Source organism: Kiloniella laminariae DSM 19542 (assembly GCF_000374005.1).
GTDB classification, from domain to species: Bacteria; Pseudomonadota; Alphaproteobacteria; order Kiloniellales; family Kiloniellaceae; genus Kiloniella; species Kiloniella laminariae.
This window is the reverse complement of the sequence record NZ_KB893166.1, coordinates 229,930-318,346: the sequence shown is the minus strand read 5'-3', so window position 1 is coordinate 318,346 and position 88,417 is coordinate 229,930. Positions and strand designations below refer to the sequence as shown.

The 88,417-nt window shown below is 51.7% G+C and carries 81 protein-coding genes and 1 tRNA gene (1 of these 82 cut by a window edge); 47 read left to right on the top strand and 35 right to left on the bottom strand.

Annotated elements, in window-relative coordinates; translation table 11 throughout:
- Window positions 1-383 precede the first annotated feature (383 nt).
- Both B152_RS0116510 and B152_RS0116505 read left to right on the top strand, forming a co-directional pair.
- Window positions 384-761 carry a response regulator gene (locus B152_RS0116510; protein WP_020593543.1) on the top strand — a complete coding sequence of 126 codons (378 nt, stop codon included), beginning with the start codon at window positions 384-386 and terminating at the stop codon, window positions 759-761.
- 34 nt (window positions 762-795) lie between these two features.
- Entirely contained in the window at window positions 796-2,205 is a 1,410-nt protein-coding gene (locus B152_RS0116505) for a PleD family two-component system response regulator (protein ID WP_020593542.1), read from the top strand.
- A 137-nt stretch (window positions 2,206-2,342) separates the two neighbouring features.
- On the opposite strand, the gene rpmG is transcribed toward B152_RS0116505, so the two are convergent.
- From rpmG to B152_RS0116460, 9 genes are all read right to left on the bottom strand, one after another.
- Entirely contained in the window at window positions 2,343-2,510 is a 168-nt protein-coding gene (gene rpmG / locus B152_RS0116500; protein ID WP_026261645.1) for a 50S ribosomal protein L33, read from the bottom strand.
- A gap of 96 nt (window positions 2,511-2,606) precedes the next feature.
- Entirely contained in the window at window positions 2,607-4,262 is a 1,656-nt protein-coding gene (locus tag B152_RS24110) for a S41 family peptidase (protein ID WP_020593540.1), read from the bottom strand.
- Window positions 4,263-4,410: 148 nt separating this feature from the next.
- Window positions 4,411-6,699, bottom strand: coding sequence for a ribonuclease R (rnr, locus tag B152_RS24105; RefSeq protein ID WP_033406693.1), 2,289 nt, complete (start codon window positions 6,697-6,699; stop codon window positions 4,411-4,413).
- 20 nt (window positions 6,700-6,719) lie between these two features.
- Complete coding sequence (gene topA / locus B152_RS0116485; protein ID WP_020593538.1) at window positions 6,720-9,422, bottom strand: type I DNA topoisomerase; 2,703 nt, start codon at window positions 9,420-9,422, stop codon at window positions 6,720-6,722.
- Between the two features lie 104 nt (window positions 9,423-9,526).
- Complete coding sequence (gene dprA / locus B152_RS0116480; RefSeq protein WP_211212228.1) at window positions 9,527-10,750, bottom strand: DNA-processing protein DprA; 1,224 nt, start codon at window positions 10,748-10,750, stop codon at window positions 9,527-9,529.
- 56 nt (window positions 10,751-10,806) lie between these two features.
- A complete protein-coding gene (gene plsY, locus B152_RS0116475; RefSeq protein WP_020593536.1) occupies window positions 10,807-11,421 on the bottom strand; it encodes a glycerol-3-phosphate 1-O-acyltransferase PlsY in 615 nt (204 codons plus the stop codon).
- Window positions 11,422-11,457: 36 nt separating this feature from the next.
- On the bottom strand, window positions 11,458-12,774 hold the full coding sequence (locus B152_RS0116470; RefSeq protein ID WP_020593535.1) for a dihydroorotase: 1,317 nt from the start codon (window positions 12,772-12,774) through the stop codon (window positions 11,458-11,460).
- On the bottom strand, window positions 12,771-13,745 hold the full coding sequence (locus tag B152_RS0116465; RefSeq protein WP_020593534.1) for an aspartate carbamoyltransferase catalytic subunit: 975 nt from the start codon (window positions 13,743-13,745) through the stop codon (window positions 12,771-12,773). Before B152_RS0116465 ends, B152_RS0116470 begins: the two co-directional genes overlap by 4 nt.
- A gap of 113 nt (window positions 13,746-13,858) precedes the next feature.
- Window positions 13,859-15,100: a CaiB/BaiF CoA transferase family protein gene (locus B152_RS0116460; protein WP_020593533.1), complete on the bottom strand. Its 1,242-nt coding sequence runs from the start codon at window positions 15,098-15,100 to the stop codon at window positions 13,859-13,861.
- Here B152_RS0116460 and B152_RS0116455 point away from each other — a divergent pair.
- On the top strand, window positions 15,099-15,365 hold the full coding sequence (locus B152_RS0116455; RefSeq protein WP_020593532.1) for a hypothetical protein: 267 nt from the start codon (window positions 15,099-15,101) through the stop codon (window positions 15,363-15,365). The two genes, B152_RS0116460 and B152_RS0116455, sit on opposite strands and share 2 nt — an antisense overlap.
- Before the next feature lie 41 nt (window positions 15,366-15,406).
- Window positions 15,407-17,689, top strand: coding sequence for an ATP-binding protein (locus B152_RS25530; protein ID WP_020593531.1), 2,283 nt, complete (start codon window positions 15,407-15,409; stop codon window positions 17,687-17,689).
- Window positions 17,690-17,717: 28 nt separating this feature from the next.
- Here the strand turns inward: B152_RS25530 and B152_RS0116445 are convergent, their stop codons facing one another.
- From B152_RS0116445 to ruvX, 3 genes are all read right to left on the bottom strand, one after another.
- A complete protein-coding gene (locus B152_RS0116445) occupies window positions 17,718-17,897 on the bottom strand; it encodes a PLDc N-terminal domain-containing protein (RefSeq protein WP_020593530.1) in 180 nt (59 codons plus the stop codon).
- Between the two features lie 169 nt (window positions 17,898-18,066).
- Complete coding sequence (locus B152_RS0116440) at window positions 18,067-18,267, bottom strand: PLD nuclease N-terminal domain-containing protein (protein WP_020593529.1); 201 nt, start codon at window positions 18,265-18,267, stop codon at window positions 18,067-18,069.
- 187 nt (window positions 18,268-18,454) lie between these two features.
- Window positions 18,455-18,937: a Holliday junction resolvase RuvX gene (ruvX, locus tag B152_RS0116435; protein WP_020593528.1), complete on the bottom strand. Its 483-nt coding sequence runs from the start codon at window positions 18,935-18,937 to the stop codon at window positions 18,455-18,457.
- 269 nt (window positions 18,938-19,206) lie between these two features.
- Here ruvX and B152_RS24095 point away from each other — a divergent pair, with 269 nt between their 5' ends.
- The 6 genes from B152_RS24095 (at window position 19,207) to gatB (ending at window position 24,538) form a co-directional block, all read left to right on the top strand.
- On the top strand, window positions 19,207-19,905 hold the full coding sequence (locus B152_RS24095; protein ID WP_020593527.1) for an NnrU family protein: 699 nt from the start codon (window positions 19,207-19,209) through the stop codon (window positions 19,903-19,905).
- Between the two features lie 122 nt (window positions 19,906-20,027).
- Complete coding sequence (locus B152_RS0116425) at window positions 20,028-20,276, top strand: hypothetical protein (RefSeq protein WP_020593526.1); 249 nt, start codon at window positions 20,028-20,030, stop codon at window positions 20,274-20,276.
- 321 nt (window positions 20,277-20,597) lie between these two features.
- Window positions 20,598-21,038 carry a YbaN family protein gene (locus B152_RS0116420; RefSeq protein ID WP_020593525.1) on the top strand — a complete coding sequence of 147 codons (441 nt, stop codon included), beginning with the start codon at window positions 20,598-20,600 and terminating at the stop codon, window positions 21,036-21,038.
- Between the two features lie 275 nt (window positions 21,039-21,313).
- Complete coding sequence (gatC, locus tag B152_RS0116415; protein ID WP_020593524.1) at window positions 21,314-21,601, top strand: Asp-tRNA(Asn)/Glu-tRNA(Gln) amidotransferase subunit GatC; 288 nt, start codon at window positions 21,314-21,316, stop codon at window positions 21,599-21,601.
- Window positions 21,601-23,082, top strand: a complete 1,482-nt coding sequence (gene gatA, locus B152_RS0116410) for an Asp-tRNA(Asn)/Glu-tRNA(Gln) amidotransferase subunit GatA (RefSeq protein WP_020593523.1) — start codon at window positions 21,601-21,603, stop codon at window positions 23,080-23,082. Before gatC ends, gatA begins: the two co-directional genes overlap by 1 nt.
- A gap of 1 nt (window position 23,083) precedes the next feature.
- Window positions 23,084-24,538: an Asp-tRNA(Asn)/Glu-tRNA(Gln) amidotransferase subunit GatB gene (gatB, locus tag B152_RS0116405; protein ID WP_020593522.1), complete on the top strand. Its 1,455-nt coding sequence runs from the start codon at window positions 23,084-23,086 to the stop codon at window positions 24,536-24,538.
- Between the two features lie 124 nt (window positions 24,539-24,662).
- On the opposite strand, the gene B152_RS0116400 is transcribed toward gatB, so the two are convergent.
- From B152_RS0116400 to B152_RS0116380, 5 genes are all read right to left on the bottom strand, one after another.
- Window positions 24,663-25,148 (bottom strand): PAS domain-containing protein, encoded by a 486-nt coding sequence (locus B152_RS0116400; protein WP_020593521.1) that lies wholly within the window; start codon window positions 25,146-25,148, stop codon window positions 24,663-24,665.
- 269 nt (window positions 25,149-25,417) lie between these two features.
- Window positions 25,418-27,043, bottom strand: coding sequence for a glycoside hydrolase family 3 protein (locus B152_RS0116395; RefSeq protein WP_020593520.1), 1,626 nt, complete (start codon window positions 27,041-27,043; stop codon window positions 25,418-25,420).
- Window positions 27,044-27,057: 14 nt separating this feature from the next.
- Window positions 27,058-27,834, bottom strand: coding sequence for an ATP-binding cassette domain-containing protein (locus B152_RS0116390; RefSeq protein WP_020593519.1), 777 nt, complete (start codon window positions 27,832-27,834; stop codon window positions 27,058-27,060).
- Window positions 27,831-28,817: an ABC transporter permease gene (locus B152_RS0116385; protein WP_020593518.1), complete on the bottom strand. Its 987-nt coding sequence runs from the start codon at window positions 28,815-28,817 to the stop codon at window positions 27,831-27,833. Before B152_RS0116385 ends, B152_RS0116390 begins: the two co-directional genes overlap by 4 nt.
- A gap of 126 nt (window positions 28,818-28,943) precedes the next feature.
- Entirely contained in the window at window positions 28,944-30,038 is a 1,095-nt protein-coding gene (locus B152_RS0116380; RefSeq protein ID WP_020593517.1) for a substrate-binding domain-containing protein, read from the bottom strand.
- A gap of 287 nt (window positions 30,039-30,325) precedes the next feature.
- On the opposite strand from B152_RS0116380, the gene B152_RS0116375 reads away from it, so the two are divergent.
- Window positions 30,326-31,555, top strand: coding sequence for an ROK family transcriptional regulator (locus B152_RS0116375; RefSeq protein ID WP_020593516.1), 1,230 nt, complete (start codon window positions 30,326-30,328; stop codon window positions 31,553-31,555).
- A 124-nt stretch (window positions 31,556-31,679) separates the two neighbouring features.
- Window positions 31,680-32,825, top strand: a complete 1,146-nt coding sequence (locus tag B152_RS0116370; protein ID WP_020593515.1) for a trans-sulfuration enzyme family protein — start codon at window positions 31,680-31,682, stop codon at window positions 32,823-32,825.
- A gap of 66 nt (window positions 32,826-32,891) precedes the next feature.
- Here the strand turns inward: B152_RS0116370 and B152_RS0116365 are convergent, their stop codons facing one another.
- From B152_RS0116365 to B152_RS0116355, 3 genes are all read right to left on the bottom strand, one after another.
- Window positions 32,892-33,230, bottom strand: a complete 339-nt coding sequence (locus tag B152_RS0116365) for a hypothetical protein (protein ID WP_157231128.1) — start codon at window positions 33,228-33,230, stop codon at window positions 32,892-32,894.
- A gap of 62 nt (window positions 33,231-33,292) precedes the next feature.
- A complete protein-coding gene (locus B152_RS0116360; protein ID WP_020593513.1) occupies window positions 33,293-34,537 on the bottom strand; it encodes an amidohydrolase in 1,245 nt (414 codons plus the stop codon).
- Window positions 34,515-35,126, bottom strand: coding sequence for a hypothetical protein (locus B152_RS0116355; protein ID WP_020593512.1), 612 nt, complete (start codon window positions 35,124-35,126; stop codon window positions 34,515-34,517). Before B152_RS0116355 ends, B152_RS0116360 begins: the two co-directional genes overlap by 23 nt.
- A gap of 231 nt (window positions 35,127-35,357) precedes the next feature.
- On the opposite strand from B152_RS0116355, the gene B152_RS0116350 reads away from it, so the two are divergent.
- The 4 genes from B152_RS0116350 (at window position 35,358) to B152_RS0116335 (ending at window position 38,174) form a co-directional block, all read left to right on the top strand.
- The gene (locus B152_RS0116350) at window positions 35,358-35,936 is read left to right on the top strand and encodes a hypothetical protein (RefSeq protein WP_157231127.1); all 579 of its coding nucleotides are present in this window, start codon (window positions 35,358-35,360) and stop codon (window positions 35,934-35,936) included.
- Window positions 35,937-36,213: 277 nt separating this feature from the next.
- Window positions 36,214-36,304: transfer RNA gene (locus B152_RS0116345), tRNA-Ser, on the top strand.
- Window positions 36,305-36,441: 137 nt separating this feature from the next.
- The gene (locus tag B152_RS0116340) at window positions 36,442-36,954 is read left to right on the top strand and encodes a hypothetical protein (protein WP_020593510.1); all 513 of its coding nucleotides are present in this window, start codon (window positions 36,442-36,444) and stop codon (window positions 36,952-36,954) included.
- A 104-nt stretch (window positions 36,955-37,058) separates the two neighbouring features.
- Entirely contained in the window at window positions 37,059-38,174 is a 1,116-nt protein-coding gene (locus B152_RS0116335) for a THUMP domain-containing class I SAM-dependent RNA methyltransferase (protein WP_020593509.1), read from the top strand.
- Between the two features lie 32 nt (window positions 38,175-38,206).
- On the opposite strand, the gene B152_RS0116330 is transcribed toward B152_RS0116335, so the two are convergent.
- Window positions 38,207-38,560 (bottom strand): winged helix-turn-helix transcriptional regulator, encoded by a 354-nt coding sequence (locus B152_RS0116330; protein WP_020593508.1) that lies wholly within the window; start codon window positions 38,558-38,560, stop codon window positions 38,207-38,209.
- Between the two features lie 153 nt (window positions 38,561-38,713).
- Between B152_RS0116330 and gstA the strand changes: the two genes are divergently transcribed.
- The 6 genes from gstA (at window position 38,714) to B152_RS0116300 (ending at window position 42,308) form a co-directional block, all read left to right on the top strand.
- On the top strand, window positions 38,714-39,328 hold the full coding sequence (gene gstA / locus B152_RS0116325) for a glutathione transferase GstA (RefSeq protein ID WP_020593507.1): 615 nt from the start codon (window positions 38,714-38,716) through the stop codon (window positions 39,326-39,328).
- Between the two features lie 76 nt (window positions 39,329-39,404).
- Window positions 39,405-39,782 carry a nuclear transport factor 2 family protein gene (locus B152_RS0116320; RefSeq protein WP_020593506.1) on the top strand — a complete coding sequence of 126 codons (378 nt, stop codon included), beginning with the start codon at window positions 39,405-39,407 and terminating at the stop codon, window positions 39,780-39,782.
- Window positions 39,783-39,795: 13 nt separating this feature from the next.
- On the top strand, window positions 39,796-40,005 hold the full coding sequence (locus tag B152_RS0116315) for a tautomerase family protein (protein WP_020593505.1): 210 nt from the start codon (window positions 39,796-39,798) through the stop codon (window positions 40,003-40,005).
- A 174-nt stretch (window positions 40,006-40,179) separates the two neighbouring features.
- On the top strand, window positions 40,180-40,962 hold the full coding sequence (locus B152_RS0116310; RefSeq protein ID WP_020593504.1) for a Crp/Fnr family transcriptional regulator: 783 nt from the start codon (window positions 40,180-40,182) through the stop codon (window positions 40,960-40,962).
- Window positions 40,963-41,694, top strand: coding sequence for a Crp/Fnr family transcriptional regulator (locus tag B152_RS24090; RefSeq protein WP_020593503.1), 732 nt, complete (start codon window positions 40,963-40,965; stop codon window positions 41,692-41,694).
- Window positions 41,695-41,771: 77 nt separating this feature from the next.
- A complete protein-coding gene (locus tag B152_RS0116300; protein WP_020593502.1) occupies window positions 41,772-42,308 on the top strand; it encodes a hypothetical protein in 537 nt (178 codons plus the stop codon).
- Here the strand turns inward: B152_RS0116300 and B152_RS0116295 are convergent.
- On the bottom strand, window positions 42,253-43,044 hold the full coding sequence (locus tag B152_RS0116295; RefSeq protein WP_157231125.1) for a sirohydrochlorin chelatase: 792 nt from the start codon (window positions 43,042-43,044) through the stop codon (window positions 42,253-42,255). The genes B152_RS0116300 and B152_RS0116295 overlap by 56 nt on opposite strands.
- A 343-nt stretch (window positions 43,045-43,387) precedes the next feature.
- On the opposite strand from B152_RS0116295, the gene B152_RS0116285 reads away from it, so the two are divergent.
- From B152_RS0116285 to B152_RS0116240, 10 genes are all read left to right on the top strand, one after another.
- Complete coding sequence (locus tag B152_RS0116285) at window positions 43,388-45,097, top strand: cytochrome D1 domain-containing protein (protein WP_020593499.1); 1,710 nt, start codon at window positions 43,388-43,390, stop codon at window positions 45,095-45,097.
- 141 nt (window positions 45,098-45,238) lie between these two features.
- A complete protein-coding gene (gene cobA, locus B152_RS0116280; protein ID WP_020593498.1) occupies window positions 45,239-46,027 on the top strand; it encodes a uroporphyrinogen-III C-methyltransferase in 789 nt (262 codons plus the stop codon).
- The gene (locus B152_RS0116275; RefSeq protein WP_020593497.1) at window positions 46,020-46,385 is read left to right on the top strand and encodes a c-type cytochrome; all 366 of its coding nucleotides are present in this window, start codon (window positions 46,020-46,022) and stop codon (window positions 46,383-46,385) included. Before cobA ends, B152_RS0116275 begins: the two co-directional genes overlap by 8 nt.
- Entirely contained in the window at window positions 46,382-47,590 is a 1,209-nt protein-coding gene (locus B152_RS0116270) for a cytochrome D1 domain-containing protein (RefSeq protein ID WP_020593496.1), read from the top strand. Before B152_RS0116275 ends, B152_RS0116270 begins: the two co-directional genes overlap by 4 nt.
- 10 nt (window positions 47,591-47,600) lie before the next feature.
- Window positions 47,601-48,056, top strand: a complete 456-nt coding sequence (locus B152_RS0116265; protein ID WP_020593495.1) for an Lrp/AsnC family transcriptional regulator — start codon at window positions 47,601-47,603, stop codon at window positions 48,054-48,056.
- Window positions 48,053-48,547, top strand: coding sequence for a siroheme decarboxylase subunit beta (ahbB, locus tag B152_RS0116260; RefSeq protein WP_211212227.1), 495 nt, complete (start codon window positions 48,053-48,055; stop codon window positions 48,545-48,547). The genes B152_RS0116265 and ahbB (B152_RS0116260) overlap by 4 nt, the downstream gene beginning before the upstream one ends.
- Entirely contained in the window at window positions 48,544-49,032 is a 489-nt protein-coding gene (locus B152_RS0116255; protein WP_020593493.1) for an Lrp/AsnC family transcriptional regulator, read from the top strand. Before ahbB (B152_RS0116260) ends, B152_RS0116255 begins: the two co-directional genes overlap by 4 nt.
- Window positions 49,029-49,616, top strand: coding sequence for a siroheme decarboxylase subunit beta (gene ahbB, locus B152_RS0116250; RefSeq protein ID WP_020593492.1), 588 nt, complete (start codon window positions 49,029-49,031; stop codon window positions 49,614-49,616). Before B152_RS0116255 ends, ahbB (B152_RS0116250) begins: the two co-directional genes overlap by 4 nt.
- Window positions 49,604-50,824: a heme d1 biosynthesis radical SAM protein NirJ gene (gene nirJ, locus B152_RS0116245; RefSeq protein WP_033406687.1), complete on the top strand. Its 1,221-nt coding sequence runs from the start codon at window positions 49,604-49,606 to the stop codon at window positions 50,822-50,824. Before ahbB (B152_RS0116250) ends, nirJ begins: the two co-directional genes overlap by 13 nt.
- Window positions 50,821-52,407 (top strand): nitrite reductase, encoded by a 1,587-nt coding sequence (locus B152_RS0116240; protein ID WP_020593490.1) that lies wholly within the window; start codon window positions 50,821-50,823, stop codon window positions 52,405-52,407. Before nirJ ends, B152_RS0116240 begins: the two co-directional genes overlap by 4 nt.
- Window positions 52,408-52,601: 194 nt before the next feature.
- Here the strand turns inward: B152_RS0116240 and B152_RS0116235 are convergent, their stop codons facing one another.
- On the bottom strand, window positions 52,602-53,075 hold the full coding sequence (locus tag B152_RS0116235; protein ID WP_020593489.1) for a hypothetical protein: 474 nt from the start codon (window positions 53,073-53,075) through the stop codon (window positions 52,602-52,604).
- 156 nt (window positions 53,076-53,231) lie between these two features.
- Between B152_RS0116235 and B152_RS0116230 the strand changes: the two genes are divergently transcribed.
- The 7 genes from B152_RS0116230 (at window position 53,232) to B152_RS0116200 (ending at window position 60,023) form a co-directional block, all read left to right on the top strand.
- Complete coding sequence (locus B152_RS0116230) at window positions 53,232-53,864, top strand: hypothetical protein (RefSeq protein ID WP_020593488.1); 633 nt, start codon at window positions 53,232-53,234, stop codon at window positions 53,862-53,864.
- Window positions 53,865-53,991: 127 nt separating this feature from the next.
- On the top strand, window positions 53,992-54,555 hold the full coding sequence (locus tag B152_RS0116225) for an EndoU domain-containing protein (protein WP_020593487.1): 564 nt from the start codon (window positions 53,992-53,994) through the stop codon (window positions 54,553-54,555).
- A gap of 118 nt (window positions 54,556-54,673) precedes the next feature.
- Window positions 54,674-55,045: a hypothetical protein gene (locus B152_RS0116220; protein WP_020593486.1), complete on the top strand. Its 372-nt coding sequence runs from the start codon at window positions 54,674-54,676 to the stop codon at window positions 55,043-55,045.
- A gap of 174 nt (window positions 55,046-55,219) precedes the next feature.
- Entirely contained in the window at window positions 55,220-55,675 is a 456-nt protein-coding gene (locus B152_RS0116215) for a c-type cytochrome (protein ID WP_020593485.1), read from the top strand.
- 18 nt (window positions 55,676-55,693) lie between these two features.
- A complete protein-coding gene (locus B152_RS0116210) occupies window positions 55,694-57,043 on the top strand; it encodes a cbb3-type cytochrome c oxidase subunit I (protein ID WP_020593484.1) in 1,350 nt (449 codons plus the stop codon).
- 113 nt (window positions 57,044-57,156) lie between these two features.
- Window positions 57,157-57,981 carry a CbbQ/NirQ/NorQ/GpvN family protein gene (locus B152_RS0116205; protein ID WP_020593483.1) on the top strand — a complete coding sequence of 275 codons (825 nt, stop codon included), beginning with the start codon at window positions 57,157-57,159 and terminating at the stop codon, window positions 57,979-57,981.
- 86 nt (window positions 57,982-58,067) lie between these two features.
- Complete coding sequence (locus B152_RS0116200) at window positions 58,068-60,023, top strand: nitric oxide reductase activation protein NorD (protein ID WP_020593482.1); 1,956 nt, start codon at window positions 58,068-58,070, stop codon at window positions 60,021-60,023.
- 53 nt (window positions 60,024-60,076) lie between these two features.
- Here B152_RS0116200 and B152_RS26655 read toward each other — a convergent pair whose 3' ends face one another.
- The 4 genes from B152_RS26655 to B152_RS0116180 all read right to left on the bottom strand — a co-directional run bounded on the left by B152_RS26655 (window position 60,077) and on the right by B152_RS0116180 (window position 68,801).
- Complete coding sequence (locus B152_RS26655; protein WP_425402032.1) at window positions 60,077-61,558, bottom strand: translocation/assembly module TamB domain-containing protein; 1,482 nt, start codon at window positions 61,556-61,558, stop codon at window positions 60,077-60,079.
- A gap of 2,879 nt (window positions 61,559-64,437) precedes the next feature.
- Complete coding sequence (locus B152_RS0116190) at window positions 64,438-66,270, bottom strand: autotransporter assembly complex protein TamA (RefSeq protein WP_020593480.1); 1,833 nt, start codon at window positions 66,268-66,270, stop codon at window positions 64,438-64,440.
- Between the two features lie 235 nt (window positions 66,271-66,505).
- The gene (locus B152_RS0116185; RefSeq protein WP_020593479.1) at window positions 66,506-67,180 is read right to left on the bottom strand and encodes a GntR family transcriptional regulator; all 675 of its coding nucleotides are present in this window, start codon (window positions 67,178-67,180) and stop codon (window positions 66,506-66,508) included.
- 112 nt (window positions 67,181-67,292) lie between these two features.
- Window positions 67,293-68,801, bottom strand: coding sequence for a malonate--CoA ligase (locus tag B152_RS0116180; protein ID WP_020593478.1), 1,509 nt, complete (start codon window positions 68,799-68,801; stop codon window positions 67,293-67,295).
- A gap of 335 nt (window positions 68,802-69,136) precedes the next feature.
- Here B152_RS0116180 and B152_RS0116175 point away from each other — a divergent pair, with 335 nt between their 5' ends.
- Both B152_RS0116175 and B152_RS26135 read left to right on the top strand, forming a co-directional pair.
- Window positions 69,137-70,066 carry a glutaminase gene (locus B152_RS0116175; RefSeq protein ID WP_020593477.1) on the top strand — a complete coding sequence of 310 codons (930 nt, stop codon included), beginning with the start codon at window positions 69,137-69,139 and terminating at the stop codon, window positions 70,064-70,066.
- Window positions 70,067-70,173: 107 nt separating this feature from the next.
- Window positions 70,174-70,338, top strand: coding sequence for a hypothetical protein (locus B152_RS26135; protein WP_020593476.1), 165 nt, complete (start codon window positions 70,174-70,176; stop codon window positions 70,336-70,338).
- A gap of 296 nt (window positions 70,339-70,634) precedes the next feature.
- Here the strand turns inward: B152_RS26135 and ilvA are convergent, their stop codons facing one another.
- The 6 genes from ilvA to B152_RS0116135 form a co-directional block, all read right to left on the bottom strand.
- Window positions 70,635-71,891: a threonine ammonia-lyase IlvA gene (gene ilvA / locus B152_RS0116160; protein ID WP_020593474.1), complete on the bottom strand. Its 1,257-nt coding sequence runs from the start codon at window positions 71,889-71,891 to the stop codon at window positions 70,635-70,637.
- 121 nt (window positions 71,892-72,012) lie between these two features.
- Complete coding sequence (locus B152_RS0116155) at window positions 72,013-73,296, bottom strand: amidohydrolase family protein (RefSeq protein WP_020593473.1); 1,284 nt, start codon at window positions 73,294-73,296, stop codon at window positions 72,013-72,015.
- A 44-nt stretch (window positions 73,297-73,340) separates the two neighbouring features.
- Window positions 73,341-74,288: an ABC transporter permease gene (locus B152_RS0116150; protein WP_020593472.1), complete on the bottom strand. Its 948-nt coding sequence runs from the start codon at window positions 74,286-74,288 to the stop codon at window positions 73,341-73,343.
- A 4-nt stretch (window positions 74,289-74,292) separates the two neighbouring features.
- Window positions 74,293-75,342, bottom strand: a complete 1,050-nt coding sequence (locus tag B152_RS0116145) for an ABC transporter permease (protein ID WP_020593471.1) — start codon at window positions 75,340-75,342, stop codon at window positions 74,293-74,295.
- On the bottom strand, window positions 75,332-76,933 hold the full coding sequence (locus tag B152_RS0116140) for an ABC transporter ATP-binding protein (RefSeq protein ID WP_020593470.1): 1,602 nt from the start codon (window positions 76,931-76,933) through the stop codon (window positions 75,332-75,334). The genes B152_RS0116145 and B152_RS0116140 overlap by 11 nt, the downstream gene beginning before the upstream one ends.
- A 118-nt stretch (window positions 76,934-77,051) precedes the next feature.
- Window positions 77,052-78,056: a BMP family protein gene (locus B152_RS0116135; RefSeq protein WP_020593469.1), complete on the bottom strand. Its 1,005-nt coding sequence runs from the start codon at window positions 78,054-78,056 to the stop codon at window positions 77,052-77,054.
- Window positions 78,057-78,675: 619 nt separating this feature from the next.
- Between B152_RS0116135 and B152_RS0116130 the strand changes: the two genes are divergently transcribed.
- Window positions 78,676-80,772: a YgiQ family radical SAM protein gene (locus B152_RS0116130; protein WP_020593468.1), complete on the top strand. Its 2,097-nt coding sequence runs from the start codon at window positions 78,676-78,678 to the stop codon at window positions 80,770-80,772.
- 105 nt (window positions 80,773-80,877) lie between these two features.
- On the opposite strand, the gene B152_RS0116125 is transcribed toward B152_RS0116130, so the two are convergent.
- Both B152_RS0116125 and B152_RS26235 read right to left on the bottom strand, forming a co-directional pair.
- Complete coding sequence (locus B152_RS0116125) at window positions 80,878-81,975, bottom strand: vWA domain-containing protein (RefSeq protein ID WP_020593467.1); 1,098 nt, start codon at window positions 81,973-81,975, stop codon at window positions 80,878-80,880.
- A 200-nt stretch (window positions 81,976-82,175) separates the two neighbouring features.
- A complete protein-coding gene (locus B152_RS26235) occupies window positions 82,176-82,925 on the bottom strand; it encodes a hypothetical protein (protein WP_020593466.1) in 750 nt (249 codons plus the stop codon).
- Window positions 82,926-83,076: 151 nt separating this feature from the next.
- Between B152_RS26235 and B152_RS0116110 the strand changes: the two genes are divergently transcribed.
- From B152_RS0116110 to B152_RS0116090, 5 genes are all read left to right on the top strand, one after another.
- Complete coding sequence (locus tag B152_RS0116110; RefSeq protein WP_020593464.1) at window positions 83,077-83,493, top strand: DUF3010 family protein; 417 nt, start codon at window positions 83,077-83,079, stop codon at window positions 83,491-83,493.
- 259 nt (window positions 83,494-83,752) lie between these two features.
- On the top strand, window positions 83,753-84,691 hold the full coding sequence (locus B152_RS0116105; protein WP_020593463.1) for a sugar ABC transporter substrate-binding protein: 939 nt from the start codon (window positions 83,753-83,755) through the stop codon (window positions 84,689-84,691).
- 136 nt (window positions 84,692-84,827) lie between these two features.
- Entirely contained in the window at window positions 84,828-86,369 is a 1,542-nt protein-coding gene (locus B152_RS0116100) for a sugar ABC transporter ATP-binding protein (RefSeq protein ID WP_026261638.1), read from the top strand.
- Entirely contained in the window at window positions 86,366-87,370 is a 1,005-nt protein-coding gene (locus B152_RS0116095) for an ABC transporter permease (RefSeq protein WP_020593461.1), read from the top strand. Before B152_RS0116100 ends, B152_RS0116095 begins: the two co-directional genes overlap by 4 nt.
- Before the next feature lie 206 nt (window positions 87,371-87,576).
- A protein-coding gene (locus B152_RS0116090) for a LacI family DNA-binding transcriptional regulator (RefSeq protein ID WP_020593460.1) crosses the window boundary here: on the top strand, window positions 87,577-88,417 show its 5' portion. The gene runs 155 nt beyond the window's last position; the window shows 841 of its 996 coding nt (coding positions 1-841); its start codon is at window positions 87,577-87,579; its stop codon lies beyond the right edge, outside the window.

The window sequence follows — 88,417 nt, the reverse complement described above, 5'->3', positions numbered from 1 at the left end:
CGGCTCTGGGGAATGGGCCGCTCCCGCTTTATGGGGCTGGCTCGAACCCATGTACACTTTACACTCGCAGCTATCGGATGGAATTTAAATAAGGGCGAAAGGTTTCGAAAAGCCTATGGGTAAAGCGACTAAACAACCCAAAATGATCTCTTTGTGACAACGAATAATGTGTAAAGCCTTTGCTCGAAGCCAAAAGCATTACACATTATTCGTAAATTACTCAGATAAAGACGTTTTGCTGAGGTCTCAACTAAAGTTGAGTACTTTGACATTCAAGGGTATTGTCAATTCTAATATCTGTAATAAATCATCACACAGGTGATTTGGTTCTGTGCATCGTTTCTAGGCGGTGTGCAATTTGGAGGCATCGTCGGGACTCATCTATGCAGGATAGCACAGCAAAAACGGTACTCGTTGTTGAAGACAACGAACTCAACATGAAGCTTTTCCATGATTTGCTGGAGGCGCAGGGGTATAACATCCTGCAATCCAAAGATGGTATGGAGGCGCTTTCAATCGCTCGGACACATAAACCTGATCTTATCCTCATGGATATCCAGTTACCCGAGGTTTCAGGACTGGAAGTCACGAAGTGGTTGAAAGAAGATGATAATTTACGGGCAATTCCCGTAATTGCCGTAACGGCGTTTGCCATGAAAGGTGATGAAGAAAAAATCAGGGAAGGCGGGTGCGAAGCCTATATTCCCAAGCCGATTTCAGTTACCAAATTTTTGGAGACTGTTGAGCGTTTCCTGAGATAGACCTGTAATCGATTAGTGAAAGAGTACGATATTCATGGCGGCAAGGATTCTGGTCGTAGACGACATACCTGCTAATGTCAGGCTTCTCGAAGCCAAGTTGATGGCAGAGTATTTCGAAGTTATTACTGCTTCTGATGGCCAGTCAGCCCTAGATATAGCCGCCAAGGAAATGCCTGATATCATCCTCCTGGATGTAATGATGCCTGGAATGGATGGATATGAAGTCTGTCGACGCCTGAAGAATGATCCCAAGATGCGCCACATTCCGATCGTCATGGTCACGGCTTTAAGTGAAGTCAGTGACCGGGTGAGAGGTTTGGAAGTCGGTGCGGATGATTTTTTGACCAAACCTCTGAATGATGTCGCTCTCTTTGCCCGTGTCCGGTCCCTTGTTCGTCTGAAAATGATGACAGATGAATTGCGAGTTCGACAGGAAGCATCCTCCCGGTTTGCCTCTCTGTCAGGTGCAGATGCTGATGATGAAGCTGCAATTGCGAATGCAAATATCCTTTTGGCAGAGACAAATGATTTAACCGCAAGCAAGATTATGAATTTCCTGCGCGAGCTGGATCATAATGTTGATCATGCGAGAAAACCATCCGAAGTGATCGATCTGGGGAAGGAAAGCAGTTATGATCTGTTTATTGTTGCCCTTGATCTCGGCGGAGAGGATGGCTTGAGGCTTTGTTCCCAGCTCAGAGCCCATGAAGAGACCCGACACGTTCCTATCTTGCTTGTGCTTGAAGAGGAAAACCTCTCCCAGCTTGCCAAAGGTCTGGATATCGGTGTTACCGATTATCTGGTTAAACCGATTGATCCCAATGAGCTGCGCGCCCGTTGCAAGACGCAGATCAAGCGCCGCCGCTATCATGATCGTTTGACTGATATCCTCAAGAAGAGCGTTGCTCTGGCTTATACCGACCCCTTAACAGGAGTCTTCAATCGCCGTTATATGAACGCGCATCTGGATCGTGCTGTTATGGAAATTGCCGAGACGGCAAAGCCTGTTTCGGCGTTGATGTTTGATATTGATCATTTCAAGAACGTAAATGACACCTATGGACATGCGAGTGGCGACGAAGTGCTCAAGGTTCTTGCCCGACGTGTTACAGATGCGATCCGGGACTTTGATATGCTGGCCCGCTATGGTGGGGAAGAATTTGTCGTTGTTATGCCCAGTGCCACAACAGAACAGGCCTTTACGGTGGCTGAGCGTATCAGGATGAGGATTGGAGAAACACCTATTGAAATACCAGGCTCCTCAACGCCGCTGACGATTACAGTCTCAGTTGGGGTCGCGACGACCTCGGATCCGATGGAGATGGCTGACAGTCTGCTTAATCGTGCTGATATGGCTTTATATGAGGCGAAATCTCTCGGCCGGAACTGTGTGTGTGTGGAGCATTCCGGGCCGACAGTAAGTGGCTTAACAAACACCCCTTAATAAGAAAACAGGCTGTTATGCCAGAAGTAACCGGGCCCTGAAGTAGACCAAGGAGGGTCGGCTTCGGAGGCTGCATTCAATGCGCACAAAAAAGGCTGCCGAAGGGCAGCCTTTTTTCGACCTGAAATGAATCAGTCTTATTTCATTTTCGCTTCTTTGAAAACAACGTGCTTGCGTGCGACTGGGTCGTACTTACGCAGCTCGAGTTTTTCAGTAAGCGTGCGCGGGTTTTTCTTGGCAACATAGAAGTAACCAGTGTCCGCGGTGCTTACCATGCGAATCAGTTGTGTAGCCGGTTTAGCCATTGCGAAAATCCTTATCGCGCTAACAGTGAATATTACAGGGCCGAAACATAACGTTTTGAGCCTTTGAGTCAAGCCCAGAAACATCTTTTTATCTTCTTATTGTACTGCCTCTGGTAACTGGGCATTTACTTCTACGCTCTCATCGGCAATTTCTCTTGCTTTTCCACGCTCTAGCTCACCTTTGGCAAGAGACAAAAGTGCAGGTGTCGTCAACAGCATTTCCGCCACATCCTCTTCCAGATCGGATGGCTGGGCACTTTGCGGGCAGGTTGCTTTAAGTTTTTCGAGTGCATCTTCGTCTTCAGGCAAGAGCGATAATGTACGTGTCTCACTCGAAATCGGGAGCGTCCCTGATTTTAACTGGGCAATAACGTCGTCTACTGTTCTGGTATTGGATCTTGTTGTGCAGATATCAGGAATAATACCCCTTCCTTGAATTGCATACCCGGACGGCGCGTGAAAACGGGCCCAGGTAACGGCAATCTCTGAACGATTAGGAAGCTCGAAAACCTTCTGCACGGTTCCCTTGCCAAAAGAATTGCTTCCGACGACGATGGCTCGTTCGGAGTCTTGCAATGCAGCAGCGAGAATTTCCGAAGAAGAGGCCGAGTAAGCATTGACCAGAACAATAACCGGTAATCCCTGGGCAAAATCGGTGCTGTGAGCATCGTTATACTGGTGACTGTCAGGATGCCTTCCCCGGGTTGAGACGAGAGTGCCACTGGGAATAAAAAGGTCTGCAGCAGAGATTGCCTCGCTCAATAATCCGCCGCCGTTATTTCTGAGATCGAGTATATACCCCTTGAGATTTTTGCCCATTTCCTTCTGGGCTTTACGAACCTTGCTCCGCAGGCTGGTTGTTGTTGATTTGTTGAAGCCGGAAATCTGGATATAGGCGATGTTATCATGAGGGGTATAGGTGATTGTCTGGATAACAATACGTTGACGGGTCACCTCGAATGTCAGCTGCTGTTGCTTCAAGGAGGACTCGGCTTCTTTACGAAGAACAGTCAAGCTGACGCGAGAGTTTTCCGGCCCCTTGAGCAAATGAGTTATGCTGTCTTCTGAAAGCTTTCTGATGTCGCTGTGATTGACCTCAATGATGATGTCGCCTGCTTTAAGTCCCACAGATTCTGCGGGTGTGTTTTCCATCACAGAAATAATGTGAGCGCCCTGTTCTTCCTTTACATAGCGGATACCCAGTCCACCAAAACCGTTTCGGCTGTCCCGATTATTTGTCGCCTGTTCAGGAGCAGAATAGCGGGAAAATCGATCCAGTTCCCCGACAACACCATCAAATACAGCAAGATAGATTTGCTCACCGGTTGCTTGCTGAAAATCAGGAGATTGTTGTTTGACAGACTCGATTGCAGAAGCTGTCAGCAAGGCCCAGGAGCGGCTGTTGAGATTATCTGGATAACTGTAGCGCGACAGGGGGACACCATCATAGCTGACGGTTAGTGCATTGCCACTGTCGAGAATTTCAACATCGGGGTCTATGGTTGAAAGATTGTCCAAACCAGCCAAAGCCAGTCGGGATACATCAATCTCATCAATATAGTACTCCGTTACGTAATCAAACCCTTGGGAAAACAGGCTAGTGGCCGTTTTCTTGTCGTAAATCTGATTTGACGGATGATAAGGAGCACTGCAGGCTGTGATCAGAAATAACAGAGCCAGACGGGAGATCCAGCGGCGCAGGAACAAGGGACTTTTAAAACTGCGCAAGCTGAAAAATGAGCAAAAGGGCATGAACCCTGTCTCCTACCTGTTGTCTGTCGAGAGTCTTAAGGGATTTCAATGCCTAGCATAAAAAGAAATGTAGTTAAAATCAAAGCTTATCCATTGCCTGATCAGATGGAGGAGCTTTCCAATTCAAAAAAGGGGAGGAACCGTGAAGTTAATCTGCCCGGCGGTTCCTTGAACGCTTCTTTGTTGTTCCGGGCTTTTTAAAACCTGATTTTCCCGCAGTTTTGTTACGAGAAGAACGTGGGGACCGTTTTCTGGTATCGGACGTGCCAGAAATCGAGTTTTCGTTATCGCCATCTTCGACCAGCCGGAAGGCAATCCCGCCCGAAACCGGGTCTGATTCTGTGACCCGGACCATGACCTTGTTGCCAAGATGGTATTCCCGCCCCCAGCGACGTCCTGTCAGGATGTGCTCTTTTTCATTGTGGATGTAGTAGTCATCAGGAAGCTGGCGCATGGGGACCAGTCCGTCAGCCCCTGTGTCATCCAGAGTAATGAAGAGTCCTGCCTTGGTGACGCCGTTGATCTTTCCGGGAAATATTTTTCCGATTTTGTGCGAGAAGAAAGATGCCGTGAAACGGTTGATCGTGTCTCTTTCTGCAGCAGCAGAACGTCGCTCTGTTGCTGAGATGTGTACGGCAATATCGTTAAATCTGCTTTCTTCTGCATCGGAAAGGCCGTCACTGCCGAGCCCAAGTCCTCTGATCAGAGCCCGGTGTACCATCAGATCTGAATAGCGCCTGATCGGGGAGGTAAAGTGACCATAACGTGTCAAGGCAAGGCCGAAATGGCCAAGGTTTTCCGGGTCGTAACGAGCCTGACTTTGAGCACGAAGAATAAGTTCGTTGACCAATTTGGCTTCGGGAAGATCTGCCGTGCGCTCCAGAACTCTTGTGAGGACCTTGGGTGTAATGACCTGTCCTTTGGCGAAAGAAACTCCCATACCGTGCAGGCTGTCGGCAAGGCCTTCAATTCGTGCAGGGTCCGGTGATTCATGGACACGGTACATGCAAGGCTGCCGACGATGTTCGAGCTCGATTGCCGCGGCGACATTCGCCATGATCATGAATTCTTCAATCAGCTTGTGACTTTCCAGCCGTTCCCGCTTGATAATCTCGGTGACTTCGCCGGCCGCATCCATACGGACCTGAAATTCCGGAATATCCAGCTCCAGCGTTCCTCTGGCATGTCGTGCCTTAAGCAGGGATTGATAAGCACCTTCAAGAGGTTTTAGTGCCGTCGCCAGCAAAGGTTGGCTCGTACTGTCAGGACGGCCATCCAGTGCCTCCTGTACCTGTTCATAGGTTAGACGTGCCCGGGAGCGCATCAGGCCGCGAACAAACTTGTGTTTGACCAGTTCTCCCGTACTGTCAAGCCAGAGATGGACAGCCATGCAGGGACGGTCTTCGTCAGGATTAAGCGAACACCAGCCATTGGACAGCTCTTCGGGAAGCATCGGGACCACCCGGTCGGCGAAATAGGTTGAGTTGCCCCGGTTCTGTGCTTCTTCGTCCAGAGGACTGCCGGGGCGGACGTAATGAGCAACATCGGCGATCGCGACCAGAATGTGCCAGCCTTCTCCTTCGTCCAGAGCTTCAGCCCAGACGGCGTCATCAAAGTCCCGCGCATCTGCCCCGTCAATGGTGACCAGGGGAATATCGCGAAGGTCGGTGCGTTTGCCAAGTGTAGCCGCCTTTGCTGCTCTGGCTTCTTCTACGGCTTCAGGCGGAAAGACATTTGGAATGCCACGTTCATAGATGGCAACCAGACTGAGGGCGCGCGGGTTATCAATGCCACCCAGACGTTCGACCACCTGGACTTCTTTGAGGCCCTTGCGAGAACGGCCTTTCCTTATTTCACAAAGAACCAGTTCACCATGGGTTGCCTCTTTGGCATATTCCGGGTTGAGAATAAAATCACTCTTGGCTTTTTTGTCGACCGGCCGGACAAAGCCGCCTTCTTCGGTGACCTGGTAAATCCCCAAAATTTTCAGCGCTGCCGTTTCAAGCTTGCGGATCGGGATTGCCTGATAGCTGTTGTTGTCCAGCCGCTTGAGTTTGCCCAGAATTCTATCCCCAACCGAGAGATCAAACTTGCTCTTGCGTTCCGGAATCACATAGATGCTGGGAGGGGCGTGTTCTTCCTCCCATGAGGCGGGCACGGCAACTAGTTCGCCATCACCGTCGATGCGGGTAATCTCGACCACGAGAACGGGCGGGAGCCTGCCGTCGAGATTGTTTTTCTTTTGACGGGCTTCCCGGCCAAAATGACCGTCATTTTTTAACTCTTTCAACAGCGCCTTGAGCGGTATCTTGTCTTCACCCCTCAGGTTGAAAGCACGGGCAATCTCCCGTTTGCCGACAGCGCCGGGAGATTGCTGGATAAAGTCGAGCACCGCTTCCTTGGTAGGAAAGGGCGGGGTAGTTTTATTTGATGTCACGCCCTGATCCTAATCAATTGTTATGCATCTGTTTCAGCTTTTGCAGCCGCTGATTTGGCGGGTGCTTTTTTTGTAGTGGTCTTCTTAACAGCTGTTTTTTTTGCGGGAGCTTTTTGGGCTGCAGGTTTCTTGGTGGTCGTTTTTTTGGCAGTCGCTTTTTTTGCAGGAGCTTTTTTAGCGGCGGCCTTTTTAGCCGCAGGTTTTTTTGTGCCCTTTTTCTCCATCTGCCTGATGAGAAGCTCTACAGCTTCCGCCATGGTAAGGTCTTCTACTTCCTTGTCTTTGGGCAGGGAAGCATTGACCTTGTTCCACTTTACATAAGGCCCATAACGACCGGAATGGATTGTTACATCGACACTGTCGTCCGGATGAGCGCCAATGGTGCGCAAGGCTGCTGCCGCACCCCGTTTGGGAGCTTCCGCAATCAGGGAGACTGCCCGGTTGAGGCCGATGGTCAAGACGTCATCGTCCTTGGCAAGGGACTTGAAAACCGAACCATGTTTGATGTAAGGGCCAAAACGCCCGATCCCGGCGATGATCATCGCTCCGTCTTCCGGGTGCGGACCTATATCCCGGGGCAGGGAAAGCAGGCTTTGGGCCTGTTCAAATGTCACATCGCTGATGGCAATGCCTTTGGGAATGGACACGCGTTTGGGTTTGGTCTTTTCAACGGCTTCGCCCAGCTGGACGTAGACGCCGTAAGGGCCTTTACGCAGGGTAACGGCAAAACCTGTTGCCGGGTCAGTCCCAAGTTCTTTGGGTTGGGAAAGATCGTCCGGGCCACCTTCGCCGTCCGGCAGGGTGAGAGGGCGGGTATAGCGGCAGTCGGGGTAGTTGGAGCAGCCGATAAAGCCCCCGGTTTTACCAAGTTTTATCCCGAGGCGACCTGACTCACAGGTCGGACATTCGCGGGGATGTTTTGCTGTTGGATCTTCGGGGGTCGGGAAGAAGTGGTCACTGAGATCTGCATCGAGAGCTTCAATCACTTCGGTGATGGTCAGTCCCTTGGTTTCTGAAACGGAGGCATGGAAAGCATCCCAGAAGCCACGGAGTACTTTTTTCCATTCGGCTGACCCGGCGGAGATGTCATCCAGCTGGGTTTCTAGATCGGCGGTGAAATTGAATTCGACGTATTTGCTGAAAAAATTGCGCAGGAATGTCGTGACAATTCTGCCGCGATCTTCGGGCAGGAAGCGCTTTTTGTCGATGATGACGTAGTTGCGGTCCTGAAGAACCTGAATCACAGATGCATAGGTTGATGGTCGGCCAATGCCGAGTTCTTCCATCTTTTTAACCAGGCTGGCTTCGGAATAGCGTGGTGGTGGCTGGGTGAAATGCTGTTCCTTGAGGATTTCCTGACGTTCCGGACGGTCCCCTTCGGTCAGTTTCGGCAGGCGACGATCATCGTCCTGCTCGTCCCTGGAGTCATCCTTGTCTTCCTGATAGAGCTTGAGAAAACCATCAAAGCGCAGTACCGAACCATTGGCCCGCAACACGGCCTTGCCCAGAGCGACATCGATATCCACGGCGACCTGGTCCAGCACAGCGCTTTCCATCTGGCTGGCAGTGGTCCGGTTCCAGATCAACTCATAAAGCTTCTGACTTTCCTCGTTGAGATACTGCACGGCGTCTCTGGGAAGCAGAGAGAAGTTGGTCGGGCGGATAGCTTCATGCGCTTCCTGGGCGTTTTTGGCTTTGCTTTTGTATTCCCGGGCGTTGGCCGGGAGATAATCCTTGCCGAACTGCTTTGCAATCAGCTCGCGGCTGGCGGTAATGGCTTCGGAGGAAAGGCTGACACCATCTGTACGCATGTAGGTGATCAGACCGACTGTTTCGCCGCCAAGATCAACACCCTCATAGAGCTTTTGCGCGATCTGCATGGTCCGGGTCGCCGTGAAACCAAGTTTGCGCGAGGCTTCCTGCTGCAGGGTTGAGGTCGTGAATGGGGGTTGAGGGTTACGTTTTGTCTGTTTGCGATCGACTGTTTTAACGGTGAAGCTCGCAGCTTCTTCCAGTGTTTGCGCAGCAGCATTGGCAGCCAGCGCATTTCCAAGATCGAACTTGTCGAGTTTCTGTCCATCAAGATGGGTCAGGCGCGCAGAAAATTTCTGGCCGTCCGGGGTCGCAAGTTTGGCTTCGACACTCCAGTATTCCTGTGGTTTAAATATTTCGATCTCTGACTCACGATCACAGATCAGGCGCAGCGCCACGGACTGCACACGTCCGGCAGAACGGCTGCCCGGAAGCTTGCGCCAGAGAACCGGGGAGAGGGTAAAGCCGAAGAGATAATCCAGCGCCCGGCGGGCGAGATAGGCTTCGACCAGTTCCATGTTCAGTTCGCGCGGCTGGGCAAAGGCGGCCTGGATTGCAGTCTTTGTTACCTCGTTGAAGACAACGCGGGATACCTGTTTCCCGACGAGTTTTTTACGTTTCTGCAGTTCTTCGGCAATATGCCAGGAAATGGCTTCACCTTCGCGATCCGGGTCGGTTGCGAGAATCAGCTGATCGGCTGATTTGAGCGCCTGGATAATATCTTTCAGACGCTTTTCAGAATTGCTGTCAACCTCCCATGACATGGCAAAATCTTCGTCCGGTGCGACGGACCCATCCTTGGCAGGGAGATCGCGCACGTGGCCGTAACTGGCGAGAACCTGATAGTCCTCTCCGAGGTACTTGTTAATGGTTTTGGCCTTGGCGGGAGATTCTACGACAACAATGTTCATGGCTTCAGGTGTTACCTACATTAATTTTTTATAATATCGCCAACAGCATGTTGACGTAAGGTATCTGCTGTTCGAACGGCTGGATTATCCGACAGCAAAAATACTCATGAAATCAGGGCGACCCGGTTTCCGGGCTGCCATTCAACCAGTCCTGCCAACTCAAACTCAAGCAAGATACTGTTCAACTCTGCGGGCGACAATCGGCTCTGCCGGAGAAGATCGTCAACACATACCGCGCTAGGACCTAACAATTCTTTTACATAAAGTCGAGCGTCATCGTCGGATGGGGACAGATTTTTCTTTTTTGAGGCAGGATCCAGTCGTTCTTCGGTGAAGGATTTTGTTACGGGCTCAGCCACGAGACCGGGCAGAAAAATTTCCTGGGCTGTTTGAGGTGTTCGAGAAATAACAGGTGGATCAAATGGCCTTTCCAGAGCCTCTATGACATCCAGGGCGGTTTCAATCAGACTTGCGCCCTGTTTGATCAGTTGGTTTCCACCTTTGCTGCGCGGGTCAAGGGGGCTTCCGGGAACAGCGAGGGTTTCACGCCCCTGTTCCTGGGCAAGACGGGCGGTGATCATCGAACCGGATTTAAGCGATGCCTCGATGACGATCACGCCACGGCTCATACCGGAAACGATGCGGTTGCGACGGGGAAAATGTCTGGCTTGCGGTTCGCTGCCCAGGGGCATTTCCGAAACCATCACCCCCTGTTCCCGAATGGCCTGATAGAGTTTTGTATTTTCCCGTGGATAGATAATGTCAAGGCCGCCAGCAACCGCGGCAATGGTGCCTGTTGCCAGCGCTCCCTCATGGGCGGCGGTATCTATGCCTCTGGCCATACCCGAAGCAATCAGAAAACCTGACTGTCCCAATTCTCTTGCGAGATCCTGGGCAATGTTCCGACCATTGGCTGACGCGTTGCGGGCACCAACAATGGCGACGGTTCGTTTCTTTAAAAAAGCGGGGTTACCCATGACCTGTAGCAGAGGAGGGGCGTCGTCTATATGGGCAAGCAGAGGGGGATAGTGTTCTTCGCCGCGGGCGATCAGCTGTGCCCCAAATTTCTCCAGCGCCTTCAGTTCTTTTTCAGCCTCTTTTTTCGGGAAGATATCAATCTTGCTCTTGCCGGACTTCGCGAGGGAAGGAAGGGCTCCAAGAGCATTGCGGGCAGAGCCGTAATACTGCAGCAGCTTGTAAAAGGTGATCGGGCCAACATTCGAAGAGCGAATGAGCTGCAGCCATTCAATTTTTTCTTCGAGTGTTGACGGGGGGGTAACACCGTATGACATGCCCATCATTTGGGAGGTAATGTACAGATTAGTCAAGTCCTGGGCATGACCTGTGGGATTTTACTCTCGGGTATGTTCGGTATAAGCTGGAGCTATTTTTTACCGATACGGGGTTCCTGACCCTTGAGAAGCCGGGAAATATTCTGGTGATGTCTGGCCCATACAATGACGGCGAGAAGGGCGGTCAGCTCTGCCATCTGAAGGTCTCCGTGCAGAAACCAGACGGCCAGCGGGGTGGCAAGCATGGCCAGCAGGGCAGAAAGCGACGATATTCTGAAGACCAGGGCAGTCACAAGCCAGGTCAGACAGGCAACAAGACCAACCTGCCAGGAAAGCGCAAGGACAACGCCAAGTGTGGTGGCCACGCCTTTACCACCCTTGAATTTCAGCCAGACCGGAAAGAGGTGGCCCAGAACTGAGCCCAATGCGGCAATGAGGGCGAGATCAGGTCCCCAGAGGGCGGCTAGGATAACGGCGAGAGCACCCTTGCCGCTGTCACAGATCAGGGTCGCCAGGGCAAGCCCCTTGCGCCCAGTGCGGAGAACATTGGTTGCGCCGATGTTGCCGGACCCTATTTTCCGGATGTCACCAAGCCCAAAAAGCCGGGTAATAACCAGCCCGAAAGGAACCGATCCCAGTAAATAACTGCCAGCAAAAGCAGCAATCAGATAGGGGGCGGCGTGACTCCAGGAAATGGGATCAGGCATGGGGCGGGTTCCTTAAGGCTGCTTTAGCTCTTGTTGTCAGTTTTGTTCGGTTGCCCGGTCATAGATTGTCCGGCCATCCACAACAGTTCGCAGGACTTTTCCCTGGGCCGGAAAACCGGTGAAGGGCGAATTCTTTGATTTGCTGCGGAATTTTTCCGGGTCAATGAAAAACGGGCTGTCGGGGTTGAAGATAACCAGATCTGCCGGGCTGCCAATCGCAAGGGTCCCTGCAGTAATCCTCAGAATTTTTGCGGGCTTGCAGGTGACTAGAGCCAGGGTTTCCAACAGGCTGAGAGCCTTTTTGTGATAAAGCTGCAAGGCCAGCGGGAAGAGGGTTTCAAGTCCGACGATCCCAAATTCCGCTTGGGCGAAGGGCAGGCGTTTTGAATCCTGGTCATGCGGGCTGTGATCGCTGGCAATGGCGTCGATTGTACCATCAGCCAAGCCTTCAAACACCGCTTCGCGGTCTGCTTCCGATCGCAGAGGCGGGGAGACCTTGGCAAAGGTACGGTAATCCAGCACCGAATTTTCGTTCAGACAGAAGTAATGCGGAGCCGTATCACAGGTCACGGCAAGGCCGCGTGCCTTGGCCTTGCGAATAACATCGATGGCACCGGCCGTTGAGATATGCGCGGCGTGATAGCGTCCGCCCGTCATTTCAACCAGTCGGATATCACGTTCGACCATGATGATCTCGGCATGGACGGGGATGCCGGACAAACCCATGCGGGTGGCGATCTCGCCGCCGTTCATCACGCCTCCGGCGAGGGTTGGTTCTTCAGGATGCTGGACAATCAGGGCATTAAAGGTTTTTGCATAGCTCAAAGCCCGGCGCATGGTCTGGGCATTGGCAATAGCTTTGGTGCTGTCGGTGAAAGCTACAGCGCCGAATTCTGTCAGCAGGCCAAACTCTGTCAGTTCCTTGCCTTCGAGATTTCGGGTGATTGCACCGTAAGGGTAGACCTTGACCATCTTGGCTTCGCGGGCGCGGCGGGCGACATATTCCACAGCGGCAACATCATCGAGAACCGAGGAGGAATCCGGCAGGGCGGCGATAGAGGTAATGCCTCCTGCTGCAGCGGCCTGTCCGGCGGTGACGATGGTTTCCTTGTGCTCTTCCCCCGGTTCACGCAGGTGAACACGCATGTCCAGTAATCCCGGGGCGAGACACTGACCTTCACAGTCAATAACCTCAATTCCTGACGGGACACCGCCCTTGAAAAGCTGCGGGCCGAGGTCGGCAATTTTTCCGCCGTCACTTAACAGCGCGCCTTTGACATCAAGTCCTGTCGCCGGGTCAAGCAGACGGGCGTTGATAAAGGCGCGTTTTGTATCTCTGTCCGACTTGCTCATGCGGCGGGCTCCTCGTTAAGAGTGCCCTGGGTCAGGGCATGCAGGCAGGCCATACGCACGGCAACACCCATTTCAACCTGGGTTCTGATCAGGGAGCGATCAAGATCATCCGCCAGTTCACTGTCGATTTCCACGCCACGGTTCATCGGGCCGGGATGCATCACCAGCGCATCTGGTTTGGCCATGGCGAGTTTTTCCTGATCGAGGCCAAAATAGCGGAAGTATTCGCGGGTCGAGGGAACAAAAGATCCCTGCATCCGTTCGAGCTGAAGACGAAGCATCATCACGATATCGCAGCCCTCCAGCCCTTCTTTCATATTATGGAAGGTCTCGACACCCATGCGGTCGACCGCAGCAGGCAAAAGGGTTGGTGGCGCAATAAGGCGGACTTCAGCGCCCATGGTGTTGAGCAGGTGAATGTTGGAACGGGCTACCCTGCTGTGGGCGATATCACCACAAATCGCAACCCGCAGGCCATAGAGATCTCCTTTGCGCCGACGGATGGTCAAGGCATCGAGCAGGGCCTGGGTCGGGTGTTCATGGCTGCCGTCGCCAGCATTGATCACCGAGCCGTTGACCTTCTCCGACAGCAGTTTGACCGCGCCAGAGTCAGAATGTCGCACGACCATGACATCGGGATGCATGGCATTCAGCGTCATGGCGGTATCAATCAGGGTTTCGCCCTTCTTGATCGAGCTGGAGGCCACCAGCATGTTGATCACATCAGCCCCCAGCCGTTTGGCAGCAAGCTCGAAAGACGTCAGCGTTCTGGTGGAATTTTCGAAAAAGAGATTAATCACCGTGCGACCACTGAGAAGATCGGTGGTTTTTTTCACGGCGCGGTTCTGGTCAACATAGCCATCGGCCAGGTTGAGCAGGTAGGAAATCTGATCAGCTCTCAGGCCCTCTATACCTAGCAGGTGCCCGTGGTTGTTTAAGCCAGCAGCGATCGTTTCAGCGTATGTCGTCATTAAAGCGGCAATATGTCATTGATGATGCGTTGATGCAATCTGTCTGTTGGGATTCGGTTGCTCTGTTTATTCCATTTGTTCAAGTTTATCCGCCGATTTTGCCAGTTTACGAATTATATTGTTTTGTTCTTTTTAAATCGGGTCATTTCCTGTTCGGATAACTCTGCCAGTTCTGACAATACCTCCACTGTATGTTCGCCCATGCGGGGAGGGGCTTGGCGGTAGTCAACAGGGGTTTGCGAGAATTTCATCGGGCTGCCGATCAGGTCTACTGTACCACTTTCCGCTTCGGGATGGGGCAGGGAGATTTTCATCTCGCGGGCCGCGGTTTGCGGGTGGGCAAAGGTGCCCTTCATGTCATTGACCGGACCACAGGGCACCCCAAGAGGCGGCAGGTTCTCGATCCAGTCCGCCGAGGAACGGGTTCTGGTGACCTCGTTGATGAGAGGGTAAAGTTCTTCCCGGTTTCTGATGCGGTTCTGGTTGGTGCTGAAGCGGTCGTCGTTGATCAGTTCTGGACAACCGGCAAAGTCGCAGAATTTGCGGTACTGCCCGTCGTTGCCGATAGCGAGGATAAAGTATCCGTCGCTGGAGGGGACAACGTTGTAGGGCACGATATTGGGGTGACCGTTGCCCAGACGCGGAGGGAGTTCGCCTGAGGTTAGGTAGTAGAGCCCCTGATTGGCGAGCCAGGCGACCTGGGTGTCAAACAGCGAGACATCGATAAACTGGCCCTGGCCTGTCTTGCTGCCTCCGGTCATGTTCCGGTGATGCAGCGCGGCGAGGATTGCGTTGCTGGCATACATACCGCACATGAGATCAACAATGGCAACGCCGACCTTCATCGGTTGTCCATCGGGTTCGCCCGTCAGGCTCATGATGCCGCCCATACCCTGAATCAGGAAATCGTATCCCGCCTGGGGGGCATAGGGGCCGGTCTGACCAAAGCCGGTGATCGAGCAATAGATCAGCTGCGGAAACTCTTCCTTCAGGTCTTCATAAGACAGGCCATATTTGGCGAGGCCGCCGACCTTGAAATTTTCCACCAGAATATCGCATTGGCTGATCAGCTGTTTCGCCAGCTTTTGCCCGTCCGGCTGGGAAATGTCGAGACTGACGGAACGCTTGTTACGGTTGGCCGAGAGATAGTAGGCACTTTCACTGGTATCTTCGCCTGCCTTGTCTTTCAAAAACGGCGGACCCCATTTACGGGTGTCATCCCCTTCGCCCGGGCGTTCTATCTTGATCACATCTGCGCCCATGTCGCCGAGCATTTGCGTGCAACTGGGGCCAGCCATGATGCGGGAGAGATCAAAAACACGAAGGCCAGAAAGAGGGCCGCTGGAAGTGGTCATGAGTTTTCCTGTCGTGTTTTTTAAAGAACTGTGGATGATCAAAACTGGAAAGAGTTTTCTCTTTGTTAAGTGTAGTAAATACCGAGGGGACCATGCAATGGGAGGTGAGATATTATCCGGATTTTGTCATCACATCTTTCAGCTTCGCTCTCAAATGGTTGGCAGTGAGTGGACAAGATGGATAGACGCTCGCGATATTACAGAATTCTGTAATGCCATCCAGTTATTAAATCAGGGTTTTTTGGGCTTGATTATTTATTTCTGAGATGGATTATCATTCTCATCTTATTGCCAGGGTTGGAATGTATGAACAAGCAGCGTCGATTTATTGTTTATGGTCTCTATGGGCAAATTGCAGTGGCAATCAGTCTGACAATCGCCCTGACGCTCGGCATTCTCTGGTTTGCTGCTGACAAACAGGATGAGGTGATTTCTGACAATTACTCCGCTTTGATCGAGCATCATTTACAGCAGGATCTTGACGAGCTGATTTATCTCACGAATGAGCACAGTTATAGTGACCAGACATTTCACCAACTTTTTAATCCGGCAGATCTTGAGTGGGCTGAAGAGACTTTTGACTCTGCCTTTATAGATAAAAACGGATTGGAAGAGGTATTGTTGCTGGGGAAGGAACTGGAGACTCTCTACCTTTCTAAGGCTTCAGGAGACGCGCTGGATAATCTGGGCAATAAGGCCATGGCTCCCGAGTTATTAAGTGAAGTGTTGTTCCTGGCTTCTGCGGTCAGAAAACGCGGGCCGGAAACGGCGACAGCAGGAAGTTTTTTTGTTTGGCAGGAAAAACTTTTTTCACTCTCTCTCGGGCGCATACATCCAGACAGTTATGAACCAGATTCGTCGTCGGAACATCTTCCACAAGGTTATCTTCTCCTCATTCGGGAAATTAATTTAAACCGTATCAACGCTTTGACGCGGTTTTTAGGATTGAGCCAGCTGCAGTTTTCCTCTCCTTCAACCAAAAGTCAGCCGACAAACGGCTTCGAGGTGAAAGGCGGATCCGGGAAAGTTGTCGGTATTCTTGACTGGCAGCTGGAGTTAACCGGCAGCAAGCTTTTTGAAGAAAGCGCTTTCTGGATCATTACTGTGCTTGCGGCTGTTGCCTTGCTTTTGTGGCTGATTGTCAAACGTGGTCATCGGGTCATCAGCCTCTTGTCTGATGACAGCTCTGTACGGGCCGTCAAGCAGGAGAAGCTGGAACGCCAGGCCCAGGGCCTTAAACTTCTCGTACAGGAAAGTCTGAAAGAAAGCAGCGACGGGGAGGCCATGCTCAGGTTAACAGCGGTTGTTCTCTGCGAAGCATTGCAAGCTTCCCATGCCAGTATCTGGCTCAAGTCTGAAGAGGGAGGGATGATTTGCCACAATCGTTATCAACCGGGCTCTGGAGAATATTGTCAGAAATCTGACCCTATGCGGAGGGCTGGCTGTGAACAGTTTTTCCAAACTCTTTTAGAAGAACGTGTTGTCATGGCGAGCTCTTTTTCCCAACAGGGATTGAGAGGGAAGCTGACGGATATTGCGATTGGGACCGTTGAAGGAGTCAATTCGCTGGATGCCGGCATTTTCCAGCAGGATAGCTTGAAGGGTGTTCTCTGTATCGAACGGAAAAGTTTTTCTGAACAGTGGCCGGTTGAAGAGATTTCTTTTGTTGAGTCTGTGTCCAGCCTCTTGTCTTTGATGTTCGAGCGGGGGGAACGTCGGCTGGTTGAAAAGGAGTTGATTCGAGCAAAGGATGAAGCTGTTGCTGCCAATCGGGCAAAGTCAGAATTTCTGGCAAATATGAGCCATGAGTTGAGGACGCCATTGAACGCCATTATCGGGTTCTCGGATATTATTCGTAAAGAGCTGGGCGGCACGATTTCTCCGTCCAAGTATAGGGACTATGCGGAGGATATACATGAAAGCGGCAGCCATTTGTTAAGTCTGATTTCCGATATTCTTGATATATCGAAGATAGAGGCGCGCAGTTATCATATTTCCCCTGAGGTAACTGATTTAAACGAAGTTTTCAGATCCGTGATAAAGCTGCTTTCCGAGCGGGCGAATGAAGGTGATATCACTCTTCTGTATCAGTCAGACTTTCAAATACTGCCCGTGCTGGCTGATCCGCGCGCGCTTAAGCAGGTCCTGATCAACTTGCTTTCGAATGCGATCAAGTTTTCCCCTGCTTCAAGCCATGTCCAGTTGTACAGCGGGGGGCATGGAGATGGCGAAGCGAAGGTTGTCATTGAGGATTGCGGTGTCGGAATCGCGGAAGAACATCTGGAGAAAATTGGTCAAGTCTTCTATCAGGGCGACAGTTCTATCAGCAAAAGCTATGGGGGCTCGGGATTGGGACTTTATATTTCCAAAAATCTGACCGCGCTCCATGGCGGCAGGCTGGAAATTGAAAGCCAGGCAGGGAAGGGGACCCGGGTTTCGCTTTATTGGCCTGGAGTTGACAAGCATCTCGCAGGAGAAGCCAGCATCGAAGCTGGCTTCTCCAAGAATAACATTCTGGAAAAAGAGACCCAGACAATACTTACGCCGTCCCTGTCTGAGGGAATGATGCCCCGGATCGATCTGGTGTAAAATTGCTTGTGCTGAAATTGGTCCAGCTTTATTTGGGCCCCATAAAATACCAGAGAATAAGGCCGAGGAGAGGAAGCAGCAGGACCAGAACGATCCAGAGTACCTTGGCGCCGGTTGAAGCATTGCTCTGGAAGATTTTTACGATCGCCCAAATATCGGCGATGAGAACGAGGAGACCAAAGGCTCCTCCAGTTTCTATACCTGGCATGGTGTTTCCTGACTTTGCATATGGAATCGTTTGACCGAGGTAAGGCTATCCTAAAGAACGATGCTCCGAAATTCGTATGATTACGGATAGCTTGCTTGTCACAGAAAAATTCTTTTTGTATCAAAGATGTGTTCTGTAATCTTGAGAGGAATGGTCAGAAAAACTCATTCTAGAGATGATGCGAGATCTGTTCTCTGGGGCCGACAAAATACCAGAAGACAAAACCCAGGAGGGGAAGAAGGACGACAGTGGCAACCCAGAGAATTTTTACTGTTCTGCCTTCCTCGCTATAGAGGATCTTGGCAATGGCCCAAAGCGAAGCCATAAGGATGATTACCCCTATAATACTACCGGTTTCCAGGTTGAACATAAATCTTTCCCTCGGTGTTGTCGGGCCGTTGACGCTGTAACGGCAGGTTTTTATGAACCATTTGGACAAGGTACACGGATTGCGGGAATGTAAACATTCGTATTAATACGGATTTTCCCCAGAAACATGTTCGTTTCTGAGGAATTTTATCCTTTTCGAGGGACGTAATCCAGAACACCAGAAGAGGTCAGAGATTAATTCGTCTTTGAAGAGCATCGAGGGCTCCCTGAAGAATGTAAGCTGCTGCTGCTTTGTCTACGACTTCCGAACGGCGTTTTCTGGTCATATCAGCCTCGCCGATCAAAAAACGTTCGACAGCCGAGGTGGACATGCGCTCATCCCAAAAGACTATTGGTATGGTGAACCCTGCCAGTTTATGCAGATTTTCCGCAAGTGTGCGAACGGATTGGCAGCGCGGACCTTCTGTACCATCCATATTGACCGGTAGACCCATAACCAGAGCCCCAATATTTCTTTCTTCACAGATCTCTTTCAGTTTTGCGGCATCAACCTTGAATTTACTGCGCAGAATTGTTCCGATCGGTGAGGCGACTTTGTAGTCTCTATCTGAAACAGCCATGCCAATTGTTTTGCTTCCGGGGTCGAGACCAAGCAGGCGCTGGTTTCTGTCGAGAAGTTCAGGCAGATCATAGAGGTCAATATCTTGCAAATTTTACTCACAGTACGGGTTGTCGGAGGCGACGGTAGCAGGAAGGGTTGAATGAAAGAGTGTAGTGCATCAAAATTTCAAAATCCACATAGCCTTTGTGGGCGTTCGGAGCAATAAAAGGTTTTGGAACTTGAGAGTTACTGCGCGACAGTCTGTCATCTGGGCAAAGGCAAGAGGATAAGAGATAGAGGTAGGGGCGACAAATCGGTGATTTGTTCTCTGTCATGCTTTGTGACAGCAGGTGATCTGGTTAGAGTAGGGGAAAAAGCATGTTCGGTGGTTTTGGTGAGCTTGTGGCGGCTTTCGCTATTTTTCTGTGCCTGCATTCCATTCCACCGATGCGTCCGGTTAAACAGCGCCTGATCAGCCTGCTTGGCAAAAGAGGATATTATCTCGGTTATTCGCTGTTATCGTTACTGGTGATCGCCTGGTTATTACAGGCTGTGTGGCATGCGCCTTATATTGAGCTCTGGTCCTATGAATATTGGGCTGCACGGGGGACGGCTTATATAATGCTTCCTGCCTCTGTGCTGTTTCTGTCCGGATTTTTACGGCCCAACCCCTTGTCAATTGGTCCTGCGGCCGGGTATCGCGCGGATCAGGCCGGTTTTGTCGGGGTTGTCCGGCATCCTGCCTTATGGGGTTTTGCTCTCTGGTCGGGAGCCCATCTTCTGGTAAATGGGGATCTTGCCGCGGTGATATTTTTTGGTGGCCTGTTGCTGCTTTCGCTGGGGGGAATGTTTATTGTCGATCGGAGAAGGAGAAAAATACTCGGGGATGATACCTGGCAGATACTGGCTGAAAATACATCCAACTTTCCATTTCTTGCTTTGTTGAGGGGAGGGAATTGTCGCCCGGTTCGGGCAGATATCTGGGCAGTTGTCGCCGGTGGTTTGTCTTATCTGTTGCTCATTTGGCTGCATCCTTTTGTCATTGGTGTTTCTCCTCTTTCCGGGTTTTTTGAATAGTTCACTTGTCTTTTAGACAATTTTAAAATTCATTGGTTGCGATAGATCTTTGATATTCTCGTTATGGGTGGTATTTTCTTCAAGTGCCACACAGGAAGAGACGCAGGTCTCTTAAGTGAGAGATGATGCTTGAAGAATGTAAGGTCGGTCCCATTGAACGCTTGCGACTGAAAGCCAAGTATGGCGATCTCCGTGAGGCCTATTCCATTAATGACGATTTTTCTGTGATGCTGCTTGAACAGGGCAATGGCATGAGTTTTGTGACCCGATTTTCTCATCCGGATGGTGCCCAGTATTACAAACTGTCTGATGAGGAGCTGCTGTCCTTTAACGAGATGATTACGCGCTTTCTCTCCAGCAGAAAAATCTAGCCTGCTCCCTGCCTGTTTCAGTAGAAACCGACGGTATCAACTTTGGTGTTGGTAATCTGAAGCTTCTGTAAAGTGAAGAAAATTTTTCCGGGCAAGTCTCTCGTGCGAAAGTGATCTCTGCTCCCCTTGTCTTGCTGGAATTCTCAAGAACTTTCCAGCTGTGCGATTGTGTCTTCTTGCACGGAGAGAGCGGGAATGTAATTCTTCCAAGAGGAGTGATGATGTCGGCAAGAATCGCATATTTTGATGCAGGTTCTTCGTGGCGGTTGTCTATCCCTGATTTTCTGTTCGATTCCTCTTTGACACAGGCTCTTCAACCGTATGTTACAAAATGAGAATACCGGAGACAGCGGAGAAGAGAAGCTCGGGTTTCGCCGCATCCTGTTAATGGCTTTTGGCTGTATTTGTGTTCTGTTAGGGGTGATTGGTCTGATCTTGCCTCTTTTGCCGACCACACCATTCCTGCTGGTGGCGCTCTGGGCTTTCTCTCTTTCCTCAAAGCGGTTTCATAACTGGCTTTATTCTCACCGTTTTCTGGGGCCACTGGTCCAGAACTGGGATCGTTATCGTGTGATCCCGCGAAAGGCCAAATTTCTGGCAGTAAGCATGATGACAGCAAGCTTACTGCTGGTGGCCTATAAAGGTCTTGTACCACTGTGGGGGCTGGCTTTGATCGGTGTCTTCTTTCTGCTGATTGCCGGTTTTATTCTCTCTTGTCCCAGCGACAAGCCGGGGAAAGACACTCAAAATCCTGTCGAGTGACCCACGCGGTGTCATCGGCGGATCTGGTCTGTTGTTCCAGCTAATTACCGGGCTTCATTACCGGGCTTCATTACGGACACGAAGGGCTTGCTCCCCGTCTTTGGGAAGCAGCAAAGAGATGGCTTTCTCGTCAAAGTTATCAAAACAGCTGAGAATCGTTTAAAAATGCGTAAAAATGCGTGTGCCGGACGTTGCAGCAAAGGCAGGCCGATGCTACTTTCCGCACGAATTTATTTAACGAGACTTTCGATATCCACAAAAGATTGGAACCGAGCATGTCTGTCGACAAAAATACGGTAGCGAAAATTGCCAAGCTGGCACGCATCCGGGTTGATGAAGCACAGCAAGAAGCCCTGTCCGGGGAACTGAACCAGATCCTTGGCTGGGTTGAACAGCTTTCAGAGCTGGACACAACGGGTGTTGAGCCCATGACATCTGTCGTTGAAATGACCCAACCTCTGCGTGAGGACGTCGTTAATGACGGGCATTATGTGGATCGGGTAACGAAAAATGCTCCTGATTCCGCCCACGGTTTCTACGCTGTTCCAAAGGTGGTTGAATAATGAGCAACCTGACCCATCTGACTATTGCTGATGCCCTGTCTGGTATGGACAAGGGGGAGTTCACCGCGCGCGAATTGACCGAAGCGCATGTGAAAGCCGTTGAAGATACACGTGCTTTGAATGCCTATATTGTCGAAACGCCGGAAATTGCCTTGGCCCAGGCCGATGCGTCCGACAAGCGCCGGGCTTCGGGAACTGCCGGCGTGATGGAGGGAATTCCCATCGCCATGAAGGATCTCTTCTGTACTGAGGGGACCCAGACAACCGCAGCGTCGCATATTCTCGAAGGTTTTGTCCCAACCTATGAATCCACAGTATCCGGAAACCTCTGGAATGCCGGGGCTGTGATGCTTGGGAAAAGCAACCTGGACCAGTTTGCCATGGGATCTGCGAACATTACCTCTTATTTCGGTAATGTGATCAACCCCTGGCAGCGTGAAGGCAGTGATGCCCAGTTGACCCCTGGCGGGTCATCCGGTGGCTCTGCCGCAACAGTAGCTGCGCGTGCCGCGATGGCAGCGACAGGAACGGATACCGGTGGCTCCATCCGTCAGCCAGCAGCTTTTTCCGGCATTGTTGGCCTGAAGCCAACCTATGGACGCTGTTCACGCTGGGGCGTGATTGCCTTTGCTTCGTCGCTGGATCAGGCTGGCCCTATGACCCGTTCCGTGCGGGATGCCGCGATCATGCTGGAAGCCATGGCCGGATATGATGCCAAGGATTCTACTTCGGTGAACCTGCCAGTCCCGCGTTATCAGGATGCTCTGACGGGTGATATCCGTGGCTTGAAAGTCGGTATTCCAAAGGAATACCGTATTGATGGCACGCCGATTGAGATTGAAAAAGCCTGGGAACAGGGTATTGAATGGCTGAGGGCTGCCGGGGCCGAACCTGTCGAGATCAGTCTGCCGCACACCAAGTATGCTCTGCCGACCTATTACATTATTGCTCCGGCTGAATGTTCTTCGAACCTGGCACGTTATGACGGTGTACGTTATGGCCAGCGGGTTGAAGGCAAAAGCCTGGACGATATGTATGAAAATACCCGGGCCGCCGGCTTTGGCGATGAGGTCAAACGCCGTATCCTGATTGGAACCTATGTGCTGTCAGCAGGCTATTACGATGCCTATTACAACAAGGCGCGTCAGGTTCGTACCCTGATCGCGAATGATTTTAAAAAGGCTTATGAAAGCGTCGATGTGATTCTCACTCCGACAGCCCCAAGCCCGGCTTTTGGCATTGGTGAGAAGATGGATGATCCGATTGCCATGTATCTCAATGATGTCTTTACCGTTCCGGCAAGTCTTGCCGGATTGCCGGGAATTTCAATTCCTTCAGGACTGTCCAGTGAAGGCACACCCTTGGGGCTACAGCTTCTGGGTCGTGCCTTTGACGAGGAAACGCTGCTGCGGGTGGCAGGTGTAATGGAACAGGCCGCCGGGTTCTCGGCTCTGCCGCAGTTGATCGCTGGAGGTAAGTAAGATGAGCTATCGCATTAAAGGGAATACCGGCGATTGGGAAGTGGTTATCGGGCTTGAGGTTCATGCCCAGGTGATTTCGAACTCCAAACTTTTTTCCGGTGCGGCAACAGCCTTTGGCGCCGAGCCAAACTATCAGGTGTCTCTGGTGGATGCGGCCATGCCGGGCATGCTGCCTGTCCTGAACAAGGAAGTGGTTGCCCAGGGCGTCCGTACCGGGCTTGGCCTGCGTGCGAAAATCAACATGAAGTCTGTTTTCGAGCGCAAGAACTACTTCTATGCTGACTTGCCGCAGGGTTATCAGATTTCCCAGTTTCTCGAACCAATTGTTGGCGAAGGCGTGCTGACGCTGGATCTGGATGGCGGGGAGACCCGCGATGTCGGGATTGAGCGCATGCATCTGGAGCAGGATGCAGGGAAATCGATCCATGACCAGCACCCGACCCAGTCCTATATCGACCTGAACCGGTCCGGTGTGGCGCTGATGGAAATCGTGTCTCGCCCGGACCTGAGGTCGCCTGAAGAGGCCGGTGCTTATCTGCGCAAGCTGCGATCTATCCTGCGTTATCTCGGTACCTGTGACGGTAACATGGACGAAGGCTCCATGCGCGCCGATGTGAACGTTTCTGTTCGTAAACCCGGCGAAGAGCTGGGCACTCGTACCGAAACCAAAAACGTCAACTCGATCCGCTTTGTGCAGCAGTCGATTGAATTTGAAGCCAAGCGCCAGATCAAGGTCATTGAAGACGGCGGAAAAATCGTTCAGGAAACCCGTCTGTTTGATCCGAGCACAGGAACGACCCGGTCCATGCGCAGCAAGGAAGAAGCGCATGACTACCGCTATTTCCCCGATCCGGATCTGCTGCCGCTGGTTCTGGACCCGGCCTGGGTCGAGGAAATCAAAAAAACGATCCCCGAGCTGCCAGATGAAAAGAAAGCCCGCTTTATTAAGGATTTTGGTCTTTCGGCCTATGATGCGGGTATTCTGGTCACAGATCGCGATCGTGCGGCTTTTTATGAAGCTGTTGCCGAGGGGCGGGATGCCAAACTGGCAGCGAACTGGGTGATGGGTGACTATTTTGGTGCGCTGAACAAAAGCGGACTTTCTCTGGAAAACAGCCCGGTTTCTGCCAAACAGCTTGGCGGTCTGATCGGTCTGATTTCCGATGACACGATTTCCGGTCGTATTGCCAAGGAAGTGTTTGAGGCAATGTGGGAAAGCGGCAAGGATGCCGATGTCATCGTTGAGGAAAAAGGCCTGAAGCAGATCACGGATACCAGTGCGATTGAAGCAGCGATTGACGAGATCATCGCCAACAATCCCGGCCAGGTCGAAGGCTACAAAGGTGGTAATGAAAGGCTGATCGGCTGGTTTGTCGGACAGACCATGAAAGCGACTGGTGGCAAGGCCAACCCGGGTATGGTCAATGAATTGTTGAAAAAGAAGCTGGCTGAATAAAGCCCTCTTTATTTCCTGATCAGAAAAGGGGGGCTTCGGCTCCCTTTTTTGTTGCTCACTGATTTCTGGATCTATTGCCTATGGCAGGAATTTGGAGAACAGGAGTGATGTTTATTATGGGCCTCTAGAGGATGGGCATGATGGTGCCGATGATGTAGCTGACCTTCTTGTCTTCATCTAAAAGCGGGCAATCAAGGGATTCATATTTGGTATATTTCCTGTCCTGACAATGAAGATTTCCAAGGTTTTTCATGCAGGCCGGCTCCCTCATTATCTTCTGATAATAATGAGCAAGCCGAAGTTCCTCGATTTGCTTTTCGGTCGTCGAGGGGCCATCAGTTGTGATTATTCGCCCGGTCTCATCTCTGAAAATAGAATTTGCATTTTCACCGTGTACTCTGAACTGAAAAGAGTTTTCGTCCAGACACTTTATGAGAAATATGTCAGGGGCGATAGAAATGTGATCGAGGATATCAAAGTCTGTTTTTTTGGGTATCTCGGGTGCAAAAGACAGCCACCATCGGAGCAATAACTTATTGCACGTCCCGACGAGTAACTCCTCGCTGGAGACGGGGTAGTATTCTACGAATTCGTACTGGTTCTGTTGCACGCTTATGCTTCTTCTGTGGCGAAGATTAAGGGGACGAGCCTTACATCTGCGTGTAGTTTAGGGGGGAGGCGTTATTATTTACTTAAATTTTTTGACTGTTTTTATCAAAAACTGGCAGGACTTGAGATAGAGGTGAATCCGGAAAGAAGATACTGGTCGCTAACAACGACAAGGGTATTTTCTTATTAAACACCCGGTCGTCAAAAGGGATGAAGGGGCGAATTCAGAAAGAACCAAACTCTGTTCTTTCTGAATTCGCAGCAGTATTTTTATTCAACGTTAAATTCTGCAAGTGCTTTGGCAGAACAGGCACGACTGGAATAGGCACAAACATAGGTGCTGAGGCCATCAAAGTGCCGAAGTTCATAGTCGCTCCGCAACGCCATGACCACAAGACGTCCGGCAGTTATTTTGACAAGTTGCTGTATCAGATCCTTCTGGGCTTCGGTGTCATAATCCAGACCGGGCAACGGGTAATCTTCGGTGACAGCAACCAGGGTTACATCAACTGGAATGGTCTCTTCTCCCATGCAGAGTCTTGCGAGCTGCTCCGGGGATAGTACTTCTGCATCCGGATGGAGTTTACAGAAAACTTCGCGGAAAACATCGAAAGCGGGGCGCGGCTCATTCGGTCCAATGCCTCTTGTTGCCGCAACCATGTTGCTGGCATCGTCGCTGCTTATTCCTGCGAGGATAAGTTTTCCCTGAAGGGGGAGCAACGACTGGTCATCCCGGAGTACTTTGATGGCCTTTTCTGCAGCCAAAGCAGCCGTATTTTGATGTTCTGTGGTGCTCACCCGAGGCGATAGCTGAACGAAATCAGAGATGTTCTTGTGGAGCTTCAGTTTGAACGTGTAAATCCTGGCGAGCGATTGCTCTACACGCTCAAGCGCCAGGCGACCTTCTTTCACAGCAGCAATAACCCCGTCGATGGTTGCAGCCTGTTTGGCTTCGTAGTCACCCAGACTGTTTTCATAATGTTCTTCTGAAAGCATGATGATATCGCAACCGGCGATCAGGGCCTGAACAGCGGCTTCGGCCGGGCTGTAGTTTTTCCGCATGCCCCACATGTTCATGCTGTCTGTGACGATAACACCGTCAAAGCCCATCCGGTCCCGAAGCAGTCCGGTCATGATCTTGTGGGAGAGGGTTGCGGGATTATCAGGGTCAATCTGCGGAAAGATGATGTGTGACGTCATCATCATTGGCACACCGGAATCAATAGCCGCCTGGAAGGGGGCAAGATCCTGTTCCAGAAGATGCTCAAGGCTTCGATCAACAACGGGAAGGGTACGGTGGCTGTCGAGCCCTGTGTCACCATGGCCGGGAAAATGCTTGCCACAGCAGGCAATCCTGTTTTGAAGGGCACCTTTTACAGCCGCCTGAACGTGTCTGGAAACCAGTTCGACACTGTCACCAAAAGCTCGTGTACCGATAATGGGGTTGTCCGGATTACTGTTGATATCAGCGCAGGGAGACAAAATGACATTGTAGCCTGCAGCCATAATTTCCCGGGCATAGATACCATAGATCTCGGTGGTTAATCGGGGATCATTGGCAGAGCCGAGGGCAAGGTTGCCCGGGCCAGTGACGGTTTCCGGGACCAGGACACCCCAGGCACCTTCCTGATCCGTTGCAAAGATCAGAGGCAGATCAATTCCGGTTTGGTTTGCGGCAGCTTGGAGGCGATGGGTTAACTCTTTTGCTTCTGCAAGGGTTTCGGCATTGTCTTGGGAGAGATAAAAGCCGTTGATAAAACGGTTTTTGACCAGGCGTGTCGGATAGTCGAGATCCTTGCCTGTAAAGGCGAGCATAAAGAGTTGCCCGATTTTTTGCTCGAGAGTGAGGGAGCTGATCAGGGAGTGGATCTGTTCTTGTGAATCTTGTTTTTTCATCTCTTCTGCTCCTTTCAGGCAGCCTGTTTGGCACCGGTGATCAAGCCGACAAGGTCATCGGGGGTGATCTCTTCAATCGCGACATTTGCTGCAATACGGCCATGGCGCAGGACAACGGCGCGGTTACAGACCTCCATCACATGCTGGATGTTATGACTGATGAGCAGCACCGAAACACCTTGGGAACTGATCAGTTTGATCAGCTTGTTTACCTGGGCGGATTGTTCGACACCCAAAGCAGCTGTTGGCTCGTCCATTATAACCAGATCGGCGCCCCAGTTGACCGCCCGGGCGATTGAGACCGCCTGACGCTGGCCGCCGGAGAGATTGCGGATCTCTTCGTCGATGGAGGGTATCCGCGAGTTCAATCGCCGGAGGGCAATTTCGCTTTGTTTTTTCATCTCCTTGTGATCGAGCCATCCAAGCAGACGCAGGAGAGGATTGGAGGAGAGGATCTCCCGGTTGAGAAAAAGGTTACGGACAACATCAAAGTTTGGAATAACGGCCAGATCCTGAAATACGGTTTCAATCCCGTGAGACCGGGCGTCATGTGGGCTGTGAATGTTGACTTCCTTGCCCTTGATCAGGATTTGGCCCTGATCGGCGGGGTGCACCCCGGAAATACAGCGGACGAGGGTTGATTTACCCGCGCCATTGTCGCCGAGAAGACCGACGACCTCTCCCTGGGTGATTGAGAAATTCACGCCGCGCAAGGCGTGTACACCACCGAAAGATTTATGAACTTCACGAATCTCGAGGGCTGTATCTGGAACGTGAAAGCGGGGTGTCATTTGCGATCCTCCTTTACACCGATTGCTACGGCGACGATCAGGATAAGCCCACGGGCAATGATTTGTTCGTTGGTCGAAAAGCCCCAAAGGATCAAGCCATTATTGATAATTCCCATCAACCAGGAGCCAACCACTGCCCCTGTGACGGATGCACGCCCCCCGAAGAGACTGGTGCCGCCGATAGCAACAGCGGCAATAACCGTCAGAAGATCGGCTTCTCCGAGGCTGTAGCGTGCACCATGCAACCTGCCGGCATAGAGCAGACCTGCTATTGAGGCTGTTGTCCCTGCGATAATCATGGCCGTCATGCGAACCTTGATGACATTGATCCCAAAGGCACGAGCTGCACTGGGGTTGCCGCCAACAGCAAGTAGATGAGCCCCGAAACGGGTTTTGGACAGGGCGATCCACCCTATGATCAGGGCAATGGCGGTCCAGACAAACATGACCGAGATTGATGCAAAACTGCCGGAGCCAAAGATGGTGGTAAAGGTGTCGTTGGTAATGGGAATGGATTCAAGGTTGGTGAGGACTCTTGCAAGTCCGGCGACAATTCCCATGGTTCCCAGGGTTACAAGCAGAGAGGAAACCCTCAGCCATTCTGTAAGAATACTGTTTACAAGTCCGGTCAAAATGCCAACGGCGAGGCCTGCGGCAACGGCGATTGGCCAATAGGTAATATCCAGAACCAGGGCGCAGACCAAAGCGGAAAGAGCGACGACCGAGCCGACAGACAGATCGATGTGCCCGACAGCCAGTGCGAAGGTCATACCGATCGCCATGAGCGTAATCGGTGTGGTCTGCCGGATGATATTCATGAAATTGGCGAGGGAAAAGAAGGCGGTGTCTGCGAGAACAGCAGAAAAGAACAACACAACCGCGATCAGGGCGTAGTACACGAAATACTCACGTTGAAAAATTCTGCGAAAAATCCTGCGCAGAAAGGGCAGTTGTCCATCAATGGCGTTGGTGAGGCTGGTCATCTTGTTTTATCCGGGGGTGTACCTTTTGCCGCGGCTGATTGGCAAAAGCTGGAAAGCTATCAGGGCGTTTTTACAAAAAAAAGGGAGCTGGTCTGGTCAAGCCTAACCAGCTCCCCGGAGGATAACCTAGTTCAGGGCTTCTTCAAGCTTTGCCGGCAGAGGTCGGTGCAGGGATTTTTCCCAGGTTTTTGCGATGTTTTCTTTCACAACCTTATCAAATCCAACAACGGAGAAGGCGGGAGATTCTTTACCAAGCAGGCCATAAGCGCCGAGAGAAGCCATGGCCTGACCGATTTCAAAGGGGCGGTCTGCGATGGTTCCGTACATGCTGCCACCCTTGATCATATCCAGAGCATTATTCTGCCCCAGATCATGGGTGATAACCTTGATGTCCTGACGACCCTGGGCACGTAATGCCCCGATAACACCTTCCGCGGCAACATCCCAGGCAACATAGATACCGCTAATATCAGGATTTTGCAGGACCATTGCCGAAGTAAGCTCAAAGGTCTGACCTTCTTCGGTAAAGCCCTTTTCAGCCACAATTTCCAGACCGCTGTGCTTTTCCTTTATTGCCGAACGGAAGGCATTGTCCCGGTTGTTGGTGATGAAATAATCGGCATCATGATAGATGAACCCTATGGATCCCTTGCCGCCGAGCGCGTCGCTCATCATCTCGGCCGCTGCAGAGCCCATGCCATACATGTCATCTGTGACAATGCCAGTGTATTGGTCATTGGCCTGATAACCGGAAATCGGGTTGGACAGCAGAACCAGCTTGGTTCCTTTGTCAATTGCGGGCTGGAAGGTTGCAGCACCGCTCACCGGATCGACCACAAGTGTCAGAATAATGTCTGGTGTCAAGGCGAGTACGTTTTCTACGTCGCTGGCCTGACGGGCGGAGTCAAACTGGGCATCTGTCGTTGCGACGACTTCTATTCCCAGTTCCTCGAATTTTGATTTTGCCCCGGCGGTAACAGCATTCACCCAGTCGCCGGATGCGTGCCAAACCAGGGCTGCCTTGTAGTTTTGGGTTTTAAGTTGTGCAATCTCATCGGGGCTGAGTGTTATTTCGCTGGCGGAAACAGCCGGGTTCCCATTTGGTCCAACCGGTGCTTTGGTCAGATCTACGTCCTGAAGGGGACCTGCTGAAGCAGAGGAAAAGAGCCCAATGAAAAGGGAGGTGGCGAGAAGTGATCTTGTGGTCCTAGGTTTTGGCATCTCAAGCTTCCTGTTCGTTTATTATTGTGATTTTCATATAGTTTTGTGAAAAAAATATTATTTGTCAAATATTTTTACAAACTAAATTATTTTCTTTAATATCAAATATATAATAAATTAAAGGTCAGTTATTTGAGGGATTGGCAATCTGGTGTTGCCAGACAAAAGATCTTCCCCAATGCTTTTTCCCTGTGCTTTTTGGGGGGGATGAATAAGGTTAAGGTTCCCCGCTGACAGGGCGTAAATAGGATGCCCCGGCGGGTTTGTTTTTAAAAAAGGCGATAATGATGGCGCGTAGAGGAACCAATCTGGAACAGACCAAGGCGCAGAACCTGCGCCTGGTCTTGAGTCAGATTAGGTCTGGTGATGCTATTTCACGTGCGGATATTGCCAAAAATACCGGGCTGACCCGGCAGACGATTTCCAATCTGACCAATGATCTGATCGCTGTCGGTTTATTGGAAGAACTGGGTCTGAAAAAAAGCGGTGCAGGAAAGCCATCCCGGCTTCTGGGGTTTAGTGCCAAAGGTGCTTTCAGCATCGGAGTGAGGGTCGGAAGGAGCAAAATCGAGGCTTCTCTCTGTGATCTTGCTGGAGATGTTCTTGAAACGCGTGTTCTTCCTTTTCAGGAACCCACCGAAGTCGAGCTGGTAAGCCTGCTGGAGTGTCTTTGCCTCGATCTGATCCGGCCTGCGGGAACGGATATTCGCCGGATTGTGGGTATCGGTCTGATAATGGCAGAACCCAGTGATTTTGCGGGAGAAGACGAGGGGCCTCAAATTTTTCCCCAGACAGTTGCCCGTTCCCTTAGTGAAGAACTGCATCTACCGGTAATGTTGGAAACGGCGGCCGCCGCCGCCGCACTTGCGGAGTTTCTGCAAGGAAGCGCTCGTGATTTCCAGAATTTCATCTATCTGTTTATTGGTCAGGAAATAAGCGCAGGATTGATGGCTGATGGCAAAATCTATGGTGGTCGGTCTGGTCGATCCGGATCTATTGGTCATCTGGTTGTCAACATTAAGGGGCCTCTTTGTGCTTGTGGTAATCCTGGCTGTTTGAACGGGTATGTTTCTCTTGGGACGCTTTCCCGCCATCTCGAGGCAAGGGGACGTTCGGGGGAGGATATTTTTAAAGACTGTACTGTTGATGATCCGACTATTCTGGCGTGGCTGGGGGCAAATGCCGAATATCTTAGGATCGGGGTTAACGCACTTGAGAACTTGTATGACCCCGAGACAATCATTCTTGGCGGAGATGCGCCAGAGTGGTTTCTGGAAGCGGTTATTCGACATCTTCGCCCCTTTATGAGATCGGTTAGTGAAAAGGGAGAACGGGAAATTCCTCGACTGGTTCGTTCACCAAAAGCTGAACAGATGGTTCAGAAGGGAGCTGCGACCCTGCCGGTGTTTGCTGCCTTTGGTTCGGAGGACGATACTTACCGTAAGGGGGAATGTTTTGGCGATCCTTATGCCCGGTTATCGGCCTTGATCGAAGGCCTGTCTTCTTCGATCAAGTAAGAGCTGGTATAACTTTTTCCTGCAGGGCAATTTGTTTTGAGCCAAACCTGGAAAAGAGATTTGCAAGCAGACTATTCCCGCTTAAGATCCTGACAACAATCGACCTTGAGACAGGATAACAGGAATGATGGGCAAAAAGAACAACGCCGAAACACTTCTGGCGCAGGCGGGGCACTATCTGGACAAAGCAACTGGTTCTGTCGTTCCCCCGATACAGCCTTCCACAACCTTTGCCCGGGACGAAGAAGGGGCGTTATACGATACCAACCGGATCTATGCCCGTGACCAGAGCGTAAATGCCGAAATGGCAGAAGCTGTGATCTGTGAGCTTGAAAGTGGTGAAGCCTGCAAGCTTTTTGCCTCTGGTATGGCTGCTGCGACAGCGTTGGTCCAGACGCTGCGTCCGGGTGAACGGATTGTTGCCCCAAAGGTGATGTACTGGTCTCTGCGTGCCTGGCTGATTTCCTTTTGTCAGGATTGGGGGATCGAGCTTGCTTTCTATGACCCTTGCGACGAAGTCGATATGGCGCAGGTGGTACGGGCTGCGCCGACGCATCTGCTCTGGATTGAAACCCCAGCCAACCCGACCTGGGAGGTTGTGGATATTGCCAAAGCTGCGGAGTTGGCACACTCCGTTGGAGCCCAACTGGTTGCTGATTCCACCGTCTCTACGCCGCTCCTGACCCGCCCGCTTGAGTTGGGGGCGGATTATGTGTTCCATTCGGCGACAAAATACCTCAATGGCCACAGCGATGTGGTGGCTGGTGCTGTAATCACAGCCAAGCAGGACCTGCGCTGGGAAAGGCTGTGCAAGATCCGAGCTCAGCAAGGGGGGATTTTGGGACCTTTCGAAAGCTGGCTTTTGTTGCGGGGGATGCGGACCATGCATGTTCGTGTCGAACGTGCCTGCCAGAATGCACTGGAGATTGCCCGGCATTTTGCAGACTATCCCGGGGTGTTGGAGGTTCTCTATCCAGGTCTGGTTTCCCACCCCAATCACGAAACCGCCGCCAGACAGATGTCCGGTGGTTTTGGTGGGATGCTATCGATCCGTTTTGATGGCGGACGCGAGCAGACGGCCCTGATTATGGGACGGCTCAGGCATTTTGTCCGGGCGACATCCCTGGGCGGTGTTGAGAGCCTGGTTGAACACAGGGCGCTGGTTGAAGGCGAGAGCAGTCCTGTTCCGGATGATCTCCTGCGGTTTTCAATCGGTATTGAAGCGGTACAGGATCTGATCGAGGATCTGGAACAGGCGATCAAGGGCTGATCAGAAAAAACCGGGCTTAAGGATTTCTCAACCAGCCCGGTTTCTTTGATGATTAGAAAGCTTTGACTAGAGGTAGGCTGAAAAGCTGGAATAGTTCAAAATGCAATAAATGGTGGCGAGCGGTATGATGATCCAGCCCAGAACTTTGGTGGCTTTCTGGCTGTCAGAGCAGAACCGGGCAAGCAGAAAATATAGGATCAACGCCACAGTGGCAGTGATGCCTGCCATGACCAGTCCATCAGAAATTCCCATTTTCTGAACGATTGCCCAGAAGTCTTCGGAATAGTCGTTTCCGCTGGCTTGGGACCAACGAATGAATCCTGCAGCCGTCGCAAGGGCAGAAAATAGCCCTGTTGCCAAAGCACTTCCCAGGCAGATGAAAACAGCATTTTGATGCCTGTTCAAAATAACCTCCATAGAATTACAGCTTAAAGGAGAATATTTCTGCCTGAAATCAAGTTTCGTGTCTAGTTGCTTGGGCCAAGAATGTTGCGGATTACCCGATGGAAAATCCGGGTGCCGGTTTCGATAAGGTCGTCGGGGAAATCAAAATCCGGATTGTGCAGCTGGGGTTGGGAAAGGCCTGATCCCAGAGTGAACATTGCACTTTTACTGATGTGACCAAACTGGCCAAAGTCCTCTGACCAGCGCATGGGGGCGGTCATGGTATGAAGGGTGATTTCTTCGGCCTTGAAAGCCTTCAGAAGCTGCTCACTGGCATCCGGATTGTTGGTCGAAGCGGTAAAGATATCTTCGTAACCAAGGGCCGTTTCAAGATTGTGGCGTTGCCCGATCTGCTTGACCAGTTCTTCAGATTTTTCCTGTAACAAGCCCATGACCTGATCGTTTTCACTGCGCAGGGTAACCATCAGTTTGGCAAAACCGGGGGCAATGCCGAAGGCCTCTTCGCCCAGACGGGCATGGACGACGGTGACCAGGGCGAATTCTCTGTCAAAATCGCGGTCCTGTGGCAACTGTGCAAAGGCCGTGATCAACTCACACATTGCCAGAGCCGGGCTTCGGCCATCTTCGGGATTGGAGGCGTGGGAGGTTTTGCCATTCAAGGTGATCCAGAGGCCTTGCGAGGCGCAGTTGAAGGCACCGGGTTTGAGGCCGACATGGTGCAGTGCCATGCCCGGCAGGTTGTGAAGTGCAAAAGCGTAATCCGGTTTAAGTATGGCGAAGGCAGGGTCTTCTATAACGGCCTTTGCCCCGGCTCCGGTTTCCTCTGCAGGTTGGAAAAGCAGAATGACCCGTCCCCTGGCAGGGCGCGTACGCTGGAGCAACATGGCGAGCCCGGCAACAATCGTCATATGTCCATCGTGGCCACAGAGATGTCCCTTGCCGGGTATTTCTGACCTGTAAGGGGCTGTGCCCAGTTCTTCAATAGGCAGGGCATCCAGTTCACAACGGATCAGAACACAGGGACCCGGAGATTTGCCCTTGTAGACGGCTGCCAACCCATAACCGCCTAAATTGCGGTGGAGTTCGTCCGGGGTGTAGTCTTCCAGAAATGCTGCTATACGGTCGCTGGTTTTTTGCTCGCAGCCCGACAGTTCAGGGTGGCGATGCAACTCCTGTCGCAGTGAAACGAGTTTGGCGTGTGTATCGTTATCCAGCAGCATAATGGAAGTCTCTTTGGAGGGGAAAGGGCAGGACAGGGGAAATAACACACAGGCCTGGCAGAACTCAGGCACCAACCAGCGTTTCATTGTCCTGCAGGATCTGGAAAATCTCGGGAAGTGAACGGAGGAGTATGTCCTGAACGTAATCATTGCTGATCTTGTCGGCTCTGGCGATAATTTTGTCAACTTTCCCGGCTGCGTCGGCTAGTGCTTTTGGATCCTTAAGGGATAAAAGTGCATCGTATTCTTCTGGCGTCAGATGGGCAAAAGCATCGGCACTGTTCTCATGCTCCTGAAGTTTGGCGAGAGCTCTGCCGAGCAGGTCAAAGTCCTCAATGCTGTGGAGGGCATTGATCTCTGCTGTGGTGAATTCCTGTGTGAAAACAGTCGCGAGCTGAACAACGAGATCCCGGCGGGTTTTATGGATCTCCCGGCTGAGTACGGCGGTAAGTTTATCAAGTGTTTCATCAGACAGGCGTTCCGACGAGAAGCTGTATTCCTTTCTATAGTTCTCCATCGACTGAGCGAGGGCAGTATCGATAAAGCCGGGCGTAATGATGCGCTCAATCAGGACAAGGGACTTTTCGTATTTGTTTTGCTGGACTGTTTTGCCTGTCTGGGCACAGCCTGAAACCGCAAGCAGCAGAAACACAAAGGCGAAGAAGCGTACAGACATGTTTCTTTTCCGAAGCTGTTTAGTCCCCAGTGATAAAGAAAAGCTTACCGAAAGAGACGGAACATGGGAAGAACAAGCTTTGATGCGGGCTCATCAAAGGGGGCCGTTCAACGTGACCCCGGGTTGTTGAAGTGTTATGGACCTCTCCGGGTAATACGCTCAAAAGATACAGGACGTCAGATGCTTTTGGTTCAAGTGGGCCTTTCAACAGGTATGATTAAAGGGATTTTAATGCGCTTTTTTTATGTAATTGCTCTTTTTTTGGTTCTTTCAGGCTGTAAAACCACGCCGGATAATCAGCAGGCTGTCAGCAGAGAGGTCTCAAAGCTTGTTGCGGAGGTAACGAGGCCTGATTTTAGCAAATTCTCTGCAGAAACTCTGCAGTTATTGAAAGAAGACGAAGCTCTTTTTTACCAGGAAGGGCAGGCTATCCCCTATCAGATCTGCCTGAGTAATATTCAGGATAACGAAGAGGTTATCTCTAAAATTTCTTTGTTACGCAGCGAGATAGAGATGCATAGTCAGTTGACCAGACATCGCAATGCTATTGAAAGCCTTGAGAGGCGTCTGAAAGGGATAACAGGCGAAGAAAGTGCCGCGGCCTGTGCCTGTAATGTGCGGGAAAAGTGGTCCGAGATTGATCCTGAGGTGCGGAGTATCATGAGCAAAATGAGCCAGGGCAGGAATATTACAGGCAACGAGCTGGTCGCTTTTAAAAACCAGGGACAAATCAAGGGGTCATTACAATGTCTCTTGAAGTCATTTGATCTTTATCAGGAATTCCAGAGGCTGTTTAATCTCAGGGGGTAGCTTGGCATTGTTGTGGTGCCTATTCCAGGAGGGGCGATGATCATTTTTACAATGCATTATATGGGGATGACCTAGTCTGTGTGTATCTTTCCAAGGGAACGTCGATTCTCAGTGTCTGATGGTAACAATTAGACAGGGGAGATGTAAAAACCAATAGGATTTGTATTGGGAAAAAGGGAGATTCCTGCGTTGTTGGTCGTTTGGCGGGTTTTTTTTATTTTTTTACCCTTTACAGATATCCCAGAAAACCTTAGTAATTCCGCCGTTCGCACATTGCGGAGAGTTGGCCGAGTGGCTGAAGGCGCTCCCCTGCTAAGGGAGTATACCCTAATCCGGTATCGAGGGTTCGAATCCCTCACTCTCCGCCACTTCCCCTTCCTGAAAATAATTTGCCAGTAATATATCGGTGCCTCGTCATTCGGCCCGAAATATTTGTCAAAATTTTACCGATTCAGCTATTCTTCCCTTATTATTCGGATCTACAGGATTGTGATGGGGGAGACCTTTGGCGCAGCAACTGCGTGAGCTTCTGGCTGTCGGCGATCGAAAGGCGATCGGGCGGGCGAGTGAAGTGGCCTTTCTGGTTCGCGCCGAACCTGAATTGTTGAGTGAGCTTCTGGGTTGTCTGAAGGCAGGAGATACTACGGTGTGTTCGCATGCGGCCCATGCCCTGATGCAAATCGCCCTTGAGCAGCCAGACCTTATACAGCCCTATCGGAAAAGGCTTCTTGCTGAAACCTGTCTCGTGGATCAGTGGGAAATTCAGGAGCAGCTTATGAAAATCTTGCCACTTCTGCACTGGACAAAGGGGGAGCAGGAAGCCGTACTTAATCTGGTAAGGGGGAACCTTGGACATAAGAGCGCAATTGTCCGAACCTGTGCACTTCAGGCTCTTTACGATTTTTCCCGGCTGGACAGGACGCTTCTAGCTGAACTCAAGAAACTGTTGCAGCAAATGATGGACAGTGGGGCGAAATCGTCCCAGGCGCGCGCGAGAAAACTGCTGAAAAAACTCTGAAGGTTGGCATTTGGGTGTCAATTTTTCTGTGGAGGTGGGGTTGGACAGCGGTTACGTGAACAAGAGCTATCGACAATTCTGCGCTTTCGCGATAAGGAACCGGGATGAACACAGATGATAAACTCGAAATTTTCCTTGTAAGCGTTCCGGGCCTGGAGGCTGTCCTTTGCGAAGAGGCGGCCGAGAAAGGCTTTCGCGAGCCTGTTGTCGTGAACGGTGGTGTGACGATTGCCGGGGATTGGCGTGATGTCTGGCGGGCCAACCTGGAGCTGCGCGGGGCCAGCAGGGTCCTGGTGCGTCTTGGTGCTTTCAGGGCAATGCATCTTGCTCAGTTGGACAAGCGCGCCCGTAAATTCCCCTGGGGAGAAACTCTTCGCAAGGATGTCGCCGTTCGGGTTGAGGTGTCTTGCAAGGCGTCACGGATCTATCACAAGGGGGCTGCAGCCCAACGCATTGAGCGTGCCATCCAGGAAGAGTTTGGAGCAGCTATTTCATCTGAAGCGAGCGTTTCTATCAAGGTGCGTATTCACGATGATCTCTGTACTATCAGTGTAGATAGTTCTGGTGAAACCCTTCATAAACGTGACCATAAGGTTGCTGTGAGCAAGGCACCAATGCGCGAAACTCTCGCGTCTCTTTTCCTGCGACAGTGTGGTTACAATGGGACTGAGCCTGTGGTCGATCCCATGTGCGGCTCTGGTACCTTTATCATCGAAGCGGCAGAAATAGCAGCAGGCCTCAAACCTGGCCGCTCACGACATTTCGCGTTTCAGGAACTGGCAGGTTTTGAGCCGGAAGGCTGGGAGCGACTGCGGGCGAAGGGAACCAGTACAACGCCGACAGTAAGTTTTTATGGCAGCGACCGGGATCCCGGTGCTGTCCGTATGAGCCGCGAAAACGCCAAAAGGGCAGGGGTTGAAAATTTTACCGAATTTCAGGAGCTGGAGATCAAGAATATTGCCCCTCCTGCAGGACCAGCGGGACTGGTGATCATCAATCCGCCTTATGGTACAAGAATTGGTGAAGTCAAAAGCCTCAAACCACTTTATCAGGCGCTAGGACTGGCACTTAAAACGCGATTTTCAGGGTGGCGTGTTGGTCTGATTACAACAGCAGACCCCTTGGCAAAATCCACCGGGCTTCCTTTTAGTAAGACGAGTGATCCGGTTTCTCATGGTGGGCTTAACGTCCGCCTCTATTCCACAGATGCTCTTAAGTGATGCTTTCCTGAAACAAGGCAGGATGAGCCAGTTCATTCCTTGCCGTGTAACATCTTGAGTTTGTGACCGACCTTGACAATGGCGGCGATGGCCGGGATCAGTTCCGCGCCCAGCTCGGTCAGGGAATATTCAACTGACGGCGGAGACGTTGGTTTTACTTCGCGAAAGATCACGCCCTTTGCCTCGAGATCACGCAGGCGGGTTGTCAGAATTTTTGCCGAGATCCCGGGCATATCAACCCGAAGCTCGCTGAACCTTCGCGGTGCTGCGGAAAGATACCAGATCAGGTTGGGCGTCCAGGCTCCTCCCAATACAGACATGCATTCAGTCAAGGGACACTGCTCTGGCGGTAACTTACTCTGATTTTTGCGAACCTTTAGCGCCATAAAACTCTCCTGATGACTTTCTTTTAGTTACCAAATGGAAACTTCATTCTTAAGTATCATATAGTTCTATGGTTTACAAAGGTAACTTTCGTTCCTAGATTTTCTTCATCGACACGCTCTACTTCCAACAAACTTATCTGAAGGTGTTTAAAGATGAAGCTCTATTACAAACCGGGTGCCTGTTCACTGGCTTCGCACATTGTCTTGCACGAGCTGGGTGAAGGTTTCGAGATCGAACAGGTCGACACAGGCACAAAGAAAACGGCCAGCGGTGAGGACTTCTTGCAGATTAATCCGAAAGGCTATGTTCCGGCTCTCAAACTTGCTGATGGTCAGGTGTTGAGTGAAGGGGCGGCTATCTTGCAATATCTGGCAGACCAGAAACCTGATCTGGGTCTTGCGCCTGCAGCGGGAACTCTTGCCCGTGCCCGTCTTCAGGAACATTTGAACTATGTGGCGTCCGAACTACACAAGTCCTTTGGGCCTTTCTTTTCCGGAAATGCACTGGAAGGAGAAGCCAGAGAAAAAGCAGAAGCTAACGTCGCGAAAAAGATGGCCTATATCGAAAGTGTTCTCTCGGATGGCCGGGACTATCTGCTGGGTAATAATTTCAGTGTTGCCGATGCCTATCTTTTTGTCGTGACGAACTGGTCCAACTTTGTTGGCATCAAGCTTGATAACGTTCCTTTCCTGGCTGCTTTTGTTGCCCGTGTTGCCGGACGGGAAAAAACCCAGTCCGCTCTGAGAGCTGAAGGTCTGCTAAGCTAGGTTCATCATAGGGTGCTTTATTGAACAGTTTTCCCGTAGAGCACCCGTTTTGCCAGTGAATTAAAGAGGAATTTTTATGACTTCGCTCTATCTGGCGGTCGAAAACACTCTCGGCCTCTATTTTGACGGACTTTATCATTCGGATACCGATCTGCTCAAACAGGTGTTTCATCCTGATGCCCGCTATGTCTGTGCCTCTGGGGATGATCTGCTTCAGCTTGATATGGTGAGCTATTTTCCAATCGTTGACGCGAGACCATCCCCGGCGAGCAGGAATGAGCCGCGCCAGGACAAGGTTATCTCGATTGCTTTTGCCGGAAACAAGACCGCCTTTGCCACGGTAAATTGTGCAATTGGCGACAAATTTTTCACTGATTTTCTTACCCTGATCTATCACGATGACCGCTGGCAGATTATTGCCAAGGTATTCCATTACGATCTTAAATCTGCATAGTGAGGAGCAGCATATGCCTTATGTGAACATCAAAATTACCAACGAAGGTGCCACCAAGGCACAAAAAGCCGAACTGATTAAAGGCGTAACCGAGTTATTGCAAAAAGTGCTGAACAAAAATCCGGCAACAACTTTTGTGGTGATTGACGAGGTGGAAATGGAACATTGGGGGGTAGGCGGTCTGCCCGTTGAGGACTACCGAAAGAAAATTTCCGGGAACTGACTCTTACTCGATAGCCTGCATTTCAAAGAGGGGACTTTTAGCTCCCCTCAATAACGCCCCTCAAGAGATTTTTGGCCTCCTGCCTACTTGATCCAGATCATGTTTGCAGGAGGTTTTTTACTGTATATTGCCTGAAAATGCCCCGTTATAACCAATTTCAGGAGGGTCACCGGGATGGGTTATGACCGGTTGCAACAAAACAGGACAAGCCGCCATACGGCAGTTCATGGTGACGGGAACAGCAAATCCCGGGAGAACAAGGATCTGGGGATCAAATCCCCCTTTCTTGAACTGGCTGCGGAAAAAAAAGAACTGCTGTTGCCTCTGAGCCGGATTGAAAATTATCCGGCGGGAGAAACAATCGTCGAGTATGGGGATCCTGCCGAGAATTTTTTTCTGATCGAAGACGGTTTTGTCCGCCTGTTGCTTGCCTCTGCCTGCGGGGGGAAAAGCTCGACGATTGATGTGGTCGGGCCCGGCGGCGCTTTTGGCGAGGCCGCCGCCACCAATACAGGACGGTATGAGTTTACCTGCGTTGCTCTGGACGATGTGGAACTGCGGGTTATTCCGGGGGAGGTTTTGCGAAAAATTCTGTCAGAGGACCCGGAACTGGTTTTTCGGATGATGGGGCGTTTGTCGGTGAACATGCATTCCCTGATGAGCCAGATTGCCGATTTGAAAATGCGCACGACTGCGGAACGTCTGGCCATGTTTTTGATCGAGCTTGCCGGACAGGTCGAGGGAACTGCAAAAATCGTACTGCCCTATGATAAGCGGATTGTGGCTGAAAAGCTGGGGATGACACCGGAAACTCTGTCGAGAACTTTTGCCAAGCTGCGCAAAATCGGTATCAAAACGGGGGCGGGAAACCAGATCGAGGTCGACGATATGGAAAAGCTGGTTGATTACTGTGGCTATCCCGTTGGCATTGGGCCGCTTGATCTGGGGGAGGTGTGAATGCGCCATCAACCGATCGGACAAAAAGAACTCCAGATCTTGTCGCGGGTTGTGATCTTTTCCCAGCTGCCCCGAAAGCTGCTCGCGGAGCTTTTTGACAAGCTATCTGTTTCGGTTTTTGATGAAAGCACAATCCTGTTTCTGGCGGGGGATGAGGCGGATGGCTTTTTTGTGGTACTTGAAGGAGAAGTTCATCTCACTGCGCTGACAGCCGAAGGCGCCCAGAGTTTGGTCCGGATTGTTGAGCGTGAAGAGAGTTTTGCCGAAGCTGCCATGCTTGGCTTGGGGAAATTCCCGATTAATGCAACGGCGCAACCCGGAACAGTGGTGGCCAAGGTTCCCAAAAAAATATTTGAAGAAAAAATCATTCCCGATACAGAAGCCTCGCTTCATCTTCTCAGTGCTTTAATTCAACGGCAACAGTATCTTATTCGGGAAATCAAAATCCTGAAAAGCCTGTCTCCCTGCCAACGTGTGGCGTCCTATCTGCTGGCGATTTTTGAAAGCCGGGAGTGGAAAGGGCATGGAGCCCTGCCGCGATGCAAGCAGGTGATTGCCGGTCATATCGGGATCGATCCGGCAAGCTTTTCCCGGGCCTTACGCAGGTTGGAGGATGCAGGTATTGTCTGTGAAGGACACGAGGTGCTGATCAAGGACCCGGAAAAACTGCGGCGTTACTGTGCCGATTTTGGCTATGTTTTTGATCAGGAGAAAATCCTGATGTCGGCTTGATCATGCTCAAGGAAAAACACCAGAATTTCCCTTAAAGAGAGAAAACCCTTTAACAGGGATGGTAATTATCAGGGGGAATGACGGTGTCTCTGGAGCAACATCGAGAAAATATCTGTGAGTTTTCAGTGGAAAGCCTGCTGGCTGAAAGCCGCATTCCTCTGGACGAGGTTATTGACGCCCTGTTTGGAGAAAGCCCCTATTCTTCGGTTCTCCTGTCTTCTGCTTTTGATCCCTTGCCATTACGACAAAAATTAACCGAATTGGGATGTGATATCGTTCGGATCGACACTGGTCAACATGGCTGGCTGTTCTCTATCAAACCCGGAAGATTTAAAGATAACGCGTCGGAAGAGAAGGGATCAGGCGGGAAACCTGATTTTTATTTCACCGATGGTCTTTTGCATATGGATGTTCGGAAAATAGATCATCCGGATGATTTCCTTGCAATCTTGCGGTTTATCGACAGTTCTGAGCTGGATGATACGCTCTGCATTATTCTCTCCTCACTTCCTGATCGTTTCCTGCCGTTGCTGAAGGAAAGAGGCTGGAGTTGCGAGATTATATCTGCAGTGGAAGAGCAGATCGTTCTTGCGCTTGAGAAAAGTGGTTCCTGACCATTTTGTGCAGAGAGTTTTCGGTCAGAAGTCCGGCGATCAAGGTGGTCAGTTCAGGCATATCACCGATTGCTTCCATCAGATGCAGGGATCTCTGCTCTGCTTCTGTTGTTTTGTAGAGTGCCTGAGGAATATCGATTTTTGTGTGAATCCCGCCACCGGCCAGAAAAGGCAGGACGATGATGTTTTTGCGTTTTGTCAGTTTAGCCCAGTCTGTAAATCGGGGGGTGTTCTCGATAAAGGCAGGAATGACATGAAGATCAGGGCTTAAACATTGAAGTTGCCGCGCCATGGCATCGGCGGGTTCTGAAAATGTCCGGGCCCGCAAGGCTCCATGTCCGACGACAATAACGGCTGTATCAAGTGAGTTGAACTGACAAGCCTCCAACTGCTGCAAGATCTTTCTGCGGATCAGCGCTGTCAATCCGGGAAGTTTGAAAACCGGCGGCAGCAATTGTACCAGATTACTTTTCTGCCATTCGTTCAGACAGGCTGGTAAACGCTGCCGCAGAAAAATCCCGTCCGCATAAAGATTTGGGAAAACGGTTACCTCTCCGTTGAATATTCTTTCTGGTCCATCACTCAAGTGGGGAGACCGCACCAGGTACCGACAGTCAATAGTCCAGTCTGACAGATGTCCAGCGAGCTTTCTGGCTAACTGATAGGTGGGTTCTGCCCCAGGTTCGATATGTCGGTTGCCGTGCGCAATAAGTAGCAGGGTTCTGCCTTCTGACATTTCTGTTTCCTCCTGACTGAGGCGGCCTGATTTCTTTTTGCCGTCTCGATAACGCAGTCTCCCGATTAGCTTCGCGAGTTTTGCAAAAATCATTTTAACGGGAGGCATCCGGTTAGAGGTATGACGCTGGTCAAGGAGGGATTTGAGCAAGGCCTTTACAGGAAAAATCGGGAGGAGTCCCCATTGACCATCGTCAAAGCAGGGGTGTCGGGCTCGTGTGATGTTGCTTTCAACACGTCAGGAGTCCCCAACAGTGACAAAGACAATGACTGATCGGGGGAGTGAGGTGTGTTGGATAAAATCGACCCGCTTTGGAGGGTGAGTCATGTACAGAAAATTTTTAATGAACACAGTTACGCCAATGCTTGTTGGTGCGGGGTTGGTTCTTGGTAGCGGGGCAGCCTGGGCTGAATCAGGGCATACGCCGGATGGTTCTACCTATGAGCCTTCGCTGGAATCCATGCCGCTGGATGGGGAAGCACCCGGCGTCAAACCTGGTGTTCCGACCATGACCGAGGAAGAGTTTGCCGCCAGCCGCAAGATTTTCTTCGAGCGTTGCGCCGGCTGCCACGGTGTCCTGCGTAACGGAGCGACCGGCCCGGCACTGACCACGGATAGAACTCGTGAGCTGGGTATTGATCATCTCCGGGACTTTATTACTTATGGGTCCCCGGCCGGGATGCCGAACTGGGGGACTTCCGGTGATCTGAGTGAAGCCGAAGTGGACATGATGGCACGCTATGTCATGCAGGATCCGCCGCAGCCTCCTGAATGGGGCATGAGCAGCATGAAGGAGACCTGGGAGGTTCTTATTCCGGTCGACAAGCGCCCGACCAAAAAAATGAATGATATCGATATTGATAATCTCTTCTCGGTGACCTTGCGTGATACTGGTGAGATTGCCCTGATTGATGGGAAAAGCTACGAGATTACCTCGATCATCAAAACCGGCTATGCCGTGCATATTTCCCGTGTCTCAGCCTCGGGTCGTTATCTCTTTGTCATCGGTCGGGATGCCAGGATTGATATGATCGATCTCTGGATGAAAGAGCCGGGAAAAGTGGCGACGATCAAGGTTGGTCTCGAAGCCCGTTCGGTTGAAACCTCGAAGATGAAAGGCTGGGAAGACAAGTACGCCATAGCTGGTGCCTACTGGCCGCCACAGTATGTGATTATGGATGGGGAAACACTTGAGCCCCTCAAGATTGAATCAACACGCGGTACAACCTATGACGAGCAGGAATATCATCCGGAACCACGGGTGGCATCGATTGTCGGGTCTCATTACAATCCCGAGTTCGTGGTCAACGTAAAGGAAACCGGAAAAATTCTTCTGGTGAACTATGAAAACCTTGATGCGCTTCAGGTGACAACAATTGAAGCTGAACGTTTCCTGCATGACGGTGGGCTTGATTCTACTGGTCGTTACTTCCTCGTTGCTGCCAATGCCCGTGACCGGGTGGCGGTTGTGGATACGAAAGAGCGGAAGCTGGCTGGGCTGGTGGATGTTGGTGTGAAGCCACATCCAGGACGTGGTGCCAACTTTGTTCATCCTGAATATGGTCCTGTCTGGGCAACCAGTCATCTTGGCGATGAAACGGTGGCTTTAATCGGAACAGACCCTGAAGGTCATCCGGACAATGCCTGGAAAAAGGTTGAAAGTCTGGAAGGCCCTGGGGGTGGATCGCTCTTTATCAAGACACATCCAAAATCCACAAATCTTTGGGTTGATACGCCTTTGAACTCTGAGGCTGAGCTTTATCAGTCTGTTGCGGTGTTTGATATCAATAACCTCGACAAGGGTTTTGAGACGCTGCCGATTGCTGAATGGGCTGATCTTGGTGATGAGGGGGCCCAGCGTGTGGTTCAGGGGGAATATAACCAGGCAGGAACCGAGATCTGGTTCTCGGTCTGGAATGGCAAAGAACAGAATTCCGCAATTGTTGTCGTCGATGACAAAACCCGGGAACTGAAGAAAGTCATCAAGGACCCGCGCCTGATTACACCAACAGGCAAATTCAACGTCTTTAACACCAGAGAAGACGTCTACTAGAGGTTCTTCTTATAGAACCTCTAGTTTGATCACAGCAGTGCTGGCGGGGTGGCCAGGGAAACAAATCCTTCCAGCGCTGCAGATCAAGCCGACGTCTTGCGGCTTACGCCGTGATTATCCTGCTATTGGAGGATTGATATTATGGAAGCAGCCGGACCTGTATATCTGGTTGGCGCGGGACCGGGAGACCCCGAACTTCTGACAGTCAAGGCTCTACGCCTTATTCAGGAAGCTGATGTGGTGGTTTATGACCGCCTTGTTTCGGACTCTATTCTCGAGCTGGTCCCCAGCAAAACCAGAAAACTGTATGTTGGCAAGGAAAGCGGACATCACAGCCTGACACAGGACCGTATTAACGAGGTTCTGCTCAATGCCGCCGGACTTTATCGGTCGGTTGTGCGTCTCAAGGGAGGTGATCCCTATATTTTTGGCCGGGGTGGGGAAGAGGCGCTCTTTCTCAAAGAACACGGAATCTCTGTGGAGGTTGTCCCAGGCATTACTTCTGCCGCTGCCAGCAGTGCAGCAACGGGTATTCCTTTAACACACAGAGGATTGGCGACAGGTGTCCGGTTTGTAACAGGGCATCTGCGGGAAGATCATAAACTCGATCTTGACTGGGATAGTCTTGCCCAAGAGGACACGACCCTGGTTATCTATATGGGCCTGTCTGCTTTGGCGGTTATTGCCCGTCGTCTGATTGCAGCTGGCCTGCCTGCCGAGACGCCAGCTCTGGCGATTGAAAATGCCACCACACCACAAGAGCGCAAAATCATTGCCCCGCTGAACCGGATCTCACGGGCAGTACGTGATGAAAAATTCAAACCTCCTACTTTGATTGTTATCGGAAAAGTGGTCTCCCTGGCCGACCAGAAGGAAAAGGCGGAATTGCTGCCTGAGCTTTTGGCGTCAGCGGGGGCGGGTTATGCATGAGATCTTTCGCCTGATTGCTGCTGCTGGCCTGAGCTGGGCTCTGCTTTTACCTTTGTCTGGGCCTGGGCATGCAGCAGATAAACCCGAAGCAAGGACCGAGGCCGATCTGTTGCGTTTGCTGCATCAGGATTGTGGCTCCTGTCACGGGATGACCTTGAAGGGAGGGCTGGGGCCAGCACTTTTACCTGACGGTCTTACTGCTTTCGAGGATGAGGATCTCTTCAACATCATCCGGGATGGTCGAGCGGAAACAGCGATGCCGCCCTGGCGAGACATTCTCACTAATGATGAAATCAACAAATTGATCGGGATTTTGCGCGGGAAAACAATCGCTGCAGATCCGGGAGAAAATTCATGAAATTTGAACGCAAAAGAAAAGTTGGTCGCGCGATCATTCTTGCAACGGTGCTGGGGCTTGCTGCCTGTAGTGCAGGTGGTGACAAACAGAACTTGCGCGGAACGGGTGATCTGGGGGTTGTGATTGCAAGGGCCACCGGAGAGCTTGCGGTTCTTGATACAAGCAATCGTGCATTCCTCACCCAGGTGTCTGGTCTGGGGGATCTTAGTCANGCCTCTGTCGTTTATAGCCGGGATGAACGTTATGCCTATGTTTTTGGCAGGGATGGTGGTCTGACCAAGGTTGATATTCTGGCGGGGAAGATAGAAAAACGGATTATTCAGTCCGGGAACTCTATCGGCGGAGCGATATCCCAGGATGGCGCGTTGGTTGCTGTCGCCAATTATGAGCCGGGGGGGGTAAAAATTTTTGATGCCCAAACACTGGAGCTGATTGTTGATATTCCTGCTGTTTCCGATGCAGGAGGCGCCAGTTCCAAAGTCATCGGTTTGGTTGATGCGCCGGGAAACAGGTTTGTCTTCAGTCTATGGGACCATGATGAAATCTGGGTTGCCGATATGAAAGATCCCCGGAAACCGGAAATTCAGAAGTTTCAAAATGTTGGACATAATCCTTACGACGCGCTGATAACGCCGGATGGGCGCTACTATATCGCAGGCCTGTTTGGTGAAGACGGAATGGCTCTGCTGGATCTATGGCATCCTGAACAGGGGGTGCGCCGTATCCTGGGGAGCTATGGCAAGGGGGAAGATGATAAACGCCCGGTCTATAAAATGCCCCACCTCGAAGGTTGGGCAGTGGCCGGGGATCTTGCTTTTGTTCCCGCTGTCGGCAGACACGAGGTGCTGGTCATCGATATGACAAGCTGGAAAGAAATCCAGCGTATTCCAGTTGCCGGGCAACCGGTGTTTGTCATGGCCCGTCCGGACGGGCGTCAGATCTGGGTCAATTTTGCCTTTCCCGATTATCACCAGTTGCAGGTGATCAGCGCCGAGAGTCGGGAGGTCGTCAAGACACTGCCAGCCGGCAAAGGTGTTCTGCACATGGAATTCCACCCCAGGGGAGAGATTGTCTGGGTTTCGGTGCGGGATGAAAACAAGATCATAGCCTATGACACAGAGACGTTTGACAAACTTAAAGAGCTATCTCTGGAGAGCCCCAGCGGTATTTTTTTGAGTGCCCGGGCGCACAAGGCGGGTTTGTGAGGAGAGTTTGATGATTGAGCAACTAAGCGAGCTTGAGGTTCGACTGCTGAATAACTGGCAGCGTAACTTCCCGGTTTCCTCCCGGCCCTATGCCGAGATTGCAGCAGAGGAAGGGGCAAGTGAAGAAGAGGTTATCAAGGGCTTTGCCCATCTTGCCGAGCGCCGGATGCTGTCCCGGATCGGAGCAACCTACTGTACGGGGCGGGCGGGAGCCTCGGTTCTTGCTGCCGTCGCAGTTGAACCGGATAAGCTGGAAAAAGTTGCCGCGCAGATCAACAGTTTTGCCGGAGTGAACCATAACTACGAGCGGAGTAACCCGCTCAATCTCTGGTTTGTCGCGACGGCGGCAGATGCCGAGACACTCGACAGTACGCTTGAAGAAATCGAAAGAAAGATCGAGCACGAAGTCCTGATCATGCCAATGGTTGAGGCCTATCGTCTTGATCTGGGGTTCAGGGTGACATGATGCTGGACACATTTGAGAAAAATCTGATTGCACGCCTCAAGACCGGACTGCCTCATACAGAGCGGCCCTATCAGCAACTGGCAGAAGGGCTTGGTTGTGATGAACAAAAAATCGTCAGAACAATCAAGAAACTGCAGGTGGAGGGGGTGATTTCACGCTTCGGCGCAATCCTGCATCACCGGGAGCTGGGGTATAAAGCGAACGCCATGTGTGTGTTTGACCTGCCGGATGTCCATGTCGCGGCTTTTGGCCGCCAGGTCACGACCTATCCCTTTGTGACACTTTGCTACCAGCGCAAGCGGGTGCTGCCCCAATGGCCCTACAATCTCTATTGCATGATACACGGCAAGGACCGGGATATTGTCCTGCGTCAACACAACCAGTTGGTCAGCGATCTGTCGCTGGAGGAGGTGCCCAAACAAATTCTGTTTAGCGACCGGCGTTTCAAACAGACAGCAGGAAATTACGGGATAGCAGGAGGTGCGGGATGACTGATGCTTTTGCTTCTGCTGATCTCGACGAAGCAGATCGGGCCTTGATCAATGGATTACAGGGAGGTTTTCCGGTTTGTGACCGACCATTTTCAGAAACAGGAAACAAGTTTGGTCTTTCCGAAGATGAAGTGATTTCGCGGATATCCCGCCTGTGCGACGAGGCAACGATTTCGCGCTTTGGGCCGCTTTATAATACGGAGGCCATGGGGGGCGGGGTGACACTCGCGGCGATGTGGGTGCCGGAAGAGAATTTCGAAGCGGTTGCCGAGCTTGTGAACAGCTATCCGGAAGTCGCGCATAATTACGAACGCACCCATATTTTTAATATGTGGTTTGTGGTTCTGACAGAGAACCCGGAGCGTATAGGAGAAGTCCTGCAAGAGATAGAACAGAAGACGGGCTTGAGAGTATATAACATGCCCAAAGAAGAGGAGTTCTTTCTGGAGTTGAAGCTTGAGGCTCTGGCGGAGGAGAGGTCATGAAGAGCGAACTCCTCACTGTTTTCCTTGATGCTTTTGATCGAGACCTGATTGCTCTGACCCAGACGGGATTACCGTTGGTGCCGCGTCCCTATCATTATCTGGGCGAACAACTGGGACTTTCTGGCGAGGAGGTGGTGCTCAGGATCAAGGCCTTGCAGGACAAGGGGGTGATACGGCGTATCGGTCTGATCCCCAATCATTACCGCCTGGGATATCGCGCCAACGGGATGACCGTCTGGGATGTACCGGATGAGCAAGCATCAGATTTGGGGCCGCAGATCGGAGCTTTGCCGTTTGTCAGCCATTGTTATCGCCGCCCCCGCTATCTTCCGGAATGGCCCTATAATCTTTTTGCCATGGTGCATGCAAGAACCAGAGCCGAAGTTGAAGATCTGGCCGGGGGGATTGCCGATATTCTGGGAGAACACAGGCGCGGCCATAAAATTCTCTACAGCACCCGGATCCTGAAAAAGACCGGGCTGCGCCTGACCGGGAGTTACTCAAACCAGATCACCAAACCGGATCACCAAACCGGATCACCAAACCAGATCAAGGGAAAGGGAGTACAAGAATGCTTAGAATAAGCCAGTATATGCGCGCTGCGCTTGCTCCGGAGACCCGTTCTCACCGGACCACCAGTCCGGCGGCCAGAGCTGATGGTCCGGTGGTTATCTGGAACCTTCTGCGGCGGTGTAATCTGAAATGTCGTCACTGTTATGCCTTTGCGGCGGATTTTGATTTCCCCGGAGAACTTTCGACCCCGAAAATCATGGAGGTGATGGATGACCTCAAAGGATATGGTGTTCCGGTCCTGATCCTTTCAGGGGGCGAGCCGATGATGCACCCCGATATCATGATGATCCTGGCCCGGGCCAAGTCCATGGGATTTTATGTCACGCTCTCAACCAACGGCACGACCCTGACAGAGGAAGATGTTGAAGTCCTGGCCGGACACAAGGTCGATTATGTCGGGATCAGTCTTGATGGGCTGCGTGCGCGTCATGATTATGTACGACGGGAAGAGGGCAGCTTTGACAAGGCTCTGCATGGTATCCGGTTATGTCGTGATGCCGGACTGCCCGTGGGTGCCCGTTTTACCCTGACAAAGGATAACGCGGAAGATCTGCCCGGTTTACTTGAGTTGGTGAAAGAAGAGAACATCGACAAGTTTTATCTGTCCCATCTCAACTATGCAGGCCGGGGTATCGGCAATCGCCGCGATGATGTGATGCTGCAGACAACCCGGAATGCGGTCGAGATGGTGTTCGAGAGCTGCGCAGAAGACATCAGAAATGGTGTCAAACGGGATTATGTCTCGGGAAACAACGATGCAGATGGTGTGTTTCTCAAGATGTGGCTGGAACAGCACCATGCGGTTGAAATCGGACCGGAACGGATGGACAGGGTTGTTGGCATGCTTGAGCGCTGGGGCGGTAACTCGACCGGTGTGAAGGTCGCAAACATCGATAATATGGGGGATGTTCACCCCGACAGCATGTGGTGGGGACACACGATCGGGTCAGTCAAAACCCGGCCCTTTTCCGAGATATGGAACGATCCTCAAGACACCATCATGGAGGGCCTGCGCCAAAAAACCCGCCCGGTGACCGGTCGCTGTGGAGAGTGCAAGTTTATCTCTATCTGTGGGGGCAATACGCGCACTCGCGCGCTTCAGGCCTGTGAGGATCCCTGGGCTTCTGATCCCGGCTGTTATCTGAGCGATGCTGAAATCGGTGTTTCTCACCCGGAGAAAACCCGAGAAACACCGCTGAAAGAAGAGGCTGCAGAATGAACAGTATTACGAAAATTCTGCTGGTTGCAGCAGTCGGAGTTGGTGGTTCTCTGGTTGCACAAATGGCGCAGGCCCAAAGATCAGGAGAGCAGGCTGGGGCTGCCCTCTATGCCACGCACTGTGCCGCCTGTCACAGCGGCGACAGATTTGGCGGTCTTGGCCCGGCTCTTCTGCCGGAATCAATCTCTAAACTCCGGGGACCAGCCTTGGCAACGATTATTGCCAGAGGACGCCCGGCCAGCCAGATGCCAGCTTTCGGGAGTGACTTGTCATCCGAAGAGATCGAGCAGATCGCAGTTTATTTGAGAACGGAACCGGATGAACAGCCCGTCTGGGAACTCGAAGATATTCAGGCGACCCACAGTGTGTTGGTTGATAGAAAAGATTTGCCTAAAAAACCTGTATTCAGGGGAGATCCTCTCAACCTTTTCACAGTGGTCGAAGCAGGGGACCACCATGTGACCATTCTTGACGGTGACAGAATGGAGCCGATCGCCCGTTTTGAAAGCCGCTTTGCCCTGCATGGCGGTGCCAAGTATTCTCCGGACGGGCGCTTTGTCTATCTGGCCTCGCGCGATGGCTGGGTTACGCTTTATGATCTCTACAGCTTGCAGACTGTGGCCGAGGTCCGTGTCGGACTGAACACGCGTAATGTGGCGGTTTCGGGTGATGGCCGCTATGTTATGGCCGGGAATATGCTGCCACACAGTCTGGTGGTGCTGGATGCAAAAGATCTGAGGCCTTTACGGGTTATCCCGGTGACGGGGGATGATGGTGAGAGTTCCAGAGTCAGTGCTGTTTATACAGCACCGCCTCGCGCCAGTTTTATCGTTGCACTCAAGGATATGCCGGAAGTCTGGGAGATCCCTTACAGCAAACCGAAAAAGCCGGTTTATCCAGGATTTGTGCATAACTATGAAGCGGGAATGGTTGAAGCACTGGGGGTGCAGGATCAGGCTTTTGCCTTGCGGCGGATCAGGCTGGAAAGCCATCTTGATGACTTTTTCTTTGATCAGGATTACCGTCACCTGATTGGGGCATCGCGCGATGGGCAAAGCGGACAGGTGGTTAATCTTAACGTGGGGCAGAAAATTGCGGATGTAGCACTCGATGGTATGCCTCATCTGGGATCGGGGATCACTTTTGACTGGCAGGGGCGTTCGGTTCTGGCGACCCCACATCTTAAGGAAAGCAAGATTTCGGTTATTGATATGACCGACTGGTCAACGGTCAAGGTGCTGGAAACACAGGGACCCGGATTTTTTATGCGCAGTCATGAAAACAGTCCCTATGCCTGGGCGGATGTGTTTTTTGGCCCGAACAAGGACGTGGTCCATATCATTGACAAAAAGACGCTGGAGATCGTCAAGACCCTGCGGCCAGAACCGGGCAAGGTTGCCGCGCATGTCGAATTTGACCGCTCCGGCCGTTATGCCCTGTTGAGTATCTGGGATGATGAGGGGGCAGTTATCGTCTACGACGCAAAGACACTTGATGAGGTCAAACGCTTGCCCATGTCCAAACCCGTTGGCAAGTACAATGTTTACAACAAGATCACCTATGAGGAAGGAACCAGTCACTAGGTTTCTCCTTTTACCGAACAAAGATCCGGTAAAGACATTTCCCATTCCTGTTGCGATCACAATTCCTGGTCTCGTGGTCGAACGGGTAAGGCGGGGAGCCTCCCGGGCTCCCCGCCTGTAATTTTATTGCAGTTGAGCGGGAAAGATGAAACTTTTGGATATAGTGTTCGTAGCCTGGTGCCGCCCCGCGGATATTACCTTAGGGAGGCTGCCTCGTTGTTTTGCCGCTGTTTGCTGCGGAACAGATTGGTGAGGGACCGGCTTGAGACGCCGAAAGTCTCTCTGATCTCCTCACGTGACATTCCCTTGTTGTAGGAGGAGACGACAAGAGCGCGCCTGATTCTTTCAGACACACCCCAGGGCGAGGGAATTTCCAGATAGCCGCTACTGTCCGAGAGGTGCATGATCTGGTTGTAGAGCTGTTCTGATACCGGAAAACCAAATTTTTTTGCCAGATCTTTCCAATCGTTCCGGATATAGAGCTTTCGCCCGCCATTTTCATAAATGAATTCCAGTGTGATCTTGAAGCTGACCTGCTCAATCAGCTCTGAGACAAGCCAGGGGAGAGCTGCGAGTATTTGCCCCCTGTTTTCATTAAAAAGATCTTCGAGTGTGCTGAATGCCTGGTCGTCATAAATCGGTATGCCCTTGAATATTTGACGTTTCATATCGGTATCCTTGTCCCTGTTGCCGATTGAGACGTCTTAATGCATATGTAACTAAATCATAAGTGGAATGATTCCCGTTATAGGTGTGTATTAATTTTTAATATGTCCTTAGGCGAGCAATGACGCTCTGTGTTTTTGAAGACTTAGGAGACTGATATGGATTATACACTGACATTAAATGTTGCACCGGCTGATCTGGAAATTATCAATGGTGCCCAGCAGAAAATTGCTCTGGCCAAACCTGTCGGGAATTCAAAGGTGGATGTGATCTGGCTGGCCTTTGATCCTTTTGAAAGCAATACGATCCAGTGGTCAGAAGAATACTGGCTCTATGCCAGTACAGCAGCGGTCGGCAAGTCCGGCGAGAAAATCACCAAGCTGTCAGAAGTCCAGCCTGGACCGGCGATGAACGGGTCGATTTATCCCTTCAGTAACAACGCCACTTTCGGGACGCCGGTAAAAAGTCCGGATGTTGCGACTGATACTTTTGCAGCCGTGAACAACATGTCCTATGAAAAATATCCGGCACTGACTTTCGGTCTGGCACAGTCAGCCCAGGTCAACCAGGAAATTCAGGACCGGAAACCCCTGTCCGCCAGTTCGGTTCTCGCGACACAGTCCATCCAGATCACTCCCTTTACCCATGTCTATATCTGGCTTGAAGGTCATTTCGAGAGCTCGACCATTATTACCGATATCACAGGGCTCAAGTCTGTAGCCAAGTTTGGCGGCGGCATCAATGAAATCGCCATGTCCTATGACGGAAAAAGCGGTTCTTTCCATCAATAGGCAGAGCTCAACAGTTTGCTGCTATCTTTAATCATCCTTACGTGTTGGTCGACAGGACGCTGCGGTGGTATACCCCCTGCCTGCCCAGGGCTTGTCGGCTGACGCGTGCCATGAAGGGAACAGTTTTATGAAGATCAGAAATATTTATTCAGCTTTTTGCTCTCTTGCCCTTGTTGCAGGAGCCTTGTTGGTCATTCCGGCTTCAGCTTCGGCACAGGTTGCCTGTGACGAAAATCAGCAGGAGAGAGTGGCGGTCAATGTCCCGAACACCAACCCGCAACAGGTAGTCGAGATCAATCGGAAACACATTTTCTGTGGCGAAGTCGGTAATAACCGGGCAAAGGGTTTTCACTCCCGTCCAGGCGGACAAAACCCGGTTACAGTCAATACAGATGATGCGGATGTGGTTCAGCACCGGGTTCTGGTCAATGGTGTCGAGGTGCCAAGTGGGCTTTATAATCTGAGGGATTTCGAGATCACCGATCATGGTGTCACTGCGGTTAAGGCGATTTCGACAATGTACCCAGACCACTGCAGCTATAATGATGTGCTCACGGCGATTGCCTATGCGTCGAATAACCAGAACCGTCTTTCAGGCGGGACCTGTTTGACAGATCAGGGAGAGGAATTCCCGATCCAGATCTATTGGCTCAACGGTTATATCAACACGGCTTTCCCGATTGTGCAGTAAGACACAGTAAGGTGAGAGGAAGGTGGGTCTGGTCCCACCTTCTTTCGGATCTGTTTCTGATCGAACTTGTACAGAATCTCTTGCCAGATAAGCTAGCCAGACAGGAAAGAGTGCGAGAATGAAAAAAACAGTTGGTGAGATCATCCGGAGTATTGGCTGGCAGTTCCGATATGTATGGAGACTACGGGGCTACAGCAAGGAAGGGAAAATCCGGATCCGCGAGTTTCTGGAGCAGGATGTGCAGTTTGATACCAGCTGGGCCAGGCTTCTTATCGCCCAGAGCCAGGTCGCTTCAAAGCAGCAGAACTACAGCTGGGAAGGGGCGGCGAATGCCAATGCAGTTGTGATCAACCATTCCGGCGTGCGGATTGAACCCTTACATGACCAGTATTCTGGTGATCTTTTTCTGTCGCACGGCACCTTTGTGATGCTGCTTGAAAAGCGGATATCCGGGTTGAAGAGAGGCGGGGAAGATCGTCCCCCATCGTAAGCAAAAGATAATAGCCCTACTGAATACCCGATTATCTTCCTCGGAAATTTGTCTCTAACTTGACCGACGTCAAACCCGGGACTCTTCAAAGGGCGTATCCCTGTTGGGGATGGAGGGGTTTTCCTGCGTTGTGCAAATCTCCTCGCATCCGTCTAGCAATGGGGGAGATCCATTATGAATGAGCGCTTATCAATCAGCGCCGCCCGAAATATCTTCTACGGAGGAACGATCTTTTTTGCCGTGATCTTTATCGCACTGGTCATCAATTCGGTGAACTATGCGACAGACAGTGAAACGTCAAACGCCTCGGAACTTAACGAGAAAGTTGCCTTGGGCAAGGAAGTTTGGGAACGCAATTCCTGTATTAATTGTCACACCCTGTTTGGGGAAGGTGCGTATTTTGCACCGGAACTGGGCAATGTCTGGGTACGTCGCGGTGGTCGTGAAGATGCCGAAGGAGCCGCAGATTTTATCAAGGAATGGATGAAATCACAGCCAAGCGGTGTCGAGGGACGCCGCCAGATGCCACAGTTCAACCTCAGCGAAGAAGAGCTGGAAGGTCTGGTTGAATTCTTCAAGTGGACCAGTGGGGTTAATACCCAGAACTGGCCGCCGAATGACGAAGGCTAGGCCGGAAGGAGAGGTTCCATGAAATATCAATCACAAAAAGTCGCACTATACTATTTTGTCGGTGCGCTGGTTTTGTTCCTGTCCCAGGTCTCTTTCGGAGCTCTGGCCGGAGCAGTTTATGTCTGGCCAAACCTTTTGTCAGAAACCATTCCCTTTAGTGTCATCCGCATGATCCATACCAACAGCCTGATTGTCTGGCTCTTGATGGGATTTATGGGGGCGTCCTATTACCTTATTGCCGAGGAAGCGGAAACCGAGATCTATTCTCCGTTGATTGCCAAGATCCAGTTCTGGCTGTTCCTGTTTGGCGGAGCCGCAGCGATTGTCGGCTATCTGATGGGAATACATGGAGGCCGTGAATTCCTTGAACAGCCAACCTGGATCAAGGTCGCGATTGTTGTCGTGGCGCTGATGTTCCTGTTCAACCTGACCATGACCGTACTCAAGGGCCGCAAAACTGCGGTATCCATGGTTTTGATTGTCGGGCTGTGGGGCGTGGCACTGCTGTTTCTCTTTGCTTTCTATAATCCGGTCAACCTTGTCCTCGACAAGATGTTCTGGTGGTTTGTGGTCCATCTCTGGGTTGAAGGTGTCTGGGAACTGGTGATGGCTTCTATCCTTGCCTTCCTGATGATCAAGCTGACCGGTGTTGACCGCGAGGTTGTGGAAAAATGGCTCTACCTGATTGTCAGTCTGGCGCTCTTTACCGGTCTGCTCGGTACAGGACACCACTATTACTGGATCGGGACACCGGGTTACTGGCAGTGGATCGGATCTGTCTTCTCCACACTTGAGGTTGCTCCGTTCTTTGCCATGGTCCTCTTTACGTTCTATATGGTCTGGAAAGGTGGCCGGACACACCCGAACAAGGCGGCATTGCTCTGGTGTCTGGGCTGTTCTGTCTTTGCTTTCTTCGGCGCGGGTGTCTGGGGCTTCCTGCATACCTTGTCCAATGTGAACTATTATTCTCATGGGACACAGATCACAGCGGCCCACGGTCATCTGGCTTTCTATGGGGCCTACGTCATGGTCAATATCGCGATCATGACCTATGCCATGCCAAAACTGATTGGCCGGGAACCTTATCGCCAGATGCTCAATATGTGGGGTTTCTGGGTGACGTCATCCGGTGTCGCCTTCATGACCTTTACTCTGACCTTTGCCGGAACCATCCAGGCACATGTGCAGCGGTTCCTGGGTGAGTCCTATATGGATGTTCAGGATCAGCTTGGTTTCTTCTACATCCTGCGTCTGGGGTCCGGACTGGTTGTGGTTATCGGTGCTTTCATGATCGTCTATTCCCTGTTTGTACCGGGACGTGAAGCCCGTCGGGTCAGCCCGTCTGCCCATAGTCAGGCCGCCGAATAATTCCGGTCTGATGTTCTGCCGGGGCTCTGAGCCAGAGCCCCGGTTATTCCCGGCGCAAGCAGCCAGGATTTTGTGAATTCTTTCTTTTATAATCTAAATAGCGGGTAAGTGTTATGGCCCAATCCATCTCTGACAATATTGCAAACTTTGCTGATACCTCGAACAGTGCACCCTATTACGAACCGACAGCCAATGAGTGCCAGCTGTTCGAACAGGCATTCAAGAACAAGCTGCCGCTGTTACTCAAGGGACCAACAGGTTGCGGGAAAACCCGGTTTGTTGCCCATATGGCGCATAAACTCGGGATACCTTTACACACGGTGTCCTGTCATGATGATCTCAGCGCGTCTGATCTGACCGGACGTTACCTGCTCAAGGGTGGGGACACGGTCTGGGTCGATGGTCCCCTGACCAGAGCGGTACGTGAAGGGGGGATTTGTTATCTCGACGAGGTGGTTGAGGCGCGCAAGGATGTAACCGTGGTGCTTCATCCCCTGACAGATGACCGCAGAATTTTGCCGCTGGAGCGCACGGGCGAGCTGTTGCAGGCTCCGGATAACTTCATGCTCGTGGTTTCCTATAACCCCGGCTACCAGAACATGATGAAAAGCCTCAAGCCCAGCACCCGGCAGCGCTTTGTTGCTGCCGAATTCGATTTTCCTGATGCGGGAACCGAAGCCAGAATAGTCACGACTGAAAGCGGACTGGATCTGGATCGAACCCTGGGACTGGTAAGGCTGGCTGGAAAACTGCGCGAGATGAAAGGGCAGGACCTGGAAGAGGGCGTATCCACCCGTCTTCTGGTTTACTGTGCCACACTGATCCAATCGGGTATGAGTTTCGACGAAGCTATTCGCCATGCGATGATCGAGCCTCTGACAGACGATCTGGATGTCAAACAGGGGCTCGAGGAAGTTGTTCGGGTCAGTTTCGGCTAACCTGCGTCGGGCAAAGATATATTATAGCAAGTCCAGCGGTTCCCTGAGGCACGGGGATGAGCCGGGACGAGGCGGGAGAGCCGTTTATGAGTATTATGGAGCTCATCGAGGTTGAGGAGTTTGTCGGCCGCCAGTGGCACAAGTTCATTGCAGGTGCGGAGAGTTATGCCAGTTTTCCCGAACAGGTAATATCTCTGGAACAGGTCCGTGGTGCACTGACTGTTTTTTTTCGGGCGCTTGGGGGCGAAAGCGGGGTCGAAATTGCCTCTACGGGGCAGGAAAAATCGGGGCATCGGCTGTCTTTCCGACAGAAGCTGGGGATGGACATCGAGAAGATGCAACGGGCGACGCTGGACGGGCGAACTCTGATGTTGCCGGAAACTATTTCCTTTTTTCCAGAGAGCCGGGCAAACCGGGATCTCTATTTCTGGCTTGCAGCTTTCTTTACGGCAGAAGATCCACAGGGGTCACTCCATGAAAAAGATCTCTTGCGACATGATCTCTGTTTTATTCGGCAGTCCTGGCAAAAGTCTGGGGTTTTGTTGCAGGGGTTGAAGGGCCTGCAAAGTATCTATGGTGATCTGGCGGCTCTGTTGTTGCAGCTGCGGCCGCAACGTCAACAACTTCCCTCCCAGGAACTGGCTGTAGAGGCTGTCATTCGCCACCTTCTGGGAGAAAGGGATGACCTTTCTCCACTGGCAGAGAGATATCTTTCATTTGTGCTGTCTTCCACCCCTGATGAGGGCCACGATCTGGTCGCATCGTCCAGATATAAGCCCTTTCTGCCCGTACCGTTGTGGGGGGAACTGATTGACGGAGCCATCAGCAGTGATACAGCAGGAAATGAATCTGGCGGGGGCGGCAAGAGCAGGAAAAAAGCGGAGGATCGACGCAAACGTCGGGCCGAGCGCCGGGAACTGGATCAAACGAAAAGAAACGACGGATTTTTTGTCAATGTCTATGACAAGCTGATGGCTGTAACTGACATCGTCAACGTCAACCGGAACATCAAGGAGGATGATGAGGATTCCGCCCTGGAGACGGCGGATGATCTGGATCGTATCACACTTACGGATCATGAGGAAAAGGTCGCGACCAAGATCAAGATTGATCTGGACCTTCCGGCGAATGAACTGGATGAAAGCCGGATTGAAGCCAAAAGGACGGTTGCCGAATGGCATTATCGCAAACAGGCATATTTGCCGGATTACTGTGCGGTCACCCTGCGCGAGGCTGAAGAGGAAGGGGGAGACTGGAAGCTGGATGATGTCACCGCACGGCGCATCCGTCTGGTCCGGCGGCAGTTTGAAGCCTTTAGAAACAATCGGCAACAGTTGCGCGGACAACCGGAGGGAACCGAGCTTGACCTGGAGGCGCTGGTCCGGGCGCGGGGAGATCTTCAGGCCAGTGGCGCCTGTTCTGATCGCTTTTATATCAACACAAGAAAGCTTGAGCGGGATATCGCTGTTTCGATTTTGATGGATGTATCGCTCTCTACCGACAGTTGGCTGGATGAACGGCGAGTGATTGATGTGGAAAAGGAATCCCTGGCTATTCTGGCCAACGGGCTGGATGCCGCCGGAGATGATCTTTCGATCCACAGCTTTACGTCGCGCAAACGCCACTATGTCCGGATTGACCGGATCAAAGGTTTTGATGAAAAGCTGAACAATCAGGTCATGCGGCGTATCTCTGCGCTCAAGCCGGGTTATTATACCCGAATAGGGGCGGCCATCAGGGTGATGGCTGAAGAACTGGAAAAGCGGCCCAACCGCCAGAAGCTTTTGCTGATCCTCACAGATGGCAAGCCAAATGATGTCGATCATTATGAAGGGCGTTATGGCATCGAGGATGCCCGTAAGGCGGTCCAGGAATGTCGTCGCAAGGGTATCACTGTTTTTGGGGTGACAATTGATCAGGAGGCCAAGGATTACTTCCCGATTGTTTTCGGGCGGGGAGCCTACCAGATTGTCGGAAACGTTGCCCGGCTGTCGCAGGCCTTGCCAAAAATCTATCGCCAGCTTGTAAAAGAGAGCAGTTGAACCTGTTTTATTCCAAAGGATGTTTTACCTGGATAGCCTGACAGTCAGAAAAATCAGTAATCCCATTTCCAGTAGACGCCGACCTTGCTTTCGGCGCTTTGGCCGGTTTCACTTTCGACTGTGACGTTCGGTGTCAGCTCGATCTGGACCTTGGCCCGGGTGCTCCCGGCTCCGGCGCCCTGATCAACACCGATATAGATATCGTCGTTGATATATTTGCCGACACTGACTTCCGGTGCTCCGGTTGTTTCATTGGTTCCGGCGGTAAGAACATCAACCCCGAGAGAGTCCCGGGCGAAATCAAGAATACCGCCCCCGGTATCGATTTTTCCAGAGAGGGAGGCAACGGCGGTTGCCAGTTGCAGGGCTTCGACAGCGGAGAGTTTTCCGGCAGCCTTGCCAAAGAGAACCTGTGACAGAACTTCGTCCTGGGGCAGGTCATCAGGAGAGGTAATGGTGATCTTCGGGTCGGAAGCGGTGCCTTCAATACTGACAACAGCAGTAACGTTGCTGGCTTCATAGACGGCTGAAAGAGAAAGCTCTGGATTGATCACCGAGCTGCCGACGAGAGAGATCTTGCCTTTCTGCAGTTTGAAGTTCTTCCCGGCAAAGGAAAACTGCCCCCGCACCGGGCTCAAATACCCTTCAACGCGGGGAGCATCGGCTGTTCCTTTGACCTTGAACTGGCCTTCCCATTCAGAATCAAGCCCGCGGCCACGGATAAATACCCGGCGGGGCAGGGAAACCAGGAGATCCAGAGCGACTTTGTTTCCTGCTTTTGGCTGATTGTTCTCTGGTGCATCAGGCAGGGCACCGGGTCGGTTGACCTCAATGACATCAAGCTCGACAACACTTGGAGCAAGAGCTTTGTCTATATTGATGGTCACATCGCGGGTGGTGATGTCGCCTTTGACATCAAGTCCCGTCGCCTGACCCGAGATCGTAATATTTCCATCTGTCTGCAAGATGATCTGGTCGTGGTCCAGTGCAGCAAGGTTATCCAGCTGAATGGTCAGTGCAACGAGTGGATCTGTCATATTCTTGAGGTCGACGGTTCCCTCAGAAGACAGGGTTCCGCCTTTAGGGTCCTGTGCCCGGGCCTTAAGCAGCAGTAGGGTGCTGTCCTGAATATCGGCGTTGAATTCAAGTTGCTTGAGGATGGTGCCGAATTCAATGTTTTCATACTCTCCATCACTCAGGCGAGCCTGGCCATTGAGTAAAGGATTTGCGAGTGTCCCTGAAAGCTTTGCATCCGCCTGAAGACTTCCGTTCAGGATCTGGGTATCAGAAGCCAGATATTGCCAGAGGCTGGAGAGATTACTGTTGGTCGCAAGTTCTGCTGCGATGGGCTGTCGTTCCGGGATTGTCAGACTGAAAGGGGTGAGGGTGATGTTCGCAGGCAGATAACCTGAGGCAGTGAGAGTTGTCGCCTGGTCGCTGTTGATATCAGCTGAGAAATCGATGCGTTGGTTGCGCAGTTCAGCGGAAAATACACCGTGGAATTCGGGAAGGTCCTGATTTTTTTCCCTGTTCATGCTTACAGCTGTTGCTCGCAGATCGAGCTTTCCGGTGCTGCTCCCCTGTCTGAGCAGCAGATTTGCCTCTCCTTCGACTGTCCCCTCAGGACGTAGATCCGGCACCAGGATTTCGGCCAGATCCAGCGGCAGGGATTTGAGCGACAGCTGGGCGCTGATCTCTTGCTCTGTCAGTCGAGCGGATGCGATCAGGTTGCCTTCACCCAAGGCAAGGTCAAATGCCTGTAGGGTTGTTGCGGTCGGGCTTTGTTCCAGAATTAGAGGAGATCGCAACAATATTTTTCTGGTCGCGAGTTCACCGTTCAATCGGGCCAGATGAAACAGGGTTGCTTGCTGGCCAGCTTGTAAATTTCCTGCGCCATCAAGTCGAAGTGATGGCTTTGCTGTGCCTTCGAGACCGAAAGTGAAATCCAAATCTGAAGGTTTGCCCACTGCGTCCAGATTTACCCGGTCTAAAGTCATGGTATCGAAAGTTAGCCCGGTCGATTTGAGGGTAAGTGACAATTGCGGGTCGTTAAATGCGCCAAGAGAACTGGCGTGGATCTGCAGGCTTTGGATCTCGGTATTTTCGCCCGTCAATGCCAACTTCTTTGCCGCAAGATCGAGGAGGGCCTGTTGCTGCTCTTGCTCTGCCGTGAGGGTTAACCTTAAGGTCGCTGAACCAGAAAAGGGGGTGTCGACCAGTACATTGAAGGCAGAAAGTTGAGGCAAGCGACCTGTGATTTCACCCTTTAGAGGCTGGCCGTCGAAAGGGACAGAAAGATCGCCGGAAAATTTGTTTTCCCCTGAGCGTATCTGCAAGCTTGTCAGCTCAAGGCTGCTGTAGTCGGGAAGTGCAATATCAGAGGCGAAATCTAAAGGTGTTTGCGGGTGGCTGATCCGCGCTCTGAAGTCTCCTGCCGGGCCTGTTCCAAGGGTGGCGATGTCGAAAGAGCTGTCCAGGGTTCCGATTGTCGCGCCCCCCAGTCCCAGCTGTTCGATTATAAAGCGCCCTTCTGTCGAGGGGTTGGCGAGTTCTCCAGCCAGATGCGTTGTCAGCGTGGCTTTTCCAGCCAGCTCGGTGCCTGCTACCTTGTTCAGCTTTGCCAGATCGTCGATGACTGTTTTGAAATCACCCGTGACTGTCTGAAAGTCCATCGGCAGAACAAGAGCGCCTTCGAGAGAGGCAACAGGCAGGGGCAGCAAGATATCTTTGATTTCAAGCGTGTCTTGGACCAGAGAAAACGTGCTTGTGAGGGTGGGATTTTCACCGACCAGATACTGCAGGTCTGGCATTTTGAGGTCGAACTGTTTTAGGCCAAAAGCCAGCTGTCCGGTCAGGTCTTTTGCAAGATTACTGCTTTGCAGTCTCAGATCTGTCTGCAGCTGCCCACCAAAGTTCGAGATGACTTCAAGGCTGTCCAGTTGGCTCGAGAGTGCCGCTTTGGCACTTTGATTAAGGGTGTCAACCTCTCCTGATGCCTGAAGTGTCAGGTGTTTCCCGGCGGCGTTGAGCCCCTCAAGCCTTATCACTCCGGTGGTCAAAGCATAATCGAGGTTTAGATCAAGCAGCAGTTCAGAACCAAGTAGGGTGAGTGCTGCTTCTGGTAATCCGGAAATCTCGCTGAGGGCGACTGTTCCGTTCAAGGGAAGGTTCTCAAGCTTTTCGAAAGAAAGCCGGGAACTGAAAGTGCCGAAAACTTCTTCTATTGTTGCGGCATCCGACAGTTTGACCCCACCGAGCTGCAAAGCTGCGGTTAAAGAAAGAGTGGAGAAGCTGCCGTCTGCAGAGAGATCGACAGTTGCTCGATCAAAAGAGACAGGAGAGAGCAGCGGCGTGAGGGCCCCGGTGTCGAGCAGTTCCAGCGACAGGGCGAGATCCAGTGCCTCTTCTTCTAGGCCGACGGTTCCTTCGCCAGAGGTTTTCAGGAGCGAATTGACAAGCTGTATTTTTTTAAAAGAAATCAGATTGTTATCTTGATTCAAGTCGAGCTGGATTTCAAGATCTGTCCGCTCGTTTTTGAGAAGGGGAAAGGGGGCGACAAAGCTTTCTGAAGGGGTGAACCCACCATCAAGCTGAAGAGTTATGATATCTTTTCCACTGCTCTCGAGCTGGACATCGGCCTGAAGGAGATTATCTGCCGAAGCGAGAAATTCTCCCCGCCAGTTGTCCAGAGGACCTGCGCCCTTGAGAGTGAGCGAAATTTCCGGGTAGCCCGGAAGGTCAAGGCTCCGGGCAATCAGTCCACCCTGTGGTTCTGCCAGCTGGATATCAACGGTCAGATTTTGTGTCGTCGGGACAAAATCAATTGTTGCATTGACGCTTGCGCTGCCGCTGTCCAGCTGGACAATGCGTAACTCGCTGTGAATGACATCCTCAAGCTGGCTGCGCAGGTTCATCGACAGGGACAGGAGGGCTTCCTGTCCGAGAAGGGGTTCGGCAAGGCGCAGGCTTGCCAGCTCTACTTTACCAAGGCTGATTTCAAGCGGGAGAGGGAAGAGGCTCCCGCTATCGGTTTCTGCCGGAGAGCCAGGGAGGTCTGGAGCGCGGGTAAAATCGAGTGAGCTTAAGGTCAAGCTGTCGAGTTGTAATCTGCCTCGTATCAGTTCCCAGAAAGACCAGCTGACCTTGAGGTTCTGCAGCTCCAACCAGGGGCCAGCTTTGTCATACAGGGTGAGTGAGGTCAGGGTGAAATCGGAGAAGAGGTTTCCTTCGAGCTGGCCGATCTCCAATCCTAGACCTTCAGGATCTGTAACGCTGTTTTCAAGTTGGGAAGTCAGCGTTGTCNGGCCATGATCAGTTTGCAGGTAGAAATAGAGCCCTGCGCAAATGATCAGAACAAGCAGGAAAGGGGTAACAATTACGGCGGCAGCCCGTCGGCCTCTGGACAGCCTCATTTCTAAAACGCCTGTCCGATGCTGACATAAAACTGGACAGCGTCGTCAATATCCTTGCGGTGGTTCAGCGGCACGGCGACATCAAAACGGATTGGGCCAATGGCCGTGTAGTAGCGCAGGCCAAGACCGGCACCCCACTGGAAATTTTCCGAGAAATCTGGAACCATGCTGTCGTAGACATTTCCGCCTTCAATAAAGGGGACCAGACCGATGTCTTCTGTAATTTTGGTTCGTGCTTCAAGGCCGACTTCTATAAGAGAACGCCCACCAACCGGGTCGTCACTGTCGTTCAGTGGCCCAACTGTCTGGTGCTTGTAGCCCCGGATAGACCCACCGCCGCCGGAATAAAACCGCTTGGATGCAGGGATATCACTGGCAGTATCCCCGGCCATCAGGCCAAGTTTTCCCCGGGCGGCGAGAACCAGACGGTTATCATCGAGTACAGAATAGTAGGTTGATCCGTCAATCTCGTTGCGCAGGAAGTTAGGTGTAACTTCGTTCAGGCCAAGATAGGGAACCACTTTTGTGCTGACCCGAAAACCTTGTGAAGGATCAAGCAGATCGTCGGTTGAATCGTATCTAGCGGTCAGGGGCAGGCCAGCCAGTGCATAGCTTTCTTCACTTTCTGTATCTTCAATCTGCGCAAATTCAAAGGAAAGTCCGGCACCAACCGTCCAGTTCTCCTGCCATGGCCGATCAAGGCCGACAAAAGCAGCAACAGAATTTTCGTCAAACGCATCGGTTTGTTCCTGCTTGATGTTCAGATCTGCCGTGAGGTTTTGTTCAAGTCGACCATAATGAGGTTTGACAAAGGTGACGTTGAGCTGGCGGCGGATTTCAGCGACAGTCAGATCTGCTCTCAGTTTTTCACCGTTGTCAAAGAGGTTGCGGTTTTCCCAGAAAAACTCTGTACCCGCGCCTTCACTGGTCGAGAAGCTGGCACCAAAACCAATGGAGCGGTGGTCCCGTTCGATAAATACAAGTGTAATAGGGACAGTACCGTCTGCAGATCCCATGTTGTCTGGATTGGCCCGGGGCTTGAGCCGGACAGCCTCAAAAAGGCCGGTGCGCAAAAATTTGCGACGCAGCTTGTCGATGGTTTCGGCGTTGTATTGTTGTCCCTTTTGCCATTCTGCCAAACGATAGAGATGCTGAGGGTCAACTTCGGTCAATCCCTCAAAGACGAGGTCTCCCATTATCAGATAGGGACCTTCATCAATGGTCAGGGTGACTTCCATGCTCTCAAGTTCGAAATCGACGATTGCTTCCTGATCCGAGAGTTTGGCTTCGGGAAAACCAGTGTTGGCCAGTTGTACAATTAGTTTGTTCTGGGCATCAATGATGGCTTGGGAGCGGGCGTTCATCCCGATTTTAATCCCCAGCGTATCAAGCGTGATCGTTTGTGGCAGGGCATGGCCCCGCGTGGTTTTAACCTGAAAGCTTGAAAGACGAAATTGGGGGCCGGGTTCAATATTATAAGCAATATCTATCGGTGTTTTTGTCTCGTCGAGATTAAATGCGACAGCATTGTCGTAGAAACCTTCAGAACGCAGAACCTTGTTGAAACCTTCCTCGTCTTCTCTGGCCCGACGTTTGAGGGCTGCAAGGGAAGAGGGGGGCTTGTCCTGTAGTTGCTGAAGACGGGAGGACAGCTGGATCAGTTCAGTCAGTTTTTCGTCGGGTATGCCGTCGATGGAAACTTTGTATTCATAAGGAGGCGTTTCAGTCAGGCTTGGAAGCTGGATAGCCTGAGCATGGGAGAGTCCAACAGAGAGGTTCGCCAGAAACACACCGGCTATAAGCTGCGAGGAGAAACTGGTCGCGAGATATTTCAACTGATTTTATTGATCCTGAAAAGGTCGGGTCGATAAGTTCTTGGCGGGACCAAACAAGTTTCCTTCCAGCGGGAACCACGAGCTTCAACCTAGTGTTTTCCTAAGAAAAAGTCCAGAGAGGCCTCGATAGAATCTGAAGAAAATCTCTTATTAAATCTCCTGTTTACTTTGGATTGTTGCCTTAAAGCCGTATCGGGAAAAACAATAGGCGAAGTCGGTGAGTGAAGCCGGACGGCTAAATATCACAGTCGGCTTCAAGGGGACCAGGATGGATATAGAGTTCCATGTGACTTCGTGAAAGATCCCAGTGTGCCTGGGTAATGCTGACTGTACGATCTTCATCGCGTTGTTCTATGGCTTCGATAAACTGGTCGTGATGGTCACAGGAACTTTTGAGGTTCTGTGCTGACTGGGCATCCGTTGGACGGTAAAAGGTCTGGGCAATCCGGGCATGATCAATCAGCAAGCGGTTCAGGCTGGGGAGAAGATACTGGTTATTGGCCATTTCCCCCATCTGCGCATGAAATTGATTGTTATAGGTCACCATCGCTTCAGCATCTTCGGCCTTGACGGCTTCCTTGAAAGAGCCCTGGATTTTTTTCAAGACAACAATCTGTTCCGGTGTTGCGTTTTGTGCCGCGAGGCGACCAATGACGGAATAGATCATAGGGGCCGTGCGGAAAAAATCCCGCAAGGTCTTGTGGTTCATCGAGGCAACAGAAGCCCCCCGGTTCCCAACAAGCCTGATATAGCCTTCACCTGCAAGTTTTTGCAAAATTTCCCGAACAGGTGTCCGGGACAGACCAGATTCCTTGCAGATGGTGGCTTCGTCCAGATCTGATCCCGGTTCGAGCTCAAGTGTGAGAATACGGCGCTTGATAAGATTGTACTGTACTTCTTTATTATTCACGTGCCACCTGAAGCCAAGATTATTTTGAAAAAGGAAAGTAAACCTTTTAGAGGCAGCAGTACAGCCTCATTATCAGCAGTAGTTATCACCAATATTTACAATAAGTTTTTGGTTATGATTTGCTGAAGAGCAGTGAGCATTCACTTCTCAGTAATGCTTTTTGTACTTTTCCCATGGTGTTACGGGGCAAGTCTTTATAAAATAAAATCTTTTTTGGGCATTTGAAACGTGCAAGCTGGCCTTCCAGGCTTTGGAGGACTGTTTTTTCGGTTAGGGAATGATCTTCCCGGGTTACAACAACGGCAACGACGGCCTCGCCAAGATCCGGGTGGGGGGCTGCAATAACGGCTGATTCCCTGACGCCTTCGATGGCATCGATCAGCAGCTCTATTTCCTTGGGGTAAACATTGTATCCGCCAGTGATGATCAGATCTTTTGCCCGGCCAACGATAGAGATGCGCTGGTCATCTGCCAGGCTGGCGATATCACCTGTGATAAAGTATCCATCATCTGTGAATTCCTCGGCTGTTTTCTCTGGCATATTCCAGTAGCCCTTGAAAACATTGGGACCCCTGATTTCGAGTACGCCAGTTTCTCCCGGTGCTGTGGTTTTTGCCAGCCGGGCAGAAACGCCCGGCAGGGGGAAGCCGACTGTCCCGGCAATTCTTTCTCCTTCCAGGGGATTGGACGTAATCATTCCAGCTTCTGTCATGCCGTAACGTTCAAGAATGGTCATGCCTGTCCGTTGTTCGAAACGGACAAAGGTGTCTTCAAGCAAAGGGGCAGAGCCGGAAATGAAAAGGCGCATGTTTTGGCAAGATGTCTTGGTGAAATCATCCTGTTCAAGCAAGCGGGTGTAAAAGGTCGGGACCCCCATCAGAACAGTGCTGCGGGGGAGAAGATCGATTACTTCGCGGGCATCAAATTTGGGGCAAAACCACATGGCAGACCCGTTCATCAGCACACAGTGGATCGCGACAAAGAGACCATGCACATGAAAGATTGGCAGGGCATGGAGCAGGATATCCTGAGAATTCCATCCCCAGTAACTGTGAAGAACCGTGGCATTACTGGCCAGATTTTCATGAGTCAGCATCGCTCCTTTGGAACGTCCTGTCGTTCCGGAGGTGTAGAGAATTGCCGCGATATCGTCTTTTGAAACCTCGGCAAGTCTGGTTTCGGCCTCGGCCATGTGGAAATGGTCTATCAGGCTACCTGTACCATTTCCGTCAAGTGTCAGCAGATGTGCGACATTATGAGCTGAGGCGATTGATGCCAGCTGTTCGGTTTTGTCAGGATCGCATACCAGAAGTCCTGGCATGGCATCCCCAATAAAATAGTTCAGTTCATCCGGTGTGTAGGCTGTGTTCAGGGGCAGATAGATTGCGCCGATCCGTAAGCAGGCAAGATAAAATATGACGGCTTCGGGAGTTTTCTCGACCTGAACGGCGACCCTGTCAGCTTTCGAGATCCCCAGAGAAACAAGTGTTCCTGCCATCTTTGCCGTTTGCTGCTCGAGATCAGCGTAGGTGAGCACTTTCCCGTCGGCCAGCAGAATAAAGGGCTTGTGTTCATCAGCGGGAAAACGGGATTTGAAACAGGCATAGAGATTACGGTTCATAGGTTAAGCGCTTCTTGTCTGAAAGGGCGTTAGGTAAACGCATTTGAAGTTGATAAAACTACAGGCCTGAACCAAGCTGGTGCAACAGTTTGCTTTAAAATTCGCGATGTTCCAGGCGCGACATTTTCTCGCTCTCGGAGTAGGTTTTTCCCAAAATATACTCAGCTTATAAATCCTGTTGCCAGGGGAGGGGCAGTTACAGAGTTTTGTAGAAATAAATGCAGGATACAATAAAACGAAAAGAAATAATAATTGCTGCAACTTCATACCTGTAGGATAAACTGGCAGAATAACAGATAATTCTGTTTCCTTCATGATCAGGAATTCTGGGGCCTATGAGCAACGAGAGTATTGACTTTCAGGGGATACTCGAAGAGATCCTGGAAGAGGTTCAACCCTTCTTTGGCAAGGGCAAAAATGCCGATTATATTCCCGTGCTTGCTGAGGTGCCGGGAGATAAATTTGGCATGGCTGTTCGGACCATTGATGGTCGGGAATTCTCGATCGGCGATGCAAAGGAAAATTTTTCGATTCAAAGTATTTCTAAGCTTTTCACGCTGATGCAGGTCCTGGGATTCAGCGATTGTGATATCTGGAGCCGGGTTGGGCGCGAGCCTTCCGGGACGGCGTTTAATTCTCTGGTTCAGCTGGAATATGAAAAAGGCATTCCTCGCAATCCCTTTATCAATGCCGGAGCACTGGTGATTACCGATATCATCACCAGTCGCAGTGCCGATGCTTCGAGGCGTATTGATGACTATTACCGACTTCTTTCCGGCAATCCGCAGAACAGGGTCGACGAAGTGGTGGCAACATCTGAACGCAACCATGGTTATCGTAATGCTGCCCTTGCCAACTTGATGTGTAGTTTTGGTAATATTCACAGCCCCATAGCAGAAGTTCTGGAGGTCTATTTTCGCCAGTGCGCTCTTGCGACCTCCTGTGTTGATCTCGCACGTGCCGTGCTGCCACTGGCTTGTGCAGGCTATTCGTCTTTCGCCGGGGAGCAAATCTTAAGTGCCCGTGAAGCCAAGCGCATCAATGCTCTTCTTCTGACCTGTGGACTTTATGATGCAGTGGGGTCTTTCGCCTATCGGGTCGGGCTTCCGGCCAAGAGCGGGGTTGGCGGGGGTATTGTTGCTGTTTTGCCGCAACATCTGACGGTTGCGGTCTGGTCTCCAGAATTGGACAGATATGGTAATTCGCTGGTCGGGGCCCAGGCACTGGAGCTTTTTACAACCAAAACCGGGTTGTCAATTTTCTGACTTAGTTCTTTGTATTATGTCATCCCGACGATAATGGGCGTTGACTTTTCTTTCATTCACCTTTTAAATATGTATATAAAATGCATCTATATGAAGGAGACTAATCCATGTCCCTGTTACATTGGCTCGCCACTGGTTTCCTCTTGCCTGGAGATCTTGTGATCAGAAAGCTGGATATTTCGCTGGAAGAGGACGGCGGTATCTTGCGTTCCTTCGTCAATATGTGTTTTTGGGGAATTATCGTTGGGCTGTTCGCCTTGGGGGTTTACTGATTTCCACTGGGTAACAAGACTACTCCAGCAGAATAGATAGTGCGGAAAATGTTGGTGTATTCATGAGGTGACAAGTTCGTGTGACGAACTGTTGACGGCGCTTTTTGTGTTCTGTTTTTTCTCAACCCATTATTTTTTCCGGCATACGGGATTTCAGCGCTTGTATTTTATCCCGGAAGAAGAGGTCGAGAACAAACTGGCTGAACCAGAACAGCAAGCGTAGGACCAGAGATAAGGCGAAAAGCTGGTCTCAGAATGAGCTACAGCCCCTGTAGACCAATATCATTCTGATTTGCCTATACGATAAAATTCGAGAGAACCTCGTTGTTGGTGATGTCCTGGTACTGGATACCGGATTTTTCGAATTTCTCCATCAGGATCTTGAAATTTTCCGGGTCTTTGGTCTCGATGCCGATGAGGATTGAACCAAAGTTCCGGGCAGATTTCTTCAGATATTCAAAGCGGGTGATATCGTCATCCTGTCCAAGCAGAAACAGAAAATCTTTCAGAGCGCCGGGGCGCTGTGGCATGCGCAGAACAAAGTACTTTTTCAGGCTGGCATATTTCAGGGCGCGCTCTTTGACTTCGGGCAGGCGTTCGAAATCAAAATTGCCACCGGAAGTGACACAGACGATATTTTTGTCTCTGATTGCATCGGGATCGAGATCAGCGAGTGCATCGATTGAGAGAGCTCCGGCAGGTTCAAGCACGACACCTTCGATGTTGAGCATCTTGACCATGGTGGCACAAAGTCTGCCTTCCGGAATGAGCAGGACCTTCTCGACCGGAACAGATTTTAGGATGTCAAAGTTATGTTCCCCGATTTGGGCGACTGCTGCACCATCAACAAAGTTATCGATCTTTGCCAGTTTGATCCGCTGACCGCTATTCAGACTCTCCGTCAGGCTTGGTGCGCCAACAGGTTCGACAAAACGAAAATCGGTTTGCGGAGAGAGCGGCAAGAGTACCTTCATCACACCTGCAGAAAGGCCGCCACCACCAATGGGCATGATCAAAAGATCGAGATCTTCCCCTTCAAGCTGTTCCAGGATCTCCAGCCCGACAGTGGCCTGTCCTTCGATGATATCGGGATGATCAAAAGGCGGGACCATATGGGCGCTTTCACTCTCGGCATAGCGATGGGCGGCGGCATAGGCTTCGTCGAAGATATCTCCGACCAGCTTGACCTCGATCCAGGATCCCCCAAAAGCACGGGTCTTGTCGATTTTCTGCTGGGGAGTTGTGGTCGGCATAAAGACCGTGCCCTGCTTCTGGAAGTGATTGCAGGCATAGGCAAAACCCTGTGCGTGGTTTCCGGCCGACGCGCAGACAAATTTTTCAGCATGGCCATCCGGGTGTTCCAAAGCCTTGCTGAAAAAATTGAACGCCCCGCGGATTTTGTAGCTGCGAACCGGCGTCAGATCCTCGCGTTTGAGATAGACGTTACAGTCATACTTGTCCGAGAGAAAACGGTTTAGTTGCAGCGGTGTTTCGGGGAAAATCGCGGCAATTTTCAACCGGGCTTTTTTTACGGACTCTTGAAACGCGGACATAAAACGGCCTTATGGAACAGCAAGGGGAGAATGAGCTATTCTCGAGCTATACCTGCTCGCAGGGGCAAAGTATAGACGCTTATCCAGTTAACGGTTTTTTGTTCTGTTGGTTTTGCGGTCATTACTTGAGGAAATCCACGGTCTCTTGCTGCCCGGCAAGGTCCAGTTCAGCCGTTACCGGAGCTGTTGTGCTGATGACCTTGCCACGTCTCAGGACAAACAGGCGGGCCGGGCGCAGGCGGATGGCCTCGATCGGGTCTCGGGCCTGAAGGATCACCAGATCAGCGTACTTTCCCTTTTCGATACCGTAATCTGGTAGCTGCATGACCCGGGCAGAGTTCTCTGTGACAGCCGCAAACATGGCGCGGGTTTCCGAGACGCCCGTCATCTGACCGACATGGGTGGCCATGTGGGCGACTTCGAGCATGTCGTGACTACCAAAACTGTACCAGGGGTCCATCACACAATCATGGCCGAGGGCAACATTGATGCCCATGGCGGTCATCTCCTTGATCCGCGTCATGCCCCGGCGTTTTGGGTAGCTGTCGTGCCGTCCCTGAAGGGTGATGTTGATCAGGGGGTTGGGGATGGCGGTGATATCGGCTTCGCGCATCAGCGGCAGCAGCTTGCTGACATAATAGTTGTCCATGGAATGCATGGAAGTCAGGTGCGATCCTGCCACTCGGCCCTGTAAGCCCAAACGTATGGTTTCTGCGGTCAGGGTTTCAATGTGGCGTGACAGTGGATCGTCGGTTTCATCACAGTGCATATCAACGAGGAGGCCACGTTTGGCGGCGATTTCACACAACGCGGTGACTGAGCGTGCACCATCTTCCATGGTACGCTCGAAGTGCGGTATGCCACCGACAACATCAACGCCGAGATCGAGGGCTCGTTTGAGATTATCAGCTGCCTTGCCATAACGGAAATAGCCGTCCTGGGGGAAGGCGACCAGCTGGATATCAATCCAGGGGGCAAGCTCCTTGCGCACTTCAAGCAACGCCTCAACCGCGAGCAGACGATCGTCGCTGGTATCAACATGGCTACGGATGGCAAGAGTGCCGCGGGCGATTGACCAGCGGGCGAGGGCGTGGGCGCGTTGTTTGATGGCTTCGGCTGTCAGGTCGGGTTTCAGTTCGCCCCAGAGCTGAATGCCTTCCAATAAGGTGCCGCTTTCGTTCAGGCGTGGCAGGCCAAGGCTGAGGGTTGAATCAAGGTGAAAATGTGGATCGATGAAGGGAGGGCTGACCAGATGACCTGCAGCATCAATAATCTTTGTTTTACCGACTTCCACTCCGGAGGTGATGTTCGGTTCAACAGCCACGATGCGGTCTGCGGAGATGGCAATATCCATATCCTTGCGTCCATCGGGTAGACTGGCGTTTTTGATGAGGAGATCAAGCATGGGAAAGTCCGCTGGTTAGAAAGTTGTCGTGGTTATCGTCTTTATTAGGTGCGCTCCCCACGCCGGAACGGCGTGAGCAGGGCTTGGGGGTAACTGGCCCGGCGCGCCATGATCACCATGGCAACAATGCTGAGAATATAAGGCAGCATCAGGAAAAACTGATAGGGAATAATCGCTCCGGCCATCTGCTGGGCCCGGACCTGCAGGGCGTCGAGTCCGGCAAAAAGCAGGGCACCAATCAAGGCCTTGCCCGGTCGCCAGGAGGCAAAGATAACCAGCGCAACACAGATCCAGCCACGCCCATTGATCATACCAAAATAGAAGGCATCAAAGGCTGACATGGTGATGAAGGCTCCGCCGACTGCCATAAAGGCACTGCCGACCATGACAGCTCCGGTCCGGATGGAGAGGACATTGATCCCTTGAGCCTCGACCGCCATGGGATTTTCACCTGCCATACGCACGGCAAGTCCAACCGGAGTTTTGTAGAGTACATACCAGACAGCAGGAACCAGCGATAAAGCCAGATAGGTCAGTGGTGTCTGGGAGAAGAGGGCCTCTCCAACGATCGGGATATCCGACAGGAAGGGGATTTTGTAGGGCTGAAAGGGTATGATTTTTGGTGGTGTTGTTGCATCAGGCAGAAGCATACGAAAGACGTAATAGCTTAAGGAGGAGGCAAAAAGGGTAATGCCGATCCCGGTGACGTGCTGCGACAGACCAAGATAGACCGTAAAGCCGCTGTGGAGCAAACCGAAGAGAGCGCCAACGAAGGCTGCGAACAGGACACCGCTCCAGAGGTCACCCCCCATGTAGACCCACATCCAGCCACACATGGCGCCCATGGTCATGATGCCTTCGATCCCGAGGTTGAGCACACCGGCTCGCTCGCAGATCAGCTCGCCCAGTGTTCCGAGGATCAGGGGGCTGACAATGCGCAGAGTAGCGGCCCAGAAACCGGCAGAGACCAGAATGTCGATAATATCCAGCATGATCCTATCTCCAGCGCAGGCGGTAGCGGGTCAGCATGACGCTGACCAAAATGGAAAGGACGGACAAGCCAACCAGAACATCGGCGATATAGGTCGGGATATTGACTGCCCGGCTCATGGAATCTGCGCCGACATAGATCATGGAGATAAAGAGGGCAGAAAGAATCACAGCCATGGGGTGGAGCTGGGCCAGCATGGCGACAGCGATGCCAGTATAGCCAAAGCCGGGGGAAATATCGAGGGTGAGGTAACCTTTCAGTCCGGCAACTTCACTGACCCCGGCAAGACCGGCAAAACCGCCACTGATCAGGGCTGTGCGGATGACGGTGGTATTGACGTTAATCCCGGCAAAACGGGCGGCAGAAGGATTGTGTCCGACTGCCCGTATTTCGTATCCCCAGACGGTAAAACGCATCATGGTCCAGCAAAGAACCGATCCGATTACAGCGAAGAGCAGGCCAAAATGAAGACGGCTTTTATCAACCAGTTTCGGAAAAACGCCTTCGTCTATGATGGACTCGCTCTGGGGCCAGCCCATGGACATGGGGTCTTTCCATGGTCCCTCAAGCAGGTATCCAACGAAGAGAAGAATAACAAAATTCAGCAGCAGAGTGGTGACAACCTCATCAACTTTCAGATGGGTTTTCAGCAGAACCGGCACTGCCAGTGCGGCCCCCCCGGCCAAGGCCCCGACCAGCATGAGAAAGGGGATCATCAACAGAGGCGGTAAAGTAATCAGCCCTGTGCCAAAAAAAGTTGCGGCAAGAGCGCCGCAATAAAGCTGGCCTTCAGCGCCGATATTGTAGAAACGCGCCCGAAAGGCGATGGCGGCGGCCAGCCCGGTGAAAATCAGCGGGATAGAGCGGGTAAAAGTTTCTGTCAGAGCAAAGCTGGAACCCAGTGCTCCCTTGACCAAAAGCAGATAGGCCTCGCCGACCGGAGCACCAACCCAGAGGATCAGGATCGACCCGAGTAAGAGAGAGGCAGCGACAGCTGCAACAGGGGCTAAAGCGATGCGCCAGGGAGCAATCTGTTCCCGTAATTCAATCTGCATGGGTCTGTGTCCCCTGGTTCTGAAGGGCATCTGTGATGGATGCTTTTGCCTGTTCTAATGTCTGTCCTGAGGGAAGCTCTATATCCCCGGGGTCTTGCCCGGCCATCATCAGGCCAAGCTGTCCTGCTGTGACGGATTTCGCATCAAAACTGCGGGTCAGTTTGCCGTGGTAAATCACCGCGATGCGATCACAAAGTGAAAAGAGCTCATCAAGATCTTCGGAAATCAGCAGAATACCTGCGCCGCGTTGGCGGGCGGCCAGCAACTGCCCGTGAACATAGGCAATCGCCCCTTCATCGAGGCCGCGCACAGGTTGATTGGCGAGGATAAAACCCGGGTTCGGGGAGAGGGCACGTGCCAGAATAAGTTTTTGCATGTTACCACCAGAAAGCAGTTTGGTTTCTGCTTCAGGTCCTTCACAACGGATATCAAACTGCTCGATCAGCTTTTCAGCGCGTTTCATGCAGGCTTTCTGGTCGATGAGAAAACCTCCGCGAGAGACAGGCGGAACACGCAGGTCTTCGCTGATCAGATTTTCCCAGAGGGTCATGTCGCCGACCACACCGCTGTGATGACGGTCTTCGGGGATGCGTCCAACACCCCTGTGAACAATATTTGCGGGCGAAGCTCTGGTGACAGCCTGGTCAAGCAGTTCAAATGTGCCGCTGGTCGGGCTGGATAGGCCGCTGAGGAGATCAGCCAGAGCTGATTGCCCGTTCCCGGCAACACCCGCGATACCGATGATCTGATGTTGATGAACGCTAAGGCTGATCTGGTCCAGCCTGGGGACTTCGTTTCTGTTCTGGAGGGTTACGCCCTCCAGCCTGACGACAGCTTTGCCTATTGGCATGGGGGCAAGTCTGGGGCGCTCAACTTTTCGGCCAACCATCATTTCAGCCAGGCTTGAGCGATCAGCATCAACTGTTGCCACGGAGCCGACAATCTGTCCACGACGGAGAACTGCAACCCGGTCACTGATGCGCAGGATTTCGTGCAGCTTGTGCGAGATGAATATAATGGCAAAGCCCTGTTTTGTCAGGCTTTCCAGTGTAGTGAACAAGCTTTCTGCTTCCTGCGGAGTCAGAACGGCTGTGGGTTCATCAAGGATCAGGACCCGCGCATCGCGGTAAAGCGCCTTGAGGATCTCAACCCGCTGGCGTTCGCCGACGGAAAGTCTTGAGACCGGGGTATCGGGAGCTACCGCGAGACCATAGTCCTTTGACATCTGTGCCAGTTTTTTTCGGGCCGGTGACTGTTTTTGCGAGAAAGACCAGAGACTTTCGGTTCCCAGCATGATGTTTTCAAGGACGGTGAGGTTTTCTGCCAGCGTGAAATGCTGGTGGACCATACCAATACCAGCTTTGATCGCCGCATCCGTCGACCCGGGGGGCAGGGTGGTGCCATCAACCTCGATATGTCCTTCGTCGGCGGTATAGTGGCCGTAGAGAATATTCATCAGGGTGGTTTTGCCCGCACCGTTTTCCCCGAGCAGGGCGAGGACCTCGCCACTTTCAAGCGACAGGGTGATGTCATTGTTGGCAATCAGAGAACCAAATCTCTTGGTGATATGATGAAAAGCCAGAAGCGCCATTTGTATCCCCGGTTATTTACGGGTTCCCTGCAGAGATGGTGCAGAAAGAACCCGTTCGCATCGGAAAGCAGCTTCCCCGGAGCCGGGAAGCGTTTCAGCTCCGGGAATACAAGTGCTGTCAGTAAGTCGATTTGGGTTCGTTGTCATTGATCTCGACGACAAAACTGCCGGAGAGGATGTCTGACTTGACCTGTTGAACCTTGGCTTTAACATCTGCCGGGATTTTATCTTCGAACTCATGATAGGGGGCAAGCGACGCGCCACCCTTTTGCATCATGGTCCATTCTTTGTAATCCGCGGCTTCGAAAGTCCCTGCCTTGACCTGTTCAATGGCGTGTCCGATGGCATTTTCCATATGCCACAGGGCAGAGGTGACAACGACACCTGTGCCGTTTTCTTCCTTGTTCATGTCATTGACATTACCAAAGGCGAGAATGCCTTTGTCTCTGGCCGCATCAACTACTCCGGCGCGTTCGGCATAGAGCACATCAACACCGGCTTCGATCTGGGCAAAGGCCGCTTCCTTGGCTTTGGGAGGGTCATACCAGGAACCGATGAAAGTGACCTTGAACTGAACCTCGGGATTAACCGAGCGGGCTCCGGCCATAAAGGCGTTGAACAGGCGGTTGACCTCGCCGATGGGGTAACCGCCGACCATGCCGATTTTGCCAGCTTTGCTCATGCTGCCTGCAATAATGCCCATGAGGTAGCAGGGTTCATGGATGTAGTTATCAAAGACGGAAAAGTTGCTGCCATGGGCTTTGAAGGGGTCGCCCATGAGAAAGGCAACTTCCGGGTAGTCATCTGCAACCTTGCGCGCTTCCTTGCTGATGCCAAAAGCCTCTCCGACGATCAGGTCAGCTTTGCCTTCTGCATATTCCCTCAGAACACGGATGTAATCGGTATTGGAGACCTTTTCGGAGAAGACATACTCGATTTCACCTGCTTCCTGAGCTGCGACCAGCGCCTGATGCAGACGAGCATCCCATTTTTGCTGAATGGGCTGGGTATAGATACCTGCGACTTTCAGGGTCTTGGCAAACCCGGGTGTTGCGCCAAGAGCCAACGTTGTTAAACCTGCCCCGGCAAGCGCAAGCAGTGTCCGTCTTGATAAAGTAGTCATGAGATCCCTCCCTGGATTCATTGTGCGATTTAATCAGAAACACAGGGCAGAAAGCTTCCATAAGCAGGGGCAATCCAGCTGTTTTCCAATAATTTCATTCTTATTTGTTCGACCGGAACATTCGCTGCGAAGGGAAAATTCCGTATACGGATAGATGAAGAATAGAGTATTCGTACGCCCCTGGTTGATCCGGGCGCGTTTTTATTTAACCGCAAGAGCAATGCTAGATTTATTTGATCAAATGGTCAAATAAAACGCAAAAAATTCAAAATAATTCTTTATATGATCTTCAGGAGGGAGTGCTAAAGCAAGGATCTTGCTCGGGGTATCTGATATTCTTCCTTTCCTGCCGACGGAAGGTTTCCCCGGTAAAAGTCGATGAATCTTCTCCGAAACTTCAGAATTGATATCTGTTCTGGTAAACTTGTTATCTGTTGAATGGTCTTCCTTATACCATTAGTGACGCTGATTATGCATGGTTGCTCTGCGTCTTCGGCCCAAGGGAATACTTGACCTTGGCGCTCAAGTAGTTAAAACAGGCAGTGAAATGCCGAACGCTGCCCTGAATGAGGCGCGAAACCGGATGATCGTCAGCGAGAAATTACATAAGGCGTGAGTTATGCTCGAAGCCAAGAACCTTTTTTCCTATCGCAAATACTGGGCGCAACGCTTTGGCATTGCCCCGTTTCTGCCCATGTCCCGCGCCGAAATGGACGAGCTGGGATGGGACAGCTGTGATGTTATTCTGGTGACTGGGGATGCCTATGTGGATCACCCGAGTTTTGGCATGGCCATTATCGGTCGCCTGCTCGAAGCCCAGGGGTTCCGGGTTGGCATTATTGCGCAGCCTGAGTGGGATACTGCGGAGCCTTTCAAGGCACTGGGGAAGCCGAACCTCTATTTCGGGGTGACGGGCGGCAATATGGATTCCATGGTCAACCGTTATACTGCTGACCGCCGGATCCGTCATAACGACAGCTATACCCCCAATGACGAAGGGGGAAAACGCCCGGATCGCTCGGTGATCGTCTATTCCCAGCGTTGCCGGGAAGCTTACAAGGATGTTCCGCTGATTGTTGGGGGGATCGAGGCGTCCCTGCGCCGTACAGCACATTACGATTATTGGTCGGACAAAGTGCGTCGCTCGGTTCTGATTGACAGCAAGGCAGACCTGCTGTTTTACGGCAACGCCGAGCGCGCTATTGTCGAAGTAACACACAGGATCGCCGCCGGTGAGCATCCAAAAGATATTATGGATGTGCGGGGCACCGTTATTGTGCGCAAGGACATGCCGGAAGGCTGGACCATCGCTGATATGTCTTCGATTGATGACGAGAACGATCTGCACCATATTCCTGATCGCGCAGAAGCCCGTAAAAAACTGCGCGAAGCTGACAAGGATAAAACAGCCGTTCGCTTGCCATCCTATGAAGAAGTGATCGCAGACAAGGCGCTTTATGCCCAGGCATCGCGCGTGGTGCACCTGGAGAGTAATCCGGGCAATGCCCGTGCCATGGTTCAAGGGCACGGCGATCGCGATATCTGGATCAACCCGCCCCCTATTCCCCTGACCACACCGGAAATGGACGGGGTTTTTGATCTGACCTATGCCCGGGCACCGCACCCGGTTTATGGCGATGCCAAGCTGGCGGCCTGGGACATGATCCGCTTTTCGGTCAATATCATGCGCGGCTGCTTTGGTGGCTGTTCTTTCTGTTCGATCACCGAGCACGAAGGGCGGGTGATCCAGAGCCGTTCCGAAGAGTCGATCCTCAAGGAAATCGAGGATATCCGGGACAAGGTGGATGGCTTTACCGGGCAGATTACCGATCTTGGTGGTCCGACAGCCAACATGTACCGCATGGCCTGCAAGGATGATAATATCCAGAAGGTCTGTCGCCGTTTGTCCTGTGTCTATCCAGAAGTCTGCAAGAACCTGGACACAAGCCATGAAAGCCTGATCCAGCTCTATCGCAAAGGCCGGGACCTCAAGGGCGTCAAGAAAATCTCGATCCAGTCAGGACTGCGCTATGACATCGCGGTCAAGAGCCCGACCTATATCAAGGAACTGGTGACCCACCATGTCGGCGGTTACCTGAAGATTGCCCCGGAACATACGGAAGAGCGCGCGCTTTCCAAGATGATGAAACCGGGCATTGGAACCTATGAACGTTTCAAGTCGATGTTTGATGCCGCGGCGAAAAAAGCGGGCAAGGAACTTTATCTGATCCCTTACTTCATCGCGGCGCATCCCGGCTGTGAAGACGAGGATATGATGAACCTGGCGGTCTGGTTGAAGCAGAACGGTTTCCGTGCGGATCAGGTGCAGAATTTCATTCCTTCACCGATGGCGCTTTCAACCGCGATGTATCACAGCGAGCGCAATCCCTTGCGACCGATCCGTCGCCACAGTGGTGAGGTGGTCAAAACTGCCAAGGGACTGAAACAGCGTCGTCTGCACAAGGCTTTCCTGCGCTATCACGACCCGGAAAACTGGCCGATGCTGCGTGAAGCCCTGCGTAATCTGGGGCGTGCCGATCTGATCGGGCCAGGGAAAAAACATCTGGTACCGGCACATCAGCCGCTGGGGACGGGTGACAATAAAATTGGCGAGGGACGCCGCATGGGCAAGAAGAAAGGTGAGCAGACTTTCTTTACCACGCATGCGGGTAAGGGGCGTCGTCGACNTTTGACCAGTTCCCGGGCTAAAACCTGAACCGGTCAAGCTGTTCAGGTGAAGTCCGGGAGATTAAATGAACATGGCGGCGAGATATTTTGATCTTGCCGCCATGTTATTGAGATTGATAAAAATTCGTGGCTGTTATCTGAGTTGTTCCTTGAGTGTTTCGGCAACAACCTGATCAAAACTGTCTGCTTTGGCCGGGGCATCTTCCCGGGTTTTGAGTTGCTCGGCGACATAGTCGTCATGCTTTTTAATCAGGCTGGCCATTTCCTGTTCCAGCTCTGCTCTGGCAGCAAGCTTTTCTTCTATGTAGGCCTGTTTTTTCTCTGGTGACAGGCCCTGCAGCGGTTCAGGCAACTCTTTGTCTTCAATCTTGTCGAGTGAAACAGCTTTGTTGCCGACATCAGCAACCAGATCACCCCCGCCCGTGATCACTTCTTTTTCCGTGGCGCGCTTGGCATAGAATTTTGAGTTTTCGACCTGAACGGCTTCTGGAGCGGATGACTTGAGGGACATCTTGTTGCGGACTTCGGACTGCTCCCTGTCGGAGCCATAGGGGATGACTGTTGCGTCAATACGTCGTTGCAGGATGATGATGTCATTGTCAAAAGGCGTCTCGATAATGGTGATCTGTCCACCATCCTGGGGGATTGGAATGTACCTGCCGTGGCCGCGCTGGGCTATTTCTTTCCAGATGTCTCGTGTTTCACGGTCTTCTCCGGCCTGTACAGCATTGATAATGATATCTTTCTTGTTCGCAAGCTCGATGATTTCCGGGTATTGTGGCGCGTTGGCGTAATTCATATGTGGCGGGGCGTCGCCGACCAGAAAAATAATCCTCCGGGTCGTATTGTCATCGCTCCAGTCAAGTTTGCGTACGGCAGTATTGAGAGCCTCGTTTACGGCCTCTGGCGTATCTCCACCCCCGTCTGCTTCAAAGCGGACCAGGTTGCCATAGAGACCCTGGATATCCTTGTTCATTTCAAATGGTTTAACCACATAGTCATCGCCGATATCGCGATAGCCGATAAGGGCCATGCGGATATCCGCATCCGGGTGAATGTCGACGATTGTATTGGCAATTGACCAGATCTTTCGTTTCGCACCATCAATCAGGTCAGCCATCGAACCTGTGGTGTCGAGCACAAAGGCGACCTCGACACGGTTCTTTCCGGAAGAGTTCTGCTGAGGGGCAGCCATGGCGGTTGTACTGCACAGGATTGCTGCAGAAGTCATTAATCCTGTGAGGAGGAGGCGAGGTGATTTGAGCATCGGTTGAGCCTGTCTCTGTTGAAGATCTGAATTAAAATCGGACCCAAGGTTGCCGTGTTATTGTGGTTTTAAAGGGAAAGTTTTATGTCAGGAAAAAGGCCACTGAACCCGGCGGGAATTCCCCGTGGGTAACAGTGGCCTCTGGTTCGTTAATGATACCTGTCTTAACTGGCTGGGCCGAGGCAAAAAGCATTCGATACCAAATTGTTACCTTCGCCACCCTGTTCCAGGTTGTCCTGATGGTAATCAGCGGCAAATCCGAAAGTGACGCTGGGGTGGGCTGTTGGTGTCCAGGAAATCGCCGGAATTGCATAGGCCATCTGGATTTGCTGTCCCGGTGCCAGTGCTGGCACGTTGATGACCTGATTTGTTGGGTATTTATCGCTCCAGGGTTGGCCAAGCGGAACCGCAAAACCAAGACTAACGACGCTGGAAGCTGCCTGGGCGGTTCCAGTATTTCTGACAATCCAGCGTACGCTCTGGTTGCCACCATTCCAGCTGCCGCAATAGCCTGTATTCGGCATGCCGCTTGATCCGCCGTATGCAGGGAGAACAACAAGGTCAGGAGTTCCGGTGCCACCAGGGGCGCCAAAAATTACAGGACCGGGGGCCGTAGGCCTGCTACTGCGGTTGGACAAGGATTGTGCCTGAGGGCGAAGTATCCTTGTTGGTGTTGTCCTTGTTGGCGCTGTTTGTTTCAGGTTTTCAACAGGCTGTATTCGGTTCTGGACCTGAGTTGTTGTTTTGACTTGGAGCTTGGCTTGTGGTGGGGGGAAACGTCCACAGTATGTCTGGCCATTCCCAAGTGGGACGCACTCAGCCATGGCTGATCCTGAAGTAAGGGTTATAAGGCCTGCCGTGATCAGACTGGTACCCAGCCCAGCAAGAAGTCTGTGTGAGTTAAAATTTGTCATGATCCCAATCTCCTCTATTTGGTTAAACTGGAGGGAGGCAATGGATGCTTGCTGCTTCGCCTCCTTTTATCTGGTCTGTCGGAAAGAGAGCGGATAGGGTTCAAAACAATTCCAAAAATGAGTCAGAAACTTTTTTGATTGGGGGGGGCACATGAAAGTTTGCGGTGTTGAGCTGAAGGGGAATGAAGCAATTTTGGTGTTGCTGCAGGGGGAGGCGGATCATTTTGACTATGTTGATCCTAAGATCCGGAAAATTGCCCTGGGGGAGAGTGATTGCGCCGCTGAGGTGTGTCTTTTCAGGAAAGCAGCAGAAGATTTTTTCGTGTGTAACGGGGTTGAAAAAATCCTGATCAAGAAACGGGCAAAAAAGGGAAAGTTTGCCGGGGGGCCGGATACCTTCAAGATGGAAGCGCTTATCCAGATCATCTCCGGTGTCGAGGTTGTCCTGGTTTCGCCGCAGGCTCTGGCAACACTGGAAAAGAAACGGGATATCAGCTTTCCAACAGCACTTCTCAAATATCAGCAGACTGCTTTTCTAGCCGGGGTTTGGGGATTGACAAAAATTTGAGTTCTCCCGTCGCCTGATGCTTTTCGAAATGTCAGACTCTGGCGTTTTCTTTTCTGATCTTCGTTTTTCAGAAAAATAGTTATTGCTGCTAACCCTCTTTGCAGAATGGATAAATTCACCGTCAATATGAAACGATACAAAAATATGAAACGTTTCATATTGACGGTGAAAAACAAATTTGTTTAGCTGGATTCATTGCATAAAGAAGCCGCCAAAGGCTCTGAAGCCTGAACAGGGTGGCATAACGGGAAGAGGTATCATGAAAATCATAAAAGTAGCAGCTGCTGCTGCAATGACGTTTGCCCTGGCGACTGCCACGGCAATTACCCCGGCAATGGCTGATGACAAACCGGTTGTCGGACTGGTGATGAAGTCTCTGGCCAATGAGTTTTTTAAAAACATGCTTGAAGGGGCAAATGCCCATGAAGCCAAACGTGGTGATTACGTTCTCAAAGCTGTGGGCATGCAGTCAGAGGCGGATATCGAAACCCAGATCAATGCCGTTGAAAACTTCATTACTCAGGGTGTTGATGCCATTGTGATTGCCCCGGCTGATTCCCGGGCATTGGTGCCACCGCTGAAACGGGCTATGGAAGCGGGCATCGTTGTGATCAACTTTGACGTTGCACTGGATGAAAAGGCCAAAGAAGAAAACGGTGTTGATCTTGCCTTTGTCGGCCCGGACAATCGAGGCGGGGCAAAGCTGGCCGGGGATGCCCTGGCTCAGAAACTGGGCAAAGGCGGCAAGGTTATTATCATTGAAGGTAACCCGGGGGCTGATAACGCTCACCAGAGAAAGATGGGCTTTGAAGATTCAATCAAGGAAGGTGGACTTGTTTTAGTTGAATCCCGTACAGCCCATTGGGAGACTGAAGAAGCAAACACTGTTGCCACCAATATTCTGACAGCGAACCCTGATATCCAGGGGATTATGGCTGCGAATGATTCCATGGCAATCGGCGTGGTTAAGGCATTGGAATCAGCCGGACGTTCCAAGGACATTCTGGTTGTGGGTTTTGACAATATTCCTGCTGTTAGCCCGATGCTGTCCGATGGCCGTCTTCTGGCGACCGTGGATCAGTTCGGTCAGGAAATGGCAGCGAATGCCATTGATATTGCCCTTGACGTTCTTGCGGGTTCACCCAAGCCACAGGGCTGGGTCAGGACCCCGGTAACGCTTGTGACTGGCGAAAAGTAATATCTATATGGGACCAGCAGCCGGACGATGTGAATAGAACAGCCTGCTGGTCCTGTTTTTCTGATTTCAGACTGACAAGGCCCGGATTATGGATATTGTCCAGACAAGGGAAACCTCCCACCGACAAGCGGATAAAATGGACACACAGCGGGATATCTCTCCAGATATTCTCTGCGTCAGAGAGTTGCACAAAAATTTTGGCGGGGTAAAAGCCCTCAAGGGGGTGAGCCTTGCCCTCCGTGCCGGGGAAGTTCATGCGTTGGTGGGGGAAAACGGTGCGGGAAAATCCACCCTGATCAAGATTCTGACGGGGGTTTTCCAACCGACTGCCGGAGATATCCTGCTCGATGGGCAGGCCTATAAACCTGCAGGCCCCCGGGATGCCAAATTTAAAGGTATTCAGGTGGTGCATCAGGAATTCAATCTCTTGCCTCACCTTTCTGTGTCTGAAAATATCAGCTTTGAGCAGATGCCCCGCACGCGGCTGGGACTTCTTGATAGAAAAGAAATGGACCGCCGGGCACGGGTTGCGCTGGATGCTATCGGGTTGCTGGACGTGGATGTCAGGGCTCCGGTCTATACGCTGGGGATTGCACATCGACAGCTGATCGAGATTGCCAGAGCTCTGCAATCTGACAGCAGAATTCTGATTTTGGATGAACCTACTGCGACCCTGACCGATCGGGAAACCGAGCGACTGTTCAAGATTGTTGCAGGTATTCGCGCACAGGGCGTGACGGTGGTCTTTGTTTCCCATCATCTAAGCGAGGTCTTTGCCAACTGTGACCGGGTGACGGTTCTCAGAAGCGGGGAGACCATTGTCACGGAAGACATTTCGGTCACCTCGCCAGATCAACTGGTTGCGCATATGGTCGGGCGACGCCTTGCCAGGGAAATGGCTCAGGAAAAAACAACGACAGAGCCGGGGGCTGTTGCTCTCTCGTTACAGAATTTCAGGGTCGAGAAATCCCCGTATGAAGAGGGCGTTTCTTTCAATCTGCGCTATGGTGAAATCCTCGGGATCGCTGGTCTTGTCGGGGCGGGACGTACAGAGCTGTTGCGCGGGATTTTTGGGATTGATCCAGTGATCTCAGGACAGATGCTGCGTGAGGGCGTTCCGGCTTCTTTTGCCTCTCCGCGGGAAGCGATTAAATCGGGTATTGGCTTTGTGACCGAAGACCGTAAAGACGAAGGCCTCATTCTTGACATGGCAATCGCAGCCAACGTCTCTCTGGCGGCGCTGGAGAAAGTGTCTAAAAATGGCCTTCTTAACCGGTTGGCGGAACTGAGCCTGGCCGACCGGCTTGGCAGTATGTTGAAACTGAAGAGCGGCGGCCTGTCTGACCGGGCGTCAAGCCTGTCCGGGGGGAACCAGCAGAAGGTGGTTATCGCCAAGTGGCTGGCGAGAGATCCAAGTGTTCTGCTGCTTGACGAGCCCACCAGAGGCGTGGACGTCGGGGCAAAGGCCGAGATCTACGCGATCATGCGTAACCTGGCCCAAAAGGGCGTTGCGATGCTGGTGGTTTCTTCTGAACTACCTGAGCTGATTACACTTTGTGACCGAATACTTGTCTTGTCGGACCACAGGGTGCAGGGAGAAATTCCGCGTGAGGCCTTTTCCGAAGAAGCTATTTTACGTCTGGCGTATCAACGCAAAGATCAGGGAACCAAAAAATGAATGTTGAAGCGACAGGACTTGCTCAGACACCCTTTACCGGACGAAAGAAATTCTCTTTCAAGTCGGTATTGCGCGAGGCCGGGATCGGTCTGGCGCTGGTGGCTCTGGTTATTATCTTCTCGGTGACGACAGAGCACTTTCTGACGGCGAATAATATCACCAATATCCTGACCCAGGTCACGATCAATCTGGTGCTTGCCGTGGGCATGACCTTTGTCATTCTGATCGGGGGCATCGACCTTTCTGTCGGGTCGTTACTGGCGCTTTGTGCTGTTGTGGCAGGCAAGGCGATATCGCTGGATGTTGGTGTGCCAATGGCGATCAGTCTTGCGGTGCTGGCGGCTGTTCTGGCGGGAACCCTTTGCGGGGTGCTGAACGGTGCCATCAGCGCTTTCTGGGCCTTGCCGTCTTTTATTATTACGCTCGGGATGCTCAATGTGGCCCGGGGGGCTGCCCTGCATATTTCCGACGCAAGAACGATCTATTCTTTCCCGTCAGAATTCAATGCCTTTGGCTCTATGACCTTCTATGGAATCCCGGTGGTCTTTCTGGTTGCTCTGATGTTGGCGTTACTGGCCTGGTTTGTTTTGACCAGAACAGTCTTCGGGCGGCTGCTCTATGGACTGGGAAACAGTGAAGAGGCGGTTCGACTGGCAGGGCATTCAGTTTTCTGGTGCAAGGTTGCTGCCTTTACCATCTGTGGCTTTACGGCGGGGATTGCGGCCATCATCTATATGGCGCGGTTGAATATTTCCAGCCCTATTGCCGGGGTTGGCTTTGAACTCAATGCCATTGCTGCGGTGATTATTGGTGGTACAAGCCTCAGTGGAGGACGCGGGTCGGTCCTGGGGACACTGTTGGGCGCCTTTATTATCGGAGTGCTGGCCAATGGACTGATCTTGCTGGGATTAAGTGATTTTATGCGCCAGATGATTACAGGTGTGGTGATTATTGTCGCGGTTATTCTTGACCACTATCGCGCCAAATACACCCGAAGCTGATCTCTGATAATGCGAGATCCATTTGGGCAGGCTTGTTTTTTTGCCTCGTAGCGTCACCTTTTCTTTTTCCTCCCTAGGGTGACGCTACCTTTTCCGGCTAAGGGCTTTATAAATACCCGGGTTCATGTACATATAGTTGGCTGTGCAGGGAAATGAGACAGTTTGTCTGCTGCAGTGAAAACCGTATTTTCTGACAGTGGTTCAAGATGGCAACAATCAAAGATGTAGCACAATTAGCGGGGGTATCCGTTGGAACGGTATCCCGGGTTTTGGCCAAAAATGAGACGGTCAAACCAAAGCTGCAGGAAAAGGTTGAAACTGCTGTCCGCGAACTGAGATACAAGCCAAATGCGGTTGCGCGGGCTCTGCGAACCAACCGGAGTGATATCGTTGGGCTAATTGTTCCCGATATTACGAACCCGTTTTTTGCTCAACTGGCAAAACATGTCGAGATGCTTGCTGCCGAGCAGGGATTATCCGTGATGTTGGCCAATACGCATGATGATCCACTTTACGAGAAACAGCAGATCGAAACACTGCTGGACCGTTCGCCCTTGGGAATATTGGTTGTTTCTGCATCAGAAGACAATGCCCAGCAACTGGCAACGGATATCCCTATTGTCGCTCTGGACCGAACTTTTGTCAGCTATCCCTGTATTGCAACAGATCATGAAATCAGTGCCAGCCTTGCTGCGCTTCATTTGCTGGAAATGGGACACCTTCGTATCGGCTACGCTGCTGGTCCTTCGGAAACAAGGGTTGCACGGGCACGAGAAAGCGGTTTTGTCGCCGGATTGACCATTGGTGGACAAGACCTGGGGGTGAAGCCGGATCTGGAAATTTTGCGGGGTGCGTTTGATTTTGCTGCTGGTGAAGAGCTGGGTCGAATTTTCCTTAACCGTCCTGTTGGACAAAGGCCGACTGCAATCGCGACCGCCAGTGATCAGCAAGCCATCGGGGTCATGCGGGCAGCACGGGATCTCAAGATTGAGGTGCCGCAAGAACTAACGGTGGTCGGCTTTGATGATATTCCTCTGGCTGTTCTTG

What these genes read in the sequence shown, in the direction of transcription:
- B152_RS0116335 (WP_020593509.1), top strand. Translation starts at nt 37,059, where the DNA reads ATGAACACAGATGATAAACTCGAAATTTTCCTTGTAAGCGTTCCGGGC.
- B152_RS0116370 (WP_020593515.1), top strand. Translation starts at nt 31,680, where the DNA reads ATGATGGGCAAAAAGAACAACGCCGAAACACTTCTGGCGCAGGCGGGG.
- B152_RS0116390 (WP_020593519.1), bottom strand. Translation starts at nt 27,834, where the DNA reads ATGACACCCCGCTTTCACGTTCCAGATACAGCCCTCGAGATTCGTGAA.
- cobA (WP_020593498.1), top strand. Translation starts at nt 45,239, where the DNA reads ATGGAAGCAGCCGGACCTGTATATCTGGTTGGCGCGGGACCGGGAGAC.
- B152_RS0116230 (WP_020593488.1), top strand. Translation starts at nt 53,232, where the DNA reads ATGGATTATACACTGACATTAAATGTTGCACCGGCTGATCTGGAAATT.
- B152_RS0116265 (WP_020593495.1), top strand. Translation starts at nt 47,601, where the DNA reads ATGATTGAGCAACTAAGCGAGCTTGAGGTTCGACTGCTGAATAACTGG.
- B152_RS0116425 (WP_020593526.1), top strand. Translation starts at nt 20,028, where the DNA reads ATGATGCTTGAAGAATGTAAGGTCGGTCCCATTGAACGCTTGCGACTG.
- B152_RS0116470 (WP_020593535.1), bottom strand. Translation starts at nt 12,774, where the DNA reads ATGAGCAAGTCGGACAGAGATACAAAACGCGCCTTTATCAACGCCCGT.
- B152_RS0116215 (WP_020593485.1), top strand. Translation starts at nt 55,220, where the DNA reads ATGAATGAGCGCTTATCAATCAGCGCCGCCCGAAATATCTTCTACGGA.
- B152_RS0116205 (WP_020593483.1), top strand. Translation starts at nt 57,157, where the DNA reads ATGGCCCAATCCATCTCTGACAATATTGCAAACTTTGCTGATACCTCG.
- B152_RS0116110 (WP_020593464.1), top strand. Translation starts at nt 83,077, where the DNA reads ATGAAAGTTTGCGGTGTTGAGCTGAAGGGGAATGAAGCAATTTTGGTG.
- B152_RS0116255 (WP_020593493.1), top strand. Translation starts at nt 48,544, where the DNA reads ATGACTGATGCTTTTGCTTCTGCTGATCTCGACGAAGCAGATCGGGCC.
- B152_RS24090 (WP_020593503.1), top strand. Translation starts at nt 40,963, where the DNA reads ATGCGCCATCAACCGATCGGACAAAAAGAACTCCAGATCTTGTCGCGG.
- B152_RS0116505 (WP_020593542.1), top strand. Translation starts at nt 796, where the DNA reads ATGGCGGCAAGGATTCTGGTCGTAGACGACATACCTGCTAATGTCAGG.
- B152_RS0116385 (WP_020593518.1), bottom strand. Translation starts at nt 28,817, where the DNA reads ATGACCAGCCTCACCAACGCCATTGATGGACAACTGCCCTTTCTGCGC.
- B152_RS0116140 (WP_020593470.1), bottom strand. Translation starts at nt 76,933, where the DNA reads ATGGCGCTTCTGGCTTTTCATCATATCACCAAGAGATTTGGTTCTCTG.
- B152_RS0116100 (WP_026261638.1), top strand. Translation starts at nt 84,828, where the DNA reads ATGGACACACAGCGGGATATCTCTCCAGATATTCTCTGCGTCAGAGAG.
- B152_RS0116150 (WP_020593472.1), bottom strand. Translation starts at nt 74,288, where the DNA reads ATGCTGGATATTATCGACATTCTGGTCTCTGCCGGTTTCTGGGCCGCT.
- nirJ (WP_033406687.1), top strand. Translation starts at nt 49,604, where the DNA reads ATGCTTAGAATAAGCCAGTATATGCGCGCTGCGCTTGCTCCGGAGACC.
- B152_RS0116320 (WP_020593506.1), top strand. Translation starts at nt 39,405, where the DNA reads ATGACTTCGCTCTATCTGGCGGTCGAAAACACTCTCGGCCTCTATTTT.
- B152_RS0116225 (WP_020593487.1), top strand. Translation starts at nt 53,992, where the DNA reads ATGAAGATCAGAAATATTTATTCAGCTTTTTGCTCTCTTGCCCTTGTT.
- B152_RS0116105 (WP_020593463.1), top strand. Translation starts at nt 83,753, where the DNA reads ATGAAAATCATAAAAGTAGCAGCTGCTGCTGCAATGACGTTTGCCCTG.
- B152_RS0116510 (WP_020593543.1), top strand. Translation starts at nt 384, where the DNA reads ATGCAGGATAGCACAGCAAAAACGGTACTCGTTGTTGAAGACAACGAA.
- B152_RS0116295 (WP_157231125.1), bottom strand. Translation starts at nt 43,044, where the DNA reads ATGTCAGAAGGCAGAACCCTGCTACTTATTGCGCACGGCAACCGACAT.
- B152_RS0116460 (WP_020593533.1), bottom strand. Translation starts at nt 15,100, where the DNA reads ATGACCACTTCCAGCGGCCCTCTTTCTGGCCTTCGTGTTTTTGATCTC.
- gatC (WP_020593524.1), top strand. Translation starts at nt 21,314, where the DNA reads ATGTCTGTCGACAAAAATACGGTAGCGAAAATTGCCAAGCTGGCACGC.
- B152_RS0116235 (WP_020593489.1), bottom strand. Translation starts at nt 53,075, where the DNA reads ATGAAACGTCAAATATTCAAGGGCATACCGATTTATGACGACCAGGCA.
- B152_RS0116135 (WP_020593469.1), bottom strand. Translation starts at nt 78,056, where the DNA reads ATGACTACTTTATCAAGACGGACACTGCTTGCGCTTGCCGGGGCAGGT.
- B152_RS0116350 (WP_157231127.1), top strand. Translation starts at nt 35,358, where the DNA reads ATGCGCTTTTTTTATGTAATTGCTCTTTTTTTGGTTCTTTCAGGCTGT.
- B152_RS0116145 (WP_020593471.1), bottom strand. Translation starts at nt 75,342, where the DNA reads ATGCAGATTGAATTACGGGAACAGATTGCTCCCTGGCGCATCGCTTTA.
- B152_RS0116375 (WP_020593516.1), top strand. Translation starts at nt 30,326, where the DNA reads ATGGCGCGTAGAGGAACCAATCTGGAACAGACCAAGGCGCAGAACCTG.
- B152_RS0116310 (WP_020593504.1), top strand. Translation starts at nt 40,180, where the DNA reads ATGGGTTATGACCGGTTGCAACAAAACAGGACAAGCCGCCATACGGCA.
- plsY (WP_020593536.1), bottom strand. Translation starts at nt 11,421, where the DNA reads ATGCCTGATCCCATTTCCTGGAGTCACGCCGCCCCCTATCTGATTGCT.
- B152_RS0116200 (WP_020593482.1), top strand. Translation starts at nt 58,068, where the DNA reads ATGAGTATTATGGAGCTCATCGAGGTTGAGGAGTTTGTCGGCCGCCAG.
- B152_RS25530 (WP_020593531.1), top strand. Translation starts at nt 15,407, where the DNA reads ATGAACAAGCAGCGTCGATTTATTGTTTATGGTCTCTATGGGCAAATT.
- B152_RS0116095 (WP_020593461.1), top strand. Translation starts at nt 86,366, where the DNA reads ATGAATGTTGAAGCGACAGGACTTGCTCAGACACCCTTTACCGGACGA.
- B152_RS0116440 (WP_020593529.1), bottom strand. Translation starts at nt 18,267, where the DNA reads ATGTTCAACCTGGAAACCGGTAGTATTATAGGGGTAATCATCCTTATG.
- B152_RS0116155 (WP_020593473.1), bottom strand. Translation starts at nt 73,296, where the DNA reads ATGCTTGATCTCCTCATCAAAAACGCCAGTCTACCCGATGGACGCAAG.
- B152_RS0116465 (WP_020593534.1), bottom strand. Translation starts at nt 13,745, where the DNA reads ATGACGACATACGCTGAAACGATCGCTGCTGGCTTAAACAACCACGGG.
- B152_RS0116285 (WP_020593499.1), top strand. Translation starts at nt 43,388, where the DNA reads ATGAACACAGTTACGCCAATGCTTGTTGGTGCGGGGTTGGTTCTTGGT.
- gatA (WP_020593523.1), top strand. Translation starts at nt 21,601, where the DNA reads ATGAGCAACCTGACCCATCTGACTATTGCTGATGCCCTGTCTGGTATG.
- topA (WP_020593538.1), bottom strand. Translation starts at nt 9,422, where the DNA reads ATGAACATTGTTGTCGTAGAATCTCCCGCCAAGGCCAAAACCATTAAC.
- ahbB (WP_211212227.1), top strand. Translation starts at nt 48,053, where the DNA reads ATGATGCTGGACACATTTGAGAAAAATCTGATTGCACGCCTCAAGACC.
- B152_RS0116445 (WP_020593530.1), bottom strand. Translation starts at nt 17,897, where the DNA reads ATGCCAGGTATAGAAACTGGAGGAGCCTTTGGTCTCCTCGTTCTCATC.
- ilvA (WP_020593474.1), bottom strand. Translation starts at nt 71,891, where the DNA reads ATGTCCGCGTTTCAAGAGTCCGTAAAAAAAGCCCGGTTGAAAATTGCC.
- B152_RS26655 (WP_425402032.1), bottom strand. Translation starts at nt 61,558, where the DNA reads ATGAACAGGGAAAAAAATCAGGACCTTCCCGAATTCCACGGTGTATTT.
- B152_RS0116180 (WP_020593478.1), bottom strand. Translation starts at nt 68,801, where the DNA reads ATGAACCGTAATCTCTATGCCTGTTTCAAATCCCGTTTTCCCGCTGAT.
- B152_RS0116300 (WP_020593502.1), top strand. Translation starts at nt 41,772, where the DNA reads ATGACGGTGTCTCTGGAGCAACATCGAGAAAATATCTGTGAGTTTTCA.
- B152_RS0116210 (WP_020593484.1), top strand. Translation starts at nt 55,694, where the DNA reads ATGAAATATCAATCACAAAAAGTCGCACTATACTATTTTGTCGGTGCG.
- B152_RS0116220 (WP_020593486.1), top strand. Translation starts at nt 54,674, where the DNA reads ATGAAAAAAACAGTTGGTGAGATCATCCGGAGTATTGGCTGGCAGTTC.
- gstA (WP_020593507.1), top strand. Translation starts at nt 38,714, where the DNA reads ATGAAGCTCTATTACAAACCGGGTGCCTGTTCACTGGCTTCGCACATT.
- B152_RS0116125 (WP_020593467.1), bottom strand. Translation starts at nt 81,975, where the DNA reads ATGACTTCTGCAGCAATCCTGTGCAGTACAACCGCCATGGCTGCCCCT.
- B152_RS0116455 (WP_020593532.1), top strand. Translation starts at nt 15,099, where the DNA reads ATGAGTTTTCCTGTCGTGTTTTTTAAAGAACTGTGGATGATCAAAACT.
- B152_RS0116175 (WP_020593477.1), top strand. Translation starts at nt 69,137, where the DNA reads ATGAGCAACGAGAGTATTGACTTTCAGGGGATACTCGAAGAGATCCTG.
- rpmG (WP_026261645.1), bottom strand. Translation starts at nt 2,510, where the DNA reads ATGGCTAAACCGGCTACACAACTGATTCGCATGGTAAGCACCGCGGAC.
- B152_RS0116330 (WP_020593508.1), bottom strand. Translation starts at nt 38,560, where the DNA reads ATGGCGCTAAAGGTTCGCAAAAATCAGAGTAAGTTACCGCCAGAGCAG.
- B152_RS24095 (WP_020593527.1), top strand. Translation starts at nt 19,207, where the DNA reads ATGTTCGGTGGTTTTGGTGAGCTTGTGGCGGCTTTCGCTATTTTTCTG.
- B152_RS26235 (WP_020593466.1), bottom strand. Translation starts at nt 82,925, where the DNA reads ATGACAAATTTTAACTCACACAGACTTCTTGCTGGGCTGGGTACCAGT.
- B152_RS0116360 (WP_020593513.1), bottom strand. Translation starts at nt 34,537, where the DNA reads ATGAAACGCTGGTTGGTGCCTGAGTTCTGCCAGGCCTGTGTGTTATTT.
- B152_RS0116355 (WP_020593512.1), bottom strand. Translation starts at nt 35,126, where the DNA reads ATGTCTGTACGCTTCTTCGCCTTTGTGTTTCTGCTGCTTGCGGTTTCA.
- gatB (WP_020593522.1), top strand. Translation starts at nt 23,084, where the DNA reads ATGAGCTATCGCATTAAAGGGAATACCGGCGATTGGGAAGTGGTTATC.
- B152_RS0116380 (WP_020593517.1), bottom strand. Translation starts at nt 30,038, where the DNA reads ATGCCAAAACCTAGGACCACAAGATCACTTCTCGCCACCTCCCTTTTC.
- B152_RS0116315 (WP_020593505.1), top strand. Translation starts at nt 39,796, where the DNA reads ATGCCTTATGTGAACATCAAAATTACCAACGAAGGTGCCACCAAGGCA.
- B152_RS0116275 (WP_020593497.1), top strand. Translation starts at nt 46,020, where the DNA reads ATGCATGAGATCTTTCGCCTGATTGCTGCTGCTGGCCTGAGCTGGGCT.
- B152_RS0116240 (WP_020593490.1), top strand. Translation starts at nt 50,821, where the DNA reads ATGAACAGTATTACGAAAATTCTGCTGGTTGCAGCAGTCGGAGTTGGT.
- B152_RS0116420 (WP_020593525.1), top strand. Translation starts at nt 20,598, where the DNA reads ATGTTACAAAATGAGAATACCGGAGACAGCGGAGAAGAGAAGCTCGGG.
- B152_RS26135 (WP_020593476.1), top strand. Translation starts at nt 70,174, where the DNA reads ATGTCCCTGTTACATTGGCTCGCCACTGGTTTCCTCTTGCCTGGAGAT.
- B152_RS0116395 (WP_020593520.1), bottom strand. Translation starts at nt 27,043, where the DNA reads ATGAAAAAACAAGATTCACAAGAACAGATCCACTCCCTGATCAGCTCC.
- ahbB (WP_020593492.1), top strand. Translation starts at nt 49,029, where the DNA reads ATGAAGAGCGAACTCCTCACTGTTTTCCTTGATGCTTTTGATCGAGAC.
- B152_RS24110 (WP_020593540.1), bottom strand. Translation starts at nt 4,262, where the DNA reads ATGCCCTTTTGCTCATTTTTCAGCTTGCGCAGTTTTAAAAGTCCCTTG.